The organism is Streptomyces sp. CA-243310 (assembly GCF_050936775.1).
Lineage (GTDB): Bacteria > Actinomycetota > Actinomycetes > Streptomycetales > Streptomycetaceae > Streptomyces.
In genome coordinates this window covers 1-111716 of the sequence record NZ_JBNJMF010000001.1, presented here as the reverse complement: position 1 = coordinate 111716, position 111716 = coordinate 1, and the positions used below count along the sequence as shown (strand labels likewise).

Annotated in this window: 114 protein-coding genes, 1 tRNA gene and 1 pseudogene (1 of these 116 running past the window's edge); 55 read left to right on the top strand and 61 right to left on the bottom strand. The window is 71.4% G+C overall.

Features of this window, described 5'->3' with window-relative positions; genetic code table 11:
- Positions 1-985: the 3' portion of a molecular chaperone DnaJ gene (gene dnaJ / locus ACQEVM_RS00580; protein ID WP_433073315.1), read on the top strand. 209 nt of this gene lie to the left of the window's left edge; 985 of the gene's 1194 nt are visible here — the last part of the coding sequence; the start codon falls outside the window, past its left edge; it ends in the stop codon at positions 983-985.
- Between the two features lies 1 nt (position 986).
- Positions 987-1448: a heat shock protein transcriptional repressor HspR gene (locus tag ACQEVM_RS00575; protein ID WP_433073312.1), complete on the top strand. Its 462-nt coding sequence runs from the start codon at positions 987-989 to the stop codon at positions 1446-1448.
- 72 nt (positions 1449-1520) lie between these two features.
- Here ACQEVM_RS00575 and ACQEVM_RS00570 read toward each other — a convergent pair whose 3' ends face one another.
- On the bottom strand, positions 1521-2582 hold the full coding sequence (locus tag ACQEVM_RS00570) for a helix-turn-helix transcriptional regulator (protein ID WP_433073309.1): 1062 nt from the start codon (positions 2580-2582) through the stop codon (positions 1521-1523).
- 237 nt (positions 2583-2819) lie between these two features.
- Here ACQEVM_RS00570 and ACQEVM_RS00565 point away from each other — a divergent pair, with 237 nt between their 5' ends.
- Together ACQEVM_RS00565 and ACQEVM_RS00560 are read left to right on the top strand one after the other, a co-directional pair.
- A complete protein-coding gene (locus tag ACQEVM_RS00565) occupies positions 2820-3170 on the top strand; it encodes a hypothetical protein (RefSeq protein ID WP_433073306.1) in 351 nt (116 codons plus the stop codon).
- Complete coding sequence (locus ACQEVM_RS00560; RefSeq protein ID WP_053684354.1) at positions 3170-3484, top strand: (2Fe-2S)-binding protein; 315 nt, start codon at positions 3170-3172, stop codon at positions 3482-3484. Before ACQEVM_RS00565 ends, ACQEVM_RS00560 begins: the two co-directional genes overlap by 1 nt.
- Positions 3485-3690: 206 nt before the next feature.
- On the opposite strand, the gene ACQEVM_RS00555 is transcribed toward ACQEVM_RS00560, so the two are convergent.
- On the bottom strand, positions 3691-4110 hold the full coding sequence (locus tag ACQEVM_RS00555) for a pyridoxamine 5'-phosphate oxidase family protein (protein WP_433073303.1): 420 nt from the start codon (positions 4108-4110) through the stop codon (positions 3691-3693).
- 113 nt (positions 4111-4223) lie between these two features.
- On the opposite strand from ACQEVM_RS00555, the gene clpB reads away from it, so the two are divergent.
- The 4 genes from clpB (at position 4224) to ACQEVM_RS00535 (ending at position 8684) form a co-directional block, all read left to right on the top strand.
- Positions 4224-6824, top strand: coding sequence for an ATP-dependent chaperone ClpB (gene clpB, locus ACQEVM_RS00550; protein ID WP_433073300.1), 2601 nt, complete (start codon positions 4224-4226; stop codon positions 6822-6824).
- Between the two features lie 214 nt (positions 6825-7038).
- Positions 7039-7581 (top strand): YbjN domain-containing protein, encoded by a 543-nt coding sequence (locus ACQEVM_RS00545; protein WP_053684367.1) that lies wholly within the window; start codon positions 7039-7041, stop codon positions 7579-7581.
- Positions 7582-7851: 270 nt separating this feature from the next.
- Positions 7852-8337, top strand: coding sequence for a prevent-host-death family protein (locus ACQEVM_RS00540; protein ID WP_433073296.1), 486 nt, complete (start codon positions 7852-7854; stop codon positions 8335-8337).
- Positions 8338-8411: 74 nt separating this feature from the next.
- On the top strand, positions 8412-8684 hold the full coding sequence (locus ACQEVM_RS00535; RefSeq protein ID WP_433073293.1) for a hypothetical protein: 273 nt from the start codon (positions 8412-8414) through the stop codon (positions 8682-8684).
- A 74-nt stretch (positions 8685-8758) separates the two neighbouring features.
- On the opposite strand, the gene ACQEVM_RS00530 is transcribed toward ACQEVM_RS00535, so the two are convergent.
- A complete protein-coding gene (locus ACQEVM_RS00530) occupies positions 8759-9949 on the bottom strand; it encodes a pyridoxal phosphate-dependent aminotransferase (RefSeq protein ID WP_433073290.1) in 1191 nt (396 codons plus the stop codon).
- 269 nt (positions 9950-10218) lie between these two features.
- Between ACQEVM_RS00530 and ACQEVM_RS00525 the strand changes: the two genes are divergently transcribed.
- From ACQEVM_RS00525 to ACQEVM_RS00480, 10 genes are all read left to right on the top strand, one after another.
- Positions 10219-10347: a hypothetical protein gene (locus tag ACQEVM_RS00525; RefSeq protein WP_433073287.1), complete on the top strand. Its 129-nt coding sequence runs from the start codon at positions 10219-10221 to the stop codon at positions 10345-10347.
- Between the two features lie 298 nt (positions 10348-10645).
- Positions 10646-11197: a DUF2617 family protein gene (locus ACQEVM_RS00520; RefSeq protein WP_433073284.1), complete on the top strand. Its 552-nt coding sequence runs from the start codon at positions 10646-10648 to the stop codon at positions 11195-11197.
- A 186-nt stretch (positions 11198-11383) separates the two neighbouring features.
- Entirely contained in the window at positions 11384-13024 is a 1641-nt protein-coding gene (locus tag ACQEVM_RS00515) for a polyamine aminopropyltransferase (protein ID WP_433073281.1), read from the top strand.
- 176 nt (positions 13025-13200) lie between these two features.
- A complete protein-coding gene (locus tag ACQEVM_RS00510; RefSeq protein WP_433073278.1) occupies positions 13201-14124 on the top strand; it encodes an SRPBCC family protein in 924 nt (307 codons plus the stop codon).
- A gap of 77 nt (positions 14125-14201) precedes the next feature.
- Complete coding sequence (locus ACQEVM_RS00505; protein WP_433073275.1) at positions 14202-14990, top strand: aldose 1-epimerase; 789 nt, start codon at positions 14202-14204, stop codon at positions 14988-14990.
- A 21-nt stretch (positions 14991-15011) separates the two neighbouring features.
- Entirely contained in the window at positions 15012-15551 is a 540-nt protein-coding gene (gene pyrE / locus ACQEVM_RS00500) for an orotate phosphoribosyltransferase (protein WP_267797289.1), read from the top strand.
- 329 nt (positions 15552-15880) lie between these two features.
- Complete coding sequence (gene fbaA / locus ACQEVM_RS00495; protein WP_433073271.1) at positions 15881-16903, top strand: class II fructose-bisphosphate aldolase; 1023 nt, start codon at positions 15881-15883, stop codon at positions 16901-16903.
- A gap of 194 nt (positions 16904-17097) precedes the next feature.
- A complete protein-coding gene (locus ACQEVM_RS00490; protein WP_433073268.1) occupies positions 17098-17832 on the top strand; it encodes a ScbR family autoregulator-binding transcription factor in 735 nt (244 codons plus the stop codon).
- A gap of 84 nt (positions 17833-17916) precedes the next feature.
- On the top strand, positions 17917-18606 hold the full coding sequence (locus tag ACQEVM_RS00485) for an AfsR/SARP family transcriptional regulator (RefSeq protein ID WP_433073265.1): 690 nt from the start codon (positions 17917-17919) through the stop codon (positions 18604-18606).
- 86 nt (positions 18607-18692) lie between these two features.
- Positions 18693-20615 (top strand): helix-turn-helix domain-containing protein, encoded by a 1923-nt coding sequence (locus ACQEVM_RS00480; RefSeq protein WP_433073262.1) that lies wholly within the window; start codon positions 18693-18695, stop codon positions 20613-20615.
- A 162-nt stretch (positions 20616-20777) separates the two neighbouring features.
- On the opposite strand, the gene ACQEVM_RS00475 is transcribed toward ACQEVM_RS00480, so the two are convergent.
- Positions 20778-21950: an IS701 family transposase gene (locus ACQEVM_RS00475; RefSeq protein WP_433073259.1), complete on the bottom strand. Its 1173-nt coding sequence runs from the start codon at positions 21948-21950 to the stop codon at positions 20778-20780.
- Positions 21951-22095: 145 nt separating this feature from the next.
- Between ACQEVM_RS00475 and ACQEVM_RS00470 the strand changes: the two genes are divergently transcribed.
- The 6 genes from ACQEVM_RS00470 (at position 22096) to ACQEVM_RS00445 (ending at position 27864) form a co-directional block, all read left to right on the top strand.
- Positions 22096-22509 carry a DUF3151 domain-containing protein gene (locus tag ACQEVM_RS00470; protein ID WP_053676967.1) on the top strand — a complete coding sequence of 138 codons (414 nt, stop codon included), beginning with the start codon at positions 22096-22098 and terminating at the stop codon, positions 22507-22509.
- Between the two features lie 128 nt (positions 22510-22637).
- The gene (locus ACQEVM_RS00465; protein ID WP_053676966.1) at positions 22638-23483 is read left to right on the top strand and encodes a tryptophan 2,3-dioxygenase family protein; all 846 of its coding nucleotides are present in this window, start codon (positions 22638-22640) and stop codon (positions 23481-23483) included.
- Positions 23476-24708, top strand: coding sequence for a kynureninase (gene kynU, locus ACQEVM_RS00460; RefSeq protein ID WP_433073254.1), 1233 nt, complete (start codon positions 23476-23478; stop codon positions 24706-24708). The genes ACQEVM_RS00465 and kynU overlap by 8 nt, the downstream gene beginning before the upstream one ends.
- Positions 24709-24905: 197 nt before the next feature.
- Positions 24906-25787: an alpha/beta hydrolase gene (locus ACQEVM_RS00455; RefSeq protein WP_433073251.1), complete on the top strand. Its 882-nt coding sequence runs from the start codon at positions 24906-24908 to the stop codon at positions 25785-25787.
- A 105-nt stretch (positions 25788-25892) separates the two neighbouring features.
- Positions 25893-26459: a DinB family protein gene (locus ACQEVM_RS00450; protein ID WP_433073248.1), complete on the top strand. Its 567-nt coding sequence runs from the start codon at positions 25893-25895 to the stop codon at positions 26457-26459.
- A 94-nt stretch (positions 26460-26553) separates the two neighbouring features.
- On the top strand, positions 26554-27864 hold the full coding sequence (locus ACQEVM_RS00445) for a glycosyl hydrolase family 18 protein (RefSeq protein WP_433073245.1): 1311 nt from the start codon (positions 26554-26556) through the stop codon (positions 27862-27864).
- 432 nt (positions 27865-28296) lie between these two features.
- Here ACQEVM_RS00445 and ACQEVM_RS00440 read toward each other — a convergent pair whose 3' ends face one another.
- On the bottom strand, positions 28297-29580 hold the full coding sequence (locus ACQEVM_RS00440) for an adenylosuccinate synthase (RefSeq protein ID WP_433073242.1): 1284 nt from the start codon (positions 29578-29580) through the stop codon (positions 28297-28299).
- A 184-nt stretch (positions 29581-29764) separates the two neighbouring features.
- Between ACQEVM_RS00440 and ACQEVM_RS00435 the strand changes: the two genes are divergently transcribed.
- Positions 29765-30568, top strand: a complete 804-nt coding sequence (locus ACQEVM_RS00435) for a diacylglycerol kinase (protein ID WP_433079738.1) — start codon at positions 29765-29767, stop codon at positions 30566-30568.
- A gap of 224 nt (positions 30569-30792) precedes the next feature.
- Here ACQEVM_RS00435 and ACQEVM_RS00430 read toward each other — a convergent pair whose 3' ends face one another.
- Together ACQEVM_RS00430 and ACQEVM_RS00425 are read right to left on the bottom strand one after the other, a co-directional pair.
- Entirely contained in the window at positions 30793-31485 is a 693-nt protein-coding gene (locus tag ACQEVM_RS00430; protein WP_433073239.1) for an alpha/beta hydrolase, read from the bottom strand.
- Between the two features lie 257 nt (positions 31486-31742).
- Complete coding sequence (locus ACQEVM_RS00425; protein WP_433073236.1) at positions 31743-32225, bottom strand: GbsR/MarR family transcriptional regulator; 483 nt, start codon at positions 32223-32225, stop codon at positions 31743-31745.
- Between the two features lie 72 nt (positions 32226-32297).
- Here ACQEVM_RS00425 and ACQEVM_RS00420 point away from each other — a divergent pair, with 72 nt between their 5' ends.
- Both ACQEVM_RS00420 and ACQEVM_RS00415 read left to right on the top strand, forming a co-directional pair.
- Positions 32298-33203 (top strand): ABC transporter ATP-binding protein, encoded by a 906-nt coding sequence (locus tag ACQEVM_RS00420; protein WP_433073233.1) that lies wholly within the window; start codon positions 32298-32300, stop codon positions 33201-33203.
- Positions 33204-33325: 122 nt separating this feature from the next.
- Positions 33326-34951, top strand: coding sequence for an ABC transporter permease (locus ACQEVM_RS00415; protein ID WP_433073230.1), 1626 nt, complete (start codon positions 33326-33328; stop codon positions 34949-34951).
- 42 nt (positions 34952-34993) lie between these two features.
- On the opposite strand, the gene ACQEVM_RS00410 is transcribed toward ACQEVM_RS00415, so the two are convergent.
- The 7 genes from ACQEVM_RS00410 to ACQEVM_RS00380 form a co-directional block, all read right to left on the bottom strand.
- Entirely contained in the window at positions 34994-36196 is a 1203-nt protein-coding gene (locus ACQEVM_RS00410) for a cytochrome P450 (protein WP_433073227.1), read from the bottom strand.
- A gap of 226 nt (positions 36197-36422) precedes the next feature.
- On the bottom strand, positions 36423-37082 hold the full coding sequence (locus tag ACQEVM_RS00405; RefSeq protein WP_433073224.1) for a response regulator: 660 nt from the start codon (positions 37080-37082) through the stop codon (positions 36423-36425).
- On the bottom strand, positions 37079-38359 hold the full coding sequence (locus tag ACQEVM_RS00400) for a sensor histidine kinase (protein WP_433073221.1): 1281 nt from the start codon (positions 38357-38359) through the stop codon (positions 37079-37081). Before ACQEVM_RS00400 ends, ACQEVM_RS00405 begins: the two co-directional genes overlap by 4 nt.
- A gap of 136 nt (positions 38360-38495) precedes the next feature.
- A complete protein-coding gene (locus tag ACQEVM_RS00395) occupies positions 38496-39185 on the bottom strand; it encodes a response regulator (protein ID WP_433073218.1) in 690 nt (229 codons plus the stop codon).
- Entirely contained in the window at positions 39185-40399 is a 1215-nt protein-coding gene (locus ACQEVM_RS00390; RefSeq protein ID WP_433073215.1) for a sensor histidine kinase, read from the bottom strand. Before ACQEVM_RS00390 ends, ACQEVM_RS00395 begins: the two co-directional genes overlap by 1 nt.
- A 118-nt stretch (positions 40400-40517) precedes the next feature.
- Positions 40518-41720, bottom strand: coding sequence for an acyltransferase family protein (locus ACQEVM_RS00385; protein WP_433073212.1), 1203 nt, complete (start codon positions 41718-41720; stop codon positions 40518-40520).
- Positions 41713-42729: an alpha/beta hydrolase gene (locus tag ACQEVM_RS00380; protein WP_433073209.1), complete on the bottom strand. Its 1017-nt coding sequence runs from the start codon at positions 42727-42729 to the stop codon at positions 41713-41715. The genes ACQEVM_RS00385 and ACQEVM_RS00380 overlap by 8 nt, the downstream gene beginning before the upstream one ends.
- A gap of 231 nt (positions 42730-42960) precedes the next feature.
- On the opposite strand from ACQEVM_RS00380, the gene ACQEVM_RS00375 reads away from it, so the two are divergent.
- Positions 42961-43452 carry an HIT family protein gene (locus ACQEVM_RS00375; RefSeq protein ID WP_433073206.1) on the top strand — a complete coding sequence of 164 codons (492 nt, stop codon included), beginning with the start codon at positions 42961-42963 and terminating at the stop codon, positions 43450-43452.
- 184 nt (positions 43453-43636) lie between these two features.
- Here ACQEVM_RS00375 and ACQEVM_RS00370 read toward each other — a convergent pair whose 3' ends face one another.
- The 4 genes from ACQEVM_RS00370 to ACQEVM_RS00355 all read right to left on the bottom strand — a co-directional run bounded on the left by ACQEVM_RS00370 (position 43637) and on the right by ACQEVM_RS00355 (position 47284).
- Positions 43637-43807: a hypothetical protein gene (locus ACQEVM_RS00370; RefSeq protein WP_433073203.1), complete on the bottom strand. Its 171-nt coding sequence runs from the start codon at positions 43805-43807 to the stop codon at positions 43637-43639.
- Positions 43808-43966: 159 nt separating this feature from the next.
- The gene (locus tag ACQEVM_RS00365) at positions 43967-45838 is read right to left on the bottom strand and encodes a protein kinase domain-containing protein (RefSeq protein ID WP_433073200.1); all 1872 of its coding nucleotides are present in this window, start codon (positions 45836-45838) and stop codon (positions 43967-43969) included.
- Positions 45839-46008: 170 nt separating this feature from the next.
- On the bottom strand, positions 46009-46662 hold the full coding sequence (locus ACQEVM_RS00360; protein ID WP_433073197.1) for a MarR family winged helix-turn-helix transcriptional regulator: 654 nt from the start codon (positions 46660-46662) through the stop codon (positions 46009-46011).
- A complete protein-coding gene (locus ACQEVM_RS00355) occupies positions 46655-47284 on the bottom strand; it encodes a DJ-1/PfpI family protein (RefSeq protein WP_433073194.1) in 630 nt (209 codons plus the stop codon). Before ACQEVM_RS00355 ends, ACQEVM_RS00360 begins: the two co-directional genes overlap by 8 nt.
- Positions 47285-47522: 238 nt before the next feature.
- Between ACQEVM_RS00355 and ACQEVM_RS00350 the strand changes: the two genes are divergently transcribed.
- The 3 genes from ACQEVM_RS00350 to ACQEVM_RS00340 all read left to right on the top strand — a co-directional run bounded on the left by ACQEVM_RS00350 (position 47523) and on the right by ACQEVM_RS00340 (position 50472).
- A complete protein-coding gene (locus ACQEVM_RS00350) occupies positions 47523-48875 on the top strand; it encodes an aspartate aminotransferase family protein (protein WP_433073191.1) in 1353 nt (450 codons plus the stop codon).
- A 123-nt stretch (positions 48876-48998) separates the two neighbouring features.
- Positions 48999-49664 (top strand): GntR family transcriptional regulator, encoded by a 666-nt coding sequence (locus ACQEVM_RS00345; RefSeq protein ID WP_053676944.1) that lies wholly within the window; start codon positions 48999-49001, stop codon positions 49662-49664.
- 157 nt (positions 49665-49821) lie between these two features.
- Positions 49822-50472, top strand: coding sequence for a hypothetical protein (locus tag ACQEVM_RS00340; protein WP_053676943.1), 651 nt, complete (start codon positions 49822-49824; stop codon positions 50470-50472).
- A 117-nt stretch (positions 50473-50589) separates the two neighbouring features.
- On the opposite strand, the gene ACQEVM_RS00335 is transcribed toward ACQEVM_RS00340, so the two are convergent.
- Positions 50590-51315: an SLATT domain-containing protein gene (locus ACQEVM_RS00335; RefSeq protein ID WP_433073186.1), complete on the bottom strand. Its 726-nt coding sequence runs from the start codon at positions 51313-51315 to the stop codon at positions 50590-50592.
- Between the two features lie 255 nt (positions 51316-51570).
- On the opposite strand from ACQEVM_RS00335, the gene ACQEVM_RS00330 reads away from it, so the two are divergent.
- From ACQEVM_RS00330 to ACQEVM_RS00300, 7 genes are all read left to right on the top strand, one after another.
- Positions 51571-51915, top strand: a complete 345-nt coding sequence (locus ACQEVM_RS00330) for a YbaB/EbfC family nucleoid-associated protein (protein ID WP_078998671.1) — start codon at positions 51571-51573, stop codon at positions 51913-51915.
- A gap of 60 nt (positions 51916-51975) precedes the next feature.
- Positions 51976-52575, top strand: coding sequence for a recombination mediator RecR (gene recR, locus ACQEVM_RS00325; RefSeq protein ID WP_433073183.1), 600 nt, complete (start codon positions 51976-51978; stop codon positions 52573-52575).
- Positions 52568-53254: a DUF5063 domain-containing protein gene (locus ACQEVM_RS00320; protein ID WP_433073180.1), complete on the top strand. Its 687-nt coding sequence runs from the start codon at positions 52568-52570 to the stop codon at positions 53252-53254. Before recR ends, ACQEVM_RS00320 begins: the two co-directional genes overlap by 8 nt.
- A gap of 92 nt (positions 53255-53346) precedes the next feature.
- The gene (locus tag ACQEVM_RS00315; protein WP_433073177.1) at positions 53347-54621 is read left to right on the top strand and encodes an aspartate kinase; all 1275 of its coding nucleotides are present in this window, start codon (positions 53347-53349) and stop codon (positions 54619-54621) included.
- The gene (locus ACQEVM_RS00310; RefSeq protein WP_433073174.1) at positions 54618-55694 is read left to right on the top strand and encodes an aspartate-semialdehyde dehydrogenase; all 1077 of its coding nucleotides are present in this window, start codon (positions 54618-54620) and stop codon (positions 55692-55694) included. Before ACQEVM_RS00315 ends, ACQEVM_RS00310 begins: the two co-directional genes overlap by 4 nt.
- A gap of 205 nt (positions 55695-55899) precedes the next feature.
- On the top strand, positions 55900-56682 hold the full coding sequence (locus tag ACQEVM_RS00305) for a SigE family RNA polymerase sigma factor (RefSeq protein ID WP_433079736.1): 783 nt from the start codon (positions 55900-55902) through the stop codon (positions 56680-56682).
- Positions 56679-57776, top strand: a complete 1098-nt coding sequence (locus ACQEVM_RS00300) for a hypothetical protein (RefSeq protein ID WP_433073171.1) — start codon at positions 56679-56681, stop codon at positions 57774-57776. Before ACQEVM_RS00305 ends, ACQEVM_RS00300 begins: the two co-directional genes overlap by 4 nt.
- Here the strand turns inward: ACQEVM_RS00300 and ACQEVM_RS00295 are convergent.
- Both ACQEVM_RS00295 and ACQEVM_RS00290 read right to left on the bottom strand, forming a co-directional pair.
- Positions 57748-58560 (bottom strand): SURF1 family protein, encoded by an 813-nt coding sequence (locus ACQEVM_RS00295; RefSeq protein ID WP_433073168.1) that lies wholly within the window; start codon positions 58558-58560, stop codon positions 57748-57750. The genes ACQEVM_RS00300 and ACQEVM_RS00295 overlap by 29 nt on opposite strands.
- A gap of 42 nt (positions 58561-58602) precedes the next feature.
- Positions 58603-60423 (bottom strand): prolyl oligopeptidase family serine peptidase, encoded by a 1821-nt coding sequence (locus ACQEVM_RS00290; protein ID WP_433073165.1) that lies wholly within the window; start codon positions 60421-60423, stop codon positions 58603-58605.
- A gap of 93 nt (positions 60424-60516) precedes the next feature.
- Here ACQEVM_RS00290 and ACQEVM_RS00285 point away from each other — a divergent pair, with 93 nt between their 5' ends.
- The 3 genes from ACQEVM_RS00285 to codA all read left to right on the top strand — a co-directional run bounded on the left by ACQEVM_RS00285 (position 60517) and on the right by codA (position 62493).
- A complete protein-coding gene (locus ACQEVM_RS00285; RefSeq protein WP_433073163.1) occupies positions 60517-60717 on the top strand; it encodes a hypothetical protein in 201 nt (66 codons plus the stop codon).
- A 114-nt stretch (positions 60718-60831) separates the two neighbouring features.
- Positions 60832-60999: a hypothetical protein gene (locus ACQEVM_RS00280; RefSeq protein ID WP_433073160.1), complete on the top strand. Its 168-nt coding sequence runs from the start codon at positions 60832-60834 to the stop codon at positions 60997-60999.
- 174 nt (positions 61000-61173) lie between these two features.
- On the top strand, positions 61174-62493 hold the full coding sequence (gene codA, locus ACQEVM_RS00275; RefSeq protein ID WP_433073157.1) for a cytosine deaminase: 1320 nt from the start codon (positions 61174-61176) through the stop codon (positions 62491-62493).
- A 75-nt stretch (positions 62494-62568) separates the two neighbouring features.
- On the opposite strand, the gene ACQEVM_RS00270 is transcribed toward codA, so the two are convergent.
- Positions 62569-63234 (bottom strand): TetR/AcrR family transcriptional regulator, encoded by a 666-nt coding sequence (locus tag ACQEVM_RS00270; protein ID WP_433073154.1) that lies wholly within the window; start codon positions 63232-63234, stop codon positions 62569-62571.
- A gap of 99 nt (positions 63235-63333) precedes the next feature.
- On the opposite strand from ACQEVM_RS00270, the gene ACQEVM_RS00265 reads away from it, so the two are divergent.
- The gene (locus ACQEVM_RS00265) at positions 63334-63867 is read left to right on the top strand and encodes a DUF5956 family protein (protein ID WP_433073151.1); all 534 of its coding nucleotides are present in this window, start codon (positions 63334-63336) and stop codon (positions 63865-63867) included.
- A gap of 30 nt (positions 63868-63897) precedes the next feature.
- On the opposite strand, the gene ACQEVM_RS00260 is transcribed toward ACQEVM_RS00265, so the two are convergent.
- From ACQEVM_RS00260 to ACQEVM_RS00245, 4 genes are all read right to left on the bottom strand, one after another.
- Entirely contained in the window at positions 63898-65007 is a 1110-nt protein-coding gene (locus ACQEVM_RS00260) for a sulfite oxidase (RefSeq protein ID WP_433073148.1), read from the bottom strand.
- Between the two features lie 205 nt (positions 65008-65212).
- Positions 65213-66694 (bottom strand): SulP family inorganic anion transporter, encoded by a 1482-nt coding sequence (locus ACQEVM_RS00255; protein ID WP_433079734.1) that lies wholly within the window; start codon positions 66692-66694, stop codon positions 65213-65215.
- 230 nt (positions 66695-66924) lie between these two features.
- Positions 66925-66998, bottom strand: a tRNA-Pro gene (locus ACQEVM_RS00250).
- Between the two features lie 240 nt (positions 66999-67238).
- Positions 67239-68177 carry a metallophosphoesterase gene (locus ACQEVM_RS00245; protein ID WP_433073145.1) on the bottom strand — a complete coding sequence of 313 codons (939 nt, stop codon included), beginning with the start codon at positions 68175-68177 and terminating at the stop codon, positions 67239-67241.
- Positions 68178-68257: 80 nt separating this feature from the next.
- Between ACQEVM_RS00245 and ACQEVM_RS00240 the strand changes: the two genes are divergently transcribed.
- Positions 68258-68719 carry a GatB/YqeY domain-containing protein gene (locus tag ACQEVM_RS00240; protein WP_433073142.1) on the top strand — a complete coding sequence of 154 codons (462 nt, stop codon included), beginning with the start codon at positions 68258-68260 and terminating at the stop codon, positions 68717-68719.
- A gap of 124 nt (positions 68720-68843) precedes the next feature.
- On the opposite strand, the gene ACQEVM_RS00235 is transcribed toward ACQEVM_RS00240, so the two are convergent.
- Positions 68844-71150, bottom strand: a complete 2307-nt coding sequence (locus tag ACQEVM_RS00235) for a transglycosylase domain-containing protein (RefSeq protein ID WP_433073139.1) — start codon at positions 71148-71150, stop codon at positions 68844-68846.
- Positions 71151-71536: 386 nt separating this feature from the next.
- Here ACQEVM_RS00235 and ACQEVM_RS00230 point away from each other — a divergent pair, with 386 nt between their 5' ends.
- A complete protein-coding gene (locus ACQEVM_RS00230; RefSeq protein WP_351371977.1) occupies positions 71537-71887 on the top strand; it encodes a WhiB family transcriptional regulator in 351 nt (116 codons plus the stop codon).
- Positions 71888-71942: 55 nt separating this feature from the next.
- Here the strand turns inward: ACQEVM_RS00230 and ACQEVM_RS00225 are convergent, their stop codons facing one another.
- Positions 71943-73403: an ArsA family ATPase gene (locus ACQEVM_RS00225; protein WP_433073135.1), complete on the bottom strand. Its 1461-nt coding sequence runs from the start codon at positions 73401-73403 to the stop codon at positions 71943-71945.
- 8 nt (positions 73404-73411) lie between these two features.
- Positions 73412-74398 (bottom strand): ArsA-related P-loop ATPase, encoded by a 987-nt coding sequence (locus tag ACQEVM_RS00220; protein ID WP_267798042.1) that lies wholly within the window; start codon positions 74396-74398, stop codon positions 73412-73414.
- A 316-nt stretch (positions 74399-74714) separates the two neighbouring features.
- On the opposite strand from ACQEVM_RS00220, the pseudogene ACQEVM_RS00215 reads away from it, so the two are divergent.
- From ACQEVM_RS00215 to ACQEVM_RS00190, 6 genes and pseudogenes are all read left to right on the top strand, one after another.
- Positions 74715-75507: pseudogene (locus tag ACQEVM_RS00215) on the top strand (IS110 family transposase); the annotation flags it as partial.
- A 185-nt stretch (positions 75508-75692) separates the two neighbouring features.
- A complete protein-coding gene (locus ACQEVM_RS00210) occupies positions 75693-75857 on the top strand; it encodes a DUF4177 domain-containing protein (protein ID WP_107089134.1) in 165 nt (54 codons plus the stop codon).
- Positions 75854-76327, top strand: coding sequence for a RidA family protein (locus ACQEVM_RS00205; RefSeq protein ID WP_433073129.1), 474 nt, complete (start codon positions 75854-75856; stop codon positions 76325-76327). Before ACQEVM_RS00210 ends, ACQEVM_RS00205 begins: the two co-directional genes overlap by 4 nt.
- Positions 76328-76446: 119 nt before the next feature.
- Positions 76447-77373 carry an NUDIX hydrolase gene (locus ACQEVM_RS00200; RefSeq protein WP_433073126.1) on the top strand — a complete coding sequence of 309 codons (927 nt, stop codon included), beginning with the start codon at positions 76447-76449 and terminating at the stop codon, positions 77371-77373.
- Complete coding sequence (locus ACQEVM_RS00195; protein ID WP_433073123.1) at positions 77370-78215, top strand: MBL fold metallo-hydrolase; 846 nt, start codon at positions 77370-77372, stop codon at positions 78213-78215. The genes ACQEVM_RS00200 and ACQEVM_RS00195 overlap by 4 nt, the downstream gene beginning before the upstream one ends.
- Positions 78212-78508 (top strand): hypothetical protein, encoded by a 297-nt coding sequence (locus ACQEVM_RS00190; RefSeq protein WP_433073120.1) that lies wholly within the window; start codon positions 78212-78214, stop codon positions 78506-78508. The genes ACQEVM_RS00195 and ACQEVM_RS00190 overlap by 4 nt, the downstream gene beginning before the upstream one ends.
- Before the next feature lie 78 nt (positions 78509-78586).
- Here ACQEVM_RS00190 and ACQEVM_RS00185 read toward each other — a convergent pair whose 3' ends face one another.
- Both ACQEVM_RS00185 and ACQEVM_RS00180 read right to left on the bottom strand, forming a co-directional pair.
- A complete protein-coding gene (locus ACQEVM_RS00185; RefSeq protein WP_433073117.1) occupies positions 78587-79411 on the bottom strand; it encodes a nucleotidyltransferase domain-containing protein in 825 nt (274 codons plus the stop codon).
- A gap of 136 nt (positions 79412-79547) precedes the next feature.
- Positions 79548-80222 (bottom strand): Crp/Fnr family transcriptional regulator, encoded by a 675-nt coding sequence (locus ACQEVM_RS00180; protein ID WP_003981529.1) that lies wholly within the window; start codon positions 80220-80222, stop codon positions 79548-79550.
- Positions 80223-80501: 279 nt separating this feature from the next.
- Here ACQEVM_RS00180 and nth point away from each other — a divergent pair, with 279 nt between their 5' ends.
- From nth to ACQEVM_RS00165, 3 genes are all read left to right on the top strand, one after another.
- Positions 80502-81365, top strand: a complete 864-nt coding sequence (gene nth / locus ACQEVM_RS00175) for an endonuclease III (protein ID WP_389387495.1) — start codon at positions 80502-80504, stop codon at positions 81363-81365.
- 125 nt (positions 81366-81490) lie between these two features.
- Positions 81491-82237, top strand: coding sequence for an NUDIX hydrolase (locus ACQEVM_RS00170; protein WP_433073113.1), 747 nt, complete (start codon positions 81491-81493; stop codon positions 82235-82237).
- Positions 82238-82250: 13 nt separating this feature from the next.
- Positions 82251-83456, top strand: a complete 1206-nt coding sequence (locus ACQEVM_RS00165) for a MarP family serine protease (RefSeq protein ID WP_433073110.1) — start codon at positions 82251-82253, stop codon at positions 83454-83456.
- Between the two features lie 411 nt (positions 83457-83867).
- Here ACQEVM_RS00165 and ACQEVM_RS00160 read toward each other — a convergent pair whose 3' ends face one another.
- From ACQEVM_RS00160 to ACQEVM_RS00125, 8 genes are all read right to left on the bottom strand, one after another.
- Positions 83868-84827 carry an alpha/beta fold hydrolase gene (locus ACQEVM_RS00160; RefSeq protein ID WP_433073107.1) on the bottom strand — a complete coding sequence of 320 codons (960 nt, stop codon included), beginning with the start codon at positions 84825-84827 and terminating at the stop codon, positions 83868-83870.
- On the bottom strand, positions 84824-85282 hold the full coding sequence (locus ACQEVM_RS00155; RefSeq protein ID WP_053676901.1) for a phage holin family protein: 459 nt from the start codon (positions 85280-85282) through the stop codon (positions 84824-84826). Before ACQEVM_RS00155 ends, ACQEVM_RS00160 begins: the two co-directional genes overlap by 4 nt.
- Before the next feature lie 51 nt (positions 85283-85333).
- The gene (gene nhaA, locus ACQEVM_RS00150; protein ID WP_433073102.1) at positions 85334-86791 is read right to left on the bottom strand and encodes a Na+/H+ antiporter NhaA; all 1458 of its coding nucleotides are present in this window, start codon (positions 86789-86791) and stop codon (positions 85334-85336) included.
- 220 nt (positions 86792-87011) lie between these two features.
- Positions 87012-88970 (bottom strand): acetate--CoA ligase, encoded by a 1959-nt coding sequence (gene acs / locus ACQEVM_RS00145; protein ID WP_433073099.1) that lies wholly within the window; start codon positions 88968-88970, stop codon positions 87012-87014.
- Positions 88971-89238: 268 nt separating this feature from the next.
- Positions 89239-90279: a methyltransferase domain-containing protein gene (locus ACQEVM_RS00140; RefSeq protein WP_433073096.1), complete on the bottom strand. Its 1041-nt coding sequence runs from the start codon at positions 90277-90279 to the stop codon at positions 89239-89241.
- A 95-nt stretch (positions 90280-90374) separates the two neighbouring features.
- Complete coding sequence (locus ACQEVM_RS00135; protein WP_433073093.1) at positions 90375-91271, bottom strand: radical SAM protein; 897 nt, start codon at positions 91269-91271, stop codon at positions 90375-90377.
- Between the two features lie 107 nt (positions 91272-91378).
- Positions 91379-91816 carry a hypothetical protein gene (locus tag ACQEVM_RS00130; RefSeq protein WP_433073090.1) on the bottom strand — a complete coding sequence of 146 codons (438 nt, stop codon included), beginning with the start codon at positions 91814-91816 and terminating at the stop codon, positions 91379-91381.
- A complete protein-coding gene (locus tag ACQEVM_RS00125) occupies positions 91813-92190 on the bottom strand; it encodes an ATP-binding protein (RefSeq protein ID WP_433073087.1) in 378 nt (125 codons plus the stop codon). The genes ACQEVM_RS00130 and ACQEVM_RS00125 overlap by 4 nt, the downstream gene beginning before the upstream one ends.
- Positions 92191-92502: 312 nt before the next feature.
- Between ACQEVM_RS00125 and ACQEVM_RS00120 the strand changes: the two genes are divergently transcribed.
- Positions 92503-93375 (top strand): DUF5753 domain-containing protein, encoded by an 873-nt coding sequence (locus tag ACQEVM_RS00120; RefSeq protein ID WP_433073084.1) that lies wholly within the window; start codon positions 92503-92505, stop codon positions 93373-93375.
- Positions 93362-93577 carry a DUF397 domain-containing protein gene (locus ACQEVM_RS00115; protein ID WP_100581177.1) on the top strand — a complete coding sequence of 72 codons (216 nt, stop codon included), beginning with the start codon at positions 93362-93364 and terminating at the stop codon, positions 93575-93577. Before ACQEVM_RS00120 ends, ACQEVM_RS00115 begins: the two co-directional genes overlap by 14 nt.
- A gap of 58 nt (positions 93578-93635) precedes the next feature.
- Here the strand turns inward: ACQEVM_RS00115 and ACQEVM_RS00110 are convergent, their stop codons facing one another.
- From ACQEVM_RS00110 to ACQEVM_RS00005, 22 genes are all read right to left on the bottom strand, one after another.
- Positions 93636-93899 (bottom strand): hypothetical protein, encoded by a 264-nt coding sequence (locus tag ACQEVM_RS00110; RefSeq protein WP_433073081.1) that lies wholly within the window; start codon positions 93897-93899, stop codon positions 93636-93638.
- Positions 93896-94123: a hypothetical protein gene (locus ACQEVM_RS00105; protein ID WP_433073078.1), complete on the bottom strand. Its 228-nt coding sequence runs from the start codon at positions 94121-94123 to the stop codon at positions 93896-93898. Before ACQEVM_RS00105 ends, ACQEVM_RS00110 begins: the two co-directional genes overlap by 4 nt.
- Before the next feature lie 26 nt (positions 94124-94149).
- A complete protein-coding gene (locus ACQEVM_RS00100) occupies positions 94150-95100 on the bottom strand; it encodes an N-acetylmuramoyl-L-alanine amidase (RefSeq protein ID WP_433073075.1) in 951 nt (316 codons plus the stop codon).
- A 92-nt stretch (positions 95101-95192) separates the two neighbouring features.
- Positions 95193-97139 carry a hypothetical protein gene (locus tag ACQEVM_RS00095; RefSeq protein WP_433073072.1) on the bottom strand — a complete coding sequence of 649 codons (1947 nt, stop codon included), beginning with the start codon at positions 97137-97139 and terminating at the stop codon, positions 95193-95195.
- A gap of 61 nt (positions 97140-97200) precedes the next feature.
- Complete coding sequence (locus tag ACQEVM_RS00090) at positions 97201-97917, bottom strand: hypothetical protein (RefSeq protein WP_433073069.1); 717 nt, start codon at positions 97915-97917, stop codon at positions 97201-97203.
- Positions 97917-99023: a hypothetical protein gene (locus tag ACQEVM_RS00085; protein ID WP_433073066.1), complete on the bottom strand. Its 1107-nt coding sequence runs from the start codon at positions 99021-99023 to the stop codon at positions 97917-97919. Before ACQEVM_RS00085 ends, ACQEVM_RS00090 begins: the two co-directional genes overlap by 1 nt.
- On the bottom strand, positions 99020-100012 hold the full coding sequence (locus ACQEVM_RS00080) for a hypothetical protein (RefSeq protein ID WP_433073063.1): 993 nt from the start codon (positions 100010-100012) through the stop codon (positions 99020-99022). Before ACQEVM_RS00080 ends, ACQEVM_RS00085 begins: the two co-directional genes overlap by 4 nt.
- 14 nt (positions 100013-100026) lie before the next feature.
- Complete coding sequence (locus ACQEVM_RS00075; protein ID WP_433073060.1) at positions 100027-100905, bottom strand: phage distal tail protein; 879 nt, start codon at positions 100903-100905, stop codon at positions 100027-100029.
- Between the two features lie 2 nt (positions 100906-100907).
- On the bottom strand, positions 100908-103334 hold the full coding sequence (locus tag ACQEVM_RS00070) for a phage tail tape measure protein (RefSeq protein WP_433073057.1): 2427 nt from the start codon (positions 103332-103334) through the stop codon (positions 100908-100910).
- Between the two features lie 50 nt (positions 103335-103384).
- Entirely contained in the window at positions 103385-103522 is a 138-nt protein-coding gene (locus ACQEVM_RS00065; protein ID WP_159031968.1) for a hypothetical protein, read from the bottom strand.
- A 68-nt stretch (positions 103523-103590) separates the two neighbouring features.
- Positions 103591-104052 (bottom strand): hypothetical protein, encoded by a 462-nt coding sequence (locus ACQEVM_RS00060; protein ID WP_433073054.1) that lies wholly within the window; start codon positions 104050-104052, stop codon positions 103591-103593.
- On the bottom strand, positions 104049-104516 hold the full coding sequence (locus ACQEVM_RS00055) for a phage tail tube protein (RefSeq protein ID WP_433073051.1): 468 nt from the start codon (positions 104514-104516) through the stop codon (positions 104049-104051). Before ACQEVM_RS00055 ends, ACQEVM_RS00060 begins: the two co-directional genes overlap by 4 nt.
- Before the next feature lie 17 nt (positions 104517-104533).
- Positions 104534-104941 (bottom strand): minor capsid protein, encoded by a 408-nt coding sequence (locus ACQEVM_RS00050; protein WP_433073048.1) that lies wholly within the window; start codon positions 104939-104941, stop codon positions 104534-104536.
- Positions 104934-105284 carry a hypothetical protein gene (locus tag ACQEVM_RS00045; RefSeq protein ID WP_433073045.1) on the bottom strand — a complete coding sequence of 117 codons (351 nt, stop codon included), beginning with the start codon at positions 105282-105284 and terminating at the stop codon, positions 104934-104936. Before ACQEVM_RS00045 ends, ACQEVM_RS00050 begins: the two co-directional genes overlap by 8 nt.
- The gene (locus ACQEVM_RS00040; protein WP_433073042.1) at positions 105281-105598 is read right to left on the bottom strand and encodes a hypothetical protein; all 318 of its coding nucleotides are present in this window, start codon (positions 105596-105598) and stop codon (positions 105281-105283) included. The genes ACQEVM_RS00045 and ACQEVM_RS00040 overlap by 4 nt, the downstream gene beginning before the upstream one ends.
- Positions 105595-105984: a hypothetical protein gene (locus ACQEVM_RS00035; protein WP_433073039.1), complete on the bottom strand. Its 390-nt coding sequence runs from the start codon at positions 105982-105984 to the stop codon at positions 105595-105597. The genes ACQEVM_RS00040 and ACQEVM_RS00035 overlap by 4 nt, the downstream gene beginning before the upstream one ends.
- Positions 105985-105988: 4 nt before the next feature.
- Entirely contained in the window at positions 105989-106144 is a 156-nt protein-coding gene (locus tag ACQEVM_RS00030; protein ID WP_433073036.1) for a hypothetical protein, read from the bottom strand.
- Positions 106145-106164: 20 nt separating this feature from the next.
- Positions 106165-107019, bottom strand: a complete 855-nt coding sequence (locus tag ACQEVM_RS00025) for a phage head protein (RefSeq protein WP_433073033.1) — start codon at positions 107017-107019, stop codon at positions 106165-106167.
- A 15-nt stretch (positions 107020-107034) separates the two neighbouring features.
- Positions 107035-107709, bottom strand: a complete 675-nt coding sequence (locus ACQEVM_RS00020; protein WP_433073030.1) for a hypothetical protein — start codon at positions 107707-107709, stop codon at positions 107035-107037.
- 108 nt (positions 107710-107817) lie between these two features.
- Positions 107818-107988, bottom strand: a complete 171-nt coding sequence (locus tag ACQEVM_RS00015; protein ID WP_433073027.1) for an Rmf/CrpP fold protein — start codon at positions 107986-107988, stop codon at positions 107818-107820.
- Between the two features lie 5 nt (positions 107989-107993).
- Positions 107994-110207 carry a phage minor capsid protein gene (locus tag ACQEVM_RS00010; protein WP_433073024.1) on the bottom strand — a complete coding sequence of 738 codons (2214 nt, stop codon included), beginning with the start codon at positions 110205-110207 and terminating at the stop codon, positions 107994-107996.
- A 17-nt stretch (positions 110208-110224) separates the two neighbouring features.
- A partial coding sequence (locus ACQEVM_RS00005) for a phage portal protein (RefSeq protein WP_433073021.1) occupies positions 110225-111716 on the bottom strand: 1492 nt, incomplete at its 5' end.

Below are 111716 nucleotides of genomic sequence, written 5' to 3'. Positions count from 1 at the left end.
GTACGACGAGGCCCGCGCCCTGTTCGGCAACGGGGGCTTCCGCCCCGGTCCGGGCGGGGGCGGCGGTTCGTTCAACTTCGACCTCGGCGACCTCTTCGGCGGCCAGCCGCAGGGCGGTGGCGGCGCGGCCGGCGGCTTCGGCGGCGGACTGGGCGACGTCTTCGGCGGCCTGTTCAACCGCGGTGGCGCCGCCGGCCCGGGTACGGGACCCCGTACCCAGCCGCGCCGCGGCCAGGACATCGAGTCCGAGGTCACGCTGTCGTTCACGGAGGCCGTGGACGGCGCGACGGTCCCGCTCCGGATGTCCTCGCAGTCGCCCTGCAAGGCCTGCTCCGGCACCGGCGACAAGAACGGCACCCCCCGGGTGTGCCCGACCTGCGTCGGCACCGGCCAGGTCTCGCGCGGCAGCGGTGGCGGTTTCTCCCTGACCGACCCCTGCGCCGACTGCAAGGGGCGCGGTCTGATCGCCGAGACCCCCTGTGACATCTGCAAGGGCAGCGGACGGGCCCGCAGTTCCCGGACCATGCAGGTCCGGATCCCGGCGGGCGTCTCCGACGGCCAGCGGATCCGACTGCGCGGCAAGGGGGCCCCGGGCGAGCGCGGCGGCCCGGGCGGCGACCTGTACGTCGTCGTCCACGTCGACGGGCACCCGGTGTTCGGCCGGCGGGACGACAACCTCACGGTGACGGTCCCGGTGACGTTCGCCGAGGCCGCCCTGGGCGCCGACATCAAGGTCCCGACGCTGGGCGGCCCCCCGGTGACCCTGAAGCTTCCCCCGGGTACCCCGAACGGGCGTACGATGCGGGCCCGCGGCAAGGGTGCGGTCCGCAAGGACGGCACCCGCGGCGACCTGCTCGTAACGGTGGAGGTCGAGGTGCCCTCGGAGCTGTCCGACAAGGCCCGTGAAGCCCTGGAGATGTTCCGCGACGCGACGGAGTCGCAGGACCCGCGCGCCGCGTTGTTCGAGTCCGCGAAGGGAGCATGACATGGACGGCCGCCGCAGACAGTCCCGGTTGGGCGGGGCTTATCAGCTCACTGATGAGACCCCGGTCTATGTGATTTCGGTGGCCGCCCAGCTCTCGGGACTGCATCCGCAGACCCTGCGTCAGTACGACCGTCTCGGTCTGGTCTCCCCGGACCGGACGGCCGGCCGCGGACGTCGATATTCGGCCAGGGACATCGAGTTGCTCCGCACGGTGCAGGCGCTGTCCCAGGACGAGGGCATCAACCTGGCCGGCATCAAGCGGATCATCGAACTGGAGAACCAGGTCGCCGCCCTCCAACAGCGCGTGGCCGAACTGGCGACGGCCGTGGACGGCGCTGCCGCCGCGCTCCAGGCCCGCGAGGCCCAGGTGCACGCCTCGTACCGCCGCGACCTGGTCCCGTACCAGCCGCCGCAGCCGGGCAGCGCCCTGGTCGTCTGGCGCCCCAAGCGCCCGATGGACTGACACCGCCGCCCGACACCGCCGTTCGACGCGAAGGCCCCGCCCGGATCACCCGGGACGGGGCCTTCCGCGTCGCTACAGGTGGTTGGCGTGGCCGCCGTGGTCGGCCTCGTCGTCCGGGAGGTGCGGGGCCGAGCTGTGCAGGATGCCGGACTGGGCGATCAGGAAGCCGAGCTGTGCCCGGCTGCCGCTGCCCAGGGCCGTGGCCAGCCGGGCGATGTGCGCTCGGCAGGTTCGTACGTTCATTCCCAGCCGGCGGGCGATGGCCTCGTCCACGTGCCCCTCGACCAGGAGCTGCGCGATGGACCGCTGCACGCCCGTGATGCCGTCGTGCATGTGGGTGTAGGTGACCTCCTCGCTCAGGGGCACGGCACGCCGCCAGAGCTGCTCGAACACCTTGATGAGGTAGTCGACGAGCCCCGGGTGCCGCAGCTCCAGCGCCACCCTCCGGTCGTCGCTGACCGGGATGAACGCCACCGTGCGGTCGAAGACGATGAGCCGCTCGATGAGCTCCTCCAGGGTGCGGATCTCCACCTTCCCCGCGGAGATCCGGTCCACGTACGCCAGCGTGCCCTGGCTGTGCCGCGCGGTGTGTTGGTACAGCGTCCTGATGCTGATGCCCCGGTCGATCAGCGGGGCGTCCCGCTCCAGGGCCTGTGTGAGGGCCAGGGAGGGCCGCGCACCGCCCGGTTGGATGGTCAGCATCTCCGTGTGGCATTCGGCCGTCGCCAGGTCCAACGCGGCGTTGATCCGCTCGAAACCCTCCAGGACCGTGATGGCGTGGGTGTTCGCCGGGTTCTGCGCACTGATGGTCAGAAACGGCTCGAAAGCATCGGTGAGATCTACAGCCGTACGCCGTCTGTCCTGGATCTCGCGTTCAATCGGATGCAGCCGTTGCGCCAGTGCGACGGACGGGGGAACCGGGCGGAGCTGGTTCGCGTCATCCGGGTCAGGCTGCACCAGGGAGAATTCAAGCAGGCAGGGGGCCTGCTGAACCTCGCTCCGGGCGATCCGGCCGGCGCTGAGCGCAGCCGTGTACAGCCGCGTTCCCTCAGGGCACAGGGACGTGACGGAGTGGGGATGAGTCGGGTTTGTCGCACTTTTGGGCAAATCTCCACCCCCCAGGGTCCTGAACATGCAAGAACATGATGCATCGTCCCTGTGGCATTGACGTGCCTGAATGAGCCATCGTCTGTGTGGCGGGGGAGAGGATTCCATCAAGTGAGGACGAAGCCGACCATGTATAAGAGAATGCTTCGCTCGGCGCTTGCCGTTGGTTTCTCCGCTGTTGCGGTCTTTGGGGTAGTCGGTGCCGTCGAAAGTGACGCGGGGGGCACCGCTCTGACCGGCGACAGTGGCTGGACCGGCGCGCCGGTGGGCAAGTCGGACAGCGGATGGACCGTGCTGCCGGCCGGTGACTCCGGCTGGACCCATGGTCCGTCCGGCAAGGCGGACACGGGCCGGACCGTGCTGCCGGCGGGTGACTCCGGCTGGACCAACGGTCCGTCCGGCAAGGCGAACACCGGCTGGACCGTGGTGCCGGCCGTCGACTCGGGCTGGACCAACGGTCCGTCCGGCAAGGCGGACAGCGGCTGGACCAGGATCCAGGCGGGTGACTCCGGGTGGACCAACGCGCCCTCGCGTCTGTCGGACAGCGGCTGGACCAGCGCGCCCTCCGGCGCGTCGGACTCCGGCTGGACCGTTCTGCCTGCGATGGCCGTCTGATGACCCCCGACGACCGAGACTTCCGACGCGAGATGGCTTCGGCGTACCGGTCCGGGTGGCAGTTCATCGACCTTGCCACCGCGATCCCCCACGCCGGTGACTCGTTGATGGTCACCCTGTTCGGCCAGCCGATCGTCGTCGCGCGCGAGGAGGACGAAGACGTCCGCGCCTACCGCTGTCTGCGCCGCCCCCGGGGCGCACCGCAGCCCGTCCGCTGCGAAGTGCGGTACGGCATGGTTTTCGTCAATCTCGACCAGCGGGACCACCAACTCTTCGAACCCGACATCACCGCCGCCACCCCCCGAAGTGCCTGAAGCGATTCCCCCGTCGTTGCAGATCGCTCAGGCACTACCCCCACACAACGGCGCCATCGTGGACCTGACCACGATGGCGCCGTTGTGCTGTCCGCGTCCAGTGGTTGAACCGGACAAACACATCGACCGGTTTCGCGTCCGTCCCCACGTCAGCCCCCGCGGCCACGCCTGCGCCCGGGTCGCCCGCGCCGGGGTCGGTCCCCGGGTCAGCCGCGCCCCATCGCGCGGTCCAGGGTGATCTCCATGACCACCCGGTCCGGGTTCGGCGAGGGCGTCCGCCCGTAGCGCTCCGCGTAGCGCGCCACCGCCTCCGCCACCGAGGCCTCGTCCGTGCGGATCACCGCGTGGCCCTCCAGCGTGGCCCAGCGCCGGCCCTCCATCTGGCAGACCGCGACCCGCGCCGTCCCGTCCGGGGCCGCCAGGATGTTGCGGATCTTCTTGCTGTGCCGGTTGCTGATCACCCGCGCCAGCCCCGCCTCGGGGTCGTACGTCACGCCGACCGGCACCACGTGCGGGCTGCCGTCGGGGCGCGGGGTGGTCAGGGTGCAGACGTGCCGCTCCCGCCAGAAGGCGAGGTACTCCGGCGTCGGGTTGAGTACGTCTTGGGGTGTCTTCGTACCAGGCATGGCCCGAAGAGTACGAGATGCCGCACCACACACTGCCTTGAGTGGAATAGACTCAACTTTGTGCACGCTATACGTGTCATACCCCTGTATCTCGACGGAGAGGAGAAGCCGCAGTGGACGCCGAGCTGACCAACAAGAGCCGGGACGCGCTGAACGCCGCCACCCGCAGGGCCGTCAAGGACGGCCACCCGGACCTGACCCCCGCGCACCTGCTGCTGGCCCTGCTCGCCGGCGAGGACAACGAGAACGTCACCGACCTGCTCGCCGCGACCGACGCCGACCAGGTGGAGGTCCGCGCCGGCGCGGAACGCCTGCTCGCCGCCCTGCCCAGCGTGACGGGTTCCACCGTCGCGCCCCCGCAGCCCACCCGCGAGCTGCTCGCCGTACTCGCCGACGCCGACGAGACGGCCGGGAAGCTCGGAGACGACTACCTTTCCACCGAACACCTGCTCATCGCCCTCGCCGCCAAGGGCGGCGCGGCCGGCGAGCTCCTTTCCACCCAGGGCGCGACGGCGAAGAAGCTGCTGGCCGCATTCGAGGAAGCACGAGGAGGACGCCGGGTGACCAGCCCCGACCCCGAGGGTCAGTACAAGGCCCTGGAGAAGTTCGGCACCGATTTCACCGCGGCGGCCCGTGAGGGCAAGCTCGACCCGGTCATCGGCCGTGACCAGGAGATCCGGCGGGTCGTCCAGGTCCTGTCGCGCCGTACGAAGAACAACCCGGTCCTCATCGGCGAGCCCGGCGTCGGCAAGACGGCCGTCGTCGAGGGCCTGGCCCAGCGCATCGTCAAGGGCGACGTCCCCGAATCGCTGAAGAACAAGCGGCTGGTCTCCCTCGACCTCGGTGCGATGGTCGCGGGCGCCAAGTACCGCGGCGAGTTCGAGGAGCGACTGAAGACCGTCCTCGCGGAGATCAAGTCCAGCGACGGCCAGATCATCACCTTCATCGACGAGCTGCACACCGTCGTCGGCGCGGGCGCCGGCGGGGACTCCGCCATGGACGCGGGCAACATGCTCAAGCCCATGCTGGCCCGCGGCGAGCTGCGCATGGTCGGCGCGACCACCCTCGACGAGTACCGCGAGCGGATCGAGAAGGACCCGGCGCTGGAGCGCCGCTTCCAGCAGGTGCTGGTGGCGGAGCCGACCGTCGAGGACACCATCGCGATCCTGCGCGGGCTCAAGGGCCGCTACGAGGCCCACCACAAGGTGGTCATCAACGACAGCGCCCTGGTCGCCGCGGCCACCCTCTCCGACCGGTACATCACCTCCCGCTTCCTGCCCGACAAGGCCATCGACCTCGTCGACGAGGCCGCGTCCCGGCTCCGCATGGAGATCGACTCCTCCCCGCTGGAGATCGACGAACTCCAGCGCTCCGTGGACCGGCTGCGCATGGAGGAACTCGCGCTGAAGAACGAGTCCGACCCGGCCTCCCTCGAACGGCTGGAGAAGATCCGCAAGGACCTCGCCGACAAGGAGGAGGACCTGCGCGGCCTCACCGCCCGCTGGGAGAAGGAGAAGCAGTCCCTCAACCGCGTCGGCGAGCTGAAGGAACGCCTGGACGACCTGCGCGGGCAGGCCGAGCGCGCCCAGCGCGACGGTGACTTCGACACCGCCTCCCAGCTGCTCTACGGGGAGATCCCGACGCTGGAGCGCGAGCTGGCGGAGGCCACCGAGGAGGAGGAAGAGGCCACCAAGGCCGGGACCTCCAAGGACAGCATGGTCAAGGACGAGGTCGGCCCCGACGACATCGCGGACGTGGTGGGCGCCTGGACGGGCATCCCCGCCGGCCGGCTCCTGGAGGGCGAGACCGACAAGCTCCTGCGGATGGAGGAGGAGCTGGGCCGTCGTCTGATCGGCCAGTCCGAGGCCGTGCGGGCCGTCTCCGACGCGGTACGCCGCACCCGCGCAGGCATCGCCGACCCGGACCGCCCGACCGGCTCGTTCCTCTTCCTCGGCCCGACCGGCGTCGGCAAGACGGAGCTGGCCAAGGCCCTCGCGGACTTCCTCTTCGACGACGAGCGGGCCATGGTCCGCATCGACATGTCGGAGTACGGCGAGAAGCACAGCGTGGCCCGCCTGGTCGGCGCCCCTCCCGGCTACGTCGGGTACGAGGAGGGCGGCCAGCTCACCGAGGCCGTCCGGCGTCGCCCGTACAGCGTCGTCCTGCTCGACGAGGTGGAGAAGGCGCACCCCGAGGTCTTCGACGTCCTGCTCCAGGTGCTCGACGACGGCCGCCTCACCGACGGCCAGGGCCGCACCGTGGACTTCCGCAACGCGATCCTGGTCCTGACCTCGAACCTGGGCAGCCAGTTCCTGGTCGACCCGGCGACCTCCGAGGAGGACAAGAAGGCGCGGGTCCTGGACGTGGTCCGGGCCTCCTTCAAGCCGGAGTTCCTCAACCGGCTCGACGACCTGGTGGTCTTCTCCGCCCTGAGCAGGGACGAGCTGGCCCACATCGCACAGCTCCAGATCGACCGTCTCGCCAAGCGGCTCGCGGCCCGCCGCCTCACCCTGGACGTCACCACCGAGGCGCTGGCCTGGCTGGCGGACAAGGGCAACGACCCCGCCTACGGCGCCCGCCCCCTGCGCCGACTGATCCAGACGGCCATCGGGGACCGCCTCGCGAAGGAGATCCTCTCCGGCGAGGTCAGGGACGGCGACACCGTACGGGTGGCCGTGGCCGGGGAAGACCTGCTGGTCGGCAAGGTCCTGTAGGCCCCGCCGGTCGTACCCTGGGCGGTGGGGGCCGAAGGATCCGGGCCCCCGCCGCCCCCGCGACGAACGGCCACGCGCCGGATCGTGTGGGGCCCCGTCCTCCTTACCTGAGTCCTACTCGTGTCCGCCCGGAGCGGATCGCGCGTGCGGGGCTGGACACGGGGTGGGACCGATGGTGGAGGATGTGGTTCATCCGCACGAAGGGAAGTACACGGTGAGCATCGACCCGGCCTCGATTCCGAACTTCGGAGGGCAGCAGCCCGATCCGCAGGCCACAGGACCGGCGGGCCCCGTCGTCCCCGACCAGGATCTGGTCAAGCAGCTGCTGGAACAGATGGAGCTCAAGTACGTCGTCGACGACGAGGGTGACCTCGCGGCGCCGTGGGAGGAGTTCCGCACGTACTTCATGTTCCGCGGCGAGGACGAGCAGCAGGTCTTCTCGGTGCGGACCTTCTACGACCGCCCGCACGAGATCGAGGACAAGCCGCAGCTCCTGGAGACGATCGACGACTGGAACCGTCGCACCCTGTGGCCGAAGGTCTACAGCCACACGCACGACGACGGCTCGGTCCGCCTGATCGGTGAGGCGCAGATGCTGATCGGCACCGGCGTCAGCCTGGAGCACTTCGTGTCCTCCACGGTCAGCTGGGTCCGTGCCTCGATCGAGTTCGACAAGTGGCTCGTCGAGCAGCTCGGCCTCGAAAAGGACGTCGACTCCGCCGAGGGCGAAGAAGACAAGGGCGACGACAACAACTAGTCGCCCCCACAGCGGTACGCGCGCCACGAGGAGCAGGTACGCCCCGTGGCCGCACGAGAGCCCGGACGCCACCGGGGTCACCAAGACCCGGGTGCGCGGCCCGGGCTCTCGCGTTCCCCCTCCCGGTGGGGCCGCGACGGGGTCCTACAGCCGCCCGAGGCGGTCGACGGCGTCGCGCAGCACGTCCTCCCGCTTGCAAAAGGGCAAGGTATGAACACGGGAGAGCCCAGAACGCTGGCACTCAGAGTGTAATCTGAGTACAGTCTGAGTATGAGCCTTGCTTACCTGGGAGCCGAGCCCGAGTCGGTTTCGTTCACCGACCTGTCGAGAAACCCAAAGGCCGTAGCGGCCAGGGCCGCTGCTCTCGGGGCTCTGCGCGTTACGCATCGGGACGCACCCGACATGGTGCTGACGACCGCCCTGCATGCGGAGCGCACCGAGGAGAACCTCACGACGGCATCCCGGCTCTTCCTCGCGCTGATGAAGCACGATGACGGAGCCCGGTCGCTCCTGCTGGCGCTGCCTGAGGTCTTCCCCTGGGTGCGGCATCTGGATGACGAAGAGGTGCAGGCGTTCACCTTGGAGCTCCTGGAAGCGCTGTCCGACGCGGCAGAACTGGGCGCCAGGGAAGCCGTGCACCGCGTGCTTGTTTCCTGGCGGGCGACGGCTCGCATCAACTCCGATCCGGATCAGCTCAAGGAAGCGCTGCGTCCGCTCGATGGGGATTACCTTGGACCGGTCGAGGTGGGCGAGTGAGCCCGAAGAAGGGCGATCGTGTCAGCGTCCCACCTCTGAGGGGGTGGAATGTGGTCTTCGGGGCCACGGAGGCGGTGACCGGATGGGAGGAGCTGTGCCGCGCGGCGCTGCCCAGTGCCCACCGCTGCCTTGAGGCGCTGCGCACCGACCCGCTGTCGCGTGACAACTGGAACCGTCAGCACCAGCTACGCGGGAGGCTCTCCACCAAGGAGTGGAAGGGCTCCGCGCTGGAGCAGTGGGAGTTCGAGGTCACGGGTGGTGGCCGCGTGCGCTACCTGGTCAGCCCCGAGACGTCGACGGTAATCCTGGTCTACGCGTCCACGCGGCACCCTAAGGACACCGAGTAACTCGTCGTGCCGTGCGGTAAGGGCCTCGGCCGGAAGGCCGGGCCCTGTGCCCGCACATCCGTATGGCTCGCTACTCAGCGAGCCAGCCGCCCGAGGCGGTCGACGGCGTCGCGCAGCACGTCCTCCCGCTTGCAGAACGCCCAGCGGACCTGGGTGGCGCCGGCGGCCCGGTCGTCGTAGAAGACCTGGTTGGGGATGGCGACCACACCGCAGCGTTCGGGCAGGGCGCGGCAGAAGGCGAGCCCGTCCTTCTCCCCGAGGGGGGTGATGTCGGTGGTGATGAAGTAGGTGCCCTGGGGCCGGTAGACCTCGAAGCCGGCTGCCGTCAGCCCGTCCGCGAGGATGTCGCGCTTGGCGGCGAGGTCCGCGCGGAAGGTGTCGTAGTAGGCGTCCGGCAGCGCCAGGGCCTCCGCGATGGCGTACTGGAACGGGCCCGAGGCGACGTACGTCAGGAACTGCTTCGCGGAGCGGACCGCCGCCGTCAGGGCGGGCGGGGCGGTGACCCAGCCGACCTTCCAACCGGTGAACGAGAACGTCTTGCCGGCCGACGAGATCGTCACCGTGCGCTCGCGCATGCCGGGCAGCGAGGCCAGCGGTACGTGGGTGCCCTCGAACACCAGGTGCTCGTAGACCTCGTCGGTGACGACGAGCAGGTCCCGCTCGATCGCGAGTTCCGCGACGGCCGCCAGTTCCGCCGGGGTCAGCACCGTGCCGGTCGGGTTGTGCGGGGTGTTCAGCAGCAGCAACCGGGTGCGCGGGGTCACGGCGGCGCGCAGGGCGTCGACGTCGAGACGGAAGTCCGGCGCGCGCAGGGTCAGCGGTACGCGGACGGCCCCCGCCATGGCGATGCAGGCGGCGTAGGAGTCGTAGTACGGCTCCAGGGCGATGACCTCGTCACCCGGCTCCAGCAGGGCCAGCAGGGAGGCCGCGATGGCCTCCGTCGCGCCCGCCGTGACGAGGACCTCCGTGTCGGGGTCGAACGCGAGTCCGTGGAAGCGCTCCTGGTGGTGGGCGATGGCGGTACGCAGCTCGGGGACGCCGGGGCCGGGCGGGTACTGGTTGCCCTTGCCGTCCCGGATCGCACGCACGGCCGCCTCGGCGATCTCGGCGGGACCGTCGGTGTCGGGAAAGCCCTGACCCAGGTTGATCGATCCGGTGCGGGCGGCCAACGCCGACATCTCCGCGAAGATCGTGGTGCCGAAGACCGCCAGGCTGCGGTTGAGGAAGGGGCGGCTGCCGGCCGCGGGTGCGCTCATGACGGCCATCCTGCGGGCAACCTCTGGAGTTGCTCAAGTGTGCTTTGGCGCCGATGGCCTGAGGGAATCTCCCCGGCACACGGGACGCGGGGATCCCGGACCCCGGGGGACCGGGGTGTCAGAGAGGGGCCGGAGATGGTGCTGATCGCAGTGCTCGTCGCAGTGGGCGTGTTCACGCTCGTGGTCGTGGGGATCGTCCGGGCGGCCGTCAAGGCGGGCGGCTCGGCCCGCCGCCGAAGTGGCGGAAGCCACTGGGCGGGGGGAGGATCCTCCGGTGGGTGTTCGACCGGATCCTCCTGTGGTTCGTCGTCCTCCTGCGGCTCGTCGTCCTCTTCCTGCGGTTCGTCCTGCGGGGGCGGGGGGTGCGGGTCCAGTTGACGAACACGGCCGGAGCCGCACCCGAGTAAACGAGACGCCCAGCGGGGACAACTTCCCTCGGGCGTCTCCTTGTTCGGCTGCTTGTTACGGCGTACGGGGGGCACGTTGTTGAACACGTGAACTGTGTAGCCCCCGGGGGGATGTAAACCCCGTCAAGTTGGGTAAAAACGCTGTGAGTGCCGTGCCTTTCATGATTCCCTCGGTTGAGTAGACCAGTCCTCGGACCTCCCTGGACTTCCTGTGGACCCGTGCCGGTGTCCCCCCACCCGTTGACCACCGCTGGCGGGCCCCGGCCACCTCTCCCTCGCGCGTTTGCGGAGCCGACTCATGCTCACGACCCTCCAGACCACCTATACCGACACGCGTGCCGCCGATCTCGCCTGGGCCCTGGGTCGGGAGCGGCTGCCCGCCTTGGCCGTACTGAATCTTCGGCTCGACGGGGCGAAGGTGGAGTTGCGCCTGCTCGGGGCCTCCCACCAGGTCCTTCTGGAGGAGGGCGAGGTGCTCTGTTCGGAGACCGTCGCCTGCATGCCCGGCAGCAGCACACCGTTGCCGCTCGGCGTGGCCAAGCGGGTCGGCGACTGGGAGTACGAATTCGCCGCCCGCGTGGAGACCCTGCCTCCCGGCTCGTTCGCCGGGAGGGCGCAAGAACTGCTCGCGCTGGTCGCGGATCACCCGAACGGGCTCGCCGGGACCTTCCCGGGAAGCCCGCACGCGTTCACCGCCCTGCTCGCGCAGCGTCACGAGGGCCAGGTCCGCTGGCGGACCTGGCACGCGTACCCGCAGGAAGGGCAGTTGGTGGCCACGCGCACCCGGGTGGGCATGCGGACCGGGTCGCCGACCGTGACCACCCCCGAGGTGACGGCCGCGTCGCTGTAGGCCGTTCCTGTCGGTGGTCGGGGCGGGGGTCGGGGCTGTCGAATCCCGCCGGTCGAGGTGCGCGGTCCACCGGCCCCTGTGACGGCGGTGGTTGCGCCCGGGTTACGCCAACTGGGCGGATCAGTACGCCACTTGCACCCATGTGGGTGACAGGGTGCGAGTGGGTGGTGACGTACGGTTCGCTTCATGATCGACCGTTCCGTCCCGCGCCGGGTGTTGCCGGCTCCGGAGTCACGGGGCGTGGCGACCCGTCCGGCCGCCCTGCCCGTACGGCCCCGGACCGGCCGGCTCCTCGTCCTGGCCACCGTGTTCGTATGCGCCGCCTGCGGGCTCGTCTACGAACTGGAGCTGCTCGCCCTCGGCTCCTACCTGATCGGCGACTCCGTCACCCAGGCGTCGATCGTGCTGTCCGTCATGGTCTTCGCCATGGGCGTCGGCTCGCTCCTCGCCAAACGGCTCAGGCGCCGGCCCGCCTTCGGCTTCGGCGCCATCGAAGCCGCGCTCGCGCTGATCGGCGGCCTCTCCGCGATGGCCCTGTACGCGAGCTTCGCCTGGCTGGGGGAGTCCAGACCCGCGCTCGTCGCGTTCTCCTTCACCATCGGGGTGCTCATCGGCGCGGAGATCCCGCTGCTCATGGTCCTGATCCAGCGCATCCGCAGACAGGACGCGGGCGGCGCCGTCGCCGACCTGTTCGCCGCCGACTACGTGGGCGCCCTGGTCGGTGGGCTCGCCTTCCCGTTCCTGCTGCTGCCGCTGCTCGGCCAGCTCACCGGCGCCCTGCTCACCGGCACCGTCAACACCCTCGCCGGCGGCGGACTCGTGCTGTGGCTGTTCCGCCACGACCTCAGCCGACGCTCCCGCTGGCTGCTGATCTGCGCGAACGTGACCGTCGTGGCCGTCCTCGCCTCCGCGACCGTCCTCGCCGACGACTTCGAGCGGGTCGCCCGGCGTGCCGTCTACGGCGGGGAGGTGCGGGTCGCCGTCCAGACCGGGGTCCAGGAACTCGTGCTCACCGGACCGGGCACCGGATCACCGCGCTCCCTCGACCTGTACCTCGACGGCCGGCTGCGGGTCAGCGGCTACGACGAGTACCGCTACCACGAGGCACTCGTGCACCCCGCGATGACCGGCCCGCACACCAGGGTCCTCGTCCTCGGTGGCGGCGACGGGCTCGCCGCCCGCGAGGTCCTGCGCTACCCGGACGTCGCCTCCGTCACCGTCGTCGAACTCGATCCGGGAGTGGTCCGGCTCGCCCGCACCGACCCGATGCTCTCGCGGCTCAACGCGCGGGCGTACGCGGACCCCCGGCTCGGAGTCGTCACCCAGGACGCGTTCCGCTGGCTGCGCGGTCGGGGCGGCCGGGAGCGCTTCGACGTGATCGTCTCCGACCTCCCCGACCCCGGCATCACCCCCAGCACGAAGCTGTACTCGCAGGAGTTCTACGGGCTGGCGGCGCGGGCCCTGCGTCCCGGCGGCCGGATCGCCGTGCACGCGGGGCCGCTGGCCGGTCGGCCGCGCACCTACTGGACCGTCGAGAGCACCCTGCGCGCCGCCGGCCTGCGGACCGCCCCCTACAGCGTGGGCGGCCGTCTCACCGGCTTCGCCGCCGGCCCCGACCGCACCCTCGGCGGTGGCGCCGGCCCACCGCAGGACTGGGGTTTCGTCCTTGCCTCCCGCGCCGTCGTTCCCGAGCTGCGGGTCGACCGCGACACGCCGGGGCTGCGCTCGCTGTCCACCCGCGCGCTCCAGGACGCGACCCGGGACGCCGAGCGCACCCGTCTGGACGGGCTGCCGCCCTCCACCCTCCCGCACCCGAGGTATTCCTAGGCCCCGTCGTCGAAGTGTCGCCCGGCCCCCGGCGCCGGCCCCGTACGGTCGCGCCCGGCCCGGGCACGCCGACGCGGGTCGCGGGAGCCACCGGCAAGATCGGGAACGGGCCACCGGCGCGGGCACTTGGTGCCGGATCGGGCGCGCGGGCGGGTCGCGTCGGTAGGCTCGACCGCATGGAGCATCAGGTGTTCGTTCCGGTACCCGCAGACGACCTCCGGGCCGTGTTGCGTGATCCCGCCCGCACGGCCCGTTGCGTACCCGGATTCCAACAGGACGCCGACACCGACACCGGCCCGCTGTCGGGCCGGCTCAAGGCGCGGATCGGCGGACACACCGTGACCTACCGGGGCTCCCTGGTCGTCACCGAACGGGATCCCGACCGGTTCGCCGTCGAGGGCGAGGGCACCGAGGTCCGGGGCAGCGGCACCGTCAAGCTCTCCCTCCTGCTGCGACTCACCCCCCAGGGGGACGGGACCCGACTGGAGTTCACCGGCGGGGCGACCGTCGACGGCCGGGCCGCCGGGTTCGCCCCCGAGGCCACCGCCACCGCCGTGCAGCGGCTGTTGGGCCGCACCGCCGCGCAGCTCGCCGCGACGGCGGGCGCCGTCGTGGAGCCGGTGGTCGACGCCGTTCCCGACGCCGATGCGGGGGCGTCGGATCCCGGGGTCGACGCGGAGGAAGCGGGCCGCGGGGTCGATGCCGAGGACGCCGGATTCGAGGCGGACACCGAGGACGGCGAGGACGGCGAGGACGGCGAGGACGCCGGACACGTCGAAGGCACCGAGGACGGTGGGGTCACCGCGTCCGTCTTCGACAGCGACGTGCCGCCCCCGTCCCTCGATCCCTTCCTGGAAGGCGAGTTCGGCGAGGTCGGCGGTCCCGCACGGCCCCCGGCCGAGGCCGCCCACGCCCGCCGCACGATGATCGGCCGGAGCGCCGAGGAGGTGGACCACGCGCCGCCGCGTGGCCGCTACGCCCCCGTCCCGGCTCCCGCCGCCGGCGGGGCCGGGGCGAGCCTGCGCTGGTTGGCCCCCGCAGCCGCCCTTGCCGTGGCCTCCGCCGTGGTGGTCGGCCGGGTGTTGCGCCGCCGTCGCTGACTTCCGTCCGGGGTGCGGTGTGACGTGGGGTATGCCCCGGGACACGGGGGACCTCCGGCACCCGTAGGGTCGGCCGTATGAGTACGCGACTGAGCGCCGGCGGCGCCGAGCTGACGATCGACCAGGAGAACGGCTGCCGGATCAGCAGTCTGCGCGTCGACGGGACCGAACTCCTGCGGCAGGGCCCCCGGTACGGGTCCTTCCCGATGGTGCCGTGGTGCGGGCGCATCGGGGACGGGCGGTTCCGTGACGGCGGCGCCGTCCACCAGATGCCGCAGAACCAGCCGCCGCACGCCATCCACGGCTTCGGCCGGGACGCGGCGTGGCGGCCGGGAGGCGCCGGTGCCACCCGCGCCGCCTTCACGTACGACCTCCGTGCCCCGTGGCCGCACAGCGGCAAGGTCACCCAGATCTTCGAACTCGGCGAGGACGCGTTGACGCTCACCCTCGGCGTGGAGACGTACGAGGACTCCTTCCCGGCCCAGGCGGGCTGGCACCCGTGGTTCAACCGCACCCTGGCCGCCGACGGGCCGGAGGTCCGGATCGGCTTCGAGGCGGCCTGGCAGGAGGAGCGCGGCGCCGACCACCTCCCCACCGGGCGGCGCGTCGACCCGAAGCCCGGCCCCTGGGACGACTGCTTCGGGATGCCGGACGGCGTGGACGTCACCCTCACCTGGCCCGACGCGCTGGAGCTGAGGATCACCAGCCGGGACGAGTGGGTGGTCGTCTACGACGAGCAGGTCGAGGCCGTCTGCGTCGAGCCGCAGTCCGGTCCCCCGAACGGGCTGAACACGCTCCCCCGGCTGGTCACGCCCGTGGACCCGCTGGAGATCTCCACGACGTGGACGTGGCGGCGGCTCGGGTAGCGCGCAATTAAGCTCGACGCCATGAGTGACGTACGGGATGCGCTTCTGCAGCAGATCAAGGACAAGGCCGTCGTGCACGGCAAGGTGACCCTCTCCTCCGGGCGGGAAGCCGACTACTACATCGACCTCCGCCGGATCACCCTCGACGGCGAGGCCGCCCCGCTGGTCGGTCAGGTCATGCTCGACCTGACCGCCGACCTCGTCTTCGACTGCGTCGGCGGCCTCACGCTGGGCGCCGACCCGGTCGCGACCTCGATGCTGCACGCCTCCGCCGCGCGCGGCGGGTGCCTGGACGCCTTCGTCGTGCGCAAGGCGCAGAAGGCGCACGGCATGCAGCGCCGCATCGAGGGCACCGACGTCAAGGGCAAGCGCTGCCTGGTCGTGGAGGACACCTCGACCACCGGCGGTTCCCCGCTGACCGCCGTGGAGGCGGTCCGCGAGGCCGGCGGTGAGGTCGTCGCCGTCGCCACCATCGTGGACCGGGGCGCTGCCGACGCCATCGCCGAGGCGGGCCTGCCCTACCTCACCGGTTACCGCCTCGAGGACCTCGGCCTCTCCTAGGCCCTGTCGTCTCCCTCGGATCCTGCCCGGACCCGGATCGGGCGTCGGGCGTCTCACCAGGCGGTCCCCGGGGTCGGGCGCGGCCAGCTTCCGGCCGGCCCGACCCTGTGGGGGTTAAGGTCGCCGAAGGCGCCTGGTCGCGCTCTGACCTGCTCTTTCGTGGCCGGGCGGAATGTTTCACGTGAAACGTCCCGCCCGGTTTTCACATGTGGCGTGGCCGGCGGGGTGGAGTGTCGCGCGGAGTCTGGAAGGATGGGGTCGACGATGACGTCGCCCCCAGGTCAGGGCCCGCAATAAGCACACTCCCCGCACATCCAAGGAGCGGACAGATGCCCATCGCAACCCCCGAGGTCTACAACGAGATGCTCGACCGGGCGAAGGCAGGAAAATTCGCCTACCCGGCCATCAACGTGACCTCGTCCCAGACCCTGCACGCTGCCCTGCGCGGCTTCGCGGAGGCCGAGAGCGACGGCATCATCCAGATCTCCACCGGTGGTGCGGAGTTCCTGGGTGGCCAGCACAACAAGGACATGGTCACCGGCGCGGTCGCCCTGGCCGAGTTCGCGCACATCGTCGCCGCCAAGTACGACATCACCGTCGCGCTGCACACCGACCACTGCCCCAAGGACAAGCTGGACGGCTATGTCCGCCCGCTGATCGACATCTCCGCCGAGCGCGTGGCCCGCGGCCTGAACCCGCTCTTCCAGTCGCACATGTGGGACGGCTCCGCCGAGACCCTGGCCGACAACCTGGCCATCGGCCAGGAGCTGCTCGCCAAGGCCGTCGCCGCGAAGATCATCCTTGAGGTCGAGATCACCCCGACCGGCGGCGAGGAGGACGGCGTCAGCCACGAGATCAACGACGAGCTGTACACCACCGTCGACGACGCGATCCGGACCGCCGAGGCCCTGGGCCTGGGCGAGAAGGGCCGCTACCTGCTGGCCGCCAGCTTCGGCAACGTGCACGGCGTGTACAAGCCGGGCAACGTGGTCCTGCGCCCCGAGCTCCTCAAGGACCTCCAGGCCGGCGTCGGAGAGAAGTACGGCAAGTCCTCGCCGTTCGACTTCGTCTTCCACGGTGGTTCGGGCTCCACCGCCGAGGAGATCGCCACCGCGCTGGAGAACGGCGTCGTGAAGATGAACCTCGACACCGACACCCAGTACGCCTTCACCCGCCCCGTCGTGGACCACATGTTCCGCAACTACGACGCGGTGCTGAAGGTCGACGGCGAGGTCGGCACGAAGTCCAAGTACGACCCCCGCACCTGGGGCAAGGCCGCCGAGGCGGGCATGGCCACGCGCGTCGCGGAGGCGTGCACCAACCTGCGTTCCACCGGTACCCGGCTGAAGTAGTCCGGCCCGTACCCGGTAGAGGGGTTCGTCGGTCCCACGGGGGCCGGCGGGCCCCTTTCGCGTGTGCCCGTCGCACCGGGACCGGGCGGAGGTGACATACGCCGGTGGACTGCCGCCCGGCCATGGTGTGGAATCTACCCACAGGAACGTACCCGCGGTTATGTAATGGCGGTGGGGCAGGAGAGGCGGCAGCCATGAGGACGGAACGACCCCAGGTCAAGCAGGAACGGGCGGTCCGTACCCGCCAGGCCATCCTGCAGGCGGCGGCGGTGGTGTTCGAGGAGCACGGCTACGAGGCGGCGAAGCTCTCCGACATCGTCAACATCGCCAAGGTCACCAAGGGCGCCCTCTACTTCCACTTCGACTCGAAGGACGACCTGGCGCAGGCCGTCGTGGACGCGCAGAACCAGGGTCAGCCGCAGGCCCTCCCCCAGAGCCACAAGGTGCAGGAGTTCATCGACATGGGGATGATCTTCGCCCACCAGCTCCGGCACGACGTGCTGATGCGGGCCAGCGCACGGCTCACCCTGGACTGGGCCGGTCGCGAACTCGACCAGGCGGCGCCGTACACGGCGTGGATCGAGCTGCACACGGAGGTGCTGGCGGAGGCGAAACGGCGCGGCGAACTCCTGCCGGACGTGGATCCGGTGGTTCCCTCGCGGCTGGTGGTGGGCTCGTTCGCCGGACTGAACAGGATGGCCTGGACGCTCGGCCTCGACCTGGACCCCCAGGCCTCGGAGATGTACAGCCACATCCTCCCGAGCATGGTGGTCCCGGCCCTGGCGATCCGGCTGGACACCGCCCCGGGGCGGGGCGCCCGCGCGCTGTACGGTCCGCACGGCCGACACGAGTGTCTGGCCGACTGCCCCACGGGCGCACCGCCCGCAGTGGTCGAGAGCGAAGGGCGGGGGGAGCCGGTGACGGCCTGACCCCCTTCACACGCTCTCCCCAACCGGCCTCTTCCCAAAAAGATCCTTCCGGGTATTATTTTTCATCGGACCCGGGGGGGATACGTGGACATCGAGCTGCTCGGAAAGCTGCGCGTCAGCGAGAACGGTGTGCCCGTCACGGCGCCCACGCCGGAGTCCCGTCACCTGTTGGCCGCCCTTGCCGCCTGCCCCGACCGCGTCGTGCCGATCCGTGTGCTCGCCGACGAGTTGGCCCACCGCACGCCGACCGCGAACGCCCGGTCCGTCCTGCTCACCGCCGTGCGTCTGCTGCGCGAACGGTTCGCCCGGGCCCAGGCGGTCGGGTCGGTGCGCGATGCCCGGACGGTGCTGTGCGCGCGGTCCGGCGGGTATGTTCTCGACACCGGCGGCGGCCGATCGGACGCCCAGGAGTTCGAACGGGAGGCGGGCGCCGGCTATCGCGCCATGAGCCGGGGCGACTTCGAACAGGCGGCCCGCAGGCTGCGCCGCGCCCTCGACCTCTGGACCGGCCCCGCCCTCGCCGGCATCGACGTGGGCCCCTGGCTGGCCGGCCGCGTCGCCGTCCTGGACGCCGACCGGCGAGCCGTGCTCGGACAGTGGGTCGAGGCCGAACTGTTCCTCGGGCGGGACCGGGAACTGCGCCTGGAACTCGCCGGACTGCGCGGCGGACACGAACGGTCCGGCGGCGCCTACCTGGCCGCCCTGCTTCGCGCCGAGCGACGCGTCGAGGCACTGCGCGCGCCCCGCCCGGTCCCGCGGCTCAGCCTCGCCTGACCCGGCCACCGCTTGACCCCCCGTCACCCGGAACCTAGGTTCGAGTTCCGGACAGAGAAGCGCTGGTCGGACGGGGGAGGGGCAGGATGCCTGGAGACGGGGGCGGCTCGCTGGCCGTACTGGAACTGCTCGTCGCGGAGGCCCCGCAGAGCGCCTACGACGCCCTGCTGCTCGACGCCCGCGAAGCCGGCGCCGACGGCGAGGAACTCGCCCGGCTCACCCGCGCGGTGGACCTGTCCCGCTCGGTGCGCAGGAACGCGAGGCGCCGCGAGCAGCGGGAGGCCGCGCTCACCGCCCTGGTCGACACCGCGCACGACCTGACCTCGCCCTACGACATCGACGGCCTGCTGCGGCTGATCACCCGCCGGGCCCGCCGGCTCCTCGGCTTCGACATGGCCTGGCTGTCACTGAGCCGCCCCGACGGCTCCGCCTACGTACGGACCTCCGAGGGCGAGACCACCGCCCTGAACGTCGGCCTCGAACTCGGTACCGGCCGCGGCCTGGGCAGCATCGCCCAGGACCGCCGCTCCCCGGTCTGGAGCGCCGACTACCTGAACGACGACGCCATCGTGCACGCCCCCGGCATCGACGCCGTGGTCCGCGCCGAGGGGTTGCACGCGATCATCGCGGTCCCGCTCCGGCTCGGGGACTCCACCCTCGGCGCGCTCTACGGGGCCGACCGCGCCGTACGGCGGTTCGGGCCCGACGAGATCGGCATGCTGCTCTCCCTCGCCGACCTGGCGGCCGTCGCCATCGAGAAGGCCCGGCTGCTGGAGCAGACCCGGGACGAGGTGCACGAACTGGAGGTCTTCGGTTCCCGCACCAACACCGCGCTCACCCGCGTCCGTTACCTCTGGGAGTGTCACGCCCGGCTGGCCGGCCTGGTCCTGGACGGCGCCGGACTGCCCACCCTGGCGCGGGCCACCGCCGACGCCCTGGACGGAGTGCTCCAGGTGCGTGACCCGGGCGGACGGCCGTTGACCGTCACCGGCGAACTCCCCGACCTGGACGAGGCGGCGGTCACCAAGGCCGCGCTCCAGGCGCTGACCGACCGGCGCCCCGTGGGCCTGCCCGGCGACGTGTGGTTGGCGCCCGTGCTGGCCGGCGCCGAGGACCTCGGAGTGCTGCTGCTCAGCGCGTCCGCGCCGCTGGTGGAGGAGGACGTACGGCTGTTGCAGCTGGCCGCCCAGTCGGTGGCCTCCCTGATGCTCATCCAGCGCGGTACGGCCGCCGCCGAGGGGCCCGTGCACGAGGAACTCCTGGCCGACCTGCTGGAACGGCCCCACTCCGTCGGCCTGCACCTGCCGGACCGCACCCGCCGCCTCGGCCTCGACCTGGACCGGCCGCACGTGGTCGTGGTGGCCCGACCGGAGGGCGGGGAACTGGGCAAGGCCGTCGCCTGGGCGTCCTCGTACGCGTACCGGATGGGCGGGCTGAAAGGGGTCCGCCGGGGCTGCATCGTGTTGGTCCTCCCGGGCACGGACGCCTCGGCCGCCGCGCACCGGGCCTCCGGCGAACTGTCCCCACTGCTCGGCCACGCCGTGTCCACCGGCGCTGCCGGACCCGCGGCCGGGCCGGGGGAAGTGGCCCGGGTGTACGCGGAGGCGGTGCGCTGCCTGGACGCGCTGACCGCGCTCGACGGGGCCGGGGGTACGGCCTCCCTGCGTGAACTGGGCTTCCTCGGGCTGCTGTTGTCCGCCGACCACGATGTGGAGGCGTTCATCGCCTCGACGATCGGGCCGGTCCTGGAGTACGACACCGACCGCCTCACCGACCTGACCCGCACGCTGGACGCGTACTTCGCCTCGGGCGGCAGCCCGACTCACGCGGCGGAGGAACTCCACGTGCACCCGAACACGGTGTCGCGCCGCCTGGAGCGCATCGCCGAACTCCTCGGCGAGGGATGGCAGAAGCCCGCGCAGGCCCTGGAGATCCAGATGGCGCTGCGGCTGCGCAAGGCGCGCGCGGTGCTTGACGCTCGGCGGTCGAGTGGGCGCGGGGACGCGTAGGGCTCCGCAGGTTGCTCCGAGGTCAGGGTCGGGTGGGGTGCGGCGCCGTCGCGGCGAGCGGTCCCGGCTGCGCCGTGCTTTCGGGGCTCCGCCCCGGACCCCGTGCGGCGAACGCCGGCGCGGCTGGATGGAGCCGGGGCGGGCCCGGTGGGGGTGTGGTCGTCAGCAGGGGGACGGGCAGCGGGGGCGGGGGGTGGGTCTGGTCGTGGGGGTGGCCGGCGGGGTCGCGCGGGGTGGGGTCAGGGCGCCCGCCTGCCACAGGGCCGCGTGGGCGACCGAGGCCAGGGTCACGTGCCGGTGCCAGCCCGCCGGGGAACGCCCGGTGAAGTCCCGCAATCCCACCCGCCCCAGGGAGGTCCCGGCGGCCCGGGAGACCCGCCCCGTCTCCTTCGTCAACCGCAACAGCACCGCAGGCGCGGCCCGCGTCAGGTCCGTCACCCACGCCTGCACCGGCTGCCGCCGCGCGTCCGTCCACTCCCCGAACAGGAGCATCTCCCGCCCGGCGAACAGCACCCGTACCCCCGCGACCAGGGAACTCCGTCGCGCCCCCGGCCGGTCCGGGTCCGCCCACTCCAGCGGCGCGCGCAGCCCCCGTACGCTCTGCAGGACCTCCCGCGCCGTCATCGGCACCGCCCCGGAGGCCGCCGGCCGAGCGTCCGCCAGGACCATCCGCGCCCCGGCGCCGACCCGTGCCACCAGCGGCACCCGGGCCTGCGCGAACCGGCTCACCGTGGCGCGGGTCGCGATGTCGGGCACGTCCAGGACGACCGGCCGCACGCCCCCGTCCGCACTCCGCGCGACCTCCGTCACCCCCGCGAGCGCGCAGCCCTCGTACGACTCGTCGGGGTCGCCCTCCCGGTGCATCCGCCATCCCACCGGCGTGGCCACGCCCCCCGAGGTGAACCACGTCCCGAAGGCCTGCTGGCCCTGGAACATCTGGCCCTGGTACGGGTCGAAACGGTTGCCCACGCCCACCGAGTGCTCTCCGCCCCGGGGGATCGCCATCGGCTGGACCACCCACGCGTTCAGCGGTGCGGCCCGGATCAGGTACCGCGTCAGCGCGGCGCGGATCGGCTGCCACTCCCAGGTGGAGCCGGCGATGAAGTGGTGCAGGGCCTGTTCCTCGGCGGGCCCGCCGACCCCGGTCTGGTGCGCCATGTTGCGGATCGACTTGCGGCCCTCGACCGTGATCAGTCCCCGTACGTACTGACGTCCCCGCTCCCGCTGGTCCCGCCGCCGGAGCGACGGGAACACCGCGCCGCACAGCTCCTCGACGGCCTCGTCCAGCCGTTCGCGCCGTGCGCCGCCGGCGCCCGTGCCGGTGCCGATGTCCACGACACTCCCCCTTCGTCGATGCCCCCCTACCGTCTGCCCGGGACCCCCTTCGCGGGGAGGTGTGCCGGGCACCCCCCTTCGCCCCGGCATGGTGGGCACCCCACCACCACCCCCGCGGCCGGGGCCGATGCCCCAGACTGGGCGCATGTCGATTCACCAGAACCTGCTCGGGGGCCCCGCCCCCACCCACCTGCCCGACGAGCCCGCGCCCCGCGAGGCCCTCGCCGCCGGCACGCCCGCCGCCGAGGTGGCCGCCGCCCACCCGACGTCCTCGCTGGCCTGGGCCACCCTCGCCGACGACGCCTTCGCCGCCGGCAACACCATCGAGTCGTACGCGTACGCCCGGACGGGCTACCACCGCGGCCTCGACGCGCTGCGCCGCGCCGGCTGGAAGGGCCACGGCCCGGTGCCGTGGGAGCACGAGCCGAACCGGGGCTTCCTGCGCGCCCTGAACGCCCTGGCCCGCGCGGCCGGCGCGATCGACGAGAAGGCCGAGTGGGAGCGCTGCTCGACCTTCCTGCGCGACTCCTCGCCGACGGCGGCGGACACGCTCGCGTAACAGCCGGGCGGACTGCCCTAGAGGGGTTCCGGATCTCCTGCTTATGATGCGAGCAGGGGACCGGGGCTCCACTCACCCAAACGGAAGGAGCGGACCGCTACCCGGAAGCACGTGTCGAGGAGACAGAAATGTCGCAAGCCCTTGATGCCTCCGGAGCCGGTTCGGACACCCCGAACCTCGACTTCGCCGGCACCACCCCCTACGAGGACTACGTCCAGGCGGACGTCCTCACCCACCTCCAGCACCTCCGCTCGGACGACCCCGGCGAGATGGTCTTCCTGGTGACGACCCAGGTCATGGAGCTGTGGTTCACGGTCATCGTCCACGAGTGGGAGACGGCCGCGAAGGCGCTCCGCGAGGACCGGATCCCCGTCGCCATGGACGCGCTGAAACGATCCCTCCGTGAGCTGGAGGCCCTGAACTCCTCCTGGCGCCCGCTGGCGCAGCTCACCCCCGGACAGTTCAACGCCTACCGCGCGGCTCTCGGCGAGGGTTCCGGTTTCCAGTCCGCGATGTACCGCCGCATGGAGTTCCTGCTCGGCGACAAGGCCGCGTCGATGCTGGTCCCGCACCGGGGCGCGCCGCGCGTCCACGGCGAACTGGAGAAGGCCCTCCACGAGCCCGGCCTGTACGACGAGGTGCTGCGCCTCCTCGCCCGCCGCGGCTTCGCCATTCCCGACTCGGTCCTCACCCGCGACCTGTCGAAGCGCTACGAGCCGTCCCCCGAGGTCGAGGCCGTCTGGACGGCCCTGTACGCCGACCCGGACGCCCACCACGACCTGCACCGGCTCGGCGAGGTCCTGACCGACGTCGCGGAACTCGTCTGGCGGTGGCGCAACGACCACCTGGTGGCGACCCGCCGCGCGATGGGCGCGAAGACCGGCACGGGCGGCTCCGCCGGTGTGACCTGGCTGGAGAAGCGCGCCCAGAAGAACGTGTTCCCCGAGCTGTGGACGGCGCGCAGCCATGTCTGAGTCGATACCCGCGACCGCCGAGTCGCCCGCAGACCTGCCGGCCGACCTGCGGGACCGGGCCGCCGCGCTCGACGCCGCCGACGAGCTCGCCAAGCTCCGCGAGCGCTTCACGCTCCCCGACGGGGTCGTCTACCTCGACGGGAACAGCCTCGGCGCCCTTCCGGCCACCGTGGCGGACACCACCGCGGACGTGGTCCGCCGCCAGTGGGGCGAGCTGCTCATCCGTTCCTGGGACGAGTCCGGCTGGTGGACCGCCCCCGAGCGGATCGGCGACAAGATCGCCCCGGTCGTCGGCGCGGCCCCCGGCCAGGTCACCGTCGGCGACTCGACCAGCGTGAACCTCTTCAAGGCCCTGGTCGGAGCCGCCCGCCTGGCGGCGCCCGGCCGCACCGAGTTGCTCGTCGACGCCGCGACCTTCCCCACCGACGGCTACATCGCCGCCTCGGCCGCCCGGATGACCGGCCTCACGGTCGTCCCGGTCGAGCCGGGGGAGGCCGCCGCCGCGATGGGCCCGGCCACGGCCGTCGTCCTGCTCAACCACGTCGACTACCGCACCGGCCGGCTCCACGACCTGCCCGCCCTCACCGCGGCGGCCCACGCCGTCGGGGCGGTCACCGTCTGGGACCTGTGCCACTCGGCGGGCGCGCTGCCGGTGGACCTCGACGCGCACGCCGTCGACCTCGCCGTCGGCTGCACGTACAAGTACCTCAACGGCGGGCCCGGCGCCCCGGCCTACCTGTACATCGCCGAACGCCACCAGGAGTCCTTCGACTCCCCGCTGCCCGGCTGGAACGGGCACGCGGACCCCTTCGCGATGACCCCGCACTACACGCCGGCGCCGGGTGCGACCCGGGCCCGGGTCGGGACCCCGGACATCCTGTCCATGCTGGCCCTGGAAGCGGCTCTCGACGCCTGGGACGGGGTGCCGGTCGAAGCCGTCCGCGCCAAGTCCCTCGCCCTGACGGACTTCTTCCTCGAATGCGTCGCCGCGTACGTCCCCGAGGGCAAGGTCGAATCCGTCACCCCGACCGAGCACGCCCGGCGGGGCAGCCAGGTCTCGCTGCGCACCGGGAACGCCCGCGAGGTCATGACCGAACTGATCGCCCGCGGCGTCGTCGGGGACTTCCGGGCCCCCGACGTCCTGCGCTTCGGCTTCACCCCGCTCTATGTCGGTTTCGCCGATGCCGAGCGCGCGGCCCGGACACTGGGTCACATTTTCGGGTGACGCGTCGGGGGAGGTGGCGGCGAAACGTCACCTCTCAGGGGGCGTCACAGGCGCGGGCGGAGCCGAGGCTCCGCCCGCGCCCTTTCTGTTCTCGCCCCGCCACGGAACGGCGCGTTCCAGCCTGATACGGTCCCGCTCTGCCGTAACACCGGAACATCTGTCCCCGCTGTCACACGCGTTACCGAGAGGTCGAGCCGATGACGGACCCCGCAGTCGAACGGGACGCCGCCGAGGCCGACTCGGCCTTCTCCCACCCCCCGGTCGCGCCCGACGCCACCGCCGCCTACGGGGAACACCCCGACCAGGTCGTCGACTTCTACGCCCCCCGCACGGACGCCGCCGCCGGCTCCGCCCCGCTCGTCGTCCTCCTGCACGGAGGTGCCTGGCGCGCCCCGTACGACCGCCAACACGTCACCCCCCTCGCGGACTTCCTCGCCCGCCGCGGCTTCGCCGTCGCCAACATCGAGTACCGGCGAGGGAGTTCACTGCCGCACCAGGGCTCCGAGGGCCCCGTCGCGGGGCGGTGGCCCGAGACCTTCGACGACGTCGCGGCGGCCATGGACGCGCTGCCCGGACTGGCGGGCGCGGCGCTCCCGCAGGCGGACGTCCGCAGGATCGTGGTGACGGGGCACTCCGCAGGCGGCCACCTCGCCCTGTGGGCCGCCGCCCGCCACGTCCTGCCGGCAGGGAGCCCGTGGAGGCTGCCGGCCGCGCCGCACCTGCGCGGCGTGGTGGCACTGGCCCCCATCGCGGACTTCACGGTCGCGGAGGAACTCGGGGTGTGCGGCGGGGCGTCCGCCCAACTTCTGGGTGGCGCCGACGAGTTCTGGAACGCGCGACGCCCGCACGCCGACCCGGCCGCGCTGCTCCCGACGGGAATCGCCACCGCGCTGGTCCAGGGCCGCGACGACATCGTGGTGCCGGAGGCCGTCGCGGAGGCCTACGTGGCCGCCGCCGCCCAGGCGGGGGAACTCGTCGGCCTGACCCTGCTCGACGGCGTCGGCCACTTCCCCCTCATCGACCCGGCGGCCGACGCCTGCGCGGTCGTCTCCGAGGAGATCGCGCAACTGGCCTGGTAGCGGCGCGGCACACGGCGAGCCACGAAAGCGGTGTCCCGGGTGTCCCGCCCCTCCCCTCCGCCACCGTGAGAACCCGGTGGCGGACCCGGACCGCCACCGACCACCATGTGCGGCATGAGTGATCAGCCCGAACGATGGACCCAGGCGACCGTGCACCCCGACATGTGGGCCGATCCGGACGACGACCTCCGCAACAACGAGGACAGCCCGGCCGGCGAACTCGGGACGCTGCTCGACTTCCTGACGAACTACCGCATCACCCTGCGGATGAAGTGCGAGGGCCTGGACCCGGGGCAACTGGCCCGGCGCTCGGTCCCGCCGTCGACGATGTCGCTGCTCGGCCTGGTCCGCCACCTCGTGGAAGTCGAACGGGACTGGCGCGGCTGGATCACGGACGGCGACCCGGTGCCGAAGCTCTACGGCGAGAAGGACGCGGACTTCGACGGAGCCGTAGCGGACCGGGCCGTGGTCGACGCGGCGTTCGCCGACCTGGAGCGGGAGCAGGCCGAGACCGACGCCGCTCTGGCCGCGCATCCGGACCTGGGCGCGCGCGTGGGCAGGGAGGGCATCGTGGTGCGGGAGTTGATGGTGCACCGGATCGAGGAGTACGCCCGGCACTGCGGGCACGCCGACCTGCTGCGCGAGTGCGTCGACGGACGCGTGGGCCAGTGACGCGGGCCGACCGCCCGCAGCGGTCGGCCGCCACCACTCCTCTGCCCGACGTGCCGTCGCCCGGTCCGGGGCCGCCGCGCGCCAGGGTCGGGGCATGAAGATCATCCTCGCCACCGCACTGACCGCCGCCCTCGCGGCCGTCACCCTCACCCCGACGGCCGCGGCGACCCCACCGCTGCCCCACCTGGAATCCGAACGCACCGTCTCCGCGTGGCTCCCCTGGTGGAACATCGAGGCCGGCTACCGGGACGCCCTGGCCCACGCCGACCGGCTCCACACGGTCAGCCCGTTCTGGTACGCGACGTCGGCCACGACCTCCACCACGTCCCCGTCCGGAGCCGTGGTCAAGGGCGAGACCGGAGCCGGCGACCGCCGCATCATCGACGGCCTGCACGCCAAGGGACTCAAGGTGGTCCCGACGGTCACCGAGAGCCTGCGCGCCCCCGCCATGGCGGACCTGATGAACGACCCCGCCCGCCGGACCGCGCACGTGGACGACCTCGTGGCCGTCGCCACCGGTCGCTCGTACGACGGCCTCGACCTGGACTACGAGGTGATGACCGAGACGACCGACCCCGCCCTGCGCGAACGGGTCCGTACCGGCTACAACGCGCTGACCACCGAACTCTGCGCCCGCCTGCACGCCCTGGCCAAGAGCTGCGTGGTCACCGTCATGCCCCGCACCCAGGACACCGGCCTGGCCTTCGACCACGCGCACCTCGGCGCCGTCACCGACCGGCTGCGCATCATGGGCTACAACCTCCACAACGCCCTGGAGGCGCCGGGCCCGCTGTCCTCGACGGCCTGGTACGAGGAGTTCCTGACCCACGCCACGGCACACGTGCCCCGCGACAGACTGGAAGTGGCGCTGCCCGCCTACGGATGGGACTGGACGGTGGGCTCCGCGGCCCGCGCCCGCCACGTCACGTCCCTGGAGGCCGAGGCCCTGCGGCGCGACGTCGGCGCCGACTACGCACTCGACCCGGTCTCCGGCACCCCGCACTTCACGTACACGGACGACGAGGGCGAAGAGCACCAGGTCTGGTACCAGGACGCGAAGGGCGCGGCCCGCCACCTGGCCGTCCTGGCGCGCCACGGGGTGCGCGGCGTCGGCCTGTGGGCGCTCGGCTTCGAGGAGCCGCAGCTGTGGGCTGCCCTGGCCGACCGGCCCGCCTCACTGGCACCCGCAGCACCGGAGCGGCAGCGTCGTCGAGCCGGTGCCGCGGCCCGCGTCGACGATCACCTCACCGGCGCGGGGCTCCGCGCACCGGACGACGAGAGCGCGCCGGACGCGCTCGCGGGTCAGCGAGACCACGGCATCGTGGAGACGGCTGGGAGCGAGGCGGCCGAGGGCCGGGGGGAAGGTCATGCCGGGAGTGGGCCGCGAGGTTCCGCCCGGTCTTGAACAAGGTTCCGCCCGGTCTTGAACGAATCGCGCGCGAGCGACGTGATGTCAGGGGGGCTCGGATCGACGGCGGTCGGCCCCGATGACACGGGGCGGGACGGGGACGGAGGCGGAACGGATGGCCGGGTGGGGACTGTTGGTCGAGCAGAACCGCGGCTTCGGCAGCGCGCCCCCGCCCCCGCCTCTTCCCCCGGCACCCGCACCCGCTGCGGAGCGGTGCCCGCGGACCGCCACGTCCCGTCCCGCGCCGCCTCCGAAGCCCTCCGGGCCGCCGACGGCACCCGCCGCCGAGGTGCCGCCCACCCCGTCCCCGTCGGGCCGTGACGACCTGCCGTGAGGACTCCGTACGCATGCCTGCGGTCGCCGGTACGCCGGAGGGCGGGACGCGTCACGCGTCCCGCCCTCCGGTCGGACCTGCCGACGCGCGCGTTCCTACAGGAACGAGTTGATCTGGATCGTCTCGGTGCGGCCGGGGCCGACGCCGATCGCCGAGATCGGGGCGCCCGACATCTCCTCCAGGGCCTTCACGTACGCCTGGGCGTTCTTCGGAAGGTCGGAGAACGTCTGGGCCTTGGTGATGTCCTCGGACCAGCCGGGGAGGTTCTCGTAGATCGGCTTCGCGTGGTGGAAGTCCGTCTGCGAGTACGGCAGCTCCTCGACGCGCTTGCCGTCGATCTCGTACGCGACGCAGACCGGGATCTGCTCCCAGCCGGTGAGCACGTCCAGCTTGGTGAGGAAGAAGTCCGTCAGGCCGTTCACGCGGGTCGCGTAGCGGGCGATCGGGGCGTCGAACCAACCACAGCGGCGGTCACGGCCGGTGGTCACACCGCGCTCGCCACCGATGCGGCGCAGGGCCTCGCCGTCCTCGTCGAACAGCTCCGTCGGGAACGGGCCGGCGCCGACACGGGTCGTGTACGCCTTGAGGATGCCGATGACACGGCTGATCTTCGTCGGGCCGACACCCGCACCGGTGCAGGCGCCACCGGCCGTCGGGTTCGAGGAGGTGACGAAGGGATACGTGCCGTGGTCGACGTCGAGCAGCGTGCCCTGGCCGCCCTCGAAGAGCACGACCTTCTCCTCGTCGAGCGCCTTGTTGATGATGAGGGTGGTGTCGGCGACGTACGGCTTGATCTGCTCCGCGTACTGGAGCATCTCCTCGACGATCTGCGCCGGGTCGATCGCGCGGCGGTTGTACAGCTTCGCGAGGAGCTGGTTCTTGCCCTCCAGCGCCGCTTCGACCTTCTGCGTCAGGATGGACTCGTCGTACAGGTCTTGGACGCGGATGCCGACGCGGTTGATCTTGTCCGCGTAGGTCGGTCCGATGCCGCGGCCGGTCGTACCGATCTTCCGCTTGCCCAGGAAACGCTCGCCGACCTTGTCGAGGGTCACGTTGTACGGCGTGATCAGGTGGGCGTTGCCGCTCAGGAGCAGCTTCGAGGTGTCGATGCCTCGCTCGTTGAGCCCACGCAGCTCGGAGAGGAGCACGGCGGGGTCGACCACGACACCGTTGCCGATGACCGGGGTGCATCCGGGGGAGAGGATTCCGGAAGGGAGAAGGTGCAGTGCATACTTCTGGTCGCCGACGACGACCGTGTGGCCGGCGTTGTTGCCACCCTGATAGCGCACTACATAGTCAACGGATCCACCGAGCAGGTCGGTGGCCTTTCCCTTGCCCTCGTCACCCCACTGAGCTCCGAGCAGCACAAGAGCGGGCACAGGCGTACACCTCTTCCGGATGGGGCATGTCCAAGGTCAGGGGGCGTACGACGATGTACACCGCAGGCTGAGCCGTCGGACCGGTACCCCGGAATAGACGAAGGCCCTGGCGCAATAGCGCAAGGGCCTCTTGCACAAAGATGCTACCCGAGGAAGGACCGAGGTGTCGGCTCCAGAGCCCACCATGAGCCATGCGGGCGCGCCGGTAGGCGGCCTGCTGGTGCTCGTCGACCCGGTCGCCCGCCGTCTCGACGGCGAGTCTGTGCGGATCGCGAAGGATGTGTTGTGTGCCGCGGCACACGCGAAAGTTTCTCTCCCCGACTCTCCGGAGGAGTTCGCGCGGGCGCTGGCCCGCCGGGGTCATCGGCGCCCCGTGATCGTCGGCGACGACCGGGCACTGGTACGCGCGGTGACCCTGCTGCACCGTTCGCGTGACCTCGTCGGCGAGCCCCTGTCACTGATTCCGGTCGGACCGGTCGGCTCCCTCGGACTCGCCCGCTCCCTGGGCGTCCCGCTGTCGGCGGTGATGGCCGCACGCGCGGCCCTCGACGGCATCGTGCGCAAACGGGACCTGCTCGTGGACGACAGCGACGGGGTGGTGCTCGCAGGCCTGCGGATCACGCCGCCGCCGCGCGCCGCGGCGCCGGCCGTACGGAAGTACCGGTCACTGCTGCGCCTCCTGCTGCCGCCCTCGCAGACCCCGCCGGGGCAGGTGCACCGGCTGCGCGTGGAGGTGGACGGAGTGGTGCTGGCCGACGTGGACCACCCCGTGGAGGAGGTCTCGGTGATCACGCGGGAGCCGGGCGGACCCGCGGAGGTCGTGGTGCGGCTGACCGGCAGCCCGACCCGGACACAGCGGGCCACGGCGGTCACGGTCTCCGGGGCGGACTTCCGCTACCGGGCCGACCACGCGGGCGTCACCGGCCCCGTACGGCGACGGACGTGGACGCTCCGTCCCGCAGCGTGGGCGCTGACCCTCCCCAGATGAGGGGGGGCGTCCGCACCGCCCCCGGGGCCCCTCCGGACCTGCTGCGGAGGGTCCCTCGGCGGAGTCCTCGGCGGAGGGGTCCGCGGAGGACTCCGCCGAGGGGGCCGTGGCGCAGCGGGCCTGCTTCGGGGAGCTTCGCGGGGGCGGTCTTCGCGAAGCCGGCCTTCGCGGGGGCGGTCTTCGCGCGGGCGGCCTTCGCGGGGCGGCCTCTCGGAGGGGCCGGGTCAGCCGACCTCCTGGGCCGCCGTCTCGATCAGGTCCGTCACGGGGCCCGGCTGCGAGGCCAACGAGGCGTGGCTTGCGTCCAGCTCGATGGTCTTGCGGGGGTTCAGGCGGGCGGCCATCCGGCGCTCGTTGTCCGGGTGGATCATGCGGTCGGCCGTGGACACCTGGTACCAGGACGGCTTCACCCGCCAGGCGGGCGACGAGACGACGTCCCCGAAGGTCGACGCGATCGGTGCCTTCTGCGTGACCGCCATGACCAGGGCCTCCTCCGTCGACAGGTCCTGCGCGAAGCTCTCGCGGAACTTGTCCCGCTTGATCCACAGGTAGCCGTCCGAGTCCGGGGTGATGTTCGCGAACGCCTCGGGCGGGTTCTCCTGGCTGAGCGATCCGGGGCTCTCCCCGGAGTCCGGGGCGAACGCGGCGACGTAGACCAGTCCGGCCACGTTCGGCAGGTCGCCGGCCTCGGTGATCACCGCGCCCCCGTACGAGTGGCCCACCAGCACCACCGGCCCGGAGATCTGCCGGATCATCCTGCGGGTGCGCTCCGCGTCATCGGCGAGCGAGGTCAGGGGATTCTCCACGGCGTACACGGAGCCGAAGCCGCGGCGGTCGAGTTCGGTGATGACCTTGGCCCAGTGGGCGGCGCCGCCCCAGAAGCCGTGGACCAGGACGATGGCGGGCTTGTCAGCCATGGGTTCCTCTCGGTTCTCGGCGACCCCGGGGCGGGGGCTCGCTGTGCGTCCCCGGGATCCGCTGCCGACCCACGAGGCGCCGGCGGGTGCGGGTGGCGCCCACGCTAGGCAGCCTCCCGACGCCCCGCCACCGCAGCGTCCGCCGCCGGTGACACAGTGTCACCCTGGGTGGTCGTGGTCGTGGTCGTGGTCGTGGCCGTGGCCGTGGCCGTGGCCGTGGTCGTGGTCGTGGTCGTGCGGACAGTGGACTCGGGGCGCTACGGGAGGTCGAGCGTCGCGCGGTGGTCGCGCCAGCGGTCCATCAGGCCGTGCATCTCGTGCTGGAGGAACTCGAAGAACGCCGCCGTCTCGGCGACCCGAGCCCCCGCCGGAGAGCCCGCGCCCAGGCCCGCCGCGCCCTCCCGGAGGGTCTTCTCGAACAGGGTCAGCGCCTGGTCCCGACGGGTGAAGGTCTCGTACCAGAGCTCGTTGTGCAGCACGTACCGGTCGCGCCGGGAGCCCGGTTCGCGCTCCCGGCTGACCATGTTGACCTGGGTCAGGTACGAGACCGCGCCGGACACCGCCGCCGGGCTGATCCGGAGGGCCTCTCCCAGTTCCGCCGAGGTCATCGCCCCGCCGTCGCTCGCCAGCAACTGCGCGAAGACGCGGGACGCCATGCGCTGCATGCCCGCCTCGGTCAGCTGCGCGGCGAACCGCTCCACGAAGCGGGATACCGCTCCCTCGTTCCGTTCCACGCTCATGTCCGCCACCCCTCCGACTTTACGTGATTCGCTATCTTCACAATTTTGTGAACGTAGCGTACGTTCGGAATCATGACGAAGGCAATCAGCGTCGCCGGACTCCACAAGGCGTTCGGCCGCACCCACGCACTGGACGGACTCGACCTCGACGTCACCGCCGGCGAGGTACACGGCTTCCTCGGCCCCAACGGCGCCGGCAAGTCCACCACCATCCGGGTCCTGCTGGGCATGCTGCGGGCCGACTCCGGCACCGCCACGCTGCTCGGCGGCGACCCGTGGGTCGACGCCGTCGCGCTCCACCGCCGCGTCGCCTACGTCCCCGGCGACGTCACCCTGTGGCGCAACCTCTCCGGCGGCGAGGTCATCGACCTCCACGGCCGGCTTCGAGGCGGCCTCGACCGCGCCCGTCGCGCCGAACTGATCGAACGCTTCGAACTCGACCCGACCAAGAAGGGCCGTACGTACTCCAAGGGCAACCGACAGAAGGTCGCCCTCGTCGCCGCCTTCGCGTCCGACGCCGAACTGTTCGTCCTCGACGAGCCCACGTCCGGCCTCGACCCCCTCATGGAGGAGGTCTTCCGGAGCTGCGTCACCGAGGCGCGCGCCGCCGGGCGCACCATCCTGCTGAGCTCGCACCTCCTCGGAGAGGTCGAGACCCTCTGCGACCGGGTCAGCATCATCCGCAGAGGCCGGACGGTCGAGACCGGCACCCTGGCCGAACTCCGGCACCTCACGCGTACGTCCATCAGCGCCGAACTGGCCGCGCCGCCGAACGGCATCGCGGACCTGCCGGGCGTGCACGACGTGGAGGTCCGGGGACTCGCCGTCCGATTGCAGGCGGACACGGACACCTTGGACGCCGTGCTGCGCTCCCTCACCGCGTCCGGGGTGAAGTCGCTGACCGCGACACCCCCGACGCTCGAAGAACTGTTCCTCCGTCACTACAGCGACGACGTCAAGGCGGGCGCACGGTCATGACGAAGCAGACGACGGGACAGGCGTCGGGCCGTGGGGCGGGCGACCGGATGACGGGTGGCCGCGGGGGCGACGGGCGCGTGGGCGACGTGCGCGTGGGTGACGGGCCCGTGACGGGTGCTCGCGTGACGGGTGGTCCTGTGACGGGTACTCGCGTGACGGGTGGTCGCGTCGTGCCGAAGGCCCGATTCGCCGGCACGGGCGGCCTCCTGCGTCTCGCCCTGCGCCGCGACCGGGTGTTGATGCCCGTCTGGATCGCGGTCGTCGCGCTGATGGTGCTGAGCATGCCCGCCTCGCTCGACTCGGTGTACACCACCGCGACCGAAAGGGCCGAGCTGCTCGTCACCATGAACGGCAACGCTTCGCTCCGCGCCCTGTACGGGCCCGTCTTCGGAGACTCGGTCGGCGCCCTGACCGCCTGGAAGGGCGGGGTCTTCGCCGGACTGCTCGCCGGGATCATGAGCCTGGTCGTCGTGGTGCGCCACACCCGCGAGGAGGAGGAGACGGGGCGTCAGGAACTCCTGTCCGCCGCCATGGTCGGGCGCCGGGCCCCGCTCACGGCGGCCCTGCTCGCCGCCCTCGTGGCCAACGGGCTCGTCGTCCTGCTCGTCACCGTCGGCCTCGCCGGGCGCGGGACGGGCGGCGCGCTCGCCCTCGGACTCGCCCTCGGCGCGACGGGGATGCTCTTCGCGGCGTCGGCCGCCGTCGCCGCCCAACTCACCGAGAGCGCGCGGCTCGCGAAGGGACTCACGGGCGCCCTGATCGGCGCCGCCTTCGTGCTGCGCGCGGCGGGCGACGCGGGAACCGCAGCCGGCTCGTCGGCCCTGACCTGGGCGTCACCGCTGGGCTGGCTGGAACTGGTACGGGCCTTCGCCGCCGAACGCTGGTGGGTCCTCGCCCTGTTCGTCGTGGCCACGGGCGCACAGATCGCGGTGGCGTACGCGCTCGCCGACCGCCGGGACCTCGGCATGAGCTTCCTGCCGGCCCGGCCGGGTCCGGCGGAAGGCCGGATCGGCAGCGCCGGGGCGCTGGCCTGGCGGCTCCAACGCGGCGCCCTGGCCGGATGGAGCGTCGGGTTCCTGCTGGTGGGCGTGGTCTTCGGGGGGATGGCGGACGGAGCGGCCGAACTCGTCGGGGACAACGCCAAGACGCGCGAGATCATCGAGCGGATGGGCGGTACGGGCGCGCTCACCGACGCGTTCCTCGCGACGATGGCCGGGATGCTCGGCATGGTCGCCGCCCTCCACATCGTCTCGTCGGTGCTGCGGCTGACCGGCGAGGAGGCGGGGCAACGGGCCGAACCACTGCTGGCGAACGTCGTCGGCAGGCTGCGCTGGGCCGCCGGCCACCTCGCCGTCGCCTTCGGCGGCTCGACCCTGATCCTGCTGCTCGGCGGGCTGGGTCTGGGCATCGGGCACGGCTCGGACATCGTCGGGGCCATGGGCGCCTGCGTGGCACGGTTGCCGGCCGTCTGGGTGATCGGCTCGCTCGCCGTCCTGCTGCACGGCGCCGTGCCCCGGTACGCGGTCGCCGCCTGGGCGGTGGCCGGAACGACGCTGACGCTGGGCTGGGTCGGGCCGGCGCTGAACCTCCCGCAGGCGGTGATGAACCTCTCGCCCTTCGCCCACCTGCCGAAACTCCCCGGCCCCGAGCCGATCGCCTGGGCACCGCTCCTCGGCCTCACCGCCCTGGCGGCGGCGCTGACGGCCGCCGGCCTGACCGCACTGCGCCGCCGGGACATGACGACGTGACGGCCCCACGGGGGTGGAACGACGCGGCGCTGAAAGCTCGGATCAGAACTCCACGACCAACTCCCGCAGCCCCCTGATGACGTACCCCTCCCGCCACTGCGGCTCGCGGACGAGCCGCAGTGGCGGAATCGTCTCCGCCAGCAGCGCCCCGAACGAGGCCGAAAGCTCCAGCCGCGCCAGCGGCGCCCCCAGGCAGTAGTGGATCCCCGCCCCGAAGGTCAGGTGGGGATTGTCGGTCCGTGCGAGGTCCAGGGTGTCGGGCTCCTCGAAGCGTGCGGGGTCCCGGTTCGCGGACCCGAAAAGCAGCGCCACCTCGGCCCCGCGCGGGATGACGGTGTCCCCGACCCGGATCTCGTCGAGCACCCAGCGTTCGAACATTTGTAGGGGTGTATCGAATCGCATGAGTTCATCCACAGCTGTGGACAACTTTTCGGGATGCGCCCGAAGGTCCGCGAGCCGGTCGGGGTGACGGAACAGCGCCCACCACCCGTTGACGGTCGTGTTGACGGTCGCCTCGTGTCCCGCGTTCAGCAGAAGTACGCAGGTGGAGACCATCTCCTGTTCGCTGAGTCGGCCGCCCTCATCGTGAGCGGCGATCAGCCCGGAGATCAAATCCGGACCGGGTCGCTTGCGCCGCTCGCCGATCAGCGCCCGCAGGTAATCACCGAACTCCACGCTCGCGGTGACGGCCCGTCGGGCCGTCGCCTCGTCAGGCCGCAACTCGAACATTCCGCAGATGTCCGACGACCAGGGCCGCAGCAGCTTCCTGTCCGCTTCCGGGATTCCCAACAGCTCCGCGATCACCGCCACCGGCAGCGGCTCGGCGACCGACGTCAGCAAGTCCCCGCCCCCGTCGGCCAGCAGGCCTCCCGCCAACTCGCCGGCCAGTCGTTCCACCGCCGGAGCGAGCCGCTCCACGGTGCGCGGCGTGAACGCCTTCGCCACCAGCCGGCGCACCCGCGCGTGCGCGGGATCCTCCAGGTCCAGCAGCCCGTTGCCGTTCAGGACGTGGAACGGCTCGTGCTCCGGCGGCGGCGCCTGCCGCCCGAACTCCTCGTGCGAGAAACGGTGCAGATACGTCCGCCCCAACCGCCTGTCCCGCAACAGCGCGCTCACATCGGCGTAGTGCGACACCAGCCACTGTCCGGTCGCCTCCGACCACACCGCGCGCCCCTGCTCCCGCAACTCCCGGTAGGCGGGGTACGGATCGGCGACGAAGGCGGCATCCCACGGATCAAAGCCCATTCCCGCACCCTAGGGGCGGGCCGCCCCTCCCGACGGGAGGTTTGGATCACTTCCAGGAAATCCCCCGAAACAACCCCTGAGACCGCCCCCGAAAGGCCCCCCGAGACCGCCCCAGGCCCCCGAGGCTGCCCCGCTACCCGCTACCCGCTACCCGCTACCCGCTACCCGCTACCCGCTACCCGCTACCCGCTACCGGCTGCGACATCCCGGCGGCCGACGAACGGACCTAGGCCGGCCTGACCAGTCGTGTCTCGTACGCGAACACCGCCGCCTGCGTCCGGTCCCGCAGGCCCAGCTTCACCAGGATCCGACTCACATGCGTCTTGATCGTGGACTCCGCGACGACCAGCCGATCCGCTATCTCGGCATTCGTCAGTCCCTGCGCGATCAGCACCAGCACCTCCGTCTCCCGCTCCGTCAGCTGCGCGACCCCCGCCGGATCCGAGAGGCGGGGTGACTCCGCGAGTTTCGAGAACTCCACGATCAGCCGCTTGGTCACCGAAGGCGCCAGCAACGCCTCGCCGGCCGCCACGACCTTGACCCCCTCCGCCAGTTGACGAGCCGAGGCATCCTTCAGCAGGAATCCGGACGCACCCGCCCGCAGGGCCTGGTACACGTACTCGTCGAGGTCGAAGGTCGTCAGGACCAGCACCTTCGCGTCCGTGTCGGCGGCCACGATCCGTCGGGTCGCCTCCAATCCGTTCATCTCCGGCATCCGGATGTCCATCAGCACCACGTCCGGCCGCAGGGCCTCCACCTGGGCGATGGCCTGGAGGCCGTCCACGGCCTCCCCGACCACCTCGATGCCCTCCATCGCGTTCAGCAGGACGGAGAACCCCTCACGGACCATCATCTGGTCGTCGACGATCAAGACCCTGATCGTCATGCCGACGCCGCTTCCGGCTCGGGCCGGCTGCGCACCGGTATGAACACCGCCACCTCGAACCCACCCGCCATCGTCTCCTGCGCCGTCATCTCCCCCTCCAACATCGCCACCCGCTCCCGCATACCGGTGATGCCGTGCCCGGCCCCCGGCGACGGGGGCACATCCGTGGTCCCCGGACCATTGACGACCCGTATCCCCAGCCCGCCCAACACATACGACACCTCGACCCCGGCCACCGCCCCCGGAGCGTGCCGCAGGGTGTTGCTCAGGGCCTCCTGGATGATCCGGTACGCCGACAGCTCCACCCCCTGAGGCAGCTCCCGCACCGCACCGGTGACCGTCTTCTCCACGGTGAGCCCCGCGTCCCGCACATTGGCCAGAAGTCCGTCGAGCATGGCCAGTGTCGGCTGCGGGGCATCGGGCGCCTCGTAGTCCGCGGACCGCACCACCCCCAGCACCCGGCGCAGCTCCGTCAGCGCCGCCACGGCGTTCTCCCGGATGGTGACGAAGGCCGCCTCCAGCTCCGGCGGCGGATTCTTCACCCGGTACGGGGCCGCCTCCGCCTGGATCGCCACCACCGACATGTGGTGCGCGACCACGTCATGAAGCTCCCGCGCGATGGTCGTCCGCTCCTCCAGCAGCGTCCGCCGGTCCCGCTCCACCGCCGTGACCTCCTGCTGCGCAGAGACCTCCGCCTTGGCGTGCCGGCGTATCTGGATGCTGCTGGCAACGAGCAGCGCGAAGGCCGATCCGACGATCATGTTCATCGAGTTCATGCCGTACCGGCCCGCGAACACCACCTCGACCGCCATGCTGAGGGCGACCGTGAGCGCCCACATCCAGGCCGCCACGCGCGGCCCGCGGCGGAGCGTCACCAGGACCATGACCGCGATGTACGCCAGGAAACTGCCGGGGGTCCAGGGCCAGGTCATCGAGGACCCGCCCACCACGGCGAGCAACAGCGTCATCGCGACCGCCGCCCACCATGCGGCAATCGGTCGGACCAGTGTCATCAGCACCGGCACCGCCGCCAGGACGCCGCTGCCCAGCCTGCTCGTCGTACCGAAATAGGTGTACTGGGTCACGAACGTGAAGAACAGGACGAAGAGTGCCAGCGCACCCACCTGTATGTGGCGGATCCACCCGTTGTACTGGCGTATCGACGCCGGAAGCCGGCGGACGAACCACCCCTCGGTCGTCTTCGCCGGCAACGGCCGGAACGCGAAGGCATCGGTGATGAGGTCATGGCGCAGGGTCTGGAGCAGACCCGAAACCATCCTGAATTCCGGTGTCCGGGTTGTCCCCCGGGTGGTCGTATCGGTCACATACAGAACCGTAGGTCCGTACACCCCTCCCCCGCGTCGCCGCTGAAGGGGATATCCCAAGGTCCCCCTCAAGTACTACGCCGACGTGTCAGTAGCCCGTCGGACGGATCAGGCCCGTCTCGTACGCGAACACCGCCGCCTGGGTCCGGTCCCGTAGACCCAGCTTCACCAGGATCCGGCTCACGTGCGTCTTCACCGTCTGCTCGGCCAGCACCAGGTGCCCCGCGATCTCCGCGTTGGACAGGCCCTGCGCGATCAACGACAGCACCTCCGTTTCCCGCTCCGTCAGCTCGTCGATCCGCGCACGCGAGGGGCCTCGCGGTGCGCCCATCCGCGAGAACTCCGTGATCAGCCGTTTCGTGATGTTCGGCGACAGCAGGGCCTCGCCCGCCGCCACGACCCGCACGGCCTCCGCGAGCTGATCGGCGGACGCGTCCTTGAGGAGGAACCCGGAGGCTCCGGCGCGCAGCGCCTCGTACACGTACTCGTCGAGGTCGAAGGTGGTCAGCACCAGCACCTTCACCGTGGCGGCCGGATCACCGGTGATGATCGAGGTGGCCTCGATGCCGCCCATGCCGGGCATCCGGATGTCCATCAGCACCACGTCCGGCCCCAGCTCGGACACCTTCGCCACCGCCTCCGCCCCGTCCACCGCCTGCCCCACGACCTCTATGTCGGGCTGGGCGTTGAGGAGCACCGTGAAGCCTTGGCGGACCATCATCTGGTCGTCGGCGATCATCACCTTGATCGGTCCGACCGGGTCGTTCAGGACGGTCATCAGGCCTTCTTCGTGTCGTTCGGCCCGGCAGCGAGGCTTCCGGGCGGATCCATGGGGAGGACGGCGCTCACCTCGTACCCGCCGTCGGGGCTCGGCCCGGCGGCCAGTTCCCCGCCCAGCATGCCCGCCCGCTCCCGCATGCCGAGCAGCCCGTGCCCGGCGCCCGGGGACGGCGGGACGGGCCCGGTCGGCGCGCTGTTGGCGACACACAGGTGAAGTTCGCGCGGTCCGTACGCTATGCCGACCTCGACCCGTGAACCCGGCGCGTGGCGAAGGCAGTTGCTCAGTGCCTCCTGCACGATCCGGTACGCGGTCAGCTCGACTCCCGGCGTCAGCGCCCGGCGGATGCCCGCGACCGCGGTCGTGACCTCCAGACCGGCCCCCCGGACGTTGTCCACGAGGCTGCCCAACTCGGCCAACGTCGGTTGGGGGTGATGGGAGTCCGCCGAATCGTCGGGACTCTCCGAACGCAGCACACCCAACACCCGGCGCAGCTCCGTCAAGGCCTCCAGGGCGTTCTCCCGGATGCCGGCGAGGTTCTCCTTGAGCTCCTCGGACGGGTTCTCGACGAGGTGCGGGGCCACCTGCGCCTGGATGGAGATCACCGACATGTGGTGGGCGACGACGTCGTGCAGCTCGCGGGCGATGCGGCTGCGCTCCTCCAGCAGCGTCCGCTGCGCCCGCTCCGCCTCGGTCAGGGTCTCCTGCTCCACGAGCTTGCCGCGGGCCAGTCGCGAGGCGCGCAGCGCGTAGCCGAGAACACCGGTGAAGCCGAAGACGACCAGGGCCGCCAGCGTGGTGGTCTGGCTGCCGTCCGGCCGGCAGAGGGCCTCGGCGAGTCCGGTGCAGACCATCGGGACCGTGATGGCCGCGATGGTCACACGAGCCGGTACGCGCAAGGCGACCATGAGGATCACCGGGGCGAAGGTGAAGAGACCACCGGCCATCCAGGGCCACATCTGGCCCTGCCCCACATGATCGTGGATCTCCCAGGCGGACAGGCCCGCGGCGATCAGGCCGAGCCACCAGGCGGCGAGGGGTCGGGACATCGCGAGGGCGATGGCCGCGCTGCTCATGACCGACAGCGCCACCGGGGTACTGCCCGCCAGGCCGTAGTGGTCGAAGAGCTGGTTGCCGTGGAGGAAGCCGAAGAACACCGCGACGTAGACCAACACCACGTGCGGCAGGCGGGCCAGCCAACGGGGGCGTGACATCCGGGGCAGCGGGTCCCGCCGCAGGGTCAGGAGATCCCGCGCAATTCCCTTCAAGAAAGCGCGGGTTCGCACCGAGGGCGGATCCGGGTGTTCTCTCTGCTCTTCCACGTCGTCCACCCTAGGCATCTGCGGTCTCCCTCTCGGATGCCGGCAGCCGATCCCCGGAGGCGGAGCCGACGCGGACGACGCGACCACCACGAGCGGGCGCCCCCTGTTCGTACGTCCGGAACGCGGCCCAGCACACCAACAGGGCGGCCGCGAACACCGGCAGCCACAGCAGACGAGCCGCTATCCAGAGGGGGGAGTCGGGGACTGTGTGCAGACCCGGCACATCGGCGGCCACCAGGAGGCCGAGGGCGGTGACGGCCATCATCGCGGTCTGGTGCCAGAGGAAGACGGTCATCGCGGACAGGTTCACCAGCGCCACCTTCGCCCACGCCCGAGGCCGCCGCATGGCTCGGGCGAGCCGGTCGCGGACCAGGAGGGCCAAAGCGCACTGGGCCACACCGAACGCTACGGCCGCGATGGTCGGAGGATTGAGGTTCGAGATCTCGGCGCCGGGGACGCCCACCATGGACGCCGGGTACCCGCCCCAGAGGATCAGTGCGGCTGTGGCGAGCGCGCCGCCCACCAGCAGGAGGAGGATCGGGGCCCGTCGGACGAAGGCCCCCCGGGACCAGGCGGCCCCCAGCGTGTACGGGACGAGCCAGCCGGCGGCGACATTGACCCAGCCGATCCACTCGGGTCCCGCGAAGCCGAAACGCCAGACATCCACACCCGCCACCACCGCCGCCGGCCACAACGGGTTGAGTCGGGCCACGAGCGGGGTCGCGGCGGTGAGCACGGCGAACACCAGCAGGAACCAGAGCGGCGACAGGACCAGCTTCACCAGCGACCTGACGGTGTCGAAGTCCACTCCACCGAGCAGCATTCCACCCGCCGTGATCGCCCACAGGGTGACGACCGCCGCCACCGGCCGGAACAACCGGCGCAGCCGCTGACCGATCCACGCCCCGTACGAGACTCCGCGCGCCCGGGCCGACGCGTACCCCTGGGCGGCGACGTGACCACCGACCAGGAAGAAGACGGCCAGGGTCTGGAACACCCAGGAGACCGGGGCCAGCACGCTCATGTGGGCCAGCGGACTTGTCGTGCTCAGACCGCCGTTGGCCGTGGTCAGCGCGGTGACCAGCCAGTGGCCCAGCACCACGCCGAGGATGGCGAAGGCGCGCAGCGCGTCCACCGAGCGATCCCGGGAGGCCGGGGTGGCGGCATGTATGCGGTCCGCGAGGTCGGACCAGCGGTCGGGACGCTTACGCATGGGAGGCCTCCGAGGAGTTCGGCCGTGCGAGGACATCGGAAGCGCCGGCAGCGACGACGGCAGGGGCGGTGTCGGCACGGGTGGTGTCGGCGGAGCCGACGACGATGCGGGCCAGGCTGTCGAGGGACTCGGTACCGGGCCGCAGGTAGTCGCTGTGCCCGGCGTCACCCGCCCCGAAGGCCAGGGCGCCGAAGGCGGGATCCACCGGGTCGGTGCCGAACCCCATCGAGCCGAGCCGCACATGCGGCACGTGGCCCACCCAGTCGTCGCTGCCGCGCCCGGCCCAGACGCGCGCGGTGGTCGGCAGCTCGGAGACCGACCCTGCCCCCGTCCCCGGGCTGCCGTACAGAACGGTGTCGGTGACCTCGGGGCCGGTCGTGGTGCGGGCGCAGACCACGGAGCCGTAGGAATGGCACAGGAGTGATATCCGGGCGGCGGGCCGGGTGAAGTCCCGCAACTCGTCCAGGAAGTGACTCAGTTCGGTGGCGCCCTCGTCGGCCCGACCGGTGGTCAGGACCGTGGTGCTGACCGTGCCGGGGGTGTCGTACCCGAGCCAGGCGACCACGGCGGAGCGAGGATGCTCGGCCTGGAGGCGCTGCTGAAGGGCGACGGCCCCGGCACGGAACCTCTGATAGGTGTCCAGCGTGGTGTCGGAACCGGGTACCAGCACGGCCACCCGATCCGCGGTGTCCACATCGCCGAACACCTCGACGGCGCGCCCCTTCCCCCGCCCGTCGAAGCTCAGGAATCGGGCCCCGTCCGAAGGCGCCGCCATGGCCCGGAGCTTCGCCGCCCGGCCGCCGCGGCCCGCGTCCTGTGCCATCCGGGCCGCCTCCGCGAGGTTGCCCTGGTTGGCGGTGTAGCGGACCCCGGCCGCGGTGCCGTCGGAGAAGGCCACCGGATTCGGGGCGGGCACGGCGGGCGCGGCGGCCGCCGAGAGCGGGAACACCACGGCCGCGACGATCAGGCCGGCCAGCAGGGTGCGGGTCGTACGGCTGCCGATGCTCATGGCGTGGGTTCCTTCGGTCCGGAGGTCCAGAGAGGGGTGCGTTTCTTCTGGTTCCGAAGTTAGGAATCGGGCCCCGTGGTCGGCGTCACGCTGTGGAGCCCTCTTGGTGAGTGGCTCTCAGGTATGACAGGGGCTACCTCCGAGCCATGGGCCAGACACCACCCGCCCTCCGGCCGGCTGCCATGTCCTCACGACAAAGTGCCCACCAGACAGGTTCGTTAGGGTCCTGGGATGATCGACGACGACTGGCGCAAGGACCGCATCGGCAGCGCGCACCGGGGCGAGAACCCCACGGTGCTCCGCCGCCTCGACTCCGGCTTCGCGGTCATCGGGGATCGGCAGTTCCTGCCCGGATACTCGGTTCTGCTGACCGACGACCCGGCCGTGACCCGGCTCTCGGACCTGCCCCCGGCACGCCGGATCGCCTATCTGACCGACCTGGAGCGGCTCGCCGAGGCCGTCGAACGCGCCTGCGCGCGCCTCGATCCGGCCTTCCGCCGCGTCAACATCGAGATCCTCGGCAACACCGACCCGTACCTCCATGCCCACATCTGGCCCCGCTACGACTGGGAGGCGGCGGACCTCGTCCGACTGCCCGTCTGGCTCTACGAGGACGAGGAGTTCTGGCGCGGCGACCGCCACGCCTTGGCGCCCCGCCATGACGCGTTGCGGGCTGCGATCGGCGCGGAGTTGAACGGTCTGCTCGGCCCGACCGGGCCGTAGGCCGTGGCGTCCGAGCCGGCCTGACCGGGCAGTAGGCCGGGGCGTCCGAGCCGACTTGACCGGGAAGCCGGAAGGAAACGGGCACGAGGCAGGCGGCGCGCGGTCGGGGCGCCGGTCGGGGAAGCCGGGCGACGGAGCCGGTCGGGGAGGCCGGTCGGGCGCGGGGCGGTCACGACCCCGCAGCTCAGTCCGCCACCAGGGGTTTCACGTGGCCCGTCCGCCGGCGTGGTGCGGGATCCCGTCCCGGGCTGGTCCGGTACTCCCCGGCATCCACGACCTCCCCGGCGTCCACGACCTCACCGTGCCGGACGATCCACAAGGGTGAGGCCCGGTGGACGACCTGGCCCTGCGGCATCTCCACCTCCTCGCCGACGAGTTCCCCGTAGGCGAGGATGCGTTCCCACCGTCGTGCCGCAACGCTCGACGGTTCCCCGGGCGGCAGTTCGCGATGGCGTCGGCCCGCGTGACAAGCACTGCCTGCCGGATCATTGATCTCGCCACAAACGACCCCCGCCTACTCCTTCTCATACCTGAGAGGGAGCATCGCCGACCCCGTCAGCTCACGCCGAAGGCTTCCGTCGGGCAGCAACCGGAGCCGGCTGACCCCGCCGGGGGCGCAGGTCGCAGGGGCTCCGGAGGTCACGGTCGAGGCGGCCAGTTCCACGGCGTCGCCACCGCGGAGGAGGGTGGCCCGCCACGTGCAGGAGTAGCCCGGGTCCTCGACCCGGAGGTCCATCACTGGGTCGCCGACCGTGCCGGGAGTCAGGGTGAGGTGCCAGGTGGCGGTCCCGGATTTGGCCCGCCAGGCCCCGGCGTAGGAATCGGGCAGTGTTGCCGTCGCGGGTCCGGCCGCGCCGGTGCCGGTGTCCGCGCTGGTACCGGTGGCCGCGCCGGTGCCCGTGTCCGCGGTGGACCGGCTGTCCGCGGTGCCGGTCTTCGGGGGGCGGGTCTCAGGGGACGCGGCTGCGGGCGGCGCGTCGCCGGCGCTGTTCGCCACCGGTCGGGCGACGGGTGGAGCCGCGCCGGGGTCCGTGGTCAGCAGCGTGTGCACCGTGGCCCCCGCCGCGACGGCGACGACCGCCGCCACCGCCGCGAGGAAGGCCGTCGAGGAGCGGCGCGGTCGGGCCACCGGCGCGCGGTGCGGCCTGGGCGGCGGCGCCGGAGGCTGCCGGTGAACGGTCCCGTGCACCGTACCGTCCACCGTCCCGTCCACCGCCCCGTGCACCGTCCCGTGGGTCGACCTCGGCGTCGGCGGGGACGTGGGCGCCGGGACGTAGGTCGACCCCTGAGCCGGCCCGAATCCCGCTTGCCCGGAGCCCGTTCCGAGGCCCACCCCATGCCCCGCCCCGTACGTCGGCGGGTGTGCGGGCCTCGGAACCGGCGGTCGGTCCGGGCCGGCGTCCTCGCGGTCGAGGAGCGCCACCGCGTGCCTGCCGAGCAGCGCCACCAAGGGCGTCGGCAGCCACGGCTCCAAGGCCCGCCCATCGGCCACGGTGTCCGCCGCGCCGACCCGGGCCGACACCTCCGCGGACGTCGGCCGCGCGGCCGGATCCTTGAGCAGGCAGGCCCGTACGAGGTCGAGCAGGTCGGCGTTCACACCGGCCAGGTCGGCTTCCGCTTCGGCGACGCGCAGGAGTAACCCGCCCGCGCCGCCGGGCTCTTCCGTGTCCCCGAAGGGCGGTCGGCCGGTGGCCGCGAACGCCAGGACCGCACCCATGCGGAACACGTCACACGCCGGCGTGACCGGCTCGCCGCGCACCTGTTCGGGGGCCATGAAACCGGGGGAGCCGACGAGGACCCCCGGCCGGGCGAGACCTTGACCGGGGCCGTACGCGGCATCGGGGCCGCAGCGGTCAAGCTCGTCCAGGCCGTCCAGGCCGTCCAGGGCATCCAGGCCGTCCGGCGCCCGGGCGATGCCGAGGTCGATGACGCGGGGGCCGTCGAGCGTGAGCAGCACGTTGGAGGGCTTCAGGTCGCGGTGGATCAGTCCGGCGCGGTGGATGTCCCGGAGGGCGTACGCGAGGCCGGTCGCGAGGATCCGTACGGTACGGGGCGGCAGCGGCCCGAAGTCCCTGGCCACGGCCTGGCGCAGGCTGGGACCGGCGACGTAGCCGGTGGCGAACCAGGGCACCCGGGTCTCCGTGTCGGCGTCGAGGAGCGGAGCCGTCCAGTCGCCGCCGACACGGCGGGCGGCTGCGACCTGCTGCCGGAACCTGACGCGGAACTCCTCGCGGAGGGCCAGGTCGGGATGGACGAGCTTGACCGCGACGGTGCGACCGCGGTCGGAACGGGCGAGGTAGACCTGACCCGTGCCGCCGGCGCCGAGCCGGGAGAGCAGACGGTAGGGGCCGATGCGGTGGGGGTCGGCGGGGTCGAGTGGTTCCATGCCGGGTGGTCCCTCCCACGGGGGGTGGCCGGACGGGCCGAGCGTGGCGCGGTGTGCTCCGCGTGGGGAGGGACGGTGTCCGGGCGGGCCGTGGTTGCGGTGTTTCACGGTTCCCGGTCCCGGGATTCCGTTTGTGGGGCCGCCGGGTACGGCCCCACCGCCGGGCACGGTCAGGACGGGCCGGCGGCACCCCCCGGCGCGGCACCCCCCGGCGCGGCATCCCCGCCCGGGACCTCCTCATCCGCGGCCTCCCCGTTCCCGGCCTCCCCGCCCGCAGGTTCACCGAGGGTGTCCAGCGCCGCCGCCAGGCGTTCGAGGACGCGGGCCGTCTCCGCGAACGCCGACTCGCCCAGTTCGGCGGCGAGTCGGGCCGCCAGGGTGGCGTGGCCCGGGGCGATGCGCGCGATGGCGGCCCGACCGGCCTCCGTCGGACGCAGCAACTTCGCCCGCCGGTGCGCCGGGTTGGGGACGTATTCCGCGAGGCCGCCCGCCGCCAGCAGGTCCGCGACCCGCTGGACGCTCTGGCGGGTGATGCCCATGGTCCGGGCGATGCCCGCGACGGGCAGTGGCTCCCGGAGCACGGCGCCCAGGACCTGCCAGCGGGCCGCGGTCAGGCCGGCCGGGCGGGCCAGTTCCTCCGAGACGGCGAGGAACTGGCCGTTCAGCCGGAACACCCCGAGCGCCGTACGGCTCAGCAGGTCCTGCCGGGCGCGTCCGGAAAGCCCCTCGGCCGCCGCCCCCGCCCCGCCCACTGCCGCGTCCTCCCGCCCGGGCACCGACTCCCCCCGGGACGCCGACCCGGGCCCCGACTCCCGCTCAGGCATCGCCGGCCTCCGCCGCCGCCATCAGGACCGGGAACGCGCTCGCGTCCGAGTCGTGGAAGAGCCGGTACCAGGCGTCCAGTACATCGGGCTTGTACACGTCCAGCCGGGCGAACACCTCGCGCGCGAAGGCCACCGGCTCGGTCGGGCCCGCCGTGATCAGGTCGCCGTCCGTGATCGCGTCGGCCTCGACGTAGTCCGCGCCGCCCCCGTACCCGGGCTGCGCCCCCAGGTATTCGGCGGCCCCGCTGGTGTGCGGGCGGCCGTCCAGCAGGCCGGCCCGGGCGAGGCCCGCGGTGGCTCCGCAGATCGCCGCGACCGGGACCCCGGCCGCCAGGAACTCGCGGGCCTTCGCCGCGAACGGCGCCAGCTCGTCCCCGGTGTCCCAGAGCGCCGCCCCCGTGAGGATGAGCAGCGAGGAGTCCTCGGGGCGCAGGTCGGCGAGGGCCTGATCGGGCAGGACACGGAGGCCGCCCATGGTGGTGACCGGCGTTCCGGCGGCGGCGCCGACCGTGCGGACCTCGTGGCCGCGCTGGGTGAGGTGCGCGGTGGTGTGACCGGTCTCCCAGTCCGCGTACGTGTCGTAGACCGCGAGGTGGACGGGCTTGCGCGGGGTCTCGCTCATGGTGCTCGCCTCCGTGTGTGGGTGTGCGTGCCGGTACGAGGTGCTCGTTGTGCCGCGGCGCGAGGGCGGGCAGTCCCTCACCCCCTCCCCGTCATGACAGAACCCTGTCATGACGACAGTGTGCTGTCAATGCAGTGAATGCCGGTCATCCGATGCAGACAGACTGCCGAGGGGCGACCCCCACCCCCATACAGTCCGCCGATGTCCCTCCCCACCTGCGCACTTTTAGCGTGACCGCATGACCCCTCATGTCACCGGCGCCTCTGTCAAGGCATCCGACCGCACCCACGTCTTCCACTCCTGGTCCGCCCAGGCCCTGATCGACCCGCTCGCCATTGCCGGGGCCGAGGGGTCGCACTTCTGGGACTACGACGGCAACCGCTTCCTCGACTTCTCCTCCCAGTTGGTGAACACCAACATCGGCCACCAGCACCCCAAGGTCGTCGCCGCGATCCAGGAGCAGGCCGCCCGGCTCTGCACGCTCGCGCCCGGCTTCGCCGTCGACGTCCGCTCCGAGGCCGCACGCCTCATCGCCGAGCGGACCCCCGGCGACCTCGACAAGATCTTCTTCACCAACGGCGGCGCCGAGGCCGTGGAGAACGCCGTGCGCATGGCCCGGCTGCACACCGGCCGCCAGAAGGTGCTGTCCACCTATCGCTCCTACCACGGGGCCACGGCAGCCGCGATCAACCTCACCGGCGACCCGCGCCGCTGGCCCTCGGACACCGCGGCGGCCGGCGTCGTGCACTTCTGGGGCCCGTTCCTCTACCGCTCGCCCTTCCATGCGACCACCGAGGCCGAGGAGTGCGCCCGCGCCCTGACCCACCTCGCCGACACCATCGCCTTCGAGGGTCCGGCGACCATCGCCGCGATCATCCTGGAGAGCGTCCCCGGCACCGCCGGGATCATGACCCCGCCGCCGGGATACCTGGCCGGCGTCCGCGAACTCTGCGACCGCAACGGCATCGTGTTCATCCTCGACGAGGTCATGTCGGGCTTCGGCAGGACCGGCAAGTGGTTCGCCGCCGACCACTGGGACGTGCGCCCCGACCTGATCACCTTCGCCAAGGGCGTGAACAGCGGCTACGTGCCGCTCGGTGGCGTGGCCATCTCGGCCGCCATCGCGGAGACTTTCGCCACACGCCCCTACCCGGGCGGGCTGACGTACTCCGGCCACCCCCTGGCCTGTGCCGCCGCCGTCGCGACGATCAACGCGATGGAGGAGGAGGACGTCGTCGGGAACGCCGCCCGGATCGGGGAGCACGTGATCGGACCGGCGCTCGCCGAGATGGCCGAGCGGCACCCCTCGGTCGGGGAGGTCCGGGGGCTGGGCGCGTTCTGGGCACTGGAGCTCGTACGGGACAAGTCGACGCGGGAGCCGCTGGTTCCGTACAACGCGGCCGGTGCGGACAACGCGCCGATGGCCGAGTTCGCGGCCGCCTGCAAGGCGTCCGGTCTGTGGCCTTTTGTCAACATGAACCGGACACATGTCGTGCCCCCGTGCACGATCACGGAAACCGAGGCCAAAGAGGGTCTGGCCCTGCTGGACGCGGCGCTGGAGGTGGCCGACCGGCACGCGGTCGACGCATAGGGATACGGACGGACGGCGTCCGTATATCGGCCGTCATATCCGTATACCGGCCACAAACCGTTCGGTTTCGGCCGCGCTGCCTGGCCTAAGGTGTCCGAAGTTCTACGGAGGAGACGGACCCCTATGCCAGGCAGCGGCGCTGTCACCCGCAACACACTTCGCCGGCAGATCGCGGACGCGCTGCGTGACGAGGTGCTGGCGGGACGCCTGCCCCCGGGGACCGAGTTCACGGTGAAGCAGATCGCCGAGCAGTACGAGGTCTCCGCGACCCCGGTGCGCGAGGCGCTCGTCGACCTCTCGGCGCAGGGGCTTCTGGAGTCCGTGCAACACCGGGGGTTCCGGGTCCGGACCTACTCCGTCGACGACTTCCGGGGCATGATCGAGGCCCGGATGCTGATCGTGGACGGGATATTCCGCCGGCTCGTCGAACGCGGCACCGGGCCGGGGGCGGGCGAGATGCTCGTCTCCGTGCGACGTCGGGGCGAAGAGGCGCGACGGGCCGCGCAGAGCGGTTCGCTCGAAGTGCTGATCGGCTACGACCTGCGCTTCTGGCGGGAGTTGAGCGGTCTGGTCGGCAACACCTACATATCCGAGTTCCTGCACCGGATACGCGTGCAGTGCTGGGTCTTCTCCGTCCCCCACCTCCAGGGCGCGCCGGACATGCGCAGCGCCCTGTGGGACGGCCACCGCGAACTGGTGGAGGCGGTCACGCGGGCGGACGCGACGGAGGTGCGCCGCCTCGTGCACGCGTACAACCAACACGGCCTGGACTGGGCGGCCGGACTGTAGTCGTCCCCGCCGGACCACGGCCGCGCCGGGCGGGCGGGCCCCGTGCACGGGGCGGGTCGGGGGTCGGCGGAGGCCACAGGTTCTGCGGACCCCTTCGCTGAGCGTGTCCGGCGCACTACGCTGGCGGAATCGGCGGCAACGACTGATCGGAGCCCGAGTGGCCTGTGACCTGTGGCTGGTTCCCCTTGTCGACGTGCTGTGCCACAGCCCCGACAACCCCTTCGCGGAAGAGATCGCCTCGTACGACAAGGCGTTGGGCGCGGCGGGACTTCCGTCCGTGCCCGTGTTCGCGTACATGCCGGGGCTCTCCGGCGATGTCGCGCCGGTGGCCGGTTTCGACTACGACGCCCTGCACTTCCTGCGGAGGGCTTACCTGCTCCAGATCTGCGGACTGCCGGTGACACCGGTGGACGAGCTGGGCGGGGACTACGAGCAACTCCTGGAGATGTTCGAGTCGACGGCGCAGCAGTCGCACCTGGTGTGGCACTACGACCACGCGGGTGCGTACGTGCCGGTGGACTTCGCGGCTCCGCTGGCCAACGAGGAGCTGCTGGCCGGGGGCGGCCCGCTGGGATCGGCCCAGGGGCTGTTGCGGGAGCTGGCCCTGGTCGCTCCCGCGATCGGGATAGACCCGGGGAACCCGCCGGCGGCGCCCGCTCCGCCGGGGCGGCCGACGTCCCTGGAGGAGCCCGCCGGGCCGATCCCGTACGACGACAGTCCGTTCGCGCGGGAGCGACACGTGTGGCTGGGGTTGCACGCGGCGGCGACGCGCAGCCTGGGCCAGGGCTCGATGATCATCTTCAGCTGACCGGCGACCGGCGACCGGCGACCGGCGACCGGCGACCGGCGACCGGCGACCGGCGACCGGGCGGCGCGGCCAGTGACCGGCGGCCTGCCCGCCCCGTCCGCCGGGGCGGCCCCCTTCTCAGCGGGGCTGCTCCGGCGGGCGCTGGCGGGGCATGTTCGGTCGGGTGCCGGGCGGGAGCGGGAACCGGGCGGCCGGGACGCCCGGGTCGTTGCGGGCCGGGGACGTGGTCAGGGACTGCATGACCAGGGGCGCCGGTCCGGCCCGGAACTCCACCATCCAGTCCGCCGTCTCCGAGCGGACCAGGTCCGTGACGTCCTCCGAGAACCGCCGCAGCACCGTCAGGCACCGCTCCGCGGCCTCGCTCGCCGTGCCCTCCGTGGGGCCCAGCACCTCCCGCACGTTCTCCGAGGCCCAGTCGAACTGCAACGCCTGGAGTCGCCGCTGCACGGCCTGGGCCGTGGCGACGTCCCGCATCCACCCGGAGGTCAGACCGAAGAACCGGTCGCAGGCCAGGCAGGCGGCGGCCAGCAGCAGGCACAGGTACCCGTACGAGGACGCGCCCGGCGCCGAACCCGTCAGCTCCAGCAGGGGCATGGCGGCACCCGTCACGGCTCCCGCCGCGGCGCCGACCCGCAGTGCGCGGGCCCCCCGTCGCTTCCACGCCCGGTCGGCCAGATACCACTCGGCGGTGCGCAGCGCGTCGGCCTCGACCCGTCGGTAGAGCTCGTCGAGCCGCTCGGCGGGCTCGCCCCAGTCCCCGAGAGGGAACGGTCGCCCGGTCAGGTCGCCGTCCTCTGCGGGATCCCGGGGTGGCCCCTCGGGCTGCATCTCCGGCTGACTCACCGGGCACTCCCTCTGCCTGCGCTGACGTGTCGTGGTGCGCGTGTGCGCAATGGTGCGCATGCTCTTCCTACCTTCGAATGACACGCGATGGACGACGAATCCCGGGTTTTCCGCTCGCAAGGAGGTCTCCATCAGGTACGCGCGCCCCCCGTCTCTCACTCGAAAGAGTTGGTCCTCACGGCGTAGGGCGCGCCGCGCGGGGAGCACGTAGGCTCGGATTGACCAAGCGTTCCCAAGGTGTGGAGTGAGTGCCCTGTGATTTCCGGTGGTGGCCAGCCCGACATGCAGCAGCTGCTCCAGCAGGCCCAGAAGATGCAGCAGGACCTCGCCGCGGCGCAGGAGGCGCTGGCCGAGGCCGAGGTCGAGGGACAGGCGGGCGGTGGCCTGGTGAAGGCCACGGTCAACGGTTCCGGTGAGCTGCGCGCGCTCGTGATCGACCCGAAGGCGGTGGACCCCTCGGACACCGAGACCCTCGCCGATCTGGTGGTCGCGGCGGTCCAGGCGGCCAACGAGAACGCGCAGGCGCTCCAGCAGGAGAAGCTGGGCCCCCTGACCGCGGGTCTGGGCGGCGGCAGCGGCATTCCGGGCCTGCCCTTCTAGACCCCTTATCCGGCCCTCGCGGCCGGACCGTGAAACCCCACAGCGAAAGAAGGCAGTCCGTTGTACGAAGGCGTGGTCCAGGACCTGATCGACGAACTGGGCAGGCTGCCCGGCGTCGGGCCCAAGAGCGCGCAGCGGATTGCCTTCCACATCCTGCAGGCGGAACCCACCGACGTCCGTCGTCTCGCGCACGCGCTGCTCGAAGTGAAGGACAAGGTCCGCTTCTGCGCGGTGTGCGGGAACGTGGCGCAGGAGGAGCGGTGCGGGATCTGCCGTGACCCCCGCCGCGACCCGACGGTCATCTGTGTCGTGGAGGAGCCGAAGGACGTCGTCGCGGTCGAGCGGACCCGCGAGTTCCGGGGCAAGTACCACGTCCTCGGCGGGGCGATCAGCCCGATCGAGGGCGTCGGCCCGGACGACCTGCGGATCCGTGAGCTGTTGACGCGCCTGGCGGACGGCACGGTGACCGAGCTGATCCTGGCCACGGACCCGAACCTGGAGGGCGAGGCGACCGCCACCTACCTCGCCCGCATGATCAAGCCCATGGGCCTGAAGGTCACCCGCCTGGCCAGCGGGCTCCCCGTCGGGGGAGATCTGGAGTACGCGGACGAGGTCACGCTGGGGCGGGCCTTTGAAGGAAGGCGACTTCTCGATGTCTGACGCAACGCTGCACGCCCTGGGTCAGGATCCGGACGACTTCGCGGTCCAGATCGCGGACCAGATCGAGTCCTTCATCGTCGCGGTCACCGAGGTGGCCAAGGGCGAGGACCCGGACAGCGCCGTGCCCTTCCTCCTCCTGGAGGTTTCGCAGCTGCTGCTGGCGGGCGGCCGGCTGGGCGCGTACCAGGACGTCCTGCCCGATGAGCGTTACGAGCCGGACCTCGGACCGGAGCCGGACGTGGACGAGCTGCGCGAGCGGTTCGCCTACATGCTGGACCCGGTCGACGTGTACTCCGAGGTCTTCGACCCCTACGAGCCGCGCAAGGCCCCGGTCGCGCACCGGATCTCCGACGACCTGGCGGACGTGGTCGCCGACCTGCGGCACGGCTTGGCGCACTACCGGGCGGGTCGGACGACCGAGGCGCTGTGGTGGTGGCAGTTCTCGTACTTCTCCAACTGGGGCTCGACGGCCTCGGCGACCCTGCGCGCGCTCCAGTCGCTCGTGGCCCACGTACGGCTGGACCAGCCGCTGGAGGAGCTCGACGGTCTGGACACCGACGAGGACCTGACCGAGGACGATCTCGCGGAGCAGGCGGGGCGGGTCATGGTCGAGGAAATCGCAGGTCCGCTGGGTCTGGGCGGCTCGCGGGCCCGGGGCGCGAGCGAACCCATTCTTTGATCGTTTAGTCTCATGATGTGGTACGAAGCGGTCGGATCGCGGCCGCTCGTTAGACTGCACCAGCAATGAGACGGACTGAGCGAGGAGCGCACGTGGGCCTTGTCGTGCAGAAGTACGGAGGTTCCTCCGTAGCGGATGCCGAAGGCATCAAGCGTGTCGCCAAGCGAATCGTGGATGCCAAGAGGAACGGCCACCAGGTGGTCGTCGTGGTATCCGCGATGGGCGACACGACGGACGAGCTGATCGATCTCGCCGAGCAGGTGTCCCCGATGCCTGCCGGCCGCGAATTCGACATGCTGCTGACCGCCGGAGAGCGGATCTCCATGGCCCTGTTGGCCATGGCGATCAAAAACCTGGGCCACGAGGCCCAGTCGTTCACGGGCAGCCAGGCAGGTGTCATCACCGACTCGGTGCACAACAAAGCACGCATCATCGATGTCACGCCGGGTCGTATCCGCACCGCGCTGGACGAGGGCAACATCGCCATCGTGGCCGGCTTCCAGGGCGTGTCGGCGGACAGCAAGGACATCACCACCCTCGGACGGGGCGGCTCGGACACGACCGCCGTGGCGCTCGCCGCGGCGCTCGACGCCGAGGTCTGCGAGATCTACACCGATGTCGACGGCGTCTTCACCGCGGACCCCCGCGTCGTGAAGAAGGCCAGGAAGATCGACTGGATCTCCTCCGAGGACATGCTGGAGCTGGCGGCCTCCGGGTCCAAGGTGCTGCTGCACCGCTGCGTCGAGTACGCACGCCGCTACGACATCCCGATCCACGTCCGGTCGTCCTTCTCCGGACTGCCGGGCACCTGGGTCAGCAACGAGAATCCGCAAGGGGACGAGCCGGTGGAGCACGCCATCATCTCCGGAGTCGCTCATGACGTCTCCGAAGCCAAGATCACGGTCGTAGGCGTTCCGGACAAGCCGGGCGAGGCCGCGGCGATCTTCCGCGCCATCGCGGACGCGGAGATCAACATCGACATGATCGTGCAGAACGTGTCCGCCGCCTCCACGGGCCTGACGGACATCTCCTTCACCCTCCCCAAGACCGAGGGCCACAAGGCCATCGACGCCCTGGAGAAGGCGAAGGGCGCGATCGGCTTCGAGTCCCTGCGCTACGACGACCAGATCGGCAAGATCTCCCTGGTCGGCGCGGGCATGAAGACCAACCCGGGCGTCACCGCCTCGTTCTTCCAGGCCCTGTCCGACGCGGGCGTGAACATCGAGCTGATCTCCACCTCGGAGATCCGCATCTCGGTCGTCACCCGCCAGGACGACGTCAACGAGGCCGTCCGCGCCGTGCACACGGCCTTCGGTCTCGACTCCGACAGTGACGAGGCCGTCATCTACGGGGGCACCGGACGATGACGCCGATCCGGTCGACCCCGGCACCGGCACTCGCCGTGGTCGGGGCGACCGGAGCGGTCGGTTCGGTCCTGCTCGGGATCCTGTCCCAGCGGGCCGACGTCTGGGGCGACATCCGCCTGATCGCCTCCCACCGCTCGGCCGGCCGCGTGCTGGCCGTGCGCGGGGAGGAGATCGAGGTGCTCGCCCTCACCGAGGACGCCTTCGACGGCCTCGGACCGGGCGACGTCGTGATCTTCCTGACCCCGACCGACGTCTCCGCGCGCTGGGCGCCCGTCGTCACCACGCGCGGCGCGGTGGCCGTGGACCAGTCGCCCGCGTTTCGGGACGACCCCGAGGTGCCGCTGGTGGTGCCCGAGGTGAACGGCCACGCCGTACGGATGAGGCCGCGCGGCATCGTGGCGGGCCCGGACTGCGTGACCGCCTCGATGATCGCCGCGCTGGGCGCGCTGCACGCCGAGTACGGGCTGGCCGACCTGGTCGTCTCCTCGTACCAGGCCGCGAGCGCCGCGGGCCGGGGCGGGTCCGAGACGCTGCGCCGCCAGGTGTCGCTGGTGGCGGGGACCTCCCTGGGGGAACAGCCCGGGGACGTACGTCGTGCCGTGGGCGAGGACACCGGCCCCTTCGCGGCCCCGCTCGCCTTGAACGTGGTGCCCTGGTCCGGTGAGCTGCGCGAGGACGGTTGGTCCTCGCACGAGCTGGCCGTACGGGCGGAGACCCGGCGGATCCTCGACCTCGCCGACCTGCCGATCGCGGTGACCTGCGTACAGGTCCCGGTGGTGACCGGACATTCCCTGTCGGTACGGGCCCGGTTCGAGCGCGAGGTGGACGCCGGGCACGCGCGGGAGATCCTGGAGGCGGCGCCCGGGGTGGTCCTGGTGGACGAGCCCGCCGCGGGGGAGTTCCCCACTCCCGTGGACGCCGCCGGCACGGACCCGGCGTGGGTGGGACGGGTGCGGTCCTCGCTCGACGACCGGAGGGCCCTGGAGTTCTTCGTTTGTGCGGACAATCTCCGCAAAGGGGCGGCCCTGAATGCGACGCAGATCTCGGAACTGATCGCGGGTGAATTTGCGTAATTCGCTTTGTAGGATCGGTGTCGATCCCTTGATCAAGGTGATGGCCCGACTGCCGCCTGGATAAATGGGGCAACCGGGAAGAGCAGGTACGCATGAGCGCAATCGGGATATTGCCGGAGACTCTGGCTCGCGCGTACAACCCTGACGGGGGGACGCGTGTCCAACGGGCGTGGCAGAGGCATTGCTCGACTTCACCGTCATACCGGTGCGTACCGGGATCATCCCCCCGCGCCGGCGATCGGACGTGCCCGGCGGCCTTCCTGTGATCGTGCCCGTCCCGCCGGCGAGCGCGGCGCCGTCCACGCCGTCCGTCGTACCGACCCGGGGCGGCCGCGTGCCCTCACCCCGGGATAGCTCCGGCGCCCCCGGGAGCGACACCGCCGACGACACCGCGGACAAGGGCGCCCCGAACGCGGTCGAGCCGGACGCCGCGCAGCCCGGCCCGGCAGCCCCGGACGCGGCGGGCACGGACACCGGGAAGGTGGTCGTGGCCGGCACCACGGTGGACCACCTCACCGAGACCTACCAGGCCCACTACCGCTCCCTCCTGGGCCTGGCAGCACTGCTCCTCGACGACACCGCCTCCTGCGAGGACGTGGTCCAAGAGGCCTTCATCCGCGTCCACTCGGCCCGCAATCGGGTCCGGGACCGCGACAAGACCCTGGCCTACCTGCGCCAGACCGTCGTCAACCTCTCCCGTTCCGCGCTGCGCCGCCGCATCCTCGGCCTGAAGCTGCTGTCCAAGCCGATGCCGGACATGGCCAGCGCGGAAGAGGGCGCCTACGACCGACTGGAACGGGACGACCTGATCAAGTCCATGCGGGGACTCCAGCGACGCCAGCGCGAGGTGCTCGTGCTCCGTTACTTCGCGGACATGACGGAGGTTCAGGTCGCCGAGGCGCTCGGCATATCGCTCGGCTCGGTGAAGGCGTACGGATCGCGGGGCATTGCCGCGCTGCGGGTGGCGATGGAGGCTGCGCAGTCATGATGGACGACCGGAAGAACGACGCCGAGGGCACCGACGAACAAGCACTGCGAAGTCTGCTGAGCGGAGCCGTCCAAGGCCTGGAGCCGTCCGACGGAGCGCTGGAGCGACTGCGGTACGCCGTCCCCGCGCGCCGGGCCCGCAAACGGCAGGTCCTCGTCTGCGCCGCGGCCGCGGCCGTACTCGCCGGGGCGGCCGTCCCGACCGCCCTGCACCTGACCGGAGGCCAGGGCTCCGCCACCGACCACTCCGCCATGGCCGGACACGGGCAACAGCAGGACGGCGCCGGCGGAGGCACCTCCGACCCGCACCAGAACGGCTCGGGCAAGTCCGCCGCCCAGCCCACCTTCCATCCGGGGTCCGGCCAGAGCGCCGGCGGCACGCCGTCCCCGAGGCCCAGCGGCTCCCCCTCCGACAGCGTCGTGGCGGGCCCGTCCGGCACGGCCTCCGCCGGCGCGGCGAGCGGTTCGGACAGCACCCCGCGGCCCCCGGTGGGCGCGGCCGGCGCGGTGCCCGGCTGCTCCGCCGACCAGCTGGGGGTGCTGGGCAGCGCCCGCGCCCCCCGTGCCGACGGCAAGGTGTACGGCAGTTTCAAGGTCACCAACGTCTCCGGCCGGGACTGCACGGTCACCGGCCCGGACACCGTCACCGCCGCCTCCGTGGCGAGGTCGGCCCCGCCCGCGCAGGGCTCCGGGGTCACCGTGCTCAGCCACACCGCCGGGGACCCGGCGAGCGAACTGCTGCCCGATCCGGCCGCCGAGTCCGCCTCGGTGGTCCTCGAACCGAACGCCGCGTACGAGGTGCGGTTCGCCTGGGTGCCCTCGGCCCAGTCCTGTCCGGCGGCGTCCGCCGGACCCACGGGCAGGCCCCCGGCGGGCGGTACGGGCGAGCCGCCGGCCGGCACCCAGGGCGCCGGCGCCGACGGGGCGGCGGCCTCGGACCCGGTGAACGGCGGCGCCGGCCCGGACCCGGCGGGCGTGGCCGTGTCCCACACCCCCGAGGCGGGGGCTCCGACCACGCAGACGACGATCCCCGACGCCTGCGGCGGGACGGTCTACCGGACGGGCGCTATCGCGCTGGGGGCGTCGACGCAGTAGCGGCGGGGGTCGGTTCCGCGGCGACCGGCTCCGCCGGCAGCAGGCCCGCCTCCGTGTCCCGCAGGGTCTCCACCTCGCGCCGGTAGAGCCGGAACCACATGAAGAGCACGAACGCGGCGAAGACGAACCACTCGCCGGTGTACCCGAGGTTCTGGAAGGCCTTGAGGTCCAGGCCGGTGTTGGTCGGCGCCTTCGCCGGCACCGGAACCATCCCGTCCGACGGGGTCTGCACCGTCAACCAGGCGTCGTACAGCGGCTCCTGCACCATGTTGACCAGCGTCGCCGCCCCGATCACCCCGAGCTGCCCGGCCGGCAGACCGCCCTGGGAGTACACGCCCTTGGTCCCGGAGTTCTCCGAGGCCTGGAGCGCCCCGGTCACCTCGACCCGCCCGCCCGGCGCGGCCGGCGCCTTCGCCGGGTCCGCGGTGCCCGGCAGCCAGCCCCGGACCACCGGGACGGCCTTGCCGGAGTCGGTCTTCAGCAGGGTCAGGACGTAGAAGCCGGACTTCCCGTCGAGTTGCCGTTCGGGGACGAGCAACTGCCGCCCGTACACACCGGACGTCGAAGCCGACCGTCCGGAGGTCTCGGTGTCCACCGGGAGCAGCGAGTCCAGCGGCGCTGCCGCCCGGTCGGCGGGCCGTGCGGTGGACGCCTCCCGATGGGTGTCGACGCGGTCCTCGAACCGGCCGAGCTGCCAGGTCCCCATGAACAGGCAGAAGGGGACGCCGAGCGCGACGAAGACGTTGATCCCCCACCAGCGCGGGGTCAGGAGAAACCGGTGCACCCCACCACGGTACGGGGGGTGCACCGGTCATCGGCTGCCGGGTCAGGCCGGAAGGTGCTTCAGGGCGAACTCCAGATCCATCCGCACCTGCTTGATCCGCTCCTCCACGACCAGCGAACCGTGCCCGGCGTCGTAGCGGTACACCTCGTGTACCGCCCCGCGCGCCGCGAGGCGGTCCACGTAGTTCTCGATCTGCCGGATCGGGCAGCGCGGGTCGTTGAGACCCGCCGCGATGTGCACGGGCGCCTTCACCGAGTCCACGTAGGTCAGCGGGGAGGACGCCTCGAAACGGTCCGGGACCTCCTCCGGCGTGCCGCCGAGGAGGGTGCGGTCCAGGGACTTGAGCGCCTCCATCTCGTCGTGGTACGCCGTCACGTAGTCCGCGACCGGCACCGCCGCCAGGCCCACGGCCCAGGCGTCCGGCTGGGTCCCGAGGCCCAGCAGTGTCAGGTACCCGCCCCACGAGCCGCCGGACAGCACCAGCCGTGCCGGATCCGCGAGACCGGACTCCACGGCCCACTCCCGGACGGCCGCGATGTCCTCCAGCTCGATCAGACCGACCCGGTGCTTGAGGGCGTCGGTCCACTCGCGCCCGTAGCCCGTCGAACCGCGGTAGTTGACCCGGACCACCGCGAAGCCGTGGTCGAGCCAGGCCGCCGGGGTCGCCAGGAAGGAGTCGGTGTCGTGGTGGGTCGGGCCGCCGTGGATCTCGAAGATCGTCGGGAACGGGCCGTCCCCGCGGCCCGTCGGCCGCTGCGCGAGCGCGTGGATCCGGCCACCCGGACCCTCCACCCACACGTCCTCGACCGGCACGGAGCCCGGCGGCCGGAAACCGGGCGGATCCAGCACGACACCGCCCGCGGTGGACCGCACGGTCGCCGGCTCGGCCGCCGAGGACCACTGGTACTCCACCGACCCGTCCGGGCGGGCCGTCGCACCGGACACCGAGCCCGGGGGAGTCTCCACCGCGACGAGGGACCGCGAGGCCAGGTCGTAGCGCCACAGCTCGCCGCGCGCCTCGAAGTCGTGCGACACCAGCAGCGCCGAACCGTCCGGGTACCACTCGGCGCCCACGTCGCCCGGCAGCTCGATCCCCAGCTCGGTCTCGGTGCCCGCGGCCACGTCCCAGATCATCGGCTCCCAGCGGCCGCGCCGCTGGTGGGCGACGAGCAGCCGGGTGTCGCCGGCGACCGGGGCGAAGCCGAGCACGCCCAGCCCCAGCTCCACCGTGCCGCCCTTGGAGTCGTCGAGCTCCGCGACCGCCGCGCCGTCGAGGGTGACGACGCGCAGCGCCGAGTGCATCGCGTCGCCGTGCTCGGTGTGCTCGATGACCAGCAGCGTCCCGTCGCGGGACAGGTCGCCCACGCCGGCGGACTCGTGGTGCCGGTAGATCACGGACGGCGCGCCGCCGTCGGGCCGTACGACGTGGACGGTGGTGCCCTCCTCGTCGGTGGACCGGCCGACGACCGCGGTGCCGTCCCGGCCGATGGCGAGCCCGGCGGGGTACGAGGGCTCCAGACCGGGCGTGGCCGGCGTGTCGGGGCCGCCCGCGAACGGCTGGCGGACCCAGGTGCCGAACTCGTCACCGTCGGTGTCGGAGAACCACCAGATCCACTCGCCGTCGGGGGAGAGGGTGCCGTCGGTGGTGCCGTTCGGACGGTCCGTGGCCTGACGACGGGAATCGGTGGCGCGGTCCCAGGCGTACAGCTCGTAGGTCCCGGTCGCGTTGGAGACGAACAGGGAACGGTCCGGCGCGTCCTCGGCCCACTCGGGCAGCCCGACGCGCGGGGCCCGGAAGCGCTTCTCCCAGTCGGGCATGGCGGGCGTGTCTGCGAAGGCGTCTGCGTCAGTCATGCCCCCCATGTAACCCGATCGGCGCTGTCGGATGGTCCCGGCGCCCGGAAGGCGGCAGCGTGGGCGGGGATCCCACCCCGCCGTCCTCAAGGAGGAACGATCATGGCGAAGCAGCCCAAGGAGCAGTCCGGCATGTCGGACGACAGCGGCTCCTCGCGTTCGCGGATGTCGAAGAGCTCGGACCAGCAGAGCAAGGGCAGGATCGAGGACATCGCCGAGGCCCAGGCCCGGGCGATGGACGAGGACGCGCGCCGCGAGCGGGGAATGAGGCCCCCGTCGTCCGGATCGCAGCGCGGCGGCTGAGCCCGCCCAACGGCTGAGCCCACCGAACGGGTGACGGGCCCTGCGGATGCCGCCCCGGCGCAGCGGAGGGACAGTGGAGTACGTACGCCTTTCCGTGCTCCGAGGAGGAGTGTCATGGCCAAGAAGGCTCACGGCGGACATCACGGCCACCAGGATTCCGAGCGCGCGATGGCGAAGAACACGGCGGCCGAGGCCCGCGCCAAGGCCGCGGTCAGAGATGTGCAGTCGATCTCCGCGAAGACCCGGGGCATGCAGCAGAAAGCCCAGGCCAAGCGCGGCTGAGCGGCCACATCGGCGACGTGTCACGGCGCCGCTCCACCGCCGTCACCCCGTCACCGGCCCGCGGTTTCCCACCGGAAACCGCGGGCCGTCGGCGTTCGGGCGGCGCGCCGCCCCGGCCCCCGCCCCCGGCCCGCCTGAGGCCCGTCCGACCGTCCCCGGTCGTACGCTGACGCCATGCGGATGATCGTCCGGGGCGCCCGGCTGTTGACCGACCACCTCACCGCCGGCGGCGACGGACTCAGCGACGTGGAAGTCGCGGAGGACGGCCGGATCGCCCGCGTCGTCCCGCACGACGACCAGAAGGAGCCACCCGCCACCGGCGTCCTGATCGAGGCGCACGGCGACCTGCTCACCGCCCCCTTCGTCGAGCCGCACATCCACCTCGACACCGCCCTGACCGCCGGTGAGCCGCGCCCGAACGCCTCCGGCACCCTCTGGGAGGGCATCGCCTGCTGGAGCGCACGCAAACGGACCCTGACCCGCGAGGACGTCATCGCCCGCGCCACCGAGGTACTGCGCTGGCAGGCGGCCCAGGGCGTGCTGCACGTACGCACCCACTGCGACACCACCGACCCGGAGCTCACCGCCCTCGACTCGCTGCTGGAGGTCCGGGACCGGGTACGGGACGTCATGACCCTGCAGATCGTCGCCTTCCCGCAGGAGGGCATCGTCTCCTTCCCCGACGGCGAGGCGCTGCTGCGCGAGGCGGTACGGCGCGGCGCGGACGTGGTCGGTGCGATCCCGCACTTCGAGGACACCCGCGAGGACGGGGTGGCCTCGCTCGGCATCGCCTTCGCGCTCGCCGAGGAACGGGGCCTGCGCGTCGACGCGCACTGCGACGAGATCGACGACGAGCAGTCCCGGTTCGTGGAGGTCCTGGCCACGCTCGCGCTGCGCACGGGACTGCGCGAACGCGCCACGGCCTCCCACACGACCGCCATGGGTTCCTACGGTGGCGCGTACAGCTTCAAACTCCAACGACTGCTGTCCCGCGCCGGCATCAACCTGGTCTCCAACCCGTTCGCGAACCTCAACCTCCAGGGCCGCTTCGACGGCTATCCCAAGCGGCGCGGCCTCACCCAGGTCAAGGAGATGCTGGCGGCCGGGGTGAACGTGGCCTTCGGCCACGACGACGTGATGGACCCCTGGAACGCGCTGGGCACCGGCAACCCGCTCCAGACCGCGCTCGTCGGCGTGTACGCCGCCCAACTCACCGGGGCCGACGAGATCCCCCGCGCCTTCGAGATGGTGACGGAACGCGCCGCGGGGGTGCTCGGCCTGTCCGCGACCGAGTACGGCATCACCCCGGGCGCCCCGGCCTCCTTCGTCCTGCTGCCGGCCGAGTCGCCCACCGAGGCGATCCGCCGCCAGGTCCGACCCCGGTACGTCGTCTCGCGCGGCACCGTCCTCGCCGAGAACCCGCCCGCCCCCACGCGGCTGCTGTCCTGGCCCGGCGAACCGGGCCCGTCGGAGGTGGACTTCAGACGCCGGTGAGTCGCCGCCCGGGCCCGGCGCCGAGCGCGGCCGGAGCACGGCCGCCGAGTCGCCTCGCCCCCGGTCCGCGCCGTCTCAGAGCCCCCGCTCCACCATCGTGATCACGTCCTGGCCCGCGTCGTGGACCTGCTCCGGGGCGACCCCGCGCAGCGGGCCGTCGACCACCAGCGCGGCCAGGCCGTGCACCGCCGACCAGGCGAGGAACTCCGCTCCCGGGCGGCGTTCGGCGGTCAGCGCCCCGGAGTCCACGAGCCCGTCGAGGGCGGTGCCGAGCAGCTCGAAGGGGGTGAGCCCGCCCTCGCCGGCGGCCGTGGTGTCGGTGGCATGGACCATGTCGGCCGGGACGTGGAACGCCGTCCGGAACCAGCCCGGCTCGGTGACGGCGAAGCGGATGTACCCCGTCCCCACCGCCCGGAAGCGCGCCCGTGCCCCCGCCGAGGGATCACCGGCCGGCGGCAGGGCGTCGATCTCGGCCTCCATCGCCCGCGCGACGTGCGCCATCGCGGCCTGCGAGACCGCGTGCACCAGCGCCCCCCGGTCGGCGAAGTGCCGGTACGCGGCGTTGGGCGAGACCCCGGCCCGCCGGGTGACCTCGCGCAGCGAGACCGCGTCGGGCCCGCCCTCGCGGGCCAGTTCCAGAGCCGCGTCGAGCAGGGCGCCGCGGAGGTTGCCGTGGCGGTAGGTGGTGCGCTTGCGCGGCGGTTCGGTGGCCGGTACGGGCATGAGGATCGTCGATTCCAAGATGTGGACAGCGTCTACTTGCGGCCCACCCTACGCCCGTAGCCGCCGGCACCCCACAGGGTCACGCACATCCGCCACCCCGTCGGATAGCGTGCCCGCATGTCCTGGGACGAGACCGGATCACCCCACCCCCTCGCACTGCGCCGCACCGGACGCAGCGAACAGGAACCGGACCGACTGCCCGAGATCCGGGAACTGGAGGTGCTCGGCTGGGAGCCCGCACCCGAGACCGCGACGTGGCTCTTCCTCCCCTACGTCTGGCCCCCGCGGGCCCGCACCTGGATCCCGGACCGGGGCACGCGCTGGGCCGTCGAGAGCGAACTGGACGGCCACGGTCACATCACGCGCGTGGAATGCGCCCCGCTCCCGGCCGAGGACCTGGACCTCCTCGACGCCGAATCGGTGGCCGGCCTCGCCGCCCTCGGTCTGCCGCCCCGTCCCCGGGGCCGGCTGTGGCTGCTGCGCCCCGTAGGCCCCTTCGACACGGTCGGAGCCCTCCTCGACCACCTCCACCGGCTGGCCGAGGACCGTTCCGTCGACACCCGGACCCGGGAATTCGTCGCCCTGGTCCGCACGGAACTCGACGCCCAACCGGACGCCCAACCGGACGTCCGCCCGGACCGGGAGCGCTGATCCCCCCGCACCCACCGGGAGCCGAACGTGTCACCCCTTCGGGGCGCACACCACCGCCACCCGTTGGACCGCGTTGTTGCCGAAGCCGCCCCGGTTCCAGGCCTGTTCGAGCGGCTGCCGCCGCCCCCTGCCGTCCGTGGCCCGTACGAGCAGGGTGTGTTCGCCCGGCCTCGCCTCCCACACTCCGTGCCAGGCCTGCCAGGCGCAGCGCCCGCCGACCGGCGCCGCCACCTCCACGTCGACCCAGTTCAGTCCCGCGTCGGCACTGAACTCCACCCGGACCACCGGTCCGTACCCCGACCAGGCCCGCCCCGCCACCGGCACCGGCCCGGGCCGCACGACACGGGTACGGGACATGAAGTCGGGGAAACCCGGCGGCGCCATCAGGGCGCGCGGCTCGATCAGGGTCACGGGCTCCCCGGGCTCCTCGGGGGACTGCCGCAACCGGTAGGCCACGGACTGCTGAAACCCGGTGAACGGCACGTCGACCAGCGTGATGTCCGTCAACCACTTCACATGGGCCATCCCGTACCAGCCGGGCACCACCAGCCGCAGCGGACACCCGTGCTGCGGCGGCAGCGGCCCCCCGTTCATCTCGTACGCGACCAACACGTCCGCGTCGATCGGCAGCGGCAGACTCCGCCGGTAGTCCTGCTCCACCCCGCGCTCGAACCCGTGGTCGGCGCCCGTGAACACCGCCTCCACCGCGTCCGGCTCCACGCCCGCCTCGGCGAGCAGCCCGCCCAGCGCCACCCCCGTCCAGTCGGCCGTCCCCACCGCCTCCACCAGCCAGGGCTGACTCACCGGCCTCGGCGACAACCGCGCCCGCCCGTTCCCGGCACACTCCATGGTCACCCGCCGGGTGACCGCCGGCCGGGCCCGCAGCTCGTCGAGCCCCCACTCCACCGCGTTGCGCACCCGCCCACCGATCCGCAACCGCCACCCGTCCGCGTCGGCCGCGGGGATGTCGTAGTGCACCAGTACGTAGTGCAGCCCGGCCGGCGTCACTTCGTAGCGCAGCGCCTCCAGGGGCAGCCCGTGGTTGCGGGCGGCCAGTGCCAGCTCGTCCGCCCCGATCCCCTCCCCGACCGCGGCCACTCGACCCGGCCCACCGACACCCCCCGGGGATGCCGTCTCCATGCCTCCATGCTCCCCCGAAACCACCCCACCGGCCCGCTCACCGACCACCACCCCAGAGAGCCCCGCAGTACGGATCAAGCCCCTCCGCTCCCACGGCCCGGAACCCTCGCGGCAGCAGCTCCCTGGGCGGGGGCGGTGTCGGCGGGTACGCGCACGCCCTCTGTGCCGCCGAACAGGGCTCGCCTCACGGCCGGAGTACGGCTCCTCAGCTTCCGCCGGTGAGTTCGCCGCTGAGCGTCCTGTGCAGGTGGGCGCCGGGTCCGTGCAGGCCGGTGATCTCCACGTTCTTGCCGCGCTGGGCGTAGCGGTGCTCGATCGCGTCGAGGGCGGCCACGGAGGAGGCGTCCCAGACGTGGGCGGCTGAGAGGTCGATGACCACCTTGTCCGGGTCGCCGGCGTAGTTGAACTGTTCGACCAGGTCGTTGGAGGAGGCGAAGAACAGCTCGCCGGTCACGCAGTAGACGACCTGTCCGCCGTCCGGGTCGAGGACGGAGGTGACGTTCGCCAGGTGCGCGACGCGCCGGGCGAAGACGACCATCGCGGTGACGGAGCCCACGACCACGCCCACGGCCAGGTTGTGGCTGACGACCACGCACACGACGGTGACCACCATGACGGCGGTCTCACCGACCGGCATCCTCTTGAGGGTCTTCGGCGCGATGGAGTGCCAGTCGAAGGTCGCGAAGCAGACCATGACCATGACGGCGACGAGCGCGGCCATCGGGATTTCGGAGACCACCGGCCCGAAGACGATGCACAGCACCATCAGGAAGGCGCCCGCGAGGAAGGTCGACAGCCGGGTCCGGGCGCCCGACACCTTCACGTTGATCATCGTCTGGCCGATCATCGCGCAGCCGCCCATGCCACCGAAGAACCCGGTGACGATGTTCGCGATGCCCTGGCCGACGGACTCCCGCGTCTTCGAGGACCGGGTGTCGGTGATCTCGTCGACCAGCTTCGCCGTCATCAGCGACTCCAGCAGTCCGACGAGCGCCATGGCCAGCGCGTACGGCGCGATGAGGGTCAGCGTGTCCAGGGTGAACGGCACATCCGGCAGGCCCGGCACCGGCAGCGCGGACGGCAGCGCGCCCTTGTCGCCGACGGTCGGCACCGCGATGCCCGCGGCCACGGTGATCGCTGTGAGGGCCACGATGGACACGAGCGGGGCCGGGACCACCTTCGTGACCCTCGGGAAGAACACCATCAGCCCCAGCCCGGCCACCATCAGCGGGTAGACGGCCCAAGGTACGCCGAGGAGTTCGGGGACCTGGGCCATGAAGACCAGGATGGCCAGGGAGTTGACGAAGCCGACCATCACCGAGCGCGGGATGAACCGCATCAGCTTCGCCACGCCGAGGACGCCGAGCACGATCTGGAAGACGCCGGCCAGGATCACTGCGGCGATCAGGTAGCCCAGCCCGTGTTCCCGGTTCAGCGGAGCGATCACGAGGGCCACGGCGCCCGTCGCGGCGGAGATCATCGCCTGCCGCCCGCCGACGACCGAGATCACCACGGCCATCGTGAACGAGGCGAACAGCCCGATCGCCGGATCCACCCCGGCGATGATCGAGAACGAGATCGCCTCCGGGATCAGCGCCAGCGCGACGACCAGACCGGCGAGGACCTCGGTCCGCAAGACCTTGGGCGAGAGCCGGATCGGCCGCGTCGGACGAAGGGCGTCGCGCAGCCGCGCGGATATGCGTGCAGGAGAGGAAGACACGGGGCACAGACCTCGGGCTCGGGCACACCCGAACCGGCAGGCGGGCGCGCGGAGAAGGTACGAAGGGCGAGGCCGATCAGGGCTCCTGGGAGAAGCCGATCAAGAGCTTCTCCCAGATTTCTCCCAAACGATCACCCAAGACGCAGGAAGGGCCTGACCCGCGATGCGGATCAAGCCCTTGACCTGGTCTTACGAAGTCGGGGTGGCGGGATTTGAACCCACGACCTCTTCGTCCCGAACGAAGCGCGCTGCCAAGCTGCGCTACACCCCGATCGCCGCCTTGCAGACTGGCTGCCTGGCGACATCGATTACTTTAGCGGACCGTCGGCCGGAGACGAAATCCGGTTCTCGCGGGAGGCCCGGCCTGGCGGAGGTCCGGGCGGCAGCGGTCCACCGCCACCAGGGTGAGGCAGAGCGGGTGGACGACGGCGCCCAGGACCAGGTCGTTCGCCCAGGACCAGGTAGTTCAGCGCGCCCCGGCCGCTGCCGTACGGCCAGGGCGCGGCCCGATTCACGCCTTGGGGGTGAGCGTCAACAGGGTGGCCTCGGGCGGGCAGGCGAAGCGCACGGGCGTGAACTTGTTGGTTCCGCAGCCCGCCGACACGTGGAGGTAGGCGCGGTTCCCGCCGCTCTCGTGCGTGGACAGGCCCTTCACCCGCTTCGTGTCGAGGTCGCAGTTGGTGACCAGCGCCCCGTAGAAGGGGACGCACAACTGCCCGCCGTGCGTGTGACCGGCCAGGATCAGCGGGTAGCCGTCGGTGGTGAAGGACTCCAGCGTGCGCAGGTACGGGGCGTGCACCACGGCCATCGAGAAGTCCGCGTCCGCCTCGGGTCCGCCCGCGACCATCCCGTACCTGTCCCGCTTGATGTGCGGGTCGTCGAGTCCGGTGAAGGCGAGTTCCAGGCCGTCCAGCTTCAGCCGGGCCCGTGCGTTGGTGAGGTTCTGCCAGCCCGCCGCGTCGAAGGCGTCCCGCAACTCCTCCCACGGGTTGTGGACGGCGCCGACGACCGGCTTGTTGCCGTTCAGCCCGTGCCGGCCCTGGAGCTTCTCGATCAGGTAGAGCCCGGGGTTGCGGAGCCGGGGCCCGTAGTAGTCGTTCGACCCGAAGACGTACACCCCGGGGAAGTCCATCAGCGGGCCGAGCGCGTCCAGTACCTCGGGGATGCCCTCCGTGTCGGAGAGGTTGTCGCCGGTGTTCACGACGAAGTCGGGGCGCAGGCCGGCCAGGGACTGCAACCAGGCGCGCTTCTTGCGCTGCCCGCCGACCATGTGGATGTCCGACACCTGTAGGACGCGCAAGGGGCGCATCCCTCGGGGCAGGACGGGGACCGTCACCCGACGCAGGCGGAACGACCTCGCCTCGAACCCGGCTGCATAGGCCACACCCGCGGCCCCCACGGCCGCGACTGCGGCCGTGACCTTCAGTGGTACTCCGTAACGCGCACGCATGCCCCCATCGTCGCACCCTCGACGGCTCGCGAGGAAAACCGGCGGGCGCCGACGCCCCCTCACCTGGCAGACTCATGTGCATGACCACGCTCAAGGCCAAGCTCCACGAAGACCTCACCGCAGCCATCAGGGCGCGCGACGAACTCGCCTCGTCCACGCTGCGCCTGACCCTCTCCGCCATCACCAACGCCGAGGTCGCGGGCAAGGAAGCGCGGGTGCTCTCCGACGACGAGGTCCTCAAGGTGATCGCCAAGGAGGCGAAGAAGCGCCGTGAGGCCGCGGAGGCGTTCGCCGCGGGCGGCCGTGCCGAGTCGGCCGCGCGGGAGACGCTGGAGGGCGAGTTCCTCGACAAGTACCTGCCCAAGCAGCTCTCCGACGACGAGCTGACCGCGATCGTGTCGCAGGCGGTCGAGGAGGCCAAGGCGGCGGGCGCAGAGGGGCCCCGGGCCATGGGCGCGGTCATGAAGATCGTGAACCCGAAGGTCGCGGGGCTGGCGGAGGGTGGCCGCGTCGCCGCCACCGTGAAGAAGCTCCTCTCCTAGTCCACGGAGGACCTGTCCTCCGTGGACTGGCCCATGGACGACCGGTCCACGCACGACGAGAGGGAGGGCCCCCGGCCGAATGCGGCCGGGGGCCCTCCCTTTCTCTACGTTCCCGCGCGGGCGGTCAGCGGGGTTCGGGTCCGCCGATCAGGCCGGGGGGAAAGCTGAACCCGCCGGTCCTGCCGCCGTTGTCGTTCCCGTTGGTGCCGCCCGGGTTGCCGCCGGTGCCGCCGGCGGCCGTCTGTCCGCCGGGCCTGCCGTCGCCGGGCTTGTTGTCACCGCCGGGCCGGTTCGGCTTGCCGGGTCGGTTCGGCGTGGCGGGCGGGTTCGGCTTGTTGCCGCGCGGGCCGCCGGCCGGAGAGGCGGTCTCCGGGATGGGCACCGTGGAGAAGCTCAGCGACTCGCGGCCCGAGAGGGCGCCGGAGACCGCCTGCTTCCAGATCGGGCCGGGCAGTCCGCCGCCGTAGACCTTGTCGTAGTACTCGCCGCCGATGGAGATGTTCTCCATCTGTACCTGCTTGGCCCCGCCCGATCCGACCCAGGTCGCGCCGGACATGTTGGGGGTGTAGCCGACGAACCAGGCGTTCCAGCGATTCTCGGTGGTACCGGTCTTGCCCGCGCTCTGCCGGTCGGTGAGACCGGCCGCGGCACCGGTACCGCCGGTGTCGACCACGCCGAGCAGCAGCGTGTTGATGGTGTCGGCGGTCTTCTCCGACATCACGCGCTCGCACTTCGACTTCGGCACGGCGAGTGCCTTGCCGTGCGAGTCGGTGATCGACTCGATGGCGACCGAGGTGCAGTGGACGCCGCGGTTGGCGAAGGTCGCGTACGCGTTGGCCATGGTCAGCGGCGACATGCCCTCGGTGCCGAGCGCGATGGCCGGGACCTCGGGAAGTTTGGTGCCGTCGGCCGGCTTCACGCCGAGCTTGCCGGTCATCTCGGTGATCGGGCAGAGCCCGGCCTCGGAGATCATCTCCACGAAGTAGGTGTTGATGGACTTGGCCATCGCCTCCTTCATGCCGTAGGGGCCGACCTCGCTCTCCGACTCGTTCTCCACCCTTGCCTTCTCGGTGTTGACCCAGGGCTTGTCGCCGCAGGTCTGCACCGGGCTCGGGTACTCCATGTCGTAGGGGGCGGGGTACATCTTGGTCGGCGGGACGCCGCCCTCGATGGCCGCCGCCGCCACGAACGGCTTGAACGTCGAGCCGGTCGGGAAGCCGAAGTTGGAGCCGCCCAGCCGCTTGTCGACCGAGAAGTTGATCTGGGTCTCGTTCTTGCCGAAGCCGTACGGCTTCGACTGGCCCATGCCGAGGACCCGACCGGTGCCGGGCTGCACCAGCGTCACGGCCGTCGCGACCTTGTCGTCCTGGTCGACGTGGTCCTTGATCGACTCGTTGACCGAGTCCTGCGACTGCGGGTCCAGCGTCGTACGGACCGTCAGGCCGCCCTGGTTCCAGACCTTCGCCCGCTCCGCGCGCGTCTTGCCGAAGACCGGGTCGGTGAGGAAGCTGTTGCGGACGTAGTCACAGAAGAAGCCCGCGCCCTTGACGGCCGTGATGCAGCCGTTCTTGGGCCGGGTCACCTTCAGCGTGACGGGCTTCAGCTTCGCCTGGTCCGCCTCCGCCTGCGAGACGTCCTTCATGTCGGCCATCCGCTGGAGGACGACGTTGCGGCGCTTCATCGCCTCCTGCGAGTCGTTCACCGGGTCGAACCGGGTCGGCGACTGCACGACGCCGGCCAGCAGCGCGGACTGCTCCAGGGTGAGGTCCTTGGCCGGCTTGCTGAAGTACCGCTGGGCGGCCGACTCGATTCCGTAGGCCTGCTGACCGAAGTAGGTGATGTTCAGGTAGTTCTCGAGGATCTTCTTCTTGCCGAGTTCCTCTTCGACCTGGATCGCGTACTTCAGCTCGCGGATCTTTCGCCCGAGGCTCTTCTCCTGCGCCTCGCGCACCTTCGTCTCGTCGTCGCCGGCTTCCTCGACGAACACGTTCTTCACGTACTGCTGGGTAAGGGTGGAGGCACCCTGTGCGGCGCCGCCTTCCTGTGCGTTGCGGTTGACCGCACGCAGGATGCCCTTGAGGTCGACCGCGCCGTGTTCGTAGAAGCGCGAGTCCTCGATCGCGACGATCGCCTTCTGCATGTACGGCGAGATGGCCGTCAGGGGTACCACCTGACGGTCGCGTGAATAGACGGTGGCGATCAGGCCACCCTCAGCGTCCAAAATCGTGGTGCGCTGGCTCAACGGAGGTGTCTTGAGATTGGCCGGGATCTCATCGAAACCCTCGACCGTTCCCTTGGCCGCGAGACCCAGGGCGCCTGCGCCCGGGATCGCGATTCCGGCCAGTACGACTCCGGAGAGGACAGACACACCGAGGAACTTGGCGGCCTGCTGTGGCCCCGTGAGCCCGCCGCCCGAGCGCTTCTTTCCCATGGAGGGCAGCCTACGTTCTCATTCGCCGGACACGCGCGAATGCCTTGGCCTAAGCTGTCCCCAACTGTCACAGCAGTGCGGCGTGACATCAACCCTTCGGCTTGAATTTCACCCTTCCCGAATGGGGTGGACAGATGTCCGAATCCCGCCGTTCGCTCTGATGGTCCGCCGCCGATTTCACCCGGATCGCCGGAATGGTCGGGCATGTCGTGCGATCACTCCGTCGGGTGATCTGCCGCTTACCCATAGTCCGTTCGGACCATTCAAGATTGGGCCCGACGGGGGTGTTGCACTGTGCCCACCTTCCGTAACGTCCTCAACTGGCAGCGGTGAATATGCCGCTACCGCCGTGGGGGAGCCTCGATTCGGGAGAGGACGGCGCCGGGATGGGCTGGGTTACCGACTGGAGTGCGCAGGCAGCCTGCCGCACTACCGATCCGGATGAACTGTTCGTTCAAGGAGCGGCACAGAACAGGGCCAAGGCGGTGTGCACCGGATGTCCGGTGCGGACCGAGTGCCTGGCCGACGCGCTCGACAATCGTGTCGAGTTCGGAGTATGGGGCGGAATGACCGAGCGGGAACGACGCGCACTGTTGCGCCGGCGTCCCACCGTCACCTCGTGGCGACGGCTGCTCGAAACCGCCCGCATGGAATACGAGCGCAGTACGGGCATCCTCACCGTGGATGTCGACGCGGAGATCGACGTTCCGTATGAGACGTACGCGGCTGCCGGGTAGATCACCCGGTCGGGCCCGCGCACGGACTTCCCCCGGGGAGTCGTGTACGAAACGCCTACGCTCCGGCCGGAACCCCGGCCGCGAGCCGCTCTCCGATGGCCCGCAGCCCGGCGAGGTCGTGCACATCGCCGGGCAGGGCGGCCACCTCGGCCACCGCCACCTCGGGATGCAGCGAGGTGAAACGATCGTGCGTGCGTCGTTCGCGCGCGATCACCTGCATCCGCTCGGCGTGCAGGCGCAGCAGTCCCGCGGTGATCGCGTCCACGTCGGCGTCGTCACCGTCGTTGCCGTCGCCATGGGCGTCGGGTGTGACGGCGGCGTCCCGGTCGATGCCGTGCCGGTTCGGATCGTGTCGGTCCGTGCCGTCCTGGTGCGTCGTGGGTCGGTCCGTGCCGTGCTCGTCGGTCGTGGTCCGGTCCGTGCCGTGCTCGGTCGTGCCGGCGCTGGGGGAGCCGGTTTCGAGAGCCCCCGGGTCGGGGGCGGCGGCCTCTGTGGCCGCGTCACGAAGTCCAGCTTTCCCGGACTCCTGATCGACAATGCCACCGTCTTCAAGATTCTCTGCGGCGGCCAACGCCCGTTCCGCGGACAGTCGGTCGGCTCCGCTCACGTGCACCCGGTTCAGTACCAGGCCGGCCAGCGGCATGCGGTCCGCCGCCAGCCGCTCGACGAAGTACGCGGCCTCGCGCAGGGCGTCGGGTTCGGGTGCCGCGACCACGAGGAAGGCCGTACCGGGTGCCTGGAGCAGCCGGAAAGTGGCGTCCGCGCGGGTGCGGAAACCGCCGAACATCGTGTCCATCGCGGCCACGAAGGTCTGTACGTCCTTGAGGAGCGAGGCACCCATCAGCTTGCTCAGCGTGCCCGTCATCATCGACATGCCGACATTCAAGAACTTCATCCCGGCCCGGCCGCCGACCTTCGCGGGAGCCATCAGGACCCGGATGAACTTCCCGTCGAGGAAGGACCCCAGGCGCTTCGGCGCGTCCAGGAAGTCCAGCGCGGACCGGCTCGGCGGGGTGTCGACGACGATCAGGTCCCAGTCGTCCTTGGCCCGCAGCTGGCCCAACTTCTCCATCGCCATGTACTCCTGCGTGCCGGCGAACCCGGCCGACAGGGACTGGTAGAAGGGGTTCGCCAGGATGGCCTGGGCCCGCTCGCCGTCCGCATGCGCCTCGACGATCTCGTCGAAGGTCCGCTTCATGTCCAGCATCATGGCGTGCAGTTCGCCGCCATCGCTGCCGTCCCCGTCACCGCCCTCGCCGCCCACGCCCTTGACGCGGCGCGGGGTGTTGTCCAGCGAGTCGATGCCCATCGACTGGGCCAGCCTGCGCGCCGGGTCGATGGTGAGCACGACGACCTTCCGGCCGCGCTCCGCCGCCCGCACGCCCAGCGCCGCGGCCGTGGTGGTCTTGCCGACCCCGCCCGCGCCGCAGCACACGATGATCCGGGTCTTCGGATCGTCCAGCAGCGCGTCGACCGCCAGTCGCGGCGGCGTGTTCATGCCCGTGCTCGCGCCCATGGCCTCGCTCATTCGTCGCCCGCCTGTTTCCGCAGCTCCGTCGCCAGCTCGTAGAGCCCGGCCAGGTCCATCCCCCCGCCGAGCAGGGGGAGTTCGTACGTCGGCACGGGCAGCCCCTCCAGCACGGTGCGCTGCTCGCGCTCCAGCTCCACCCGGCTCGCGTGCTCGGCGGCCTGCGTGAGCAGCGGATCCACCAGCCGCTCGGCCAATCCGCCGCGCCTCGCGCCGCCCAGGCCGGCACGGGACAGGGCCTTGGCCACGTCGGCCCGGTGCTCGCCCGCCGCCGCGCGCAGGGTGTCCTCGTCCAGGTGGTGCGGCCGGACCATGTTCACGACGACCCGGCCGACCGGGAGGCCCGCCGCGACCAGTTCCGCGATGCCGTCCGCGGTCTCCTGAACGGGCATCTCCTCCAGGAGGGTGACCAGGTGGACCGCCGTGTCCGGAGACTTGAGCACCTTCATGACGGCCTGCGCCTGGTTGTGGATCGGCCCGAACCGGGCCAGCCCCGCCACCTCGTCGTTGACGTTCAGGAAGCGGGTGATGCGCCCGGTCGGCGGGGCGTCCATGATCACGTGGTCGTAGACGAACCGTCCGGCCTTGTCCTTGCGCCGGACCGCCTCGCAGGCCTTGCCCGTCAGCAGGACGTCGCGCAGGCCCGGCGCGATGGTCGTCGCGAAGTCGATCGCGCCCAACTTCTTCAGGGCGCGGCCGGCCGAACCGAGCTTGTAGAACATCTGGAGGTAGTCCAGCAGCGCGCGTTCGGCGTCGATGGCGAGCGCGTACACCTCGCCACCGCCCCTGCCGGGTGCGACCGCGATCTTCCGCTCCTCGTACGGGAGCGCCTCCGCGCCGAAGAGCTGCGCGATGCCTTGCCTGCCCTCGACCTCCACGAGAAGAGTCCGCCTGCCCTCGCGTGCGAGGGCGAGCGCGAGTGCCGCGGCGACCGTGGTCTTGCCGGTGCCGCCCTTGCCGCTGACCACCTGGAGCCTGCTCACAGCGTCCGAGCCTAATTCCTCCGGCCCGCGTGCGGGGGTGCCGGGTGGCCTCGTCGGTGCGTTCACGCCGTGAGGTCCGTTACGGCCGGGCCGCGGGCACCGCAACGGAGCGGTCGTCACGGGCGTCCTCCTGGACGTCACCACCACACACCTTGATCACTCGTTGGAGTGGTGGCGCGAGCCCGCCCGCACGGTGGTCCCTCGATGCGCCCGAGCCCTCCGGGCTCCGCGCACCGACGTCCGGAGCGAGCGTGCCGCGCGGCCCGCACCTGCTCGTGACCAGCGCGAACACCTGCGATCCCGGGGAGGGAACACCTTGATCTACTGCGGAATCGACTGGGCGGACAAGACCCACGACATCGCCCTCGTCGATGCCGACGGCCGGCTCCTGGCCGCACGCCGCATCACCGACGACGCGGCCGGTTACCAGCGCCTGCTGCACCTGCTCGCCGAGTACGGAGACACCCGGGACGCCCCGATCCCGGTCGCCATCGAGACCTCCCGGGGCCTGCTCCTCGCCGTTCTGCGGACCGGCGCCCGGCAGGTCTTCGCCATCGATCCGACGGCAGCCGCCCGTCACCGCACCCGACACACGGTCGCCCACGAGAAGTCCGACCACGGCGACGCCGTGGTGCTGGCGCACATCCTGCGCACCGACATGCACACCCTCCGGCCGCTGTCGACGGACTCCGAGCCGGCCCGCGCCGTCGCCGTCCTCGCCCGCGCACAGCAGGACGCGACCTGGCACCGCCAGCAGATCTCCCACCAGCTCCGGTCCCTGCTGCGCGACTACTACCCCGCCGCCCTGGCCGCCGCCGCGCACGGCCCGAACGGGATCTTCCGACCCGAGGCGCGCGAACTCCTCAAGGCGGCCCCGACCCCGGCCAGGGCCGCCCGACTGACCCGGACCCAGATCACCGCGGCCCTCAAACGAGCCGGTCGCAGGCGGGGGATCGAAGCCGAGGTGGAGCGGCTCCGCGCGGTCTTCCGCGCCGAGTGGGCCCACCAGCCGCCGCTGGTCGAGGAGGCCCTCGGCCGCCAGACGCTCGCCCTCCTGCTCCAGTTGGCGGCCGCGTGCACGGCCGCCGACGACCTCGCCCAGGCCCTGGCCAAGGCCGTCGCCCTGCAGGCGGACGCCCCGGACGCCCACGACGGGGCGGGCATGGCGGTCGGGTCGTCGGCGCCCGCGCCCCGGGCGGCCGACCGGTAGCCGCGACGGACGGGCGAGGAGGTGGGACCGCGCGCGTTCCGGGCCGCGCGTGAGCCCCGCGCGACAGGCACTACGCTCGCTCCCATGACCAAGAAGTTCGAATACGCGACCGTCCCGCTGCTGGTCCACGCCACCAAGCAGATCCTGGACACCTGGGGCGAGGACGGCTGGGAGCTCGTCCAGGTCGTGCCCGGGCCGAACAACCCCGAGCAGCTCGTGGCCTACCTGAAGCGGGAGAAGTCGGCATGACCGGGATCGTCGACGCGAGGCTGGCCGAGCTCGGCCTGATCCTGCCCGAGGTCGTTCCGCCGCTGGCCACGTACCAGCCGGCCGTCCGGTCCGGCGTGTACGTGTTCACCGCGGGCCAGCTCCCGATGGTCAAGGGCAGCCTGCCGGTCACCGGCAAGGTCGGCGCCGAGGTGTCGGCGGAGCAGGCCAAGGAACTGGCCGCCACGTGCGCGCTGAACGCCCTGGCCGCCGTCAAGTCCGTGGTCGGTGACCTCGACAAGATCGCGCGCGTGGTCAAGGTCGTCGGTTTCATCGCCTCGGCGCCCGACTTCACCGCCCAGCCGGGCGTGCTGAACGGTGCGAGCGAGCTGCTCGGCGCCGTCCTCGGCGACAAGGGCGTGCACGCCCGCAGCGCCGTCGGTGTGGCGGTCCTGCCGCTGGACGCGCCGGTCGAGGTCGAGATCCAGGTCGAGCTCACCCCCGACGCCTGATCCCTTCGGGTGGGGCGGGGCTCCGCGACGGAGCCCCGCCCCACCCGCAGGCCGACCCGAGGTGCCCGGCACGGGCGGCGGCTCTCGAACATCGGGCCGGATCCCCGTAGCATCCCGCCATGCCGAACGGTGAGCACGGACAGCAGACCACCCCCACCGGCCCCACCCCCGCCGGAGGCCAGTGGTACCCGCCCGAGTGGCCCGACCGCATCCGCGCGCTCGCGGACGGTGCCCTCACGCCCGTGGCGCCCAAACGCGCGGCCACGGTCATGCTGCTGCGGGACACCGACGGCGGCCCCGCCGTGCACATGCTCCGCCGCCGCACCTCGATGGCCTTCGCCGGTGGGGCGTACGCCTACCCCGGCGGCGGGGTGGACCCCCGCGACGAGGAGCACCTCGTCGGCTGGGCCGGGCCGAGCCTCGCGGACTGGTCGGCGCGACTGGGCACCGACCCCCGTACCGCGCAGGCGATCATCTGCGGCGCGGTACGCGAGACGTTCGAGGAGGCCGGAGTCCTGCTGGCCGGCGAGACCCCGGACAGCGTCGTCGGCGACACCACGGCCGACGACTGGGAGGCCGACCGGCTGGCCCTGGTGGCCCGCGAGCTGTCCTTCGCCGAGTTCCTCGACCGCCGGGGCCTCCTCCTGCGGTCCGACCTGCTCGGCGCGTGGGCCCGCTGGATCACCCCGGAGTTCGAGCCCCGTCGCTACGACACCTGGTTCTTCGTCGCCGCGCTCCCCGAGGGCCAGCGCACCCGCAACGCCTCGACCGAGGCCGACCGGACCGTCTGGATCCGGCCCGTCGACGCCGCCGCCGGCTACGACAAGGGCGAGCTGCTCATGATGCCGCCGACGATCTCCACCCTGCGCTCCCTGGAGCGGTACGACAGCCCCGCGCACGCCCTCGCGGCCGCCGCGGGCCAGGACCTCGCCCCGGTGCTCGCGCAGGCCACCCTGGAGAACGGCGAGCTGGTGCTCAGCTGGCCCGGCCACGACGAGTTCACCAAGCGCGTCCGACCCGGAAACCCCGGAGGAGCCACCGCATGACCGACGCCGCCGCACTGCCCGGCCAGCCCCGCGGAATGGTGGCCTCCGGCCCCGCGACCGCCCGGGCGGTCAACATCCTGGCCCCCAACCCGTCCGCCATGACCCTGGACGGCACCAACACCTGGCTCGTCTCCGAGCCGGACTCCGACCTCGCCGTCGTCATCGACCCGGGCCCGCTGGACGACGCGCACCTGAAGGCCGTCGTCGACGTCGCCGAGAAGGCCGGCAAGCGGGTCGCGCTGACCCTGCTCACCCACGGCCACCCCGACCACGCCGAGGGCGCGGGCCGGTTCGCGGAGCTGACCGGCACGAAGGTGCGGGCGCTCGACCCGGCGCTGCGGCTGGGCGACGAGGGGCTCGCCGCCGGGGACGTGATCCGGCTCGGCGGTCTGGAGCTGCGCGTGGTCCCGACCCCGGGCCACACCTCGGACTCGCTCTGCTTCCATCTGCCGGCCGATCGTGCCGTCCTGACCGGCGACACCATCCTGGGTCGGGGCACGACCGTCGTCGCGCACCCCGACGGGCGGCTCGGCGACTACCTGGACTCCCTGCGCCGGCTGCGCTCGCTCACCGTCGACGACGGGGTCCACATCGTGCTCCCCGGCCACGGTCCGGTGCTGGACGACGCGCAGGGCGCGGTGGAGTTCTACCTGGCGCACCGGGCGCACCGCCTCGCGCAGGTCGAGACGGCCGTGGAGAACGGTTTCCGCACTCCCGAGGCGGTCGTGGCCCGGGTCTACGCGGACGTGGACCGGTCCTTGTGGCCCGCCGCGGAATGGTCCGTTCGAGCGCAGCTGGAGTACCTTGGCGAGCACGGACTGATCTCTGGGGGATCCGAATGAACACGCTGGTCCTGCTGTTCGCCCTGATCGCCGCGGCCGGGTGGATCACCTCGACGGTCGCCTTGCGGATGAAGGCCCTCGAACGCCGCGCCGACGGCCTGGAACGCCGTCTGGGCCTGGTCCTGGACCACTTCGGGATCGAGGAGCCGGAGCCGGCAGGGCTGGACGAGGTACGGGCCCTGGCGCGCGACGGCCGCCAGGTCGAGGCGATCCGCGTCCACCGGCGCGTCACCGGATCCGGTCTGCTGGAGGCCAAGCAGGCGGTCGAGGCCCTGACCGATCGGCCGGCGTGACGCGCACCGCTCGGCCGGCGTGACACACGCCGATCGGCCGGCCCGACGCGCACCGATCACCCCGCCGACGCCCGCCGATCAGCCGGTCGGTCGCGGTGTCCTCGTCCCGTGGCGGGCGGTGTACTCGTCCGCGAGCCACGGTCCCAGGTCGTCGACGTAGGTCCACAGGACCCCCGGGTCCCCGACCGGTTCCAGCGCCACCGCCGCCGCGGCCCGCATCTGCGCCGCGCGCCCCGGGTAGTAGCGGCCGAAGACCTCCGCGGACTCCGCGAGGTCGCTGGTCCAGCCGCCCCAGCGGGGCATGACCAGCATGAGGCCGGTCCGCACCAGATGGCGGGCGAAGGACCGGCTCAGCCGCCGGTACTCCTCCGGGGTCGAGGCCTCCCGGATCCGGGACCGCCAGCCGGGGAGCAGGTCCGCCAGCCCGCCGTTGGTCTCCCGGGCGAGGACCCCGTCGGGCCGGTAGCGGGGCAGGTGCTCGGCCAGGTCGGCGCCGAGCAGCGGGGTGCACAGGCAGGCGAGGAACCAGCCGAGGTCGTACCGTTCCGGCTCGCTCAGCAGGGTGTCCTTGCCGTACAGCAGGACACCGACCCCGTCGATCTGCGGGAAGTCCTCGTCGAGACCCCGGCCGAGCACCTCCGCGGTGTCCCGGTCCTCGTCGCCGGGCTCCCGGTGCAGGGCGAGCAGCAGGTCGAGGTCGGACTTCCCGGGCCGGGCCGTCCCGCGCGGCACGGACCCGTACAGGTAGGCGCTGTGCAAACGCCGGCCGTACGCCTCGGGGATCCGCTCGCGCGCGGCCGCGACGACCGGCGCGAACTCCGCCCGGACCCGGCCGAGCGAGCCCTCGCGCACGAAACAGCCGTACGGGTCGAGCCCCTTGTGTTCCCCGCGTCCGTGCTCCATGTGATCCACTCTGCCCTCACCCCGGCCGTGGACGACCCCGGCAGGCTGTCCGAGCCCCCCGCCGCGGGGCGGCGCAACGGCGAGGAGGGGCCCCGCCCGACCGGGCAGGACCCCTCCACCGAGGAAACCGCGTGCGTCAGCGCGAGCGCTTGGCCAGTCGCTCCACGTCGAGCAGGATCACCGCGCGTGCCTCCAGGCGCAGCCACCCGCGTCCCGCGAAGTCGGCCAGCGCCTTGTTCACGGTTTCGCGCGACGCGCCGACGAGCTGGGCCAGCTCCTCCTGCGTGAGGTCGTGCACGACGTGGATGCCCTCCTCGGACTGCACGCCGAAGCGGCGCGACAGGTCCAGGAGCGCCCGGGCGACACGCCCCGGCACGTCGGAGAAGACCAGGTCGGACATCTGGTCGTTGGTCTTGCGCAGGCGCCGGGCGACGGCGCGCAGCAGTGCCGTGGCCACCTCGGGCCGGGCGTTCAGCCACGGCTGGAGGTCACCGTGCCCGAGACCCAGCAGCTTGACCTCGGTCAGGGCGGTGGCGGTGGCGGTGCGCGGGCCCGGGTCGAACAGCGACAGTTCGCCGATCAGCTCACCGGGGCCGAGAACGGCCAGCATGTTCTCGCGGCCGTCGGGGGAGGTGCGGTGCAGCTTCACCTTGCCCTCGGTGACGACATAGAGCCGGTCACCGGGGTCGCCCTCGTGGAACAGGGCGTCACCGCGCGCGAGGGTCACCTCGCCCATGGAGGCGCGGAGCTCCGCGGCCTGCTCGTCATCGAGCGCCGCGAAGAGCGGGGCACGCCGCAGTACGTCGTCCACGAGTCTCTCTCCTATGTCGACCGGCTCAGGGGACCGTCTTCCCCCATTTTGCCGGACGGCTCAAACAGTGCGATCAATCACGTTCCACACAAGGATGCCGGACGTACGGGTGTGCTGTGCGGCGAGAGGCCAATCAGGGTGGTGTTACCTGAGGTCCGGACGGGTGTCGGCGGCCGGCCTTAGGCTGGCCGGGTGTCCAATAAGCCGGTGAGAGCACAGGCCAAGGGGTCCGCGGCAGTGACCGAGACCCAGAATTCAGCCGTGGGCGAACATGCCCCCATGAAGGTGTCCCCGAAGGCCCCGCCGCGCCCCCAGGGCAAAGCTTCGGCCAAGAAACCGGAAGCCCCGAAGAAGCCGCCGAAGGCTCCGCGACCGGAATCGCACCTCGCCATGGTCCGCCGGGCCCGGCGCATCAACCGGGAACTGGCCGAGGTCTATCCGTACGCCCACCCGGAACTCGACTTCCGCGACCCGTTCGAGCTGCTGGTCGCCACCGTCCTGTCCGCGCAGACCACCGACCTGCGGGTGAACCAGACGACCCCGGCCCTCTTCGCCGCCTATCCGACTCCCGAGGACATGGCCGCGGCGGCCCCCGAGGACCTGGAGGAGCTGATCCGGCCGACCGGGTTCTTCCGGGCGAAGTCACGGTCGCTCCTCGGCCTCTCGCAGGCCCTGCGCGACAACTTCGGAGGCGAGGTCCCGTCCCGGATCGAGGACCTCGTCACGCTGCCCGGCGTGGGCCGCAAGACGGCCAACGTGGTCCTCGGCAACGTCTTCGGCGTCCCCGGGATCACCGTGGACACCCACTTCGGCCGGCTGGTCCGCCGCTGGAAGTGGACCGAACAGGAAGACCCGGAGAAGGTCGAGGCGGAGATCTGCGCGATCTTTCCCAAGAGCGAGTGGACGATGCTGTCCCACCGCGTCGTCTTCCACGGGCGCCGGATCTGCCACTCCCGCAAGCCCGCCTGCGGGGCCTGCCCCATCGCGCCCCTCTGTCCGGCGTACGGAGAGGGCGAAACGGACCCCGAGAAGGCGAAGAAGCTGCTGAAGTACGAGAAGGGCGGGCAACCGGGGCAGCGGCTGAGCCCGCCGCCGGACTACCCGGGTCTCCCGGCGCCTCCCCTGGGCGTCGCCGCGCCCTGAGGGCGGGGCAGTGCGGCAGTAGGGCCCGGGCCCCGCACGGCGGCCCGCGGTGGAACCAATCCGGCCTCGGGGCGCGTTGTGTCGAGTATCGCCGGCGCCGGCAACGGCAGGGAGCAGGGTCGCCTATGACGCGGGGTACGAAGGACGAGAGCGTGACGGGCGCGCCCCCGGCCGGGCCCGTGGAGCCGTACGCCGACCCGCGCGGCGACGTCACCGTCAGCACCCGGGGACTGCCCGGGTGGCTGGACCCGGTGGTCGAGGCCGTGCGGACGGTCCGCCCCGAGCAGTTGAGCCGCTTCCTGCCCCCCGAGGACGGGCGGGGCCGCCAGTCGGCCGTGCTGATCCTCTTCGGCGAGGGACCGCGCGGCCCGGAACTGCTGCTCCAGGAACGTGCGAGCAGCCTCCGCTCGCACGCGGGACAGCCCTCCTTCCCGGGCGGCGCCCTCGACCCCGAGGACGGTGACCCGCACACCATCGGACCCCTGCGCGCGGCCCTGCGCGAGGCCGAGGAGGAGACCGGGCTGGATCCCGCGGGGGTCCAGCTCTTCGGCGTGCTGCCGCGCCTCTACATCCCCGTCAGCCACTTCGTGGTGTCCCCGGTACTGGGCTGGTGGCGCGATCCCAGCCCGATCCGCGTGGTCGACCCGGCGGAGACGGCTCGGGTGTTCACGGTTCCCGTGGCGGATCTCACGGACCCCGAACACCGGGTGACCGTGGTCCACGCACGCGGATTCAAAGGCCCCGCTTTCACCGTCGAATCGGCCCTGGTCTGGGGTTTTACCGCAGGAGTGATCGACCGGATCCTGCATTTCGCAGGGTGGGAGCGTCCGTGGGACCGATCACGCCAGGTCCCGCTCGACTGGCGCGCGTGAGACGGTGACCCACGTGAACGTGCTGGACATCCTGTTGTTGGTCGCCGCCGTGTGGTTCGCGATCGTCGGCTATCGCCAAGGCTTCGTCGTCGGCATCCTGTCGGTGATCGGCTTCCTCGGCGGTGGTCTCATCGCCGTGTCCCTGTTGCCGTTGGTCTGGGACCAGGTGACCGACAACGGCAGCCAGGTGTCCACCACCGTCGTGGTCGTCGCCGTCGTCGTCATCATCGTCTTCGCCTCGATCGGGCAGGCCTTCACCACCCATCTGGGCAACAAACTCAGACGCCACATCACGTGGTCGCCGGCCCGCGCGCTCGACGCGACGGGCGGCGCGCTGGTCAACGTCGTCGCGATGCTGCTGGTGGCCTGGCTGATCGGATCCGTGATCGTCCAGGCCGCGTTGCCCACCACGGTGGGCAAGGAGGTGCAGAACTCCAAGGTGCTCATCGGGGTGTCGGAGGTGCTGCCCGCGCAGGCGAACACCCTGTTCTCGGACTTCAGGTCCACGCTGGCCCGCAACGGCTTCCCGCAGGTGTTCAGCCCGTTCTCCAACGAACCGATCACCGAGGTGAAGCCGCCCGATCCGGCGCTGTCCAACAGCGCCGTCCCCGCGCGGGCCAAGCGCTCGATAGTGAAGGTCGTCGGGACCGCGCCCAGTTGCAGCAAGGTGCTGGAAGGCACCGGCTTCGTCTTCGCGCCGGGCAAGGTGATGACCAACGCGCACGTCGTCGGCGGCGTCCGCGAACCCACCGTGCAGATCGGCGGCGAGGGCAAGCTCTACGACGGCAAGGTCGTGCTCTACGACTGGGAACGCGACATCGCCGTGCTCGACGTGCCCAAACTGAAGGCGCCGGCGTTGGAGTTCATCGAGAAGGACGCGACAAGCGGCAGCGACGCGATCGTCGCCGGCTTCCCGGAGAACGGCGCGTACGACGTCCGTCCGGCGCGCGTCCGGGGTCGCATCAACGCCAACGGCCCGGACATCTACCACCGGGGCACTGTGCGACGCGACGTCTACTCGCTGTTCGCGACCGTCCGCCAGGGCAACTCCGGCGGCCCGCTCCTGACGCCCGACGGCAGGGTGTACGGGGTCGTCTTCGCGAAGTCGCTGGACGACCCGAACACCGGTTACGCCCTGACCGCGGACGAGGTCCGCGACGACGTCAGGATCGGCAGGAACTCCGTGCGGCCGGTCGACAGCCAGGGCTGCGCCCTCTGAGTCGAGCCGACGGCGAGGGTGCCCGTACGTCCGATTCCGGGAGTACGGGCACTCGTGCGCCGGGGCCCGGATGGACGGGCCCCGCACGGCACCCCCGCACTTCGGGCTCCTACATCCGAGGATGCCGCAGGCGTGCCGACACCCAGCGGGCGCGGCGACGCAGGATGCGCGGAATACCGAGTCGAGGGTCGTGGCCGTCCCGGCCCGTCCTCTCGTGGGTGCCCGGCTCATCGGCCGAGCGGTGTTCGTGTGCGGTGTCACCGTAGTCGTGCGTCCAACTCATACATCGAGCTGTGCCCTGGCCCCAAGGTCGGTAATCCCGTCCGGAGCGGCCAATTGGCCTATGCGCGCGGCAATTGAAAGTTCGTCATACAAGCGTACGGCCGAGGCGCCGGGCGGTCAGGCGCCCGCTCAGCGGTCCGGCTCGGGGTCCTTCAGCCAGTTCACCAGCTCGGTCGTGAACGCCGCCGGATCCTCCTCGTGGGGGAAGTGCCCGAGCCCGTCGAACAGCCGCCACCGGTAAGGCGCTTCGACGTACTCCCCGGAACCCGCCGCGCTGCGCGTACGCATCACCGGGTCGAGCGAGCCGTGCAAGTGCAGCGTCGGCACCCGCACCGGCCGCCTCATGCGCCGGTTGAACTGGAGCCCGTCGGGCCGGGCCATGGAACGCATCATCCAGCGGTACGGCTCGATCGAGCAGTGCGCGGTGGACGGGATGCACATCGCCCGCCGATACACGGCCAGTTCTTCCTCCGCCGGCGGCACCGGACCCGACCAGTCCCGGATGAGCTGCCCCACGAGCGCCCCGTCGTCCGCGACGAGCTGCCGCTCGGGGATGAACGGCCGCTGGAATCCCCAGATGTGGGAACTCGCCCGGGTCTGCCCGAAGTCGGCGAGCATCGCGGAACGCCAGCGCCTCGGATGCGGCATCGACGAGACCACCAGTCGGCGCACCAGCTTGGGCCGCATCACGGCCGCCGTCCAGGCGAGGTAGCCGCCCAGGTCGTGCCCGACGAGCGCGGCGTCCGGCTCGCCCAAGGACCGGATGACCCCGGTGACGTCGAGCGCCAGGTTCGCCGGGTCGTAACCGCGCGGCGTGCGGTCGCTGCCGCCCACCCCGCGCAGGTCCATCGCGACGGCGCGGTATCCGGCATCGGCGAGCGCGGTCATCTGGTGCCGCCACGTCCACCAGAACTGCGGAAAGCCGTGCAGGAGCAGCACCAGGGGCCCGTCACCGAGCTCGGCCACGTGGAACCGCGCACCATTGGCCGCGACGTCCCGGTGCGTCACCGCCCTCCCGCCCGGGATGTCGATCCGTGCCGCGGAGGCGGCAGTGGGCGGGCCGGCGAAGTCCGGCGAGGGGGCGGTCATGAGGACGAGCGTGCCACACCCACAGCGTTGTCACTCACCGCGCGCGGGTGGGGCTTGACGGTCGCGACGACCGCCGCGGTCTGCTTGACGGAGGCGATCGACTTCTCCGGCGGCTTGACCTTCTTGAACTTCGACACGGCCAGCAGCGCGAGCAGGCCCGCGAGCAGCAGGAACGCGACGCCGACGATGAGGAAGGACCACGCGAGCCCGAGCCCGAGGTTGTGGATCCCGTACGCGGCGGCGAAGCTCAGCACCGGCAGGGAGAAGAGCGCGAAAACTCCCGCGATCGAGATGGCGGCGCTGCCGACACCCGCGCGCTTGACGTCCTGACGCAGCTCCGCCTTCGCGAGGGCGATCTCGTCGTGCACCAGGGCGGACATTTCGGCGGTGGCCGACGCGACCAGCTGACCCAGCGTGCGCTCGGCTCCTTGCGGCCCTTGGTCCACTGCGCTCATCGATCTCTCCCTAAGTCGTCCGTCGGCGACGGCTGTCCTCCGTCACTCAGATCATGCCGGACGGTCGCCGTCGGTGCGGCCCCCGGTGTCCGCATCCATTGCGCCGGTCGTGGCGGACGCCGTGCCCGGGGCCGTCGCCGCCTCGGCCCTGCGACGGTGTTCCGCGGCCTTCTCCTCGTGGATCCGCGCCATGCGCAGGTGGTACCCGGGGTCGTCCTGCTCGTAGATGTCGGGGATCCCGTCGAGGTCCTCGTCGCGATCCTCCGCCTCGGCGAGCGCCCGGTACCTGCGGTCGCGCATCTTCAGCATCACGCTCGCGATGATCGCGGCGATCAGCGAGCCGATCAGGACGGCGGCCTTGACCTCGTCCATGAGGGTGGCGTCGTCGGCGAAGGCGAGTTCACCGATCAGCAGGGAGACCGTGAAACCGATGCCGGCGAGCGAGGCCACGGCGAGCACGTCCGGCCAGGCGAGGTCCTCGTTCAGCTCCGCCTTGGTGAAGCGCGCGGCCAGCCAGGTGCCGCCGAAGATGCCCACCGTCTTGCCGACGACCAGGCCGAGGACCACACCCAGGGTCTCGGGGCGGGTGAAGACCTGCGCGATGGCCTTGTCGGAGAGGGACACGCCGGCGGAGAACAGGGCGAAGAGCGGGACGGCCAGCGCCGCGGAGAGGGGGCGGACGAGATGCTCGATGTGCTCGCCGGGGGACTGCTCCTCGCCTTCCTCGCGATGGCAACGGAGCATCAGGCCCATGGCGACGCCGGCGATGGTGGAGTGGACCCCGCTGTTGTACATCAGCCCCCAGATGACCAGGGCGAGCGGGACGTACACGTACCAGCCGCGGACACGCTTGCGGAGCAGGAACCAGAAGAGGGCCAGGCCCAGGAGGGCGCCGCCGAGCGCCAGGAAGTCGATGTCGCTGGTGAAGAACACCGCGATGATCAGGATGGCGAACAGGTCGTCCACGACCGCGAGGGTCAGCAGGAACGCGCGCAGGGCGGACGGCAGCGACGTGCCGATGACCGCGAGGACGGCGAGGGCGAAGGCGATGTCGGTGGCGGTCGGGACGGCCCAGCCGGCGGTCGAGCCGTCGCCGAGGACATTGACCAGTACGTAGACCAGCGCGGGCACCGCCATGCCGCAGAGGGCGGCGATCACCGGGAGGGCGGCGGCCTTGGGGTCGCGCAGGTCGCCCGCGACGAGTTCGCGTTTCAGCTCGATGCCGGCGACGAAGAAGAAGACGGCCAGCAGGCCGTCGGCCGCCCAGTGTTGGATCGAGAGGTCCAGGCCCAGGGAGGCGGGGCCGATGTGGAAGGAGCGGACGCTGTCGTAGCTGCTCGAGATGCCGGGAACGTTCGCCCACACGAGTGCGGTGATCGCGGCCAGCAGGAGCAGTACGCCACCCACGGTCTCGGTGCGCAGGGCATCGGCGACGTAGCGGCGCTCGGGCAGCGAGAGTCGGCCGAGCAGCTTGCTGCTCTTGTCGTCGGTGGGGCGGGGCGCGGCCACGTGAAGGACACCTCCGGGGTGGGTTGGACGGCATGGCGAAGCACATTGCCGACCAGACTTCCCGGCGCACCCTGTGGAGTACTTATTTACGTTTCTCGTACTTTACAGGCGGCGCGCAAGGTCATATCCGGCGATCGTCGGTTGATCATCACTTTAAGTGCGAAAGGGGCATCCGGCGCGGTGCGCCGAATGCCCCTTTCCGCCGTGTCGTGCGGCCGATTCAGTCCTCGCTGCCCGCGGCGGGCAGCTTGCTCTGGATCAGGTCCATGACCGAGGAGTCCGCGAGCGTGGTGACGTCACCGACCGCCCGGTTCTCCGCCACGTCGCGCAGCAGCCGGCGCATGATCTTGCCCGAGCGGGTCTTCGGCAGTTCCTGCACCGGAAGGATCCGCTTCGGCTTGGCGATGGGGCCGAGCGTGGCGCCCACGTGGTTGCGCAGCTCGGCGACCAGGGTCTCCGTCTCCGAGGCGCTCCCGCGCAGGATGACGAAGGCCACGATGGCCTGGCCGGTGGTCTCGTCGTTCGCGCCGACCACCGCCGCCTCGGCGACGGACGGGTGCGAGACCAGCGCGGACTCGACCTCGGTCGTCGAGATGTTGTGGCCGGACACCAGCATCACGTCGTCCACCCGGCCGAGCAGCCAGATGTCGCCGTCGTCGTCCTTCTTGGCTCCGTCGCCCGCGAAGTACTTGCCCGCGAAGCGGGACCAGTACGTGTCGATGAAGCGCTGGTCGTCACCCCAGATCGTGCGCAGCATCGACGGCCACGGCTCGGTGAGCACCAGGTACCCGCCCCCGCCGTTCGGGACCTCCTTCGCCTCGTCGTCCACGACGGTGGCGGAGATGCCGGGCAGCGCGCGCTGGGCCGAACCGGGCTTGGTGGAGGTGACGCCCGGCAGCGGCGAGATCATCATCGCGCCGGTCTCGGTCTGCCACCAGGTGTCCACGATCGGGCAGCGGTCGCCACCGATGTGCTTGCGGTACCAGATCCAGGCCTCGGGGTTGATCGGCTCGCCGACCGAGCCCAGCACCCGCAGGCTCGACAGGTCGAACTTCGCGGGGATGTCGTCGCCCCACTTCATGAACGTGCGGATCGCCGTGGGCGCCGTGTAGAGGATGGTGACGCCGTACTTCTGCACGACCTCCCAGAAGCGGCCCTGGTGCGGGGTGTCCGGGGTGCCCTCGTACATGACCTGGGTGGCACCGTTGGCGAGCGGCCCGTAGACGATGTACGAGTGTCCGGTGACCCAGCCGATGTCGGCGGTGCACCAGTAGACGTCGCTCTCCGGCTTCAGGTCGAACACCGCGTGGTGGGTGTACGCGGCCTGCGTCAGGTAGCCGCCCGAGGTGTGCAGGATGCCCTTCGGCTTACCCGTGGTCCCCGAGGTGTAGAGGATGAACAGCGGGTGCTCGGCGTCGAAGGCCTGCGGGGTGTGCTCGGCGGACTGACGCCCGACGATCTCGTGCCACCAGACGTCCCGGCCCTCGGTGAAGGCGGTGTCCTGGCCGGTGCGCTGCACCACGAGAACGTGCTTGACCTGCGGACACTTGCCGACGGCCTCGTCGATGGCGGGCTTGAGCGCACTGGGCTTGCCGCGGCGGTAGCCGCCGTCGGCGGTGATGACCAGCTTGGCGTCGGCGTCCTGGATGCGGGAGGCGACGGCGTCGGCGGAGAAACCGCCGAAGACCACCGAGTGCGCCGCCCCGACACGGGCGCACGCGAGCATCGCGACGACGGCCTCGGGGATCATCGGGAGGTAGACGGCGACGCGGTCACCTGCGACGACACCCAGCTCGGTCAGGGCGTTGGCGGCCTTGGAGACCTCGTCCTTGAGCTGTGCGTAGGTGATCGACCGGCTGTCGCCGGGCTCACCCTCGAAGTGGAGGGCGACGCGGTCGCCGTTGCCGGCCTCGACGTGCCGGTCCACGCAGTTGTACGCGACGTTCAGCTTGCCGTCCGCGAACCACTTGGCGAAGGGCGGGTTGCTCCAGTCGAGCGTCTCGGTCGGCTCGGTGTCCCAGGTCAGCCGCCGGGCCTGCTCGGCCCAGAAGCCCAGCCGGTCCGCATCGGCCTGTGCGTACGCAGCCTCGGTCACATTGGCGGCGGCGGCCAGATCGGCGGGCGGTGCGAACCGCCGCTCCTCTTTGAGCATGTTGGAGATGGAAGGACGCTCGTTCATTTGTGGGGCTCCCAACATGCGACACCGCTGTGGTGTAGACCAATCACGTAGCTGCGTGGAATTCTTCTGCGCACACGTGAGTTGGTCAACCCCTCCCCGATCCTGACATCTGCGACGCCATGCTCACAGGCCACCGCCGGCCGAGATAGGGCGTGTCGTGTCCGGAGCCGCTCTATTGCACGGCGGAACGGGCGTGGAAGTTCACCAGAACGGGCCGCGGCCCCGGTATCCACACCTGTGGATACCGGGGCCGCGGCCGTGCTGGTACTCAGAGTCTCGCGGTCCACTCCCCGCGGGCGAGGATCGTTCGGCCGTCGGGCTTGACGATCACGCGGGCGCCCCGTGCGGGAAGCTCGCCGTGCTGGAGCCAGTACCCGCGTACCTCTTCGAGGGCATCCCAGAGGCGACGGGGGCCGCCCTGGTGGACGGTCGGCGGATGGATGCCGGCCCCCACGGCGCGGGCCCATGATCCGTCTGCGTGGCTCATGAGGGCGTGCCGTAGCCCTTCGTCATCCTCCCAGTAAGCGTGTTCGATGCCCGGTACGGCGAGGTCGAGCATGGATTGCAGGTCCCATGCCGATTCAACGTCGACCACGGGGAGCGGGTAGACGCACTTCGCGGCGTCCTCCTGGATCTGGGCGGTGATCGTCTCCTTGGGGCGGCGCGCGGGGTAGTCGTCCCCGTGGCGGGCGACCATGAATCCGGCCCGGTCCCAGGAGACGGAACCGCTTGCGCCCCCGTCGGCGTTCTTCGTGGCCGTGATCAGCAGCGAGGTACCGGCGATCGTCGTAACCAGCCGGCCGCCTACCCGCAGAGCAGCGAGCCAACTTTGCGGGACGGTGCGCACGGCCACGGAAGCGACGATGCAGTCGATGCTTTCTGGGTCACACGGCAGGGGACCCGTCGCGTCGACGGTCTCGACCCGGGGGCGTAGACCAACTTCCGCGAGGCGTTCGCGCCCCACCTCGACGATGTAGGGGTCGACGTCCACGCTTAAGACCTGCGCGTCAGACAGGCGCCGGCAGAGCAGAGCCGCGCCGTACAGGCTGCCCGCGCCGACGTCCACGACGGTGTCACCATCGCCGATGTCGGCCAGGCCGTAGAGCTTAAGAAGCAGACTCGGCAGGGTCGCCGAAGACGTGGGCCGGCCCGTGGGCTCGTCGTGGGCATTCGCGTGATCGGCGTGAAGCCTGCCCACTTTGGTTACGAGCGAGGTGTCGCGGTAGGCGTCCGCGAACCACTCGTCGTCGTCGGCCGGGGCCCGCAGGTCGAACTGTTCCCGGCCTCGGCGGTCCCACCATCGGGGCACGAACAGATGGCGTGCCGTACGGGCGACGGCAGGTCGCCACGGTGAGTGGGGGGTCGTGATTCTTGCGGCGAGGTCAATGGCGTGTCGTTCCCAGGTCACGCGCGCGCTCCGAGGGCCGTGTCGGCGAGGGGGGCGAAGTCGTATTTAGGGTCGCACGCGGTCGTGTTCGCCGGTGAGCAGTCGCTCGAATCGTCGGGCGGGCAACCTTGCCCGTGTACGGGCATGGGGATGGTGGCGGCGAGCTCGGCCACGCGGGGGCCGCGAAGGACGTTCGCGAGTCCCTGCTCGCGGACGTTGCCAGCGATCAGCCACGGGGACAGGATGCACCCGTTCACGTTGCCGTCCGGCGAGACGGAGATGCGGGCGCGGAAGCAGTGGCCACACAGCTCGCTCACGCTGGGGGTGTCAAGGGTCTGGTCGGCGGCGCGGCCGACCTTGCGGGTCCGGTCGATCCGGATACGGGAGATACCGAGGGAGCGCAGATCGTCGGCGGCCTCCTTGACGCGCTGGCCTTCGTTCACCATGACGACGGCCGCCCGCATGGGGATGCCGTAGGCCAGGGCCTTGATGATGTTGGCGCGGGTGAGCTTGTGGGATCCGGGGCCGTTGGTCACGGCGTCGTGCTGCTCGGCCTGGTCGCTGTAGTAGCTGACGGCGAGCTGTACGCCCGACTGCTGAAACGCGCGCCACATGCGGGGCTGCACGATCTTGAGGTTCGAGAAGACTTCGACGCGTAGGCGCCGCTCACGGGCGTGGCCGATGTAGTCGGGGAGGTGCCGGTCGAGGGTCGCCTCGCCACCGATGAACTGAATCGTCGGGATTCCGAGACTGGCCGTGTCGTTGATGACCCGGTGCCAGTCCTCGGGGGTCATGGTGGGAGCCGCGGCCTGGGGGCTGCTGTTGGTGCAGCAGTGGTCACAAGTGAGGTTGCATTTGGCGGTCAGCTCGCACTCGACGGACTCGATGGCGTGCTCAATGGCGGTGGTGCTCACGGTGCCTCCTGGTGGTCAGGATGGGGCGGCGCGGTCGCCGCGGGGCGTGGAGCAACACCCCGCCCGGGGAACAGCCGGCACCCGGGCGGGGTGCGATCTGGGGTCGGTCAGAGCCAGCCGATACGGCGGTCTGCCTTGTAGCCGACGGTCCCGGTGAGGATGCGGTCGGGACTGGATGCGGGCAGGAACGCATCGAGGCATACGCCGAGATGCACTGTGCGAAGTGCCTGGGTGCGGGCCGCCCAACTGCGCGTTGGGGCAGGCAGGGTGAGGAGCGACTCGGGGTGCCCATAGTCGAGGGCCCACGTTCCGCACACGTAGTAGAGAAGGTGGGCCGTGCGCGGGTATCCGGGCCCTTGGTGCAGGTCTAGGCCGGCGGCGATTCCGCGTAGGTACCGATCGACGGTGGTTCCCCGCCGTTCGTGCGCCTCGGGGTGTCCGAGGGTGACGTACGTCCGGCCGTCGTGGGGCAGGGCGTAGGAGACGCGTACCTCGCGCAGGAACGCGGGTCCGGGCGTGACTGCGCGCGGCAGGATGATGGTCACGCGTTTGCCATCCAGCGCAGTTCGGCCCATACGGCCTTGCCCATGGGGCGATCATCGACGCCGTAGGTGACGGCGAGAGCGTCGAGGATGAACAGGCCCCGGCCACGCTGGCGTTCGTCGGACTCCGGCAGTTGGCGAGGGTGGCGGCGGCTGGGGTCGTGCACCTCGATGCGGGTCGCTCCGGTGCGGGCGTCGAGGACGACGCGCACGGAGTCGCCCGGCTCGGTGCCGTAGCGCACGGCGTTCGTCACCAGCTCTGAGAGGACGAGCAGCACATCGTCTACGTGCTCGTGAGGGGCCCCGGGGGCTTCGTAGTTGACGAACTCACGTGCCCACTCACGCGCGGCTCTGACCAGCGCGGGAGTGCTGTCCATCAAGAACTGAGCGGGCGGACCGATTGGGGGCGTGCTCGTTCCTACGGGTAAGCGGCGTCGGTGCATGGTCACCATGCGAATCCTTTCGGGCACACGTGCTGACCAGCGCAGAGGGGGTCACGCCAGCTAAGGCACTGCGATATCCGTCACGTCTACCTTGCTCTTCCAACTCGCCGTAGTGCAAGGGAACTCACGCTTTCGTAGAAATTTGCATATGCCCGCGCAACGCGGTCGCGCGTGATAGATCACGGATGACATGACCTGGTGCGCACGGCAGACTGTCGCGCAAATGGCCAGTAGGGAGGGGACACCGTGAGCGCGCCCACCGTTCGCCGTCGGAGGCTCGGCACCAAACTCCGGGCGCTTCGGGGTGAGCAGACCCTCGAAGAGATCGCGGAGCACAGCGGCGGGCGGTTCGTGGCCTCGAAGCTGAGCCGGTTGGAGAACGCCAAGAGCGCGGCGAAGGTCGAGGACGTAAACGACCTGCTCGACCTGTACGTCGACCTTGGGCGGGAGGTGTCCGACGAACTGCGGACGGCGCTTCTGACTCTGGTGAAAGAGGGTTCTCAGCGCGGGTGGTGGCACAGCTATCGGGGTGTGCTGACGCCCGTCTACGAAGACTTGATCAGTCTCGAAGATGATGCGACCGAGCTATTCACCTCACAGCTCGGCGCGGTTCCGGGTCTGTTTCACACCTCGGAGTACGCCCGCGGGATCATCCGGGCGACGGCGATGAACGAGAGCGTCGAGGCCAAGGTCGACGCGCTCGTCGAGGTGCGGCTCGCAAGACAGGCAGTCCTCACCCGAGACACCAACCCTGTCAAGCTGTGGGCCATCATCGCCGAAGGTGCGTTGCGCACCCGCACCGCGGATCCGAGCATCATGGACGAACAGCTCGGACGGCTGCTCTCGTTGGGGAACCGACCCAATGTGAACATTCAGGTCTTGCGATCCGACGCGGCTTTGCACGTCGGACAACTTGGGTCGTTCAGCCTCATGAGCTTCGGTCACCCTGACCTTGACGTGGTCCACACTGAGAACCTGACCGCTGCTCTGTACGTCGAGGAGCCGGAACAGGTAGCCACCTACCGGGAGGCCGCGGTGAGACTCAGGGCCGCCGCGGAGTCCGTCGAGAAGTCGGCGGAACTGATCAAAGAGATAAGGAACCAGCATGACGCACATTGAAGACGCCTCCACCCTGGCCGTGACCTGGTGGAAGTCGTCGCGGTCCGACACCGGCGCGCAGTGCGTCGAGTGCGGCATCGTCGATGCTGGCAGGCAGATGGTTGCTGTGCGCGACAGCAAGGCGCCGGCCGGCCCCGCGCTGCTGTTCTCCTTCGACGCTCTCGGCGCCCTGGTTGACGGGATCAAGTCGCGCGGGCTCTAGCTCAACGACGAAACCGCCCCCCGTACGGCCGTTCGTGGCCGTACGGGGGGCGTTGTTGTTATCGGGCGGTACCGGCCTGCCAGAGAGCGAGCAGGGCGCCCACGACGGCGACCAGGGCCGCGAGGGAGGGAAGTGGCCAGCGACCTCGTTCGAGGGCGTCGAGCCTGTTCTCGTGGTCGGCGACCTGCTTGTCGGTCTGGTCGGAGCGCTGTACGAGCAGGGCGAGGCTCCCGTCGATGCGGGTCATGCCGACCTCGACGACCGCGCGCAGCCTTTCGAGTTCGAGGGCGACGCCCGTGTCGTCCGGGGCCGGCGGGGTCATTCGGCGACCTCGTCGACCAGGCCCAGGCCGACGCGGTCGAGCAGGGCCTCGACGGCCGGGAGCTGCATCACGCGGGCGAGGCCGCCCGCGATGGCGAGGGCGCCGGCGACGTACGGCAGGGCGTCGGGGATGCCGGCCGCTGCCACGATGGCGGGCAGGGCAAGGGCGAACGCTACGGCGGTCTGGAGCGCGGTACGGATGCTGCGCTTGGTGGCGGGGGTCATGGTGGAGCTCCGTTCGTTGCAGGGGTCTACGCGGCCACGGTGAAGCCGTGGTGCTGGGCAAGGGTGGTGAGCGAGGAGCGGCCGGGGATGCCGTCGGCCGCGGTGCCGGTGTAGCCGCATCGGCGCTGCCACCGCTCGTACGCGTCGCGGGTGGCGGAGCCGAAATGCCCGTCGACCAGGGCGCGGGCGAGCATGCCCTCGGCGGCGAGGGCGGCCTCGACGATCCGGGCGCCCGGGTAGCTGACCGGGGTACCGGAACGGGGCGGGTCCTGGCGGGCCGCGGCGATCAGGCGGGACAGGGACACGACCGGCTGCGGGTCGGGCTTGGGGGTCGGCTTGCTCGGCGCCGGCTTGTCGTCGGCGAGGAGCTCGGCGACGCGGCTGCGGATCTTGTCCATGGTGAGCGCGGGCCCGCCCGGGTGGCCGATCGGGCCGCGGGGGTCGACCTTGCCGGGCTGCCACTCGGAGTGTCCGAGCACCGACTCGGGGCCCCACCCGTGCGCGCGGCAGATGCCGGCCGCGGTCCGGGCGATGGCCTCGACCTGCTCGGCCGGCCACGGGTCGGCGCCGTCGCCCTCGTTGATGCACTCGAACCCGTAGTAGTGGCGGTTCCCGTCGGTGCTGGCCTCGTTGTCGGCGGGCAGGGGGGAGCGCTCGGCGATCACCGCGGCGAGGACGTCGGGATCCCCGGATCCGGCGTGGTTGGTGCGGCCGTAGCCGATCAGGTGGACGCGGCCGGCCTTGTCGATGACGCCATGGCACAGCGGGCCGGGCAGGCTGGTGTATCCGGTGCGGCAGAGCTCGACGGAGTAGTCGGTTCCCGTGGTGACCGTGTGGTGGATCATCACGCCGTGGAGCGGGCCCCACGGGCCCTTGTGGTTGCGGTTGTGGGTGCGCCATGCGCCGACCTCGACGACGTCGACGCCCTCGCCGCGGATGGCGTTGCGGAAGGTGTCGGGGAGTAGGGGGGTTGCCATGTGGGGTGTCCTCCGGGCATGAAAAAACGCCCGCGGCGCGGTGCCGGGGCGTACGTGGAAAGGGGGGATCACGTACCGATTTCGGTATGTGGTCAGAGCATGGCGAGCGCCATGATTGCGGGGTCGAGGCCGACCTCGCCGGTCGATTGGTTCACCGTTGCCGGTAGCGAGGTCTGGCCGCTGGGGATGCACCAATGCCGCTGGAAGGTGGTCCCGACGTAGAAGTTGCCGGGATTGGCGGGGGATTCGTTCTGTATGTGCATGTAGTAGAAATCGGTGCTGCTGCCGGCCGACATCAGGAACGCGGCCCAGTAGCGGCCGGGCGCGAGAACGACGGGTGCGCTTAGCGCGATGGGCACGGCGCCCACGTGGTTGTTCACCGCTCCGGGCGCGGTGCCGGCGAGCTGGCCGGCCATGGGTACGGACGACACCAGGCCGGACGTTGCCACGCGCGCGCCGGCCTCGTTGTAGATGCCGACATAGAAACGTGCGGCCGGGACGGCGGTACTGCCCGCCCACCCGCGCGCATGGATGGCGACGGCGTTGACCTGCGTCGACTCCGTGATGTTCATTCCGGCGAAGTAGATTCGGCCGACCGTAACGGCCTTGGGTGGGGTCGTCGGGTTGGCCACCGTGGCGGGGTCGACGTTCCATGCCTGAAATCCGAGGGCCTGGGGGGTCCACTGGTTGCGTTCCCCGCCCACGGTGAATGTGCGGCCCGAACTCTCCTGGACCTGGAGCTGTCCGCCGGTCGACCAGAGCGCCACGCCGGTGGCTTGCAGCGCGCTGGGGCCGGTCCCGTTCTCGACGGCGAGGACGCCCGTAGTCGCTGCGCCCATCCCGGTGGCGCTGCTCCCACCGACGCGGACGTTCTTGTTCAGGTACAGATTTCCGAGCGGGAAAATTGCGCTGCCCGTCTTCCGGACGCCGAAGAGATCGACGCCCGTGTCGCTCTGGACCTTGAGGGGGTCGGCGCTGGTGGCGTCGGCCTTGAGGATGACGGGCACCGCGGCGGCCACGGCGGCCACGTCGGCGGCGGTGAGCGTTACGGCTCCCGCCCCGTCGGGCGCCTTCGCGTTGACGGTCTTGACGGTGCCCCCGCCGATGTCGGGAAGCTGCGCGGTCGGGACCTTGCCGGTAGCGTCGAGGGCGGCCACGCCGTTGGCTGCGCCCCGGGCGGCCGTCGCGAGGGCGTTCACGTCGGCCGCGGTAAGGGTGATATCCGGGCCGACCTTGGTGTTCACGGTGTTGACGGACCCGTTGCCGGGGTCACCCTTCGGGCCCTGGGCGCCGGTGGCGCCGGTGCTTCCCTTCGCGCCTGCTGCGCCGGTGGCCCCCGTCGCGCCAGCGGCTCCGGCGGGCCCCTTGAGGTTGCCGACGGCGTTACCCCAGCCTGACGCGCCGCGCTGCCACAGGTCGCCGGTGTCGGTGCGGATGAGCAGGTCCCCGGCCTTGGCGTCGCTGCTCGGCGTGCTGGTGGTGGACAGGTAGATCTGAGATCCCCGGATGTCGCCCCCGGCGCGCGCCCACGTTCCGCCGGCCTTGGCCCACTGCATGACCGTGGTGTGCGTGATCCCCTGCAACGTGCGTACGTCGTACTGCACGTACCAGTCCCCGTTAAGGCCCGTGGCGGCCGTTGGCGCGGTGGCCCCGGTGAGGATCTGACTGCCCGCTACGGGAACGTAGTTGGGGGTGGCGGGGTCGGCGGGGACGACGTCGGCGAGGTCGACCAGCGGGACCGCCCTGGGGAGGAGCACGCTGTACGACCTGTTTACGGGTACGCCAGTGAGCTGCTCCGATACGACGTACGCCCATCCGGTCGGGTTCATGCCGGGCGCGTCGGTGGCGGGTAGAACGGCCTCGAACCTGCCGGTGGCGTCGAGTGGCGCGGCGTGCGGGCCCCCGAGGAACACGTCGGAGTCGGGGAAGGTCAACATTGCCGGCGCGCGCCAGACGACTTGTCCAGTGAGGGGGGTTCCGTCGGGTGCGAGGTAGCGGCCGGAGACGGTGACGGTAGGTATGGACTCGGGCAGGCCCATGCGGCGGCTGCCCTCCTTTCTGCGGGTGGGCTAGCCGGCGGGGCCGGGCTGGTGCTGGGGTCTATCCGACGCAGTGCACGCGGGAGAACGTCGCCCAGACGGCTTCGGCGACGTTGGTGCGGCGGGCCTGGAGCTTGACGACGACCAGGGCGCCGTACTCGAAATTGGGAATGAGGTATGTGTCGTCGAAGCCCTCGCCCTTGGCGATCTCCTGGTCGTTGATGAGCAGGCGCAGTTCACCGCCGGCGCCGACGGTGGCCTTCTGGGCGTAGATGCGCACCTTGCCGTGCTCGGTCTCGATGTGCGCCTCTTGCAGCGTCTCCCACGACCAAGACTCGGTCTTGGGCCAGCGGCCGGCCTGCGCGTCGTACCAGGGCTGCGCGAGGTGCGGCCGGTGCAGTCCGCCGCGTTCGATGTCCTCGGAGATGATCGCGTTGCCCTTGGCGTCGTAGACCCTGAACACCTGAGGGTTCACGGCGTCTTGGCCGTTCCAGATGCTCAGGGCGACGCTTCCGTCGCGGCGGCGGATGATCGTGCCGAACTCGCGCGCGGTCTCCCCGGTCGTCTCGTCCTGGTAGTACGTACCGAGGTGGCCGACGCGGAAGTGTTCGGTGCCCCCGGCGGCCCTGACTTTGAGCTGTCCGCCCTCGCCGATCGTTACGTCTCCGCTCAGCACCTGATTGAGGGCCGGCCGGATGTTCGCGCGTCCGGTGAGCTGCTTGACCTGCCGTTCGAGGGACGCAATGCGGTCGAGTACGTCCTGTGGGATGTGCGGCATTACGGGACCTCCAGATACAGGCGCGCGGTCTCGGGGCGTCCGCGCTCGGGTGGGGTGATCGACATGCCGACCACGCGATAGCGGGCGTCGAGGGTGGTGGGGTGCCACAGGTCGCGGATCCGGACGCGCACTGTTGCGCCGATCAGGGCGGGGGTGATGTCACCGCCGAGCAGGACCGTGATTTCCGGGATGGTGACCGGGGCGAGGGCGGCGCGGTGGTCGGCCTGGGCGTGGGCGTCGAGGGTGGCCTGTCGCGAGACGGTCGAGTAGTCGCTGTAGCCGTCGAGGCGCGGCCATCCGGCGTCGATGTCCTCGGCCCCGACCAGCAGGGGCGAGGTAAGCGGGTAGCTCTCCGCGGCCTGGTTGCGGTTGATGCTGGCTCCGCGGCTCTGCCACGCGTTGGCCTTGGCCGTGGCGTCGGTGGGCCACGTGTAGGTGAGGACCGGGCCGGGGTGGTCGAGGACGATCTCGGCGGCGCCCGTGCGGATGATCGGGGAACCGAGTTGCAGCCGCTTGACGCGGTCGCCGTCGCTGTCGCGGAAGCTGGTGATGCGCCACTCGAACCCGCCCTCGACCTTGGCGAGGTCGTCGACCAGGTCGCCGACGCTGGGCAGGTCGTAGCGCAGATAGGTGCGGTCCCGCAGGACTCCGGAAAGGGTGGTGTCGTAGGTGATGCCGATGTCCCCGCCGGGCATGTCGGCCGTGTAGTCGAGGAGTTGGCGGACGATGTCGTACGCGTCCATCTGCGTGGCGGTCTGCGTGTCGTAGATCAGCCGCCGGTACAGGTAGCTTTCCCACCCGCCGGCCTGGATCTGCGCTCCGAGGTTCCCGCGGGCGTCGCTGGCGACGGAGAGGGTCCAGACGATCCCGCCCCACCAGATGGAGCGTCCGCGCTCGACCCATACCGCGGTTCGTCCGGGGAGGATCGCCCGGCGCGCGCGGCCGGCGAGCTCGGCGTTCGGGATCGGCACGGTGCCGGTGAGCCTGCCGGTTTTGCCGATGTAGTCGTCGAGGCTGACGCCGTGCACGGGAAGGACGTCGATCAGCTCGTCGGAGCGCAGGTCACAGAAGAGCAGCCGGTACGGGGTCACAGCACCCCCGCTCACGTGACGAAACAGCCGGATATCCGGATCTCGCGGCCGGACTGGATGGTGCCGCCGGCCGACCACGTGCGAAGGGTGATCACGCCGGAGGTATTCAGGTAGGCGGCGCCGTCGGCGAACCCGTCCGACGCCATGAGCTCCATGTCGTAGGCCGGTCGCCACCCGACGGGCAGGGTCACGAGCGGCAGATCGGTGATGTTCCCGCCGGCGGGCGAGGTGATCGTCGTCCCGGTCCGCTGCACAACCGCGGTGAACGACTGCACGCCCGCGATCCGGCGGGCGTGAAAGCCGGTGAGCGAGTGACCGGTCGCCGCGACGGCCCCGGCCGTGGTCACCGTGGGAGCCTCGGCCGGGGGCCGGTAGGTCTGCCAGGCGCCGGCCGTGGTGCTCCAGCGCTCCAGCGAAGCGCCGTTGTCGCGGTACTGCCCCTCGTAGCTGCCGGAGAAGCTCAGGCCGGAGCCGCGGGGCAGGATCCCGCCGGCCGCCGCGGTGTAGCGGCGGCGGTCGCCGAGCGCTGCGCCCCACCCGATCCCACCCGCGCCCGCGCTGGTTCCTGCCGGTACGAGGACGTCCCACAGGCGCAGGGCAGCGGCCGGGATGGTCGGCGGGGCGGGGCTGGCGGTCGCAGAGCCCTGGACGACCTCGATGCGGGCCGCGTTCGGTCCGCCGTCGAACAGGGAGTCGACGACACGGATGACCACGGAGTCGATCCGGCCGAACTGTGCGGCGCCGTCGGCGAACGTGAGGCTCACCGGGGCGTCGTTGGCGACGGGATACGCGCCCTGCGCGTCGGTGCCCTGGACGAAGGCGCGGCCGGGGCCGATCTGTACGGACATGGCGCCGGCCCCGGTGGCGCCGAACGGATTGCCTCCGGCGAGGACCCCGTCGCGCGCCCGCATTTCCGTTTCGTGGATCAGGGGCGAGGTGGGAGTGAGGCGGGTGTCTTCCCGGGTCTGCCCGGTGGACATCAGCCATGCGGAACGCACGGTCATGGGTGGGGCTCTCCTTACCAGTAGGCCGGGCGATAGCGCACGGTTGCGGTGGCGGTGGGCTCGCTGTCCGGGCCGGCGCGGAAGGCGAAGTTCGTGACGCCGGGGGCGAGCGTGAACGTCTGCTCGGGCACGCTGCGCTTGGTGGCGCTGTAGAGCCGCGAGGCACCCCGGTTGAGCAGGACGGTTCCGGCGCGGGTGTCGACGGTGAGGACGTCACCCGCAGCAAGCGGAATGTCGTACTCCAGTACGTCGCCGGTGCTGATGTTAGTCAGGGCCGGAGTGGTGACCGGGCCGCGGAACTCGACGACGGGATGTGACTCGGCGTCGCCCGCGTTCACCACGACCAGGGCCCCGGAGCTCCCGGGGGTACCGAAGTTCAGCGGCCACCCCATCGGCCACGACAGACCCGGTTCGGACGTCGGGAGAGTGGCCGCGACGACCTGCTCGACGACCCCGTACCGGCGAGGATCCGACGCGACCCATTCGACCGCGCCGCCGACGATCGTCCCCAGCCGGTAGCCGGGGCCGGCCGGGACGCTGCGCCGCACCGCGCGGGCGTAGACGAGCAGCGGCCCACGGTCGTCAAGCCACGCCACGAGGGGGAGCTCATCCACCCGCGGGACGGTGCCCGCGTTCAGGGCCCCCACCACCGCGCCGATCCGGTCCCGGGGGGCCCGGACGATCAGACCGTCGAGGCCGATCGTCCGGGCTTGGGCCAAGAGCAGCCCGGGGTACGCGCCGTGCGCATCGCTGCGCGCCACGGACCCGGAGTCGAGGGCAGGAAGTTCTTCCCACCCGGTGATACCGCGCCAGCGGTACGGGGTGCCGGGGCCGAGCAGCAGGTCGCCGTACTGCACCTGCCCCGGCCGGCTGATCAGGTCGCCAGGGGCCATGGTCACCCCCTCGCCTTTGCCAGCCACGCAAGAGCGCGGGCGTTGTCGTCCGGGGTGCCCTGCTCGGCGGCGTGCCAGTGCTCGACGTGCACCGTCGCGCCGCCCCCGTACCCGCCGGCCCCGGCCGCGCCGCCCCCGTACGGGGATCCGGCGCTGCCGGCGAACCCTGCGGAGAGGCCCGGCACGGCCGGCATCGGCACGAGATTGGCCATGGTGCGCTCGACCGCACCGGAGCCCGATTCGATGCCCTTGACCAGGCCCGCGGGAATCCACCGACCGATGTCACGCGCCATGACACGCGACGGACTGTGAATTCCGAGCGCCTTTGCGATGGGCCCCGGAATCATGTTCTTGGCGAACGACATGAGCTGACCCTTAAGCCAACTACCCATGGACCGAACGCCGTTGTAGAGGCCGCGGACGACGTCGACGCCCTTGTCGTACAAGAGATCGCCCAGATTGCCGAGCCCGGAAGAGATCATGCCCGGCAGCCCGCGAACCCAACTCACGAGCTCTTGCGCCTTGCGGATCGTGCCTTCCTTGATGGAATCCCAATGCTTGATAATCAGCCCAACCAAACTCCAGTTGAGGAAGAAATTAACGAGCATCTGCGGGAGGCCGCGGACCCAATCCACAATGGAATTCCAGACCCGTTGGGTACCGGACTTGATGGAATCCCAATGCTTGATAATGATTCCGACAAGGGTGAAGTTCAGGAACAGGTCGAGCAGGAACTGTCCAACCTGCTGGATTTTCTCCCACACCCACGACCATGCGGCACTCGTGGCATTGACGATCGTGTCCCAATTCGCGACGACGAGCGCAACAATGCCGACAATGGCCGCGATGATCAGCCCCACGGGGCCCATGGCGATAAGCCAGGCAGCGGCCATGCGCGCCGCCTGAATCAAGCTCTGAGTGCCCATGAGGACCCATGCGCCGACCACGCGGAGCGCGGCGCCCGCGGCGCCGACTCCCTGCGCCACCCACCCCGCGAGAATCGTGGCGTTCGCGGCAAGGAAGGAGCCGACCGCGCCGGCCCCCGCGGCGCTCTGGGCAAGCCAGGAAGCGACGACGGCCGTTGATGTAGCCCATGCCTGCGCGGCAAGGGCGATCAGCGTGGGCAGGAAGAACGTCAGGATCAGGCCGCCCGCGATCATGAACGCGGTGGAGTGCTCGGAGACGAACCCGGCCGCGGTGCCCAGGCCCCGCCCGAACTTCACGGCGTACTCGGCACCCGTCACCAGCGCCGGAACGACGTAGTTCCCGACGACCTCGACGAGCCCTTGCATTGCCCCGCGCTTGAACGCCTCGAATTTCGTCGCAGCGTTATCGCGCAAGGCGTCACCGGCTCTATCGGTGGCACCCTTTACGTCGCCCAGAGCCTTTACCGCCGTGGACGGATCGAGCTTATAAAGGGCCCCTTGCAAGTCCTCGGCTTTGGTGCCGAAAAGAGCGACTGCCGTTGCATTGCGCTCGGCGGGATCCTTGATTCCCTTTAGTCGGGTGATGACGTCGCCGAGTGCGGCCGATGCCTTCGGCCCACCGTCGGTGAAAGTCTTCGCCATCGTCTTGGCGTTGAGCCCGATGGACTGGAAAGCCTCTACGCTCCCCTTGGACATGTCCTTACTGCGGATCGCAAATTCCTTGAGCGCGTCGCCGACCGTATCCGCATCGCGTGCACCGCCCTGCAACCCCTGTTGCATGAGACCCATTGCGGTCTGAGCGTCAAGGCCCAAGTCCCGGAACTGGGTCGGATATTCACTGAACGTGTCGAGCAAATCCTCGGCGGAGTTGACGCCGTTCTGGGTGCCCTTTACGAGCACGTCCATAGCCTCTTCGGCGGAACTGGCTATGCCCGTCTTGAGCATGACACCAACGGCCCGTGAGACCTTTCCGACGTCCTCGCCCAGGACGGCGGCGGTATCCGCCACGTTGGCGCCCATTGCCTTTATCTGGCCGTTGGTCGCCTCGGGCGGCAAAAGGCCATTCTGGGCAATCCCCTTGATGACGTCGGCGCCCTGCTCGACCGACTCGACGATCGCCCCCGCGTACAGGTCGCCGGCCGCCTTGCCCTGCTTGGCGGCGACGGGGCCCGTCGTGCCTAGCTGGGCCTGGAGCAGGCCGGCCGTCTTCTGCTGCGCGAGGGCCTCGCCGATACCGGCCATGAGGGCGGCGCCGATTCCGGCACCGACCGCAGCCCAACCGAACGCGGCGAGCGCCCCGCCCCCGCGGGATCCGGCGTCGTCGGCCCCCTGGGCCATGCCGTCGGCGAGGGCTGCCCCGGCCTGGTCGCCGGCCCGGTCGGCCTCGGCGACGATCGTGTCGCCGGTCGAGCGCATCGCGGCTTCGGTGCGCGCCAATCCGGCCTGTGCCGGCCCGTCGTCGATGGTGATGGTGCCGAGCAGTTCACCGACAGTGAGGGCCACCGGATCACCTCCTGTCGGGGGTCATCCGGCGCCGTGGCGGCCGGGGTGGTTCAGCCGGCGGGTATGCCGGTCAGTGCTGCGATCTCGGCCGGGTCGGTCACGGCACGCGGGGTGCGCTGCCAGGCGGCGGCGAACCGGGACTCGCCGGACAGGCCGGAGACCAGGGCGAGGAACCTGCGGGTGGACATGCGGGCGAGGTCAGCGGCAGGGGTGCCGTACTCGCGGGCGAGGTCGGCCTCGATCGCCGACCAGTTCGTCAGGACGGCGCGCCAGAACGTTTCTTCTTGCCCGTCTTCGCTCGCCTGGTCGCCCGGTTCGGGCCTGCGGCTTTTCCCGCTTCCTGCTCGTCGTAGAGCTCGGCAGCGCGGGGAAGGGTGACGCTGCCGGGGCGGCGGACGTTGGCGGCGGAGAAGATCAGGAGAATGCCGAGCTGCCGGTCGGTCATGCCGTGCTCTGCCCACGTGTTGAGGACGTCCCCGCCGAACAGGATCGCGAGGAGCTTGGCGACGTCCTCGGGGTCCTGGGAGTCCTGCACGCGGGTCATCAGGAGCGTGAACATGATCGGGAGCGACTCCGGCAGGACGTACGTCTTGCCGTACAGGGTGAGCCGTTCCCGGGGGCGAGTGGCGAGCTCCTCAACGATGAACGCGTCGAAGTCGGTGGCGTCGGCCTGACCCGCGTCGGGCCCGTGGTCCTGGTCGAGGTCGAGGTCGGTCACGGGGTCACCGCCGAAACGGTCGCCGGACCGCACCGGACGAACGAGACGCTCCAGGACGTCTTGTCGTTGTTCCCGCCGGACTGCTCACCCGGGGTGCAAGTAGCTTCCCATATAGCCCACTTGGACTGGGTGTCATGGCGCCACCGGACGCGCCCCCGGGAGTCGTACCCGAAGCGGTACGCCCACACGGTGTCGATGTAGAGCTGTCCGGGATCCTGCGCCTTGGTGGTCTTGTCGATGCGGTACTGACCTTCGAGTTCAAGGGACGCGCCGCGCTGCATCACGTCCTGCTCGTAGTAGCCGGCGGAGTCGAAAGCCGTGGTCTCGGCCGTCTCCTCGTTCTCGCCGGGGCTGTGGCTCCACTGGGTAAGTCCAGCAATCGGGATCCACTTCGGCGTCTGGGCCGTGGCGTCTTCCACCTCGAACGTCCAACCGCGGGCGTCGATGGGCCGGGTTCCGGCCATAGGGGGTACCTCCTGAATTACGGGGCGGCGCAGACGTCGAGGTCGAAATTCACGACGTGCTCGTGTCGGCCGGCGGGGTCGGTGCCCATGGGGGCGGGGGTGCCGCGGGCGGCGGCGAGGATGAGGGTCGAGCCGTCGGCGAGGGCGACGTCGGTCCGGCCGTGCAGCGCCCGGCACAGGGCCTCGGCGCGGTTGCGGGAGACCCGTGGGTCGGCGGTCCCGCGGACGCGGACCTGTAGGCGGCGCTGTTCGGTGTCGTCGCGGGCCTCGGGCGGTCCGGCGTCGTACAGGGACAGGGCGACGGCCCGGTCGGGCGCGGGCGGCATGGCCTCGACGAACGTGTCGCCGGTGCGGCCGGCCGGGTCGTAGGTGAGTAGGCCGGTGGCGGCGAGGTACCGGGCGAGGGAGTCGAGGAGATCAGCCACGCATGGACCTGCGGACCTGGGCGGCGATGATCTCCGCGACCGTTCCGGCCTCCTCGGCGAGGGGGCGTTCGAGGTACTTGGCCGTACGGCCGCCGTCGTGGCGTAGGGACATGTCCTCGTGCTGGCGGACGGCGTACGGCGTATCGAACGAAACGCCCGCGGTGAGGGCGGCCTCGTCGATGGTGGCGACTCCGGAGCGTTCGAGGGTGGCCTCTTCGATCGGCACCCGGGCGCGGGCGCGTTCGAGGACGTGCTCGGCGGCGAGGCGCAGTCCGCGGGCGGCGCCTTCGCGGGTTCCGCGGAGCGCTGCGGCGCCGTTCCATGTGAGGCGGGCGCGGCTCACTCGCACATCACCTCCTGTGTCCCGGGGACGGGCAGGCCCGGCGCGGTGTGCGGGGCGATGTGCAGTGCGGTTGTGGTCCGGCCGGACGGGAGGGTGAGGCGGGACTCGGCCGGACAGATCACGTCGGGCGCGGTGATGACTTGCGCAGTGGACGTGACCTCGCGTCCGTCGCGGCTGCGGACGGTGCGCACGGTCTCGGTGACCAGGGCGGGCACGTTGGCGGCCGGGGGCCCGTACAGCGGCCCGTACGCGCTCTCCCCGTCGTAGGGCTCGATGGTGATGCGGTGCGGCAGTAGCCACCCGGGGACGTTCACCAGATCACCCCCAGACGGATACCGGAGCGGGTGAGGGCGCGGTACGCGCGGGGGGCGAGGTCGACGGATCCCGGGGCCTGGGTGCCGGTGCGGCGGCCGGACATGGACAGGGGGCCCAAGCTGACCGACTCCCACCGGTCGTCGGCGCCGGTGCCGTCGACTCCGGCGGCGAGCTGGTACTCGACCTGCGCACAAACGGCGTCGGCGAGGGCGGCCACGACGGTGGGGTCGGTCGGCATGCCCGCGGGGTCGGTGTCGTACAGGGCGGTCGCGAGGGCGTCGTCGACGTCCTCGGATGCGCGGGCGAGCAGCCGGTCGGCGTCCGGGGGCGCTGGCTTCCCGGACCACGCGGTGAGCTGCTCGGGCGTGGCGTAGACCCTGCCCACGGGGTTACTCCTCCTTCACCTTCCGGGCAGCAGAACGCCCCGTCGCCCGGGTGGGCGGCGGGGCGCTGTCGGCCTCCTGCTCCTGGTGCTCGTCGTCGTTCGGCGGGGCGTCCGGCTCGGGGCCGGGCTCCTCGCCCTGGTGGTAGCGGCGCAGCAGCATCGCGGCGGCCTCCTTCCTGATCAGGTCGCGGCGAGCGTGCCGACGCACACCCCGCGGTCGTCGAGCCGCTTCACGGCGTAGTGCACGTTCGTGGTGATCACGGTCGTGCGCTTGAGGATGTCGCGGTCGGTCTCGACGATCGGCCGGCGCTTGTAGAGGGCGCCCAGCGCGTTCCGCTTGAGGACAAGGAACTTGCCGGCCGCGACACGGTTGGTTACGAAGATCGGCAGTCCCGCAATGGCGCCGATCTGGCCCGTGCGTACGGCGGTGTCGGCGCCCAGCTTGGACGCGTCGATGAACTGCGGGTCGAGGGCGGCCTCGGCGTGCTGCGCCGAGTTGAGGAACAGGCCGGCGAACTCGGCCGGGTCCCACTCGTCGCCGAATCGGGCGAGGGCGGGTACGACGGCGTCGGCCCACGTGAACTTGGTCTTTCCGGCCGCGGTGGTGAAGCTGAGCGGCGTACCGCCACCCTGCGCGGTCTCGTCGGCGCCGGCCTGGGCGATCAGGGCGGCGTCGACCTTGCGGGCGGCGAGGATGCCGAACTGGCGCTGTGCCTCGGCGCGCGGGTCCCCCAGCCCGGTCAAGAGGGCCTTGTCGGTGATCTCGACGGCCTTGCCGGCCTCCTTGATGGTGGCCTTGCTGGCGCGCTGGCCCATGACCGTGGTGGTCATGGCCGTGCCCTCGGTGAGGTCGTCAAGATCGCCGATCGCGTCCCACGTCGGGAAGTCGATGGTGTCGCCGGGCTGACCGACAAGGGTGTCGTCGGTGAGGACGGCGCCCGATCCGAGGACGCGTACGGCCCCCAGGAACTTGGCCTGCGCGAGGTCGCCCCAGACTTCGGGAACGATCAGCTTGTCGGCGGTGGTTGTGGGCATTCGTGCCCTCCTTGCTTACTGGGTTCCGGCGAGGCGCCGGTACGTGGCGGGGTCGGACTGGAAGAGTTCGGCGCGCTCCGCGTACGGCATGCGCTCGAACTGGGCGGCGGTGATGCCCTGGGGCTGCGCGCCGCTGAACTCGCTTCCGCCGACCGTCGGGCCGGCGGGGCGGGTGCCGAGACGGGGGTTCGCGAGGACGGCGGCTTTGATCGCGGCGGTGACGGCCGCGGCGTCGGTGGGGTCGACGTCGGCGAGGGAGTCGGCGAACGTCCGGGAGTCGAGCAGGGCGTCGGCGTCGGCCCCGGCCGCCGCGGCGGTGCGGTAGACGGCGAGCTCGACGGCGGTCTGTCGGGCCTGCGCCTGCGCGGTGGTGAGCTGCTGGGTGAGCTCCTCGGGGGTGGCCTGCTGTCCGGCCCTGCTGGGGTCGAGGATTCCGAGGAGCTGCGCGGTGAGCTCGGAGCGCGCGTTGTCGGCGGCCTGCTGCTTGGCGGTCACCCGTCCCTTGCCGGCCTCGGCGCGCGCGGCGGCGAGGTCGGATTCGAGTCGGGCAATCGTGGCGGCGCTGTCCTCGCCGGCCGGGGCCGGCGGGTCCGCGGGCGGGGTCGGCGGCGCGGTGTTCGGGTCCTGCCCGGGAACTGCGCCCGGGTCGCCCTGCTGGCCGGTCGGGTTGCCGGGGGTGGGGGTGCTCATGGGGTCGCCCTCCTGGGGCTGGTGGGCCCGCTCCTGGCGGGCGTGTGGGCATGCGAAAGGGGGCCCGCTCCTGGCGGGCCCCCTGGGTGCTGCTGGTCGGTGGTGCGGCTACTCGGCGGCGGTCTGTCCGGCCTCGCGGCGGGCGGCGGCGTAGCCCTTGATCCACATGGTTCGGAGGATCGAGTCACGGCCGTACGGGCAGGCGGTCGCCGGATCGTCGCCGCGGCCGGCCTCGGTGCCTTCCTGCTGCGCGCGGATGATGTCGGCTCGCGTTCCCATGGTGGTCATCTCCGGTTCTGCTGGTCGGATTCGTTCTTGCGGGCGCCGTCTGCCCAGCGCTGGCGCTGGCCGGTGGCCTGCTCGATGAACTCGGCCTGAGTCAGGCGCCCGTGCTTGGCCCACCACTCTTTCAGCTCGTCGGACGCGCGGCTGTAGGCGATCCGGGCGGGCCCGCTGAACAGGGCGCCCGGGTCGTGTCCGGCCGCTACGGCCTTCTTGTTGAGCAGGTATCCGTTGCAGTCTTCTTCGGCGGCGAGGTACTGCCGGTACGTGTGCTCGTCGTACAGCTCGCGGGCTTGGCGGCGGGTGAGCCGCGGCCCTTCCTCGGCGGCCTCCTCGGCGACGGCCGCGGCCCTTCCCTCCCCTACTGCGGCGTTCCATGCGGCATCGTCGGCGAGGGCTCCCCACCCGTCCGGGTTGGGCGCGGGGTCGAGGGTCTCGGCGAGGGCGTTGCGGTCGGCGAGCAGGTCGTCGACGGCGTTGCCGGTGGCGGCCGGCGCGGGCAGGGGGACGGGGTCGCGGCGGTCCATCTCGTCGGCGATCCGCAAGAGCTCGGCCGGGTCTGCGTAGGACATGGCCCATGCGAGCTCGTCGTCGCCGACCTGGTCGAGGTCGACGCGCAGCGTGCCCCCGGGGAAGTGGCGGGCGAGCAGGTCGCGGCGCGCGGCCTCGGCCGCGGTGCCGTCCCGGTCGTGGGGGGCGTTGCGGTAGCGGGCGGCGAGCTCGTCGTCGGACAGGTTCACCAGGTCCCGGCGCACCCCGGGGAGGTTGCCGGCGCGGTTGCGGCGGTGGACCTCGGCCATGACGCGCATGGTGTCGGTGTCGTCGGTGTGCGGCAGGATCCGGGCGAGCTCGTCGTCGGACAGGGTGAGCAGGTCGTCGGCGAGGCGTCCGCCGGGGCGGGCGCGGTCGAGCAGGGCGTCGAGGTCGCGGCGGTCGGCCTCGGTCTCGATGCGGGCGCGGGCCCGGTCGTCGAGCAGGTTCGAGCGCATGGCGGCGGCGAGCTGGTCGTCGCTCATCTCGCGTGCGGTCCGCTCGTCGCCGGACCACAGCCGGGCGGCGTCGACCTGCTCGGGCGTCGCGGGGGTCCGCGGCTGGGGAAGGTTCGAGGCGCCGGGCTGCTCGCGGTGGCGTAGCCGGCGGAGCTCCGGGTGTGCGGCGAGGTGCGTGCGCATGGCGCCTTGCCACTGGCGCACCTTGATCCCTGCGGCCTGCTTGGCCTCGGGGGTGACGGCGGCGACCTGGCGGCGCTTGTACTCCCTGATCTTCCGTTCGAGGGTGCGCTGTCGCTGTCCGGCCTCGTACCCGTCGGGGTCGCTGTCGGCGTCCTCAAGGGGCGTCAGACCTGGGGTGTAAGCGCTGGTGGAGTGGCGACAGTTGGGGTGCTGAAGTCCTGCGAGGCGGGCCTCGTCGAGGGATCCGGCGACGGGCACGGCGATCATGACCCCGTCTTGGGTGGCGTGCTCGACGTGCACGGTGCGGGGGCCGGCGGGCCCGCCGATCGTCAACACCTTGCGCTCCCACGGACGGCAGAGCGGGCACTCGCGCGGGCTGCTCGACACGACGACCAGGTCGACGCCGTGCTCGGTGAGGGTCCGCGTGTGGGCCTCGGTGGCTGCGCGGCCGGTCGCTGTCCGGACGGCCATTTCCGCATAGCTGGTGAGCTGCCAGCGGCGGCCGGACACGTCGCGGAAGTCGGCGACTCCCTCGTCGGCCCATCGGCGCATGGCGTCTTGGGTGGCTTGGCGGCGGGTGACGGTCCCGAGTGCCACGGTGGCCGTGACCTCGGAGACGACGGCCCGGTACCGGTCGACGGTCGTGCGCAGAATGCTGCGGTGAGCGGCGGTGAGGACGTCGACGGTTTCCTGTGCGAGGCGGTCGACGGCCTGCGCGTTCGGTAGCCGGTCGTCGACCAGGGCGCGGGCCTCGTCGGACAGGGCGCCCAGTTCGGCGGCGGCGGCGCGGTGGCCTTCGTTGTACGACTGGGCAACCGCGTCGTGGACGTCGAGGGTGACGGCCTGGGCGAGCTCGTCGACGACGGCCTGTGAGGCGCGGCGCATGGCCTGGACGGCGCCGAGCTTGCGCTCGGCCCACCCGGGCGCGTCGAGCCCTTCGGCGAGGGACCGGGCGATGATGCCGAGTAGGCGTTCCTCGGCGGTCGCGTACAGGTTGCGGGTGCGCTCGGCGAGGGGCTCGACCATGCCCGGGTGAATCGGCACGTCTCACCCCCTGCCGGTCATGCTGCGAGCGGGAAGTTCCCCACAGGATCGGGGGCGGCGGCGCCGGTCTCGGCGAGGATGGCCTCGACCTCGACCTGTACGTCGTCGTCGTCCCATTCGGGGTGGAGGATGCGCACCTTGGTCTTGGTGGAAACGGCCCCGGCGCGGGCGAGCAGGTCGAGCGTGGTGGCGGTCTGCTGCTCCGACTCCGCAACCCCGTCGCCGAACTCGACGCTCGGGCGCTCCGGGGTGATCGGTGTACCGAACTGGGCACGGTCGAGCAGAAGCATGACGTGCAGCGCGTCCGTTATCCCGTGTCGCCAATAGCCGGCCTTCTTCCGGCGGGTCACCATCGACCGTTGGTCGCGGCTGTCGGACTCGGTCGCGGTGATCGCTTCACCGGATCCGTGCAGGCCGAAGCTCTGGGCGCTGTAGCCGGCCGACTGGGCGGCCTGTCGCATGATCGCTTCGGCGCTGCGCTGGTGCTCCTCGACCCTGATCTCGAACTGACTCAGGGTGATTCCGGTGCCGTTCTCGGTGGGCGGAATGTTGAGCTGCTCGTATACCTCGCGGTCCTCGAACGTCGCTCCGCGGCCCGGTCCGTCGTTGCGGAGATAGCCGGCCGGAACGATCAGGCGGGCGCGGGCGAGGCGGATGTCGCGCATCCAACTCGTCCACACGGTGTCGAGGTTGTCGAACAGGTCGTAGAGCGGCGCGGCGTAGTCCGACCTACCGATCGGGGATCCCCGGTGAAGACGGTTCGGGCCGATGTTGGGCACGTAGGTGCACGTGAGCAGGGGAATGCCGGTGCTGATCGTCTGGCCGTTCCCGTCCGGGTCGAGGGACTCGGCGAGGTCGGCGGTTGCCGGGTGCTCGGTGAGCGGCACGGTGCGGCCGACGTTGTCGGACGTCCCCAGGTACAGGGCGTGAATCACGCGGCCGGGCTCGTGCCGTTCGAAGTGGCGCCACACGGTGTGTCCGTCGCTACCCGGGAGCTCCTCCCAGAACACGCACGCACGCAGCATGCCGAACCGAAACTCGGGGATCGCGGCGTCGGGCTGTACGACGGTGAGCAGGGGTCGGGCTGCAAGCGTCTTGTCCCACGTCACCCGCAGGAAGATCCCCGACAGGGCGGCGGCCTGCTCGGCTGCGCCCAAAAGGATCTGCTGAACGCGGCCCTCGTCGAGGAGCTGCTCGGTGCGGGCCTGGGTGGCCGTGTCGGCGGTACGGATGGCGGGCATGTCCGCGAACAGCAGGTCGGCGGACGTGGAAGCGATATCGCCCGGCAGGGGCACGTGTAGGCGGTGGTCCTGGCGGGCGGCGAGGGGCTGCTCGCGGCGCCCCCACAGCCGGCGGCGGGCGCCCTGGTGCTCCTCGGTGCTGTGCACGCGGGTAAGGCGGCGGGGGTCGCCGGAGTACCACGCGTCATCGGTACGGATCCGGTCGTAAATCGGTGCCCACTGCGGGGGCGGCCACGGGGCGCCGGTCTCAGGGAGTGCCACGGGCGGT

Coding starts and splice junctions, on each gene's coding strand:
- ACQEVM_RS00015 (WP_433073027.1), bottom strand. CDS start 107,988: ATGGGAACGCGAGCCGACATCATCCGCGCGCAGCAGGAAGGCACCGAG.
- ACQEVM_RS00205 (WP_433073129.1), top strand. CDS start 75,854: ATGACCGGGATCGTCGACGCGAGGCTGGCCGAGCTCGGCCTGATCCTG.
- ACQEVM_RS00260 (WP_433073148.1), bottom strand. CDS start 65,007: ATGGAGACGGCATCCCCGGGGGGTGTCGGTGGGCCGGGTCGAGTGGCC.
- ACQEVM_RS00235 (WP_433073139.1), bottom strand. CDS start 71,150: ATGGGAAAGAAGCGCTCGGGCGGCGGGCTCACGGGGCCACAGCAGGCC.
- ACQEVM_RS00195 (WP_433073123.1), top strand. CDS start 77,370: ATGACCGACGCCGCCGCACTGCCCGGCCAGCCCCGCGGAATGGTGGCC.
- ACQEVM_RS00375 (WP_433073206.1), top strand. CDS start 42,961: ATGATCGACGACGACTGGCGCAAGGACCGCATCGGCAGCGCGCACCGG.
- pyrE (WP_267797289.1), top strand. CDS start 15,012: ATGAGTGACGTACGGGATGCGCTTCTGCAGCAGATCAAGGACAAGGCC.
- ACQEVM_RS00530 (WP_433073290.1), bottom strand. CDS start 9,949: ATGGCCGTCATGAGCGCACCCGCGGCCGGCAGCCGCCCCTTCCTCAAC.
- ACQEVM_RS00245 (WP_433073145.1), bottom strand. CDS start 68,177: ATGCGTGCGCGTTACGGAGTACCACTGAAGGTCACGGCCGCAGTCGCG.
- ACQEVM_RS00230 (WP_351371977.1), top strand. CDS start 71,537: ATGGGCTGGGTTACCGACTGGAGTGCGCAGGCAGCCTGCCGCACTACC.
- ACQEVM_RS00570 (WP_433073309.1), bottom strand. CDS start 2,582: ATGTTCAGGACCCTGGGGGGTGGAGATTTGCCCAAAAGTGCGACAAAC.
- ACQEVM_RS00395 (WP_433073218.1), bottom strand. CDS start 39,185: ATGACCGTCCTGAACGACCCGGTCGGACCGATCAAGGTGATGATCGCC.
- ACQEVM_RS00225 (WP_433073135.1), bottom strand. CDS start 73,403: ATGGGCGCGAGCACGGGCATGAACACGCCGCCGCGACTGGCGGTCGAC.
- ACQEVM_RS00345 (WP_053676944.1), top strand. CDS start 48,999: ATGCCAGGCAGCGGCGCTGTCACCCGCAACACACTTCGCCGGCAGATC.
- ACQEVM_RS00310 (WP_433073174.1), top strand. CDS start 54,618: ATGACGCCGATCCGGTCGACCCCGGCACCGGCACTCGCCGTGGTCGGG.
- codA (WP_433073157.1), top strand. CDS start 61,174: ATGCGGATGATCGTCCGGGGCGCCCGGCTGTTGACCGACCACCTCACC.
- ACQEVM_RS00105 (WP_433073078.1), bottom strand. CDS start 94,123: ATGACCCCCGCCACCAAGCGCAGCATCCGTACCGCGCTCCAGACCGCC.
- ACQEVM_RS00110 (WP_433073081.1), bottom strand. CDS start 93,899: ATGACCCCGCCGGCCCCGGACGACACGGGCGTCGCCCTCGAACTCGAA.
- ACQEVM_RS00320 (WP_433073180.1), top strand. CDS start 52,568: ATGTCTGACGCAACGCTGCACGCCCTGGGTCAGGATCCGGACGACTTC.
- fbaA (WP_433073271.1), top strand. CDS start 15,881: ATGCCCATCGCAACCCCCGAGGTCTACAACGAGATGCTCGACCGGGCG.
- ACQEVM_RS00400 (WP_433073221.1), bottom strand. CDS start 38,359: ATGGTTTCGGGTCTGCTCCAGACCCTGCGCCATGACCTCATCACCGAT.
- ACQEVM_RS00455 (WP_433073251.1), top strand. CDS start 24,906: ATGACGGACCCCGCAGTCGAACGGGACGCCGCCGAGGCCGACTCGGCC.
- ACQEVM_RS00290 (WP_433073165.1), bottom strand. CDS start 60,423: ATGGGGGGCATGACTGACGCAGACGCCTTCGCAGACACGCCCGCCATG.
- ACQEVM_RS00490 (WP_433073268.1), top strand. CDS start 17,098: ATGAGGACGGAACGACCCCAGGTCAAGCAGGAACGGGCGGTCCGTACC.
- kynU (WP_433073254.1), top strand. CDS start 23,476: ATGTCTGAGTCGATACCCGCGACCGCCGAGTCGCCCGCAGACCTGCCG.
- ACQEVM_RS00510 (WP_433073278.1), top strand. CDS start 13,201: ATGGAGCATCAGGTGTTCGTTCCGGTACCCGCAGACGACCTCCGGGCC.
- ACQEVM_RS00185 (WP_433073117.1), bottom strand. CDS start 79,411: ATGGAGCACGGACGCGGGGAACACAAGGGGCTCGACCCGTACGGCTGT.
- ACQEVM_RS00020 (WP_433073030.1), bottom strand. CDS start 107,709: ATGAGCACCCCCACCCCCGGCAACCCGACCGGCCAGCAGGGCGACCCG.
- ACQEVM_RS00450 (WP_433073248.1), top strand. CDS start 25,893: ATGTGCGGCATGAGTGATCAGCCCGAACGATGGACCCAGGCGACCGTG.
- ACQEVM_RS00560 (WP_053684354.1), top strand. CDS start 3,170: ATGACCCCCGACGACCGAGACTTCCGACGCGAGATGGCTTCGGCGTAC.
- acs (WP_433073099.1), bottom strand. CDS start 88,970: ATGAACGAGCGTCCTTCCATCTCCAACATGCTCAAAGAGGAGCGGCGG.
- ACQEVM_RS00090 (WP_433073069.1), bottom strand. CDS start 97,917: ATGCCGCACATCCCACAGGACGTACTCGACCGCATTGCGTCCCTCGAA.
- ACQEVM_RS00505 (WP_433073275.1), top strand. CDS start 14,202: ATGAGTACGCGACTGAGCGCCGGCGGCGCCGAGCTGACGATCGACCAG.
- ACQEVM_RS00425 (WP_433073236.1), bottom strand. CDS start 32,225: ATGAGCGTGGAACGGAACGAGGGAGCGGTATCCCGCTTCGTGGAGCGG.
- ACQEVM_RS00380 (WP_433073209.1), bottom strand. CDS start 42,729: ATGAGCATCGGCAGCCGTACGACCCGCACCCTGCTGGCCGGCCTGATC.
- ACQEVM_RS00300 (WP_433073171.1), top strand. CDS start 56,679: ATGATGGACGACCGGAAGAACGACGCCGAGGGCACCGACGAACAAGCA.
- ACQEVM_RS00210 (WP_107089134.1), top strand. CDS start 75,693: ATGACCAAGAAGTTCGAATACGCGACCGTCCCGCTGCTGGTCCACGCC.
- ACQEVM_RS00265 (WP_433073151.1), top strand. CDS start 63,334: ATGTCCTGGGACGAGACCGGATCACCCCACCCCCTCGCACTGCGCCGC.
- ACQEVM_RS00435 (WP_433079738.1), top strand. CDS start 29,765: ATGAGCCATGCGGGCGCGCCGGTAGGCGGCCTGCTGGTGCTCGTCGAC.
- ACQEVM_RS00365 (WP_433073200.1), bottom strand. CDS start 45,838: ATGGAACCACTCGACCCCGCCGACCCCCACCGCATCGGCCCCTACCGT.
- ACQEVM_RS00055 (WP_433073051.1), bottom strand. CDS start 104,516: ATGGCCGGAACCCGGCCCATCGACGCCCGCGGTTGGACGTTCGAGGTG.
- ACQEVM_RS00540 (WP_433073296.1), top strand. CDS start 7,852: ATGAGCCTTGCTTACCTGGGAGCCGAGCCCGAGTCGGTTTCGTTCACC.
- nth (WP_389387495.1), top strand. CDS start 80,502: ATGAAGGTGTCCCCGAAGGCCCCGCCGCGCCCCCAGGGCAAAGCTTCG.
- ACQEVM_RS00430 (WP_433073239.1), bottom strand. CDS start 31,485: ATGGCTGACAAGCCCGCCATCGTCCTGGTCCACGGCTTCTGGGGCGGC.
- ACQEVM_RS00465 (WP_053676966.1), top strand. CDS start 22,638: ATGTCGCAAGCCCTTGATGCCTCCGGAGCCGGTTCGGACACCCCGAAC.
- ACQEVM_RS00370 (WP_433073203.1), bottom strand. CDS start 43,807: ATGCCGCAGGGCCAGGTCGTCCACCGGGCCTCACCCTTGTGGATCGTC.
- ACQEVM_RS00555 (WP_433073303.1), bottom strand. CDS start 4,110: ATGCCTGGTACGAAGACACCCCAAGACGTACTCAACCCGACGCCGGAG.
- ACQEVM_RS00190 (WP_433073120.1), top strand. CDS start 78,212: ATGAACACGCTGGTCCTGCTGTTCGCCCTGATCGCCGCGGCCGGGTGG.
- ACQEVM_RS00170 (WP_433073113.1), top strand. CDS start 81,491: ATGACGCGGGGTACGAAGGACGAGAGCGTGACGGGCGCGCCCCCGGCC.
- ACQEVM_RS00420 (WP_433073233.1), top strand. CDS start 32,298: ATGACGAAGGCAATCAGCGTCGCCGGACTCCACAAGGCGTTCGGCCGC.
- ACQEVM_RS00030 (WP_433073036.1), bottom strand. CDS start 106,144: ATGCTGCTGCGCCGCTACCACCAGGGCGAGGAGCCCGGCCCCGAGCCG.
- ACQEVM_RS00385 (WP_433073212.1), bottom strand. CDS start 41,720: ATGCGTAAGCGTCCCGACCGCTGGTCCGACCTCGCGGACCGCATACAT.
- ACQEVM_RS00025 (WP_433073033.1), bottom strand. CDS start 107,019: ATGCCCACAACCACCGCCGACAAGCTGATCGTTCCCGAAGTCTGGGGC.
- ACQEVM_RS00075 (WP_433073060.1), bottom strand. CDS start 100,905: ATGGCCCCTGGCGACCTGATCAGCCGGCCGGGGCAGGTGCAGTACGGC.
- ACQEVM_RS00390 (WP_433073215.1), bottom strand. CDS start 40,399: ATGTCACGCCCCCGTTGGCTGGCCCGCCTGCCGCACGTGGTGTTGGTC.
- ACQEVM_RS00115 (WP_100581177.1), top strand. CDS start 93,362: ATGACGCACATTGAAGACGCCTCCACCCTGGCCGTGACCTGGTGGAAG.
- ACQEVM_RS00155 (WP_053676901.1), bottom strand. CDS start 85,282: ATGAGCGCAGTGGACCAAGGGCCGCAAGGAGCCGAGCGCACGCTGGGT.
- ACQEVM_RS00410 (WP_433073227.1), bottom strand. CDS start 36,196: ATGGGCTTTGATCCGTGGGATGCCGCCTTCGTCGCCGATCCGTACCCC.
- ACQEVM_RS00065 (WP_159031968.1), bottom strand. CDS start 103,522: ATGTCCACCCGCAGGTTCCTCGCCCTGGTCTCCGGCCTGTCCGGCGAG.
- ACQEVM_RS00160 (WP_433073107.1), bottom strand. CDS start 84,827: ATGACCGCCCCCTCGCCGGACTTCGCCGGCCCGCCCACTGCCGCCTCC.
- ACQEVM_RS00280 (WP_433073160.1), top strand. CDS start 60,832: ATGGCCAAGAAGGCTCACGGCGGACATCACGGCCACCAGGATTCCGAG.
- ACQEVM_RS00200 (WP_433073126.1), top strand. CDS start 76,447: ATGCCGAACGGTGAGCACGGACAGCAGACCACCCCCACCGGCCCCACC.
- ACQEVM_RS00575 (WP_433073312.1), top strand. CDS start 987: ATGGACGGCCGCCGCAGACAGTCCCGGTTGGGCGGGGCTTATCAGCTC.
- ACQEVM_RS00405 (WP_433073224.1), bottom strand. CDS start 37,082: ATGACGATCAGGGTCTTGATCGTCGACGACCAGATGATGGTCCGTGAG.
- ACQEVM_RS00100 (WP_433073075.1), bottom strand. CDS start 95,100: ATGGCAACCCCCCTACTCCCCGACACCTTCCGCAACGCCATCCGCGGC.
- ACQEVM_RS00350 (WP_433073191.1), top strand. CDS start 47,523: ATGACCCCTCATGTCACCGGCGCCTCTGTCAAGGCATCCGACCGCACC.
- ACQEVM_RS00515 (WP_433073281.1), top strand. CDS start 11,384: ATGATCGACCGTTCCGTCCCGCGCCGGGTGTTGCCGGCTCCGGAGTCA.
- ACQEVM_RS00125 (WP_433073087.1), bottom strand. CDS start 92,190: ATGGACAGCACTCCCGCGCTGGTCAGAGCCGCGCGTGAGTGGGCACGT.
- ACQEVM_RS00355 (WP_433073194.1), bottom strand. CDS start 47,284: ATGAGCGAGACCCCGCGCAAGCCCGTCCACCTCGCGGTCTACGACACG.
- ACQEVM_RS00480 (WP_433073262.1), top strand. CDS start 18,693: ATGCCTGGAGACGGGGGCGGCTCGCTGGCCGTACTGGAACTGCTCGTC.
- ACQEVM_RS00445 (WP_433073245.1), top strand. CDS start 26,554: ATGAAGATCATCCTCGCCACCGCACTGACCGCCGCCCTCGCGGCCGTC.
- ACQEVM_RS00520 (WP_433073284.1), top strand. CDS start 10,646: ATGCTCACGACCCTCCAGACCACCTATACCGACACGCGTGCCGCCGAT.
- ACQEVM_RS00080 (WP_433073063.1), bottom strand. CDS start 100,012: ATGACCGTGCGTTCCGCATGGCTGATGTCCACCGGGCAGACCCGGGAA.
- ACQEVM_RS00095 (WP_433073072.1), bottom strand. CDS start 97,139: ATGGGCCTGCCCGAGTCCATACCTACCGTCACCGTCTCCGGCCGCTAC.
- ACQEVM_RS00240 (WP_433073142.1), top strand. CDS start 68,258: ATGACCACGCTCAAGGCCAAGCTCCACGAAGACCTCACCGCAGCCATC.
- ACQEVM_RS00360 (WP_433073197.1), bottom strand. CDS start 46,662: ATGCCTGAGCGGGAGTCGGGGCCCGGGTCGGCGTCCCGGGGGGAGTCG.
- ACQEVM_RS00285 (WP_433073163.1), top strand. CDS start 60,517: ATGGCGAAGCAGCCCAAGGAGCAGTCCGGCATGTCGGACGACAGCGGC.
- ACQEVM_RS00470 (WP_053676967.1), top strand. CDS start 22,096: ATGTCGATTCACCAGAACCTGCTCGGGGGCCCCGCCCCCACCCACCTG.